Raw genomic sequence first — 115,343 nt, 5'->3', positions numbered from 1 at the left:
CTGTCAGGCTGATCGTCTACCAGGGACATTCGCTGTATGAACACAGAGAGATCAGTATTGATGAGCTGCGGACAGAGCGTATCCTCATTTTGAACGAACAGTTTGAGATTTTCCATACATTCTGCGACATCTGCAGGGCAAAAGGATTTGAACCGGACATTGCAGCAAAGACAGTGGACAGCAGCTTTCTCTATCAGCTCTGTAAGGGGCATGCCGGCATCGGTGTGGTGATCGATTTTTCCACAGTGAATTTCCGAATGGATGGAGTGAGGGTCATTCCCCTTCGTGAACAGATCACATGGGATATTTATCAGATATGGAATAAGAAGAGTTCCCTGTATCCAAATGTAAGGGGATTTCAGCAGTATCTAACAGATCGTTGTAAGGTGGCAAAGGATTATTGATAGTCCGCGCCGCCTTTTTTTGTTATGCTTAAGTACAGAACACAGGACACCGGGGAAGAAGAGGCTGAAAGAAAACTTACATCTGTCCCTGAGTTGGGCCGCAGCAATTGCGGTACAGGAGGAAAACGATGAATTATAAATATCCAAATTTATGTAAACCGATAAGACTGGGAAATGTCATTTTCAGAAACCGTATGTTCTCTGCGCCCATGGGAGGCACGGATATTACGGCGGACTGCTGTATCGGGAGAGGATCCACGGGGTTTTATGAACTCAGAGCCAAAGGCGGGGCGGGAGCAGTCACGGTCAGTGAATGTATGGTGCATCCGGAAACGGATGGTTCACATGCCTTTCACCTGGATCTGACGACACCGGGCTCACTGTCCGGATTTACATACACAGCGGATGCGATCCGCAGACATGGCGCAGTTGCCAGCGTGGAGCTGTCTCATTCGGGGCAGTATGCCGGTACATATCTGACCGACAAGGACAAAAAGAAAGGTCTGGCGCAGTATGGTCCGAGTGCCGGTGTACGGTCAGATGGACTGGAAGTGAAAGAACTGACGAAGGAACAGCTTGCGGAAATTGCGGCTGCCTATGGAAACTGTGCAGCGCTGGCAAAACGGGCAGGATTTGAGATGGTAATGGTACACGGCGGTCACGGATGGCTGATTAATCAGTTTCTGTCACCATACTTCAACCACAGAACAGATGAATACGGCGGATCTCTCGAAAACCGGGTACGATTTGCGAAAGAGGTCCTCGACAGTGTGCGCGAAGCGGTCGGACCGGGCTTCCCGATCGAGTTCAGAATGAGTGGTTCGGAGTTGTTCGAGGGCGGTTATGATCTGGAAGAGGGTGTCGGGATCGCAAAACAGCTGGAGAGCCGCGTGGACCTTCTGCACATATCAGCCGGGACATATCAGCGGGGGTTCTCAGAGACGCACCCGTCGATGTTCCGGCCACATGGCTGCAATGTTTATCTTGCGGAGGAGATCAAGAAGCATGTAAGCGTGCCTGTGGCAACGCTGGGAGGTCTGAATGACCCGGCAATGATGGAAGAGATCATAGCTTCCGGGAAGGCCGATGTGGTGGAGATGGCGAGGGCTCTGCTTGCAGATCATGAGCTTCCCCGAAAAGTGATGGCAAACAGGGAGGAAGACATTGTTAAATGCCTGCGGTGTTTTACCTGCATGGCGGAACGCGCGGTTACTTCAACGAGACGGTGTACTGTCAATCCGCTGATCGGGCGTGAACTGGATGGCATGGAAATACTGCCCGCAGCGAAGAAGAAAAAAGTTCTGGTGGCGGGAGGAGGCCCCGGCGGTCTGAAAGCAGCGCTGACAGCTGCGCAGAGAGGCCATGAAGTCATCCTTTGCGAAAAGGAGGGGCGGACAGGTGGAATTCTGAAAGGAGAAGAGGCAATCCCGTTTAAGCGTGAGATGTACGAACTGGGACTTACCCTCGAGAAACTGGCTCTTGATGCAGGTGCCGAGATTCGTCTTAACACTGAAGTGACCCGGGAATATGTGGAACGGGAGAACGTGGATGCACTGATCATTGCGGTGGGTTCCGCACCTCTGATCCCCCCGGTGGAAGGGATAGACGGCAGCAATGTCATCGTTGTCAATGACTATTACATGGAGCGGGATAAGGTGAAAGATGAGGTTGTCATACTCGGAGGCGGACTGGCAGGCTGTGAGGCCGCCATTCATCTGGCGCAGGAAGGAAAGCGGGTGACAGTGGTGGAGATGCGGGATGATGTTGCAGTAGATGCAAATATCAGGCATCGACCCATTCTTCTGACGGAACTGGCAGATAAAAACGTAAGACTCTGTACGGGATACCGTGGGCTGCGTGTGACGACAGACGGTATCATCTGCCTGAATCCTGAAGGGAAGGAAGAACTGATTTCGGGGAAAACGGTGATCTGTGCAGCCGGTCAGCGCGCGCGAAGGGAATCAGCGGACAGCCTTCTCGGAACGGCACCTTATATTGCACAGATCGGCGACTGCGTACGCCCATCCACAATCACGACGGCAGTATATCAGGGATATCACGCAGCGCTTGATATCTGAACAAATATATTCGTGTCAGATAGAAGTACCCTGCAGGTTTCAGTTACGAAAGCCTGCAGGGTCAAAATATTTCCGGAACATCTGGGGAGTAATGCCGTTATCTGATTTGAATATCCTGATAAAGTGAGTGCTGCTGGTAAAGCCACATTCATCGGCTATCTGCCGGACACTCAGAGCCACCGCAGGGGGCTCATTTTTTTTGTCTGGAACTGCCGTCAAAATGAAACCACTGGAAAGTAACAGGTGTCTCTGCCCAATAAGACATCTTGGGAATGGACAGAATTTTGATCTCCTCTATAGTTTAAATCCTTCCGGATCAAAGAATTTGCGGAACATGGCGGGTGTGGTTCCGGTAATTTTTTTAAAGGTCCGGATAAAATGCGAGGAGCTGGAAAAGCCGCATTGTATTGCAATGACTTCTATCGTGCTCCGTGTTTCCGTCAGCAGCTGTTTGGCGTGGCGGATCCGGATGCTGGTCAGATGTTCATATGGAGCGCAGCCGGTTTCATTCTTAAACATACGCGAGAAATGATACTGGCTGAGCGAGGCGTGATCAGCAATGTCAGACAGACTGATCGGTTCATGGTAATGGCTGAGCATGTATTCCTGGGCTTTTGCAACCGGTGCACTCACGGCGGAAGATTCCTGCAGAGTGAGAACACTTAAGATATTGTGAACGAGAAAGGAAAGCTTGTGGTCATTGGGAAAGTCGCCGGAAATCTCATTCTGAAGATAATTAAACAAAAAAGAAGTTTTGGCGCGGTTTAAAAAGTGAACACCGTGCTGTTTGTAAAGCATATCAAAGTATGCCTGGGAACAGTTTCCGGTAACCATGTATGTCTGCAGGCGGAGCGGTCCGAGTGCTTTGTAATAATGGGGATACCGCGCATCAAGAAATACAACATCACCGGAGGTTGCAGTAAAGGATTTGTCCCTGTATTCAAAATACATTTCCCCGTCCACGATACGGAATAAAACAAGGGTATCCAGATAACTCCTCCGGACCTTATACGGGATGTCGCAGATGTACTCGTCACCCCACAGAACACAGAACAGATTCTGGCGGGCAAACTGTGACGGCGAGTGAAAACCGCCGCCTTTTTTCTGAAGTATTCCCGGTTCCACAGGGATTACGGCATCTTCCTGAATCTTTTCAATTGACATTGTGAATCCTCCTTGCAGCAATATATGTATATTGAAGAGCAGTATTAGCTAGTGAAAACTACATAAACTTATTATATTATAAAACACAGAGATACACAATCAACAAAAATCATAAAAACAAACGTCAAAAATTGAGAAATATGACAAAAAACCTATATATTTCACTAATTTTCAAACAGCAATAAAAGAATATTTGGAATGCGTTAGAAGCATCACGGAGATGTTTTTATAAATCAGCAAGAGATTTAACAGGAGAAAGGCAAAGGAGGATGTTGTTCATGAAAAAGAAACTTGTATGGTTACTGATTGGAGCTATGATGGCAGGAATGCTCGCTGGATGCGGAGGAAAAACGGAAGAAGCAGATGACACGGCGGCGACGGGGGGAGCTGCCCGGGAAGGGGGCAGTGAGGCAAAAGAAGACATTGAGATCGGATTTTCCGGGGATTACTTAAGTGACTTTATGGCGACTGTTGCGAGCGGGGTTGAGACAGCGGCGGCGGATAACAATGTGAAGGTCACAATACAGGATGCAGAGTTCGATACTGCGAAGCAGCTGCAGCAGGTGGAAAACTTAATTAACGCCGGTATGGATGCGGTTGTCATCAAACCGGTAGACTCCGATGCCTGCGGACCGATAAAGCAGGCATGTGAGGAGGCTGGTATTCCGTTCGTTGTTGTAAACTCTGAAAGTAATGTGGGTTCCGATGTATTCGTAGGGTCTGACCATAAATACTCGGGACAGCTTCAGGGAGAGTTTGTCGCAGAAAATCTTCCGGAGGGTGGTCAGGTAGGTATCCTGATGGGGGAAATGACACTGCAGGCCACCACTCAGAGAACAGAAGGTGCCAAAGAGGCAATGGCAGCAAATGATAAGATTGAAGTCGCATCGGAACAGGAAGCCGGATGGATGCGTGACGAGGCAATGCAGAAGATGGAGAACTGGCTGAACTCCGGACTTGAGCTTTCCGCAGTTATTGCCAACAATGACGAGATGGCGATCGGCGCCGCGAAAGTACTGAAAGAGAATGGTGTGGAAGGCGTATTGGTCTGTGGCATAGATGCCTCAGAGGATGCGTTGAATATGATAAAAAGCGGAGAAATGTCCATGACCGTGTTCCAGAACGGCTATGAGCAAGGTTACCAGGGCGTGGTGTCTGCGATTAAACTGGCTAACGGAGAAGAAGTAGAGGAATATGTGGATGTACCATATGAGTTGGTGACAGCGGATAAGGTGGATGAATACCTTGAGATTGTTACCGCACAGTAACCCATATCTGAGCAATTGTCAAGATGAGGAAGGGAGTGTTCCTGCTCCCTTCCTTTTAATAAGCACAACGAAATGAACAGTTAGTTTTTAGGGGGAAGGCACATGAGCGATACACCATTATTACAGATGGAACATATTCGGAAGGTTTTCCCGGGCGTAGTAGCCCTGGATGACGTTTCTCTGACCATAAAGGAGGGCACGGTGCACGCCCTGATGGGGGAGAATGGTGCCGGAAAATCAACACTGATGAAGATTTTGACCGGCGTTTATACAAGGACAGAAGGAAGCATCAGGTGGCAGGGGCAGGATCTGGACACCAGTTCCATTACGAATGTCCTGCACTCCGGTATTACAATGATTTTTCAGGAATTAAATCCGATTAAGACCATGAAGGTCTGCGAAAATATTTTCGTCGGACGTGAGCCATACCGGATCAAGGGTCTGATGGTTGACCACAGGAAGATCGCGGAGGATACACGGGCACTTTTTGAAGAGCTGGAGATGACGGACATCGATCCCAACGCGATGGTCGGGACTCTGTCTACGGCAAAAATGCAGATGATCGAGATCGCCAAAGCGATCTCCTATCACTCCAAACTGATCATCATGGATGAGCCGACTTCATCCATTACGGAAAAGGAGTGTCAGCATTTATTCCGCCTGGTCAATAACCTGAAGAAAAAAGGCATTGCCTTTATCTTTATCACACATAAGATGGATGAAGTATTTCAGATATCGGATGAGATCACAGTAATGCGCGACGGTACCTATGTGGGGACCTATGATGTGAAGGACATCAGCCAGGAAGAATTGGTAAAGCTGATGGTAGGGCGTGAGATCACCAACATGTTCCCGAAAGAGGAAGCGGAGATTGGCGAGGTCAAGCTGGAAGTGACCGGCATGAACGTCAAAGACCTGCTGCATGATATCAATTTCAGAGTTCATAAAGGAGAGATCCTGGGCTTCGCCGGTCTGATGGGAGCAGGACGGACAGAGGTCATGGAAACCTTGTTCGGGATTCGGAAGATGGATACCGGTACAGTGAAAATTGACGGGCAGAAAGTACACATTGATAATCCAAAACAAGCCCTCAAACATAAGATCGCCTTTTTGACCGAGGACCGCAGGGGAACAGGATGCTTCCTGCCGCTGTCCGTGGGGGATAATATCATGGTCTGCAACTATGACAGGGCGATCAGCGGATTCGGAAAGATCAGCATCTCAAAAGAGAAAAAACTGTGCCGGGAGCAGATAGAGAAATATGCGGTGAAGACACCGGGTGCAAGCCAGATTATCGGTAACCTGAGTGGGGGGAACCAACAGAAAGTTCTGATTGCCCGGTGGCTGATGATGGAACCGGATATCATTATTCTGGATGAGCCGACGCGCGGTATTGACGTGGGGAGCAAGTCCGAGATACACAGGATGATCAGCAGCCTGGCAAAGCAGGGGGTGGCAGTCATTCTGATTTCCTCGGAACTGCCGGAAGTCATCGGCATGAGTGACCGCATCATGGTTATGTATGAAGGAAGAATCACCGGGGAAGTGGCGCGCAGTGAGGCGACTCAGGAAAATATCATGCGGTATGCATCCGGAATCACAGAGTAAAATGGGCGTGGGGAAAGGAGAAAGATTCCATGAAAGATAAGACAATGAAAGAAAAAGCACTGTACATATACGGTAAGGCGGGGGTGCTGATGATCCTGCTTTTGATGGTCATCCTGCTGTCGTTCATGACGGATACGTTTTTAACATATCGTAACCTGATCAATATTGTGCGCCAGGTGACGTTCTATGCGATCGTTGGCTATGGAGCGATGATGACCTTGATTGGCGGAGATTTTGACCTCTCACCGGGATCTGTTATCGGGCTTACCTCGATACTGTCCACGATGGCGATCACAGGAACCGACCGGGGAGTGGGGCTGCCGCTGCTGGTTGCAATTGCAGTTGGTCTGGCAGTTGGCTTTGTCAATGGTTTTCTGATCGCGTACTGCAATATGCCGGCGTTCATCGCGACACTGGGCACACAGACACTGCTTCGGGGGCTGGCTCTGTATATCGCGAACGGGAAGCCGATCAGCGGGCTGTCCGAGAAGTTTACGAATGTCGGAGGAGGCAGCATCGGGATTGTGCCGATTCCGGTTATCATCCTGATCATCCTTGGTGTGATCACATGGTATATCATGAAATATACGAGACTGGGCAGACATATCTACGCGATTGGCGGAAATGCCCAGGCAGCTGTTGTATCCGGTGTCAATGCCAGACGAATCAAGCTGTTCACATACCTGTACGCAGGCGTAATGGCAGCTATAGCGGGGGTGATCCTGACGGCACGTGTGGCATCCGGAAATGCTGCGCTGGGAGAGACATATGAGATGAAGGCGATCACGGGATGTGTCATCGGCGGTGTCAGCCTGAACGGCGGGATCGGAAGCATCTACGGTATGATCTGCGGTATCCTGGTAGTCGGTGTGCTGACGAACGGGATGGACCTGATGAATGTCAGCGGTTACATGCAGAAGGTAGCGGAAGGCATCATCATGATCGTGGCGGTACTGCTGGACGTAGTACGTGCGAAATCGGCTGAGTAAAAGCTCAATTTTATAGAGGGGAAGTGCTCTCACGGGCACCTCCCCGATTTTACATCTTGAAACCGGCAGGATCAAAGAACTTCCGGAACATGGCGGGCGTCACTTCGACGTCCTTTTTAAATGCCCGGATAAAATTCGAAGTATTGGAAAAACCGCATTGTGCGGCGATGCTGTCCACGGTTTCCTCCGTGTTGCTCAGCAGCTCGCGCGCGTGATGCATCCGCACATTAAACAGGTATTCGTGGGGAGAAAATCCTGTCTCATCTCTGAAGAGCCTGGAGAAATGAAATTTACTCAAAGCGGCATGCCGGGCGATATCTTCAACAATCAGCGGTTCGTGAAAATGATTCAGGATATACTGCTGGGCGTCTGCGATCGGCGGGCTTGAAATTCTGACCTCATGAGAGGCAAGGGTACTTAGAAGACTGTAGATCATGCTGGAAAGCTTATGGTCATTTGGATGGCTGCCGCTCAGCTCTTTCAGAATGTAGTTACAGAGAAGAGCGGCATCAGATGCGCCGGAAAACAGGGCACCGTGCTGCTCGTAAAGCATGTCACAGAATTCCTGTGAAATGTTGCCGCTGAAATGAAAATACTGGAATTTTACCCGTTTCTCCGCCCAGTAGTGATTGCGCACATGGCAGTCCAGCAAAACAATGTCTCCGGGTCGCGCTGTGAAATTCTGACCCTGGTATTCGAAAAGAAGTTCTCCCTCCAGGATGTGGAAAAGGATAAAAAAATTAAGGTAGTGGCGGAGTACCCTGTAAGGAGGAGTGCAGATGTATTCACTTGCCCACAGAATGCAGAACATATGACTCCTTGCAAATTGTGACGGTGTCTGGAAATAGGGTCCTTTTTTGTGAACGATTCCTTTCTCGCCTGCAATCAGACCCTCATCAGGAATTTTTTTGATTTCCATATGGCTTCTCCTTTCAGCACAAAATGAATATTATGCAGCATACGCGGACAGTGAAAATCCTTAAGATATAGTATATATTAAAGGCATACGAAATACAAGAAAGTGCAGCAGAATAGTTACGCTTTGAGGAAAAGGAGAAAAGGATTATGACGTCAAAAGAGAGAGTAAGGGCATCATTTGAACACAGACAGCCTGACAAGGTGGCAGTGGATTTTGGAGGCATGAGCTGCTCCATGATCAATGCCGTTGTGCTGAAAGAACTGAGAGATTATTATGGGCTGGAAAAGCGCCTGCCGAAGATCAATGATATGTCAACCATGACAGCATTTGTTGAGCCGGACCTGCAGGAGTGCATGGGCGTAGACGTGCAGCAACTCTACAACTACGGCGATACATACGGACATATCAACACAGACTGGAAAGAATGGTCATACCGCGGCGAGGCTGTACTGATTCCCGGCAATGCGACAGTTAAAGAAGATGGAAACGGCGGTTACTATGTATATCCGGAAGGTGATGACAGTGTAGAACCGAGCGGACATCTGCCGGCAAACGGGTTTTATTTTGATAATCTGACACGTACGCCGGAATTTGACGAGGATGAAGCAGATGCAGCCGACAACACAGCTGACTATATGGAAGTATCCGACGCACAGATTGCATATCACAGGAAAGTCCTGGAAGAGGTGAAAGGGAACGAACGTGCCATTCAGGTTGGACCGTGCTACTCGGGACTCGGGGATGCCAACAACATTCCGGGACCGAACCTGAAACACCCGAAGGGAATCCGTGACATTTCCGAATGGTACATGGCCCCGCTTCTGTATCCGGAGTATGTGGAGGAAGTTTTTGAACGTGGAACAGATATTGCGATCCGGAACTTCAAAAAATACTGGGACGCATTTGGCTCTGACATTGATGTTCTTTTTATCTGTGGAACAGATTTCGGAACACAGAGAGGGCCGTTTATGGATCCGGAAGTGTTCAAAGAGTTCTATCTGCCTTACTATAAAAAGATGAATGACTGGGTTCATGAGAATACCACATGGAAGACTTTGAAACATTCCTGCGGAGGTATTTTCCCGATCCTTCCATATCTGATCGAGAGCGGCTTTGACGCAGTGAATCCGGTGCAGTGCTCGGCAGAGGGAATGGACCCAAGGAAGCTGAAAGACACTTATGGAAAAGATATCGTATTCTGGGGCGGCGGAGTCGATACACAGAAGGTACTGCCGTTTGGAACTCCTGAAGAAGTACGTGAACAGGTTCTGGAGAGACTGGATATCTTCTCCAGGGATGGCGGTTACGTATGTAATACCATCCACAATATTCAGGCTAATACACCGATTCCAAACATTATCGCCATGGTTGATGCGATCAAAGAATTTAACGGCGACAAATAAAGTGAAAATTGTCCTTAAACCTTCTTGATAAGAGGTGTCTGGAAAGTGTATACTTTTTCTGGACACCTCTTTTGGTTTTTGAAGAGAATTGTATGAGGAAGGAGATATCGCATGTTCTGGTCAGAGACAAATCGGAAAATTGCAGAGGTTTTTGAGGGCGGACAGCTGCCGACGATGGTTTATATCAGCAAACAGGGATACGAGCGAAAAAAGGTTCTGAGATCGCTTCACCGCCATGAATCAATCTGCGAACTTCTTCTGATATACAGAGGGGAAGGTTCTTACCAGGTCGAGGGCAAACATTATCCTCTGAAGGAAGGGAGCCTGATTTACTATAACCAGGGCGACCTGCATGAGGTTGTGTCGGGTTCGGAACAGGAGATCGGTTCCTACTGCATCGGGATAACGAATCTTCAGAAAAAAGGTCTGCCGCGGAATTACCTGATAGAAAAGGGCGGACCGTATGTACGGCAGACAGACAACCTGTTTCCGATACTGAGATCAATGTGTGAACAGATGTATGAGCTTGAGGGTGCTGATGAAGAAGGGCGTCTTGTGGCGCAGCTTCAGTGTGCTTCGTTCATTGTCATGACCAGCCGTCTGAAAAGCTTTCCGACAGTGGCTGCCCAGAGGACCTCGGAAGAACAGAACGTTCTTCGTATCCGTGATTATCTGAATCAACATTTCACCGAAAATATTACATTGGAAATGACTGCAAAGGATCTGGGATATTCGGCTACATATGTCTCACATATCTTTAAAAACAGTACCGGACAGACACCGATTCAGTATGTGATACGAAGGCGTGTGGGGCTGGCGCAGACACTTCTGATATCGACCGATTTTTCTGCGACACAGATTGCGACCATGGTGGGATATGATAATACGAATTACTTTAGTACGCTGTTTGCAAAAACAGTAGGCATGACCCCTATCCGGTACCGGCATCTCTACAAAGAAGAGATGAAAGGAACGAACAGACAATCATAAATAAAATAATCCAGGAAGGACTGCGTTGGCTTGTGATCTTGCCGTGCGGTCTTTTTTTGGGTTCAATGACAGGATAGTGGAGTAGCGGTTGAAAAAACCTGCCCGGCACACGGAAAATGGAGCGAATAAGGTGAAAATATTTACAAAATCATGAAGGTAAAAAAATCTTAAACAGCTATAATTGACATTAGAAAAAGAAAAGATAACAAGTGTATACAAAGGAGGTTTGAAACGATGCGGATAAATATTTGCGGGGCTCCATGCTGCTGGGGTGTGGATGATGTGAAAAATCCATACATCCCTCCGTGGCGGAGAGTGCTGAAGGAAGCGGGGGAGGCCGGCTACCGGGCAATTGAGCTGGGGCCGTACGGTTATCTGCCGGTGGATGCAGGGATAGTTACTGAAGAACTGACAAAAAATGGACTTTCCATTGTGGCGGGCACGATATTTGACGATCTGTTAAATGAGGATAATTACCAAAATGTTCTCTGGCAGACAGATGAGATATGTTCACTGATAACGAAATTGCCGGTACTTCCCAGGTATGAGGGGCAGCATTTTCCGACGCCGTATCTGACGGTAATGGACTGGGGACACGATGAACGTGATTATGCTGCGGGTCATTCGGAGAAGGCACCGCGCCTTTCACAGGAGGAGTGGTCAGTTATGGTGAGGCACATAAGAGGTATCTGTGAGAAGGCGGCAGAATATGGGGTGCGTCCTGTGATCCATCCCCATGCGGGCGGTTATATTGAGTTTGCAGACGAGATTGAAGCGGTTGTGAGGGATATTCCTTATGAGACGGCAGGCCTGTGCCTGGATACCGGGCATTTATATTACTCTGGCATGGACCCGTGCGATTGGCTGAAAAAATACTCGGATCGGCTGGATTATGTACATTTTAAAGATGTAAATGATTCTGTATACCGGGAAGTTCTGGGAGAACATATCCGTTTTTTCCAGGGGTGTGCGAAAGGGTCGATGTGTCCGATCGGGAAAGGAGTACTGGACTACCCGAAGATTCAGAAGACACTGGAAAATATAGGATACAGTGGTTACATAACCATTGAACAGGAGCGGGATCCCCGCAATGCCGGCACGAGTCTGAGGGACGTCAGGGAAAGTGTGAGCTATCTGAAAAGTGTGGGATACAATATTTGAAAAATTTAAAGGAGGCGTAAATTTCATGTACTACGGTGAAAAAAGAATAGAAAAACCGCTTCGCTGGGCGATGGTAGGCGGCGGTAAAGGAAGTCAGATCGGTTATATCCATCGCTCGGCAGCGCTGAGGGATTTCAATTTTGAACTGGTGGCAGGGGCCTTTGATATTGATCCCGGGCGGGGAAAAGACTTTGGCAGGATGCTGCATGTGGATTCTGACAGATGCTATCCGGATTATAAGACCATGTTTGATGAGGAGCCCAGGCGCCCGGATGGTATCCAGGCGGTTTCTGTTGCGACGCCGAACGGAACACATTTCGAAATAACGAAAGCGGCACTGCGTGCGGGACTGCACGTTGTATGTGAAAAACCTCTCTGCTTTACGACAGAGGAAGCACAGGAACTGGAGGCGCTGGCAGCAGAAAAGAATAAAGTCGTAGGGGTGACATACGGATATGCCGGCCATCAAATGATTGAAGAAGCACGCCGCCTGATACAAAAAGGCGTCCTGGGGGAAATACGCATTGTCAATATGCAGTTTTCACATGGTTTTCACAACGCTGCAGTGGAAAATACAACTGCATCCACGAAGTGGAGGGTAGACCCCAAAACTGCGGGCCCGTCCTATGTGCTGGGGGATCTCGGAACACATCCACTGTATCTGTCTGAGGTGATGCTTCCGGAAATGAAGGTGAAACGTCTGATGTGCAGCAGACAGTCCTTTGTGAAGTCGAGAGCTCCGCTGGAGGATAATTCCATGACGGTAATGGAGTATGACAACGGGGCAGTTGGCTATGTATGGTCCTGCTGTGTGAACTGCGGCTCCATGCACGGTCAGAAAATCCGTGTCATCGGTGAGAAAGCGTCGCTGGAATGGTGGGATGAACATCCCAACCAACTGACGCTGGAAGTACAGGGAGAACCGGTACGCGTTCTGGAACGCGGCATGGGATATCTGGATCCCTCGGCGCTTTTGGATGACCGCATCGGAGGCGGGCATCCTGAGGGACTGTTTGAGGCATGGAGTAATCTGTACAGCCGATTTGCGTGTGCCATGGATGCTGCAGACCGGAGAGAACCCGTTGAGTTCTGGTACCCCGATATACACGCAGGAGCAGAGGGGGTCCGCTGGGTGGAAAACTGCGTGCATTCTGCGGACAATGGTGCAGTCTGGGTGGACTACAAGTAGCATTTATTGAGGAGACTCAAAAAGCTTTCTGAAAGAGGCCGGCGTAACGCCGGCTTCTTTTTTGAATGCCCTGATAAAGTGTGAAGTGCTGGCGAAACCGCAGGCTGCTGCAATGTTTTCAATGGATTCCCGGGTCTCGGCGAGCATTGTCCTTGCGTGTTTCAGACGCAGGCCCAGAAGATACTGATGGGGAGACTGTGAGGTATGCCGTTTGAAAAGCCGGGAAAAGTAGTATGGACTTAGTGATACATGACTGCAGATATCTGCGAGACTCAGCTCTTCGTAAAAGAAGCTGTTCATATATTCCATCGCTTTCTGGATGGAGGGATTCACCAGCCTGTCTTCCGGGACAGAGAGCTGTCGGAACAGGTCTGTGACCAGGAAAGAGAGCTGGTGATCATTTGGTGAGGATTTCTGAAGCTCGGCGAGCAGATTATCGAAAAGAAGTCCCGCAGTTGAAAAGTTATGGAAACATGCCCCGTATTGTTCATAAAGCATGTCGCAGTAGGCCTGTGTGACGCTTCCGGAAAAATGAATAAACTGCAGACGTACGCGTTCCTCTGCCCAGTAGTGGTTAAACAGCTTACAGTCCTGGAGTACGATATCGCCAGGCTGGGCAATAAATGTTTTTCCGCGGTATTCATAGTGGAGAGAACCTTCCAGAATCCTGGTAAACATAAAAGCATTTAAGTATTCCCGTCTGACCCGATAGGGGAAGTCGCAGATGTCTTCAGCTCCCCAAAGCACACAAAACAGATGCTCTTTTGAAAATTCTGAAGGTGAATGAAAGTAAATACCATCTCTTTTCAAAATTCCTTTTTCATTTGGGATGATTCCCTCTTCATGTATTTTCTCCATAAATCCTCCTGTGTATCTGGGCAAGAAATGTATATTTTTGGGCAAATGACGATAGTGTGAAGCGCTTTTCTGTATTATATAATAACCACATCAGATGCACAAGAGGCGCCGCATCCGACAGGACATGGGGATATCCATAAGAATTGAATCAGGTAAAGGGAAAACAGGAGGATTATATTATGTCAACTATAAAAGTGGGAATTGCAGGTCTGGGACGTCTTGGAAAAGTGCATGCAAAGAATCTGTGTCACAGGATCCCCGGGGCTTCTCTGACAGCGGCGTGTTCTATCGTGAAATCAGAGCTGGACTATGCGAAACAGGAACTTGGCGTGAACGATGTGTATACGGATTTTAATGAGATGCTGGAAGAAGCTGATATAGACGCGGTGGCGATCGTGACGACAAGCGGGGAACACTGCTGGCAGATCGAAGCTGCTCTGGCAGCAGGTAAGCACGTTTTTTGTGAAAAACCGCTGGGTGTGACAATTAGAGAGTGTAAGCAGGCGGAGCGCGCAGTGGAAAGATATTCAGACAGAGTCTTTTTCCTGGGGTTTATGCGGCGGTATGACCAGTCTTATGCATATGCGAAAAGGAAAATCGAAGAGGGTGCGATCGGGAAGCCATATCTGGTGAAGGCGACAGGCATCGACCCGGAAGCACTCGTGGAAGGCGCTATCAGATTCTGCGGTACAAGCGGCGGAATATACATTGACATGGCTATCCATGATATCGATCTCATGCGCTGGTTCCTTGGGGCTGATGCAAAAGAAGTGTATGCACTTGGCTGTACGTTCAAGCATCCGGAGTTTGAGGAGAATGGAGACTGTGAGACAGGATGTGCAATGTTTGAGTTTGAAAACGGAGCGCTTGGACAGATTCACGTGGGCAGAACGGCACCGCACGGTTATCATATTGAGACGGAGATCGTGGGCACGGAAGGCTCCATCCGGATCAGCCCTGTTCCGGCGAAGAATCTTGCGGTCATCTATGATAAACATGGAGCAGTGCAGGAGTGCGTAGAGTCTTTTCCGGTCAGATTTGCAGAGTCCTACCAGCTTGAGATGGAAGAATTCATATCCTGCATCAAAGAAGAAAGAAAGCCGGGCGTAACGGTATACGACGGAACAAAATCCACGGAGATGGCGTTTGCCGCTGCGGAGTCATTTAAGACGCACAGGGCTGTGAAGATATCATAAAAACTCCCGGCAGTATCTTTTGATGCAGTCAAAGAGGACTGGTTTGCATGTTTCCTTGCATGAGCAAACCAGCCTTTTTGATTACACAGGAAATTTCTCCAAAGCCTCCGGTTACTTATTCATCTGATAAGAAATTTCCAGATACAGGCGAATGCGCGGATCGTCCAGGTCCAGACTGGTCAGCTGCTGAATGCGGTCCAGTCGGTAAAACAGAGTGCTGCGGTGGATATACAGGGTTTTGGCGGTCTGCACTACATTTCGCTCCAGCCGCAGGTATGTCTCCAGTGTTTCATTCAGCTTTGTGTTATGCTTTTCATCGTAATGGGCCAGCTGCTGGATAGACTGAGCGCAGAGATACTCATACGGTATGTCTTCACATATTTTATCAAACATGTAATCCAGAACATAATCTTTAAAATCGTAACACCAGATCATGCTGTTGCTTCTGCTGCCATACTGAAGTGCAATAGATGCCTGGCGGTATCCCTGGTGAATCTGTGAGAAGTCATAAATTTCATTGCTGACTCCCATTTTGAACAGCCCTTCCCGTATAAGCCAGGCCATATTGCTGACGATCTGCGGGGTTGTGTTTTTTCCGACTGTCTGATTGACGATAACTACAATGCTCTGGTCATAGAAAAAAGCGTGGCTTGCGGCCACCTGGGACTCGATGTAACCAAAGGTGCTGGTGGTGAAGCGGTAATCGGTGTTGGAGTGTTCTGTTCCCAGCTTGATAATGATATATTTATCGTGATATCCCCATCCCAGAAAGCGCAGCAGGTGGCTGATCTCGCGCTCGTCAGTGACAGTCTGGCTGAGAATCTGCTTGCATATTTCTTCGGCATTCCGGCCGAGACTGGTCCAAAATACGTTGCGCTCCGAAATACATGCCAGCACGATGCTGGACAGATACTCCAGTGCAAGGTAGTCTCCGGGTTTGATGATACTTTGGAGCTCGTTGACCAGGACACGGCCTTCGTACCGGTTTCCGTTCCAGAGGTTGTTGTAGAGGATGCGGTAGCCGCGCTGATTGGCGGAAAACATATCGGCGCTCTGGGTATGCAGCGTGTGGATATACTCGTGGTCGATCTTAAGGTCATTGATGACTTCCAGGGGAACCATATTCCGGCCGTTTCTGGAATCACGGCTCCACACAGTCATACCTTCGACGACATTCGGGCACGCCAGAATATAAAAATCCGTATCATGGATAAACATCGGGTTGCGGAAGATACTGAGGCTGGCCTGCAGCATATCGTTGAGGGGATTATCGCTGTTCAGAGCTTTCTGGAGCGCCAGGTCCCAGGCGGAGTAACGCAGAAAAATATCCGTGGTATAGTCAAATACATCGGAGATGTCGGCGTTCTCCGATAAGATAATATAAGATGTACTGTCGGACAGCATGGACATACCAGGCTCACCAATGATGATCAGGGAGACGTCCTGTAATGAGGCGAAGCGCTCATTAATCTGAAATGCCCACAGGATATAGACATATCCGATTGTCGGGGCCGTTCCGTTTCTGTAATGGCGCACGCTTTTTAATGTGGGGCGGTTGCCCGCGGGGGAAAATTCCAGCATATCAAACCGGTCTTCCAAAGAGTCTGCGAGTATCTGCATGTTCAGCAAAAAACCTTCTGCGGGAGGCGTTGAATCGGGATACACTTTTTTCTGCATGGATATTCAGCCTTTCTTTGTGCGGATTGTACATAAAAAGTAAAAAAACAGTTGATTCTGTTGACAGTATAACAAAAACAATATAAAAATGCAAAAGGGAAGGACCGCCACATGGCGGTCCTGGAAGGTGAAAGGCAGCAGATCAGACTGCTACACAATAACTTATTTGTAAGTTTCTTTGTTGTACTGATCGATCTCATCCTTTATAACCTCATCAGTATGCGGATAAATCGTTCCGGATAAACCATAGGTCATGCAGGGGATAAAATGTCCGCCAGGGCCATAAGTCTCGCAGGCCTTGCGAACACTTGCACGGATTTCCTCGTCTGTGGAATCGACGCGGTCGATCGTCGCATCAAGTCCGCCCATCAGAGTCATTTTCCCGTTCAGTTTTTTCTGCATTCCCAGGATGTCATTTTCAGGAAGTACACCCTGCCATACCTGAATACCGATCTCTGCCATATCTTCTATGATCGGTTCCAGGAAAGAGTCTGCATGGTGGATGACAATCACATCGTGTTCACGCATGTATCCGTAAATTCTACGGTAATGCTCTTTGAAAAATTCTCTCCAGATATCCGGATCCATAAACAGGCTGTGCTTTGCACCCCAGTCGTCATGGGAAAGGATAACATCAGGTTTCAGATTATCAACCATAAGCTTTGCATACTGGAAACGATATTCGGCAACAGTGGCAACAAGCTCTTTCATTGCCTCCGGTTCCAGCAGGAAGTTCATCAGAGTATCTTCAAATCCCATCAGGAAGTGGCACTGTTCAAAGATACCGGTTCCCATAAAGCCCATGACAAGTTTTTCGTTGCGGTCTACTTCTGCGGCAGTTGCGAGAGCGTTTTCCCATCCCTGGCTGCAGTTCCCGATAAGATCCGGTACTTTTACATATTTCTGCCATTCTGTGACGTCAGGACATACTTTCAATTCATCTGTTACGTGAGGCATCGGTCCTGGGGCATCTTCCGGAAACAGAATTGTCGTTCCCCATTTGTCTACGCTTGTTGTTCCGCGTACACGGTTTCCGCGGGTATATACACTGAGCGGATCATTGCCAATATGGACAAATGGTTCATACTGATTTACCAGGCGGTCCGGCTTGCCGTCAACTTTGATCGTTTCCAGAAAATTTTGTTTTGCTGTTAACATTTAAATTCCTCCTTTTTTCCTCCGATACATTTTGTTCTTGTGATTATTCATACAATACGTTGAACTACATAACATTGCGTTTTCTCTATTATACTATAGGGAAAAACTGTCATCAATCCTACATTGCATACCATATATTCAGGAATGACTGAACGGTTTGTAGGATAATTAAAAAAAGGGAAAAAAGACGTTTTCACAGATCTTTTGAAGTGTTAAACTGTGGGTAAGCTAAATATATAATGACAGGAGATGGAAAGATATGTACGAAGAACTGTACCGTGATATTCCCGACGTCGGGGCATACCTTGGAAGGCTTGGATTACAGGCACCCGACCGATGCGATGAGGCGTATCTGGACAAGCTGATCTATACGCACCAGTGTGAAGTTCCATTTGAGAACATTGATGTGTACGACAAAAATCTGCCGATTTCCATCGGCACGGAAGATATCTTTGACAAAATTGTGACCAGAAAAAGAGGGGGATACTGTTTTGAGCTGAACACATTGTTCTTGAAACTTTTAAAGGCATGCGGCTATGATGCCTGTGCCTGCCGCTGCAGGATCGTCCGCGGAAAGGATTATCTTCCTCCGGTTCTGCATGTGGGCTCACTGGTAACACTTGAGGACGGCATTTACTTCTGTGATGTCGGTTATGGAGGTCCTCAGCCCGGCGGGGCCATGAAAGTGGAAGACGGTTATGAGAAAATCTGCGCCGGGCAGAAATTCCGTGTGCAGAAAAGTGATGAGTACTGGTGGATGCTGTCATATGTAACCGGCGGAAAATGGGTTGATATCATGCAGTTTACGATAATGCCGCAGGACGAGGTGGAATTTGTGACGCTGAATCACTATTGTTCCACGCATCCGGATTCGGTTTTTGTAAAGCAGCGCATGATCAACCGCAGACTGCATGGAGGCAGTATTTCACTGGTCGGGGACATTTTTGCAAAAACGGTCAACGGAGTGCGAAAAGAAGAAACAGTGACGGACGACGGACGTTATCATGAACTGCTGAAGGAGGAATTTGGGATAGTACTCTGAAAGCGTGCTGACAAAGTAAGGAAAGTCCGGTTTCCGGGAGGTTATTCTCCCCGGAAACCGGACTTTCTTATATTTAAATATCTGATATTTATTTCTGCATTTCCAGGTACTTTGTACGGCTGTAACGGTACAGCTCATCTGCGAGATTAACTGCACGGTCTGCCTTGTTGTCGCGCAGACGGCAGGCAAAACGTCCGGTCATTGCAAGGTCATCTACGGTTTTGTGAATATGTGCAACAGCGTCTTCGTCGCTCATCTCTGCAGGAATTACGTACAGCGTACACTGCGCAAGATCTTTTCCGTATTCCTCCATAATAGCTTTTTTGTCGTTGGCGCTGTCCTGGCCTTCCCAGGCATCAAAGCCTGCTCTGATAATGAGCGGCATCAGCGTACCGATGCATCCGCATGAATGAAGGCAGATATACATACCCATGTCATGAGCTGCTTTCGTGATCTTCTGATATTGAGGCAGCAGGAGCTCTTCATAGAGATCCGGAGAGAAAAATGTACTTCTCTGTGTGCCCATATCGTCGTGGAACAGGATCATATCCACATGATATACGTCGTGGGCGATCCTCATCAGCTCAATGTGCCAGTCAACAAGCGCATCATAAAACTCTGTCAGAACCTCCGGCTCTTCGAGAAGATAACAGAAGGCATCCTCAAAGCTTGTGAGATCAGCGGTACGCTCGAAAAGTCCGTTTACAATCGGAAAGTATGAGAAACGGTCCTCCGCAATGCGGTCTTTGAAATTTTCTTCATAATCTTTCTGCCAGTCGATCGCGGAAAGATCCGGGAAAGGAAGCTCCTCTTTCCAGTTGGTAATGTCGGACAGACGTCTTGTTCCCGGCTTTACCATAGCGGCATTTGACAGCGGTTCATATACCCATTCGATGCCGAACCAGTCGGTGCCTCCGAAAGCTCTCGCATGAGCATCCGGCTGGATCATGGGCTGGATCGCATTGTTGTCATAAGTCTGGTTTGGAACCCAGAGAGGCATTTCCCCTCTCAGCATGCGGAGCATATTTTCTTTCGGTGTGACAGGGCGGTTCTGTTTTGGAACAATACAATCCGGAGCACCGTAGATGCCCGGCATACTGTATTCGCCGATTACTTCTAACTCTTTTTCATTAAATGTTGCCATGATACAAACTCCTTTCGTTGTGAATCAGATGAAGCCGAGAAATCCAAGTGCGATTGGCACCCAGACAGAAACACATATGGCGATGACGATCTGGATTGCAATGGATACTTTCGGCATATCACTCATTTTGTAATAACCAGTCGCATAGGTCAGCAGCGGTACTGTATCCAGGGGAAGAAGGAAACAGCAGGACGCACAGATTACCAGCGGCATAATCAACAGTGTCGGGGAGATTCCCCACGCTGTGGCGAGGGACAGAAACGGTCCTCCCAGCATGGAGATCAGTGCCGGTCCGATGGGAATCGGAATCAGCAGTACAAAAACGATCAGGCAGATCAGCGCTACGATCAGGAACAGAGGGAGGCTGATCTGGTTGGTAAACAAAATTCCGACCAGCCATTCGCTGACTCCATTGGCGGTCAGGGCATTTCCGAGGGACATCATGGTTCCGATAAGGAAAAAGGAGGACCAGCTTACACTTCTGGTATAATCCTTCCAGTTAAGAACCTCGATGCCGGGAAGAAATAAAAACGCAAAACCAATGGTTCCGACAACGGTGATGTTCAGAGCGGGGAACCAGGAAGACAGGACCCACATAGCAAACATACACAATACGACTACAGATACATATTTTTCGTGAAAATCATACTTTGGGGGAATATTCAGGCTGCTTATATAAGCCTTAACTTTGTCCGCACCAATTTCCGCCGGCCTGAATACAAACGAAATAAACTGCCATGCCGCGAACAGAGATACTAAAGCGATCGGTATTCCTATGCACATCCACTGTACAAAGGAAATCCGTGCGCCTGCATCCACCAGGAAATCCATCCCCAGCATATTCAGGGGACTTCCTGCCGGAGTCATCATTCCGCCGATCATGCTTGCTACCGGAAGACCGATCATGAATGCCTTTCCGCTGCGCCGACGTGTTTCCGTATCTTCATATACATTCAGAAAGCTTAAGACTACTGAGACAAAAACGGCAGTCGTGGCAACATTTGACATGATAGAAGACAGGACAGCTGCGCAAAGCATCAGTGCGAGCAAAATGTTTTTGGTTTTCGTGCCAAATATCTTGATCAGCAGTACCAGCAGACGTTTTGAGAGCGGTACTTTTGCTATAGCTTCGGAAATTCCGAAGGAGACCAGTACAAAAAACAGAATGTGGTTGGTGTATCCGGATAAAGCCTGGGCAATGTTTGGAACCGCACCGAAGACCACCATCAGGGGAACTCCGAGCATACAGATGATTCCAAGGGGAAGGGGCTCTGTAACCAAAGCGATGATAATGGCTATCAGAACCCCCAGTGTGTGTATTCCTTCCTTGCCAAGGCCAATGCTCTCCGGAACGAAAAACATACCAACCAGAACTGCACATGCTAATATTGCACCGGCGATCTGGGTTCGTTTCATAATGTCCTCCGTATTACTGACGAGCAGCGATTTCAGCCTGGTATTGTTCTACTTTTTCTTTTGTGATGCGGAATCCAAATGCAAGCAGCAGAGCTGCAACAATCAATGCACATGCCGGGATTACCATGAATGCAAGGCAGATGCCCTTTTGAAGTTCAACAGTAGCAGCGGCAGCGTCAATGCTTGGATCAAAGTTTGCAACTGCAAGACATGCGGAAATAATGATACCACGGAACATAACGCCGACTTTCAGCGGAACGTTCTGAAGACCACTGATCCATCCGGTTGCGTTCTTCCCGGTTTTCCATTCGGAATAAACGATGGTATCCGCATACAGCGCCGGTGTACAGGCGTAAGCAACACCGTATCCAAACTGTGCCAGAGACATCAGGATCATGACAAGTGTCACATTGGTATATGTGAAGTTGGCGATGATCAGTACAACTGCCATCAACAGGAAGATACCGATGGTTGTCTTTCGTGTGGAGAATTTCTTTGCCATATTCTTTGCCAGGTAAGAACCGATAACGCAAAGGATATTGGAGATCAGGATATAAGTCGCAAGCATTCCTGCGTTCTTCGCAACGTATGTAAAATAGTAAACTGCTACGCCGGATACCACGAAGTTAAACATCCATTTTGCAAGGTCGGAAACCAAAAGGATGATCAGCGGAGGGTTCTGAAGAAGCGCTCTTACAAGATCCATGCCGCTTGTCTTTGTTGTATCTTTTTTACTGTCTTTTACTGCTTCCATGTCGACTTCTTCATAGCCGTCGAACATTTTAAAATGTGCAAAATATAATGCAGCCATTACCCAGCCGAGTACAAATGCAGTTGCGCCGTACTGGCTCGTCTCTCCGATAATTCCTGCAAAAACTGCAGCCAGAGGAGGTCCGACATAGGAGAAGATAACTTTTGAGAAGTTTGCCCATGCAGCTCTGGTGGAAGAAAGCTGTGCTCTGTCATCGGGTGTCTTGCCTGCGATAGCGATCATGGATACGTTTGCTACGTATGGGAAGTTCCATGTGACGTGGCTGGCAATCGTAGCGATAATGATGACGACGACTGGCAAAATGCCATCACCGATTTTCAGGAACTGGAACGCATATAAGAATGGAACCAGCCATGGCAACAGGATAAGCCAGGAACGATAACGTCCCCATTTTTTAGGTTTGATACTGTTCAGAACGGCGCCATACATCCATGACAGACAGGCGTCAACTGCGCTGGAGATTGTGGTGATCAGTGTTACGGTACCGAGGCCGAACTGTGCCAGGTTGGTCAGAAAGAAATTAAAGAAATAACTTTCGACGTTGGTCATCAGTGTGAAGCCGCAGTCACCAACACCATAAAACAGTTTCAGCGCTTTGCTGAGCTCTTTTTTAGGTTGTTTGTTTTGTGTGCTCATGTGTAACCCTCCTTCATTTTTCGATTCCCGGGACTCTTCCCCGTGTGTCCTTCAGGAATAATCATATCTATCTCATTATATCTGTTTTGGGGTTGCAGGTTAATCCTACATTCCGTAAGATAGTTTTTTTGATTTTCATACAATATGTAGGAGGTGGAAAAAATGGAGAAGTTTATAAAAAGTTTATAAAAGCAGAAAAAATAAAAGAAAAACGCACAGAAAATTGTAAAAAACGGAGATGTAAATTGTAAAAATAAACAAATAGTAAAGTTTAATTATATAGAAACCATACAAAGAAAAAAATATAATGTACAGTTTGTTGCAACGAACGAACCAGGATTGACAAAAAGAAAAGTGCCTGATATGATGTTAGCAGAACAAGGGCGTTCTCTGTGGTGAAGAGCGCCCTTTTTGCATACTTTTTTTGAAATTAAAGATAGGAGAGGTGACTATGGCAAGATACACGAAAAATGATATTTTACAGATTGTGGAAGAGGAAGATGTGGAATTTATCCGTCTTCAGTTTACGGATATGTTTGGGGTGTTTAAAAATGTAGCGATCACTTCCAGTCAGCTGGAGAAGGCGCTGCACAATGAGTGCATGTTTGACGGATCGTCTATTGATGGATTTGTCCGGATCGAAGAATCTGATATGTATCTGTATCCGGATGTGGATTCTTTTGAAATTTTTCCATGGAGGCCGCAGCAGGGAAAAGTGGCCAGGCTGATCTGTGATGTGTACCGTCCGGAGGGAATACCGTTTGAGGGGGACCCGCGCCACATACTGAAGAGGGTACTGAAAGAGGCAGAAGACCTGGGGTATGAATTTAATGTTGGGCCTGAATGCGAATTTTTTCTCTTCCATACAGACGATGACGGACTGCCAACCACTGTTACCCATGAAAAGGCGGGATATTTTGATCTGGGACCGATCGACCTCGGAGAGAACGCAAGGCGCGATATGGTGCTGACACTTGAGGAAATGGGTTTTGAAATAGAGGCTTCCCACCACGAAGTTGCACCGGCACAGCATGAGATCGATTTTAAATACGGCCCCGCGCTTAATACGGCGGACAATATCATGACATTTAAGCTGGCTGTGAAAACAATCGCAAAGCGCCGGGGGCTGCATGCATCGTTTATGCCTAAGCCCAAATACGGGATTAATGGTTCCGGCATGCATATTAATATGTCTCTTTCAAAAGACGGACATAATATGTTTCGGGATGAGAAAGATGCGGTAGGGCTGAGCCGGGAGGCTTATTACTTTATCGGCGGCCTTATGAAGCATATGAAGAGTATGGCTGCGATCACCAATCCTCTTGTAAACTCTTACAAACGCCTCGTTCCCGGATATGAAGCACCAGTCTATATTGCATGGTCAGCTAAAAACAGGAGTCCTCTGATCAGGATCCCGACAGAAAGGGGTGAGGGGACACGTGTAGAACTTCGCTGTCCGGATCCTGCCGCGAATCCTTATCTTGCACTTGCGGTATGCCTTGCAGCCGGTCTTGACGGCATGAAGAACCAGATTATGCCTCCGGACGGCGTCAAACGCAATATTTTTGAGATGAGCCGCGCCGAGAAAAAGGCAGCCGGTATCACGGCACTTCCAACCAATCTGCTGGAAGCGGTCAAAGAGATGGAAAAGAGCGAATTCATGAAAGAAGTGCTTGGGGATGCATTCCTGGAACGGTATATCGTAGCAAAAAGAGCAGAGTGGGAGGCATATACGGCTCAGGTGACAGAATGGGAGCTCGACCAGTATCTGTATAAAATCTGATACGCCTGTATGAACATGTGAGCGTGTTATTATAGGAGGCGTATATATGAGCAATATTATTGTGGTTTTTCCTAAAATAGAAGATGCGAAAAACATTAAGAATCTGCTGATACGCCATGGCTTTGAAGTGCTGGCCGTCTGTACTTCCGGTGCCCAGGCACTGAATCATGCTGATCATATGACAGAGGGGATTGTGATCTGCGGGTACCGGTTTGCAGATATGCTGTATTCAGAATTAAGAGAGGAGCTTCCTGACAATTTTGAAATGCTGCTCCTTGCCTCCGAACGGGTACTGGGAAACTGTGGAAGCACCGGTGTGGTGTCCGTCTGTATGCCTCTCAAAGTACAGGAGCTGCTGGATACTCTGAATTTTATGTTCTGTCAGAGCTCCCGGCGTAAAAGGAAGCGCAGGTCCGGGCCGCGGGAGCGTTCCGCAAAGGAGAAATTTACGATAGAAAAGGCTAAAAAACTCCTTATAGAAAGGAATCGGCTGACGGAGGAAGAGGCTCACCGTTATATTCAGAAGTGCAGTATGGACAGTGGTAATAATATGGCAGAGACAGCGGAGATGATTTTGAGCATTATGGATATGTGAGATTTCCCGGCCTGAATATTTATTTTTGATGAATTGTAAGTTGTACTGTTATAGGTTATAATCAATAGTTAAGAATAAATGCAGGTGAGCAGTACGGCATGGGAGGTAAAAATGAAATTTACGAAAATGCACGGCATTGGGAATGATTATGTGTATGTAAACTGCCTGACGGAGACGGTGGATGATCCGTGCGAGACGGCAAGATTTATCAGCGACCGCCATTTCGGTGTGGGCTCTGATGGCCTGATTCTGATCAAACCTTCTGATAAGGCGGATTTCATGATGGATATGTATAATTCTGACGGGTCTCAGGGCGCGATGTGTGGGAACGGCATTCGGTGTGTGGCGAAGTATGTCTATGATTACGGACTAACGGATAAAACACAGATTGCTATCGAGACAAAAAGTGGGATCAAATACCTGGACCTGACACTTTCTGAAGGACTTGTCTCTACGGTGCGAGTCAATATGGGGGCACCTGAGCTGAAGGCGAGGAGGATTCCGATCATATCAGATCATGATAATGTGGTGGATGAGCCGATTGAAGTCGATGGGCAGATGTACCGCATGACCGGGGTTTCCATGGGGAATCCTCATGCGGTTGTGTATACAGAAGATGTTGCGGGGCTTGAAATAGAAAAGATCGGGCCGGGTTTTGAGAACCATGCACGTTTTCCGGACCGCATCAATACAGAATTTGTGCGGGTTCTTGACCGCGATACGGTGGAAATGCGGGTTTGGGAGCGCGGGTCAGGGGAGACGCTTGCTTGCGGCACAGGGGCCTGTGCCGTAGCTGTTGCCAGTGCGCTGAATGGCTATACGGGCGACGAAGTTACAGTGAAACTGCTTGGCGGAGATCTGACGATCCGCTGGGACAGGGAGGCGAATCAGGTTTATATGACCGGACCTGCAACGGTAGTATTTGACGGAGAAATTGAGATCTGAGGAGGTCACGATGTTTAAAATTAACGAGAATTATTTGAAATTACCGGGAAGTTATCTGTTTTCTACGATTGCAAAAAAGGTAAATGCATTTCAGACGGAAAACCCTGAAAAGAGTATTATACGTCTGGGGATTGGTGATGTTACGCAGCCATTGGCGCCTGCCATCATATCTTCCCTGCATGCAGCTGTCGATGAAATGGCAGATGCAGAGACGTTTCATGGATATGCACCTGACCTGGGTTATGAGTTTTTGAGAAATGCAATTGCAGAAAATGATTATACTGCCCGTGGATGTAAAATTGAGGCAGATGAAATTTTTGTATCAGACGGCGCCAAGTGTGATTCGGGAAATATACAGGAAATTTTCAGCACGGACAATAAAATTGCTGTCTGTGATCCTGTGTACCCCGTATATGTGGACACGAATGTGATGGCTGGCAGAACCGGTACGTATGATCCCTCTGCTGAGACGTGGAGTGATGTGATCTATATGCCATGCACAGGCGCCAATGACTTTGCACCTGAATTACCGAAAGAAACACCGGATATCATCTACCTGTGTTTTCCAAATAATCCAACGGGTTCTGCAATTACGAAAGCACAGCTTCAGGAATGGGTTGACTATGCCAATAAAGTGGGAGCTGTCATCATCTATGATGCGGCCTATGAAGCGTATATATCAGAAGCTGATGTGCCGCACAGCATCTATGAATGTGAAGGGGCGAAGACGTGCGCGATCGAGCTGCGCAGCTTCTCTAAAAATGCCGGATTTACCGGGGTGCGTCTGGGATTTACGGTTGTTCCCAAAGAGTTAAAGTGTGGAGATATCTCGCTGCATGCGCTGTGGGCCAGACGCCACGGCACGAAATATAACGGAGCTCCCTACATCATTCAGAGAGCGGGAGAGGCGGTGTATTCACCAGAGGGAAAAGAGCAGCTGAAAAAACAGGTTGCATACTATATGAATAATGCAAAAGTGATCTATGAAGGACTGAAGAGTGCCGGTTACAGCGTATCAGGAGGGGTCAATGCTCCGTACATCTGGCTGAAAACGCCGGATTCCATGACGTCCTGGGAGTTTTTTGATCATCTGCTTGAAAGAGCCGGAGTGGTCGGTACACCGGGATCGGGATTCGGTCCCAGCGGAGAGGGATATTTCCGCCTGACGGCATTCGGAAGTTATGAGAATACCGTGGCGGCTATCAAACGCATAAAAACATTATAACTGTATTCAGGGAAAGAAGGGGATGTTATGACGAAAGTAATGATCAATCCTGGTATCTGTGGTTTTATTACAAGCGCTGAAGCCGTGTCGGATGATGATGACACAGAGGTAAAGGTGAAGGTGAAATCAGGCTGTCCCAGTGTGAAAAAGATGTTTGAAGAGCTGGGGGATACGTTTGACGCATTTGAGGTGTGCCTCCGGAAACCGGGGGAAGGACCGTTTTTTGACTATGCAAAAGAACATTTTCCGGTACATGTCTCATGCCCAATCCTGCCGGGAATCATAAAATGCATGGAAGTGGAATGCAATCTTGCATTGAAGAAAGACTGTGAGATCAAATTTGTGGATGAATAGATAACGTGTTTATGCCATAAAAAGAACGCTGCCAGATGGCTGATGCCGGGGCAGCGTTCTGTGTTTTCAGAGAAGCGTAATCCCGTTTTTGGCTGCCTCTTCAATGATCTCGGGCGGCCAGAGGGAACACTGCACTTCACCGATATGCGCTTTTCGAAGGAAGAACATACAGATACGGGACTGTCCGATTCCGCCGCCGGCGGTATATGGGAGCATTCTGCGCATGATTGCCTTCTGGAACGGAAGCTGGGCACGTTCCGGACATCCGGCAATCTCCAGCTGACGTATCAGGGCTTTCTCATCTACACGGATTCCCATAGAAGACAGTTCAAGAGCAATATCCAGCACCGGGTAATATACGATGATATCACCGTTCAGGGACCAGTCATCATAATCCGGGGCACGGCCGTCGTGTTTCTCGCCCGATGCAAGGTAATCTCCGATCTGCATGATGAAGACAGCGCCTTTGTCTTTGGCGATGCGGTATTCTCTTTCTTTTGCGGTCAGGTCCGGGTAGAGATCCTCCAGTTCCTGTGATGTGATGAAGAAAATTTCCTTCGGAAGAATCTCCTCTATATAGTCATATTCGATCGCCATATATTTCTCCGTCTTTTTTAATGCCTTATAAACCTTGCGGACGATTTCCTTCAGTGTGTTGATGTTGCGCTCATGGCGGTCGATGATGATCTCCCAGTCCCACTGGTCGACGAATATGGAATGAATATTATCAGTATCCTCGTCGCGGCGGATAGCATTCATATCAGTGTAAAGGCCTTCGCCGTATATAAAACCGTATTTCTGAAGGGCATATCGTTTCCATTTGGCGAGAGAATGAACGATTTCAGCTTCTTCGTCATCCTGCTCTCTGATGCCAAATGTTACGGGACGTTCCACTCCGTTTAAGTTGTCATTTAGTCCCGACTGAGGCTGTACGAAAAGCGGAGCCGTAACACGCAGCAGGTTGAGCTGCTCTGACAGAGCTTTCTGAAAAAAGTCTTTTACCGTTTTGATTCCAATCTGTGTATCGTGAAGATTAAGCGCGGAATGGTAGTTTTCCGGTATGATTAATTGATCCATGATAGTTCCTCCATGTTTACTGGGGTGCGGTGCACCCGGTGTCAATGTTTCTATTATACAGAGAAACGTATTGCTTGACAAGTAAATACGGAAGATGTGGAATGATAAATTTTAACGAATGCCTTGTCAGGAAAAAATAATTATGATAAAATTATTGCAACAGTTCAGAGGGCGGGAATATTGACACAAAAATCAGCGTCAAGCTCGCTTGTAAGCGGGTTTTTGTGTCAATATTCACATCGGAGGAACCTCCGATGCTTCTTGTATGGCCGCATGCCATACAAGAAGATGCCCCCTCTGAACAGACATTTATTTTCAAATATGGAAAAGGCTGAGAGGGAGACTCTGCTTTGGGAGCTTGACAGGAATACGGCGTCACCGACTGAGAGCGCTGTTGGAGGGAAAAAAGCAAACGGGAACACTCCGGAGCCGGCTGTCTGAACAGATGAGTAGGTCAGCACGCGGCACCCGTTAAGTGCGTAAGAGGCAGTGGTGCGGTACTTATGCACCGGACTGCAATGCGGGTGGTACCGCGGGAAATGTGTGATATCCCGTCCCGGAATATGTATGTATTCCGGGACGGTTTTTCATTATGCAGAGGATTTTTAATTTATGACAAACGCTTAGGGGAAGCAGATAGGAGCAGAGGATGGGAGAGAGCAGGTGTTTACTTTGTGAAGGGCATATCGTGAACGGCAGATGCCAGGACTGCGGGATGAATTATAGCCGCAGAAGAACGTACCGCTTAAATGGAAACGGAAGTTTTACTGTGACGGAGCGGAAAGAAAAAGCTGCCGGAGACCGGAAGACGTCCCCTGTGCAGGCGGGGAATGCACAGAGGAATGCAGGCACGTATCAAAGATCAAAAGAAATGTATGGGAATCGGACTGCCTATCCATATAATAATGGAAAAACTGCAAAAAAGAAGAATTACGGCGGGATTGTGGTAGCAGCTATCGTGGCGATCGGTGTTATCTCGAGTGCTGGCGAGTGGATCTATGAGAAGGCTTCTGAGATTCACACCGGCCAGGCAGAAACTGAGGCGGTATGGGAATCCAATACTGGGGATGAAGAATATGTTTATGACCCGTACGAGTATGTGACGGAAGTGATGCCCAAAAGCGGTGAGAGTATGACGGCGGTACTGCAGCCGGGGGTCTATATCGGCGGGAGGCAGCTGCCGGTGGGCCAGTACAGCGTAAAGGCGGTAGAAGGTCTGGGGAATGTGATACTGGAGGATACGGAGCTAATAAGCTATCGCTGGGAGACGCTTTGGGCGGAAGATATGAAAACGGACGATGAATATCAATACGAAACAGAGACAACTGCGGATGATTTTCGGCTGTTTGAAGGCTGGGCGCTGAAGGTACAGCCGGGGATGGCTGTCGAAATATCTTCCGACAATGCGCAGATTGATACGCAGAAAGAACCACAGAAGAATACAGTGCTTAATACCGTGGTGCTGGAAGACGGCATGGTAGCCGGGGAGGAATTTCCGGCGGGTGCCTATGATCTGACAGCGGTCAGTGATTACGGGTCAGTAGTGGTAAAACGCGGAGAGTATGATGTGTTTCACTCATTTTTGGAGGCAGGAACTCTTTCGGGCGAGTACAGGAACCTCGTGCTGGAAGAGGGAGATCAGATTATCATTGAAGAAGACTATACCGGAGAAGAATTTGAGGTCCGCCTTGATGCATGTGAAAAGATATATCCCGGGCAGTGAACAGAAAGGAGATTGCAATGGCTGATATGATTCATGATGAGACGATAGAATACGTCGGAATACTGGCAAAGCTTAAGCTTTCCGATGAGGAAAAAAAACAGGCGAAAAAAGATATGGTTCGCATGCTTGACTATATTGATAAACTGAATGAGCTGGATACATCCGGTGTGAAGCCGATGTCCCACGTATTCCCGGTTCAGAATGTATTTCGCGATGATATCGTGAAAAACGGGGACGACAGAGAAAGCATACTGGGAAATGCTCCGGAGCAAAAAGACGGGCAGTATCAGGTGCCGAAGACGGTAGATTAATGCAGGAGGAACAGGTTCATGGAAATAGTAAATTTAACAGCTGTCGGGCTCGGCAGAAAAATAAAAGAAAAAGAAATTTCCGTTGCTGAGGCAGTCAAAGCTTCACTGGAGCGTCTGCGTGCTGTTGAGGGTGAAATTCATGCTTTTGTGACGGTAGAAGAAGATGCCGCAATGAAAAGGGCGGAAGAGGTACAGAAGAAGATTGATGACGGGACACTTACGGGGCCGCTTGCAGGTGTTCCTGCTGCGGTTAAAGACAATATCTGCACAGAAGGCATACTTACCACGTGCAGTTCCAGAATGCTGAGCAACTTTGTTCCGCCGTATTCTGCAGAAGCAGTGAAAAATCTGGAAAAAGCGGGAGCTGTAATCCTGGGAAAGACCAATATGGATGAATTTGCCATGGGGAGCACAACGGAAACTTCGGCGTTTGGCGTCACACGTAATCCCTGGAATACACAGCATGTGCCGGGAGGTTCTTCCGGTGGATCCTGTGCCGGCGTTGCTGCGGGGGAATGCTTCTACGCACTCGGTTCGGATACCGGGGGTTCTATACGCCAGCCGAGTTCTTTCTGCGGTGTTACGGGACTGAAGCCCACCTACGGTACAGTGTCGCGCTACGGGCTGATCGCATATGGATCATCGCTTGACCAGATCGGACCGGTAGCGAAGGATGTTTCGGACTGCGCAGCAGTTTTGGAAGCAATTGCTTCCTATGATAATAAAGATAGCACATCGGTAAAACGTACATCGTATGATTTTACCGGGGCACTTGAAGATGATGTGAAGGGAATGCGGATCGGTATCCCGGCAGATTATATGGGGGAGGGACTGGAAGCGGACGTGAGAGATGCGGTTCAGGAGGCTGCGGACGTGCTGAAGCAAAAAGGTGCCATTGTGGAAGAATTTGACCTGAGTCTGGTAGAATATGCAATTCCGGCTTACTACGTCATAGCATCTGCAGAGGCCAGCTCTAACCTGTCGCGGTTTGACGGCGTCAAATACGGCTACCGTACACCGGAGTATGAAGATCTTCACAGCATGTATAAAAAAACCCGCTCGGAAGGTTTTGGCGAGGAAGTGAAGCGCAGGATTATGCTGGGTTCTTTTGTACTGAGCTCGGGATATTATGACGCGTATTACCTGAAAGCCCTGAAGACCAAGGCATTGATCAAGGGGGCGTTTGACCGGGCGTTTGAGAGATATGATGTGATCCTTGGACCGACAGCACCGTCGACGGCTCCAAAGCTGGGAGAGAGCCTGGTCGATCCATTGAAAATGTATCTGGGTGATATTTATACGATTTCCGTCAACCTTGCAGGTCTGCCTGGGATGAGTGTACCGTGCAGAACGGATGCGGCAGGGCTTCCGGTCGGCGTACAGTTTATCGGAAACTGTTACCGGGAAGATCATATTATACGGGCGGGCTATGCATTTGAACGGACGAGGACATACCGGGGACCTGTGATGAAAGGAGCGAAACAGAATGAGCAAACAGTATGAGACAGTGATCGGACTGGAAGTCCATGTGGAACTTGCGACGAAAACAAAGATTTTCTGCTCCTGCTCCACAGAGTTTGGAGGTGAGCCAAATACCCATACATGTCCGGTCTGTACAGGTATGCCGGGCTCACTGCCGGTGCTGAATAAACAGGTGGTGGAATATGCACTGGCGGTGGGGCTTGCTACAAACTGTGCGGTCAATCAGAACTGTAAGTTTGACAGAAAGAATTATTTCTACCCGGATAATCCGCAGAATTATCAGATTTCTCAGTTGTACCTGCCAATCTGCCACGACGGGTTCGTGGAGATTGAGACGGAAGAAGGAGGAATGAAAAAAGTCGGCATTCACGAAATTCATATGGAGGAGGATGCCGGGAAACTGATCCACGATGAATGGGAGGACTGTTCGCTCGTGGACTATAACCGGAGCGGCGTACCATTGATTGAGATTGTATCTGAGCCGGATATGCGCAGTGCCCGGGAGGTCATCGCGTATCTTGAAAAACTCAGAATGATCATTCAGTATCTGGGGGCTTCTGACTGCAAGCTGCAGGAGGGATCCATGAGAGCAGATGTCAATCTCTCCGTCCGTGAGGTTGGAGCAGAGGAGTTCGGCACAAGGACTGAGATGAAAAACCTGAATTCCTTTAAAGCAATTGCGAGGGCGATCGAAGGTGAAAAAGAGCGGCAGATCGATCTGCTTGAGAGCGGGGAGACAGTGGTACAGGAGACACGAAGATGGGATGACAGCGCTGGAGAATCCTATGCGATGAGGTCAAAGGAGGATGCGCAGGACTACCGGTATTTTCCGGACCCTGATCTGGTACCCGTCGTGATCAGCGACGCATGGATTCAGGATATACGCGATCGTCAGCCGGAGCTGCGTACCGAAAAACTGAGACGCTACCAGCAGGAATTTGGGATTCCTGATTATGATGCGCAGATCATCACCTCGTCCAAGCGGCTGGCGGATCTGTTTGAGGCGACGACCGCTGTCTGCGGTAAACCGAAAAAGGTATCTAACTGGCTGATGGTGGAGACGCTGCGTTTGTTAAAGGAGCGCGGGATGGACCCTGAAGATATCCGGTTTGCGCCGGAAAACCTGGCAAAGCTGATTGAACTGGCAGATGCCGGTACGATCAACAGCACAGTAGCGAAGGAAGTTTTTGAAAAAATATTTGATGAAAATATAGATCCGGATGTGTATGTAGAAGAGAAGGGGCTGAAAACAGTCAATGATGAGGCTGCACTCCGCAGTGCAATAGAAGAGATCATCGCTGCAAATCCACAGTCTGTGGAAGATTACCACAACGGAAAGGAGAAGGCGGTTGGCTTCCTTGTAGGGCAGACGATGAAGGCCATGAAAGGAAAAGCAAATCCGGCTATGGTCAATCGGATCCTGAAAGAATTATTGTAATGGAGAAAAAACAATTTTATAAAATGGTGTTTTCCCTGGTTCTGCCTATGGCGGTGCAGAACCTGATCAACGTCGGTGTGACAGCGGCCGACGTCATTATGCTGGGAAGAGTTGGAGAGACGGCGCTATCGGCGGCGTCTCTTGCAAACCAGATCAGTTTCATACTCAATCTGCTTATGTTTGGACTTACCTCAGGTGCAGCTGTGCTGACGGCACAATACTGGGGGAGGAAGGATACACGTACCATAGAAAAAGTGATGGGAATATCTTTCCGCTTTGCGATCATTGTGGGGCTGCTGTTTGGTGCGGCGGCATTTTTTATACCGCAAAAACTGATGCTCATTTTTACGAGAGAGGATATTATCATAGCTGAAGGAATCCGTTACCTCAGGATCGTAGCATTTTCTTATCTGCTGATGTCGGTCAATATGGTATATCTGAATCTGTTGCGAAGTGTGGAGCGTGTTCTCGTCGGTATGGTTACCTATGCCGTGTCTCTGCTGGTCAATGTTATCGTCAATGCTATTTTCATATTCGGCCTGTTGGGAGCGCCCAGTCTTGGGACGGCGGGTGCGGCTATCGGGACACTGACGGCACGCTGTATAGAACTGGTGATCATTTTGCTGTATGACAGAAAGTATAACGATGTGCTCAAAGTTCGGATACGTGACATTTTTGTCAGGGATCGCGGGCTCAGGCGGGATTTTATCCGCTATGCAATGCCTGTCGCTGCAAACGAGCTGATATGGGGTTCCGGCATGGCGATGATCAGCGCGGTCATGGGACATCTGGGAGGCGCAGCCGTAGCAGCCCACTCAGTGGCACAGACGAGCAGGCAGCTGGCTATGGTTGTGTCACTTGGACTGTCAGGTGCAGCGGCTATTATTCTGGGAAAGACGATCGGGGAGGGACGCAGGGACCTTGCAAAAGTGTATGCATCCCGGTTCATGAAGCTATCGCTGTTCGTCGGAATTGCCGGGGGACTCTTTATCTTTTTTGTGATTCGGCCTGTTGCGAATGCTTTTCTGGTGCTGACTCCTGAGGCCCGGGAATTTCTGGGATATATGATGTTCATCATGTCCTATTTCTGTGTGATACAGAGTGTTTCCTGCACAGTCATCGTGGGAATCCTCCGGTCCGGAGGTGATACACGGATCGGACTGATACTGGATGTCTGGGGACTCTGGGGCTGTTCCATCATACTCGGTGCTATTGCGGCGTTTGTCCTGAAATTACCGGTCCCCGTCGTCTATGCCCTGATCACGTGTGATGAGGCGGTGAAGTTTCTGCCGGCATTTAAGAGGTATCGTTCCTATAAATGGCTGAAGGATGTAACACGCTAAAAGTCTGAAAATAATTTGGGACTTTATTTTCTACAGGGTGCATGCTATACTGGTTGATACAAGATATAGTGATAAAAAACTTATTTAACACTGAAAAACACAAGATATTGAAAAAAGAAAAGCATCAGTGAAAAAGGAGATAGGGGAAATGGTATACATTATAAAAAAGGACGGGACGAGAGAACCATTTAATGCGGACAAGATTGTCAGGGCAGTCAACAAGTCGGCAGGGAGGATTCTGTATGAGTTCACAGATGAGGAGATTGCATTCATCTGTAAATATGCGACGGAGAAGGCAGAAAGACTCGGGAAGAAAGAACTGCCTATCCAGGATATGCACAATATCGTTGAAGGTGCGCTGGAAGAGGTCAACCCTGCTGTTGCAAAGAGTTACCGTGATTACCGGAACTACAAGATAGATTTCATACATATGATGGATGATGTGTATACAAAGAGCCAGTCCATCCGCTATATCGGCGATAAGAGCAATGCCAATACGGACAGTGCACTTGTGGCTACAAAGCGGAGCCTGATCTTCAATGAACTGAACAAAGAACTGTACCGAAAATTTTTTATGAACCGCAACGAACTGCAGGCATGCAAGGATGGCTACATTTATATCCATGACCAGTCTGCCCGTCTTGACACGATAAACTGTTGTCTGTTTGATGTGGCAACGGTGCTGAAAGACGGATTTGAGATGGGGAATGTCTGGTATAATGAACCGAAGACTCTGGACACGGCATTCGATGTAATGGGAGATATTATCCTGAGCACTGCGGCACAGCAGTACGGTGGATTTACAGTCCCGGAGGTGGATAAGATCCTTGGGCCTTATGCACAGAAAAGCTATGATAAGTATTATGCAGAATTTCTGAAATACGCAGATAAGAGCTGGACCGGAAGAGAAGAAAAAGCAATGGAATACGCCATGGACAAGGTTCGCAGGGATTGTGACCAGGGATGGCAGGGCATTGAATATAAACTTAATACGGTGGGGTCCTCCAGAGGAGACTATCCGTTTGTGACTGTGACGATCGGGCTTGGAACGGAGCATTTTGAGAAGATGGTCTCTCTGTCACTGCTGGAGGTCCACAAGGGGGGACAGGGGAAAAAAGGTCATAAAAAACCGGTTCTATTCCCCAAAATCGTCTTTCTGTTTGATAAACACTTGCACGGGCCTGGCTGTCCGTGCGAAGAAGTGTTCGAGGCGGGGGTTTCCTGCTCGGCTAAGACGATGTATCCTGACTGGCTGTCTATGACCGGAAAAGGATATATTTCGAGTATGTATAAACAGTATGGCCGCGTGATCAGTCCCATGGGTTGCCGGGCATTTCTGAGCCCATGGTATGAACGGGGGGGCATGAATCCTGCTGATCCGGACGACAAACCGGTATTTGTGGGGAGATTCAATATCGGTGCTGTCAGTCTGCATCTTCCTATGATCCTTGCGAAATCACGTTCTGAAAACCGTGATTTTTACGAGGTGCTGGACTTTTATCTGGAAATGATCCGTCAGCTGCATATCCGCACATATGATTATCTGGGCGAGATGAGAGCATCTACGAATCCTCTTGGCTACTGTGAAGGCGGCTTCTATGGAGGGCATCTGAAACCTTCGGATAAGATACGTCCGCTTCTGAAACCTATGACGGCGTCGTTTGGTATCACGGCGCTCAATGAGCTGCAGGAGCTGTATAATGGAAAGTCCATTGCAGAGGACGGGCAGTTTGCGCTTGAGGTGCTGCAGTATATCAACGATAAAGTTGCAAAATACAAACTCGAAGACGGGATTCTCTATGCGATATACGGGACGCCTGCGGAGAGTCTGTGTGGATTACAGGTGGAACAGTTCCGGAAAATGTACGGAATTGTCCGCGGTGTATCTGACCGTCCTTATGTCAGCAACAGTTTCCACTGCCACGTGACCGAGGATATCACCCCGATTGAGAAACAGGATCTGGAAGGACGATTCTGGGAACTGTGCAACGGCGGGAAAATTCAGTATGTGCGCTATCCGATCGATTATAATGTTGAGGCGATCAAAGCCCTTATCTACCGTGCAATGGATCTTGGCTATTATGAAGGCGTCAACCTCTCGCTTGCGTACTGCGATGACTGTGGTCATCAGGAACTGGAGATGGATGTGTGTCCGGTCTGCGGTTCCACAAATCTGACTAAGATTGACCGTATGAACGGCTATCTGTCATACAGCCGTGTTCACGGTGATACCAGACTGAATGACGCCAAGATGGCGGAGATTGCGGAGAGAAAATCCATGTGATCCTGGAATATAAGCCTGTTGTGATGTGGCCGTATGGTGAATCGGTCACAGAACAGCAGGCTTTTCAATCTTTACAGAATTCCTTGTAATTTCTGCAAGCTGTGTTATAATTCGATTCATGGCGGCAACAGGAAGAGAAATCTGGAGGAATTGTACGATGGAAACAGAAATAATAATTGCATACAGAGACAAAATAAAGAATGCAGGGCCTTCCGCGCAGGAGTCTTTATTCCGGGAGATGGCGGAAGCAGTGCTCAGTCACCGGAGGGGGGCCAACTCCGGAATCATGCAGATGATGAAGATGGAACTGGCTGAATGCAGTTACAGGGAGCAGAGTATCACCCTGCGTTTTCCGGTAGAACACTGGCAGCTGAATCCGCTGAATACAATGCACGGAGGACTCTCCGCGACAGCGTGTGACAGTACAGGAGGCCTGCTGACCCGCATTGCGGCATTTACGGGGATAACTCCGACGGTTTCACTGAATATGAATTATCTTTCCCCCATTCTGGAGAACACACATCTGATGATTAAAGCCAGGGTGGAACATCTTGGGAAGACTTTAGTACAGATTTCCATGGACGGGTGGATTGAGGAGACCGGGAAACCGGCGGTGATGGCGACGGGTATCTATATGCCGAAGGCATCCGCGTAAAGCAGAGTTCACGAAAATATGATTGTTTTACTCTGTTAAAAGTGCTAAAATAGAAACGTATGTATAAATATGAAGATTTCAGGAGCGAATTACGATAATGAAAATAATCGAGAAAGTATTTGGAACGCACAGTTCCCGTGAGGTAAAACGTATTCTGCCGCAGGTCGATCAGATTGAGGCTCTTCGTCCGGCGATGCAGGCGCTTAGTGACAGTGAACTGCGGGATAAAACACGTGAATTTAAAGAGCGGCTTGAGAAGGGTGAGACGCTTGACGATCTGCTGGTAGAGGCGTATGCAGTTGTTCGTGAAGCGGCAAAGCGTGTACTGAACATGGAGCATTACCGCGTTCAGCTGATCGGAGGTATTATTTTACACCAGGGCCGTATTTCTGAGATGAAAACCGGTGAAGGTAAGACACTTGTCTCCACACTTCCTGCCTATCTGAATGCGCTGGAAGGAAAAGGCGTTCATATCGTTACCGTTAATGACTATCTGGCACACCGTGATGCTGAATGGATGGGAAAAGTCCATGAATTTCTGGGGCTGACGGTAGGCGTTGTATTGAATTCCATGAAAAGTGATGAGCGCAGGGCGGCTTACGCCTGTGATATCACATACGTGACTAACAACGAACTTGGATTTGACTATCTGCGTGATAATATGGTTATTTATAAAGAACAGCTGGTGCAGAGAGATCTGCATTATGCGATCATTGATGAGGTTGACTCTGTTTTGATCGACGAAGCGAGAACGCCGCTTATTATCTCCGGACAGAGTGGGAAATCCACCAAACTGTATGAAGTCTGCGATATCCTTGCAAGGCAGCTGGAGCGCGGTGAGGCCAGTGGTGAGATGACGAAGATGGTCGCGATTATGGGTGAGGAGATCACAGAGACCGGTGATTTTATCGTGAATGAAAAGGATAAGATCGTAAACCTGACGGAAGAAGGTATCCGCAAAGTCGAAAAATTCTTCAGTATTGAGAACCTTGCTGACCCCGAGAACCTGGAAATTCAGCATAATATTATTCTTGCTCTGCGTGCGCACAACCTGATGTTTAAAGATCAGGATTACGTTGTGAAAGATGAACAGATATTGATCGTTGATGAATTTACCGGGCGTATTATGCCGGGAAGAAGGTATTCTGACGGCCTGCATCAGGCAATCGAGGCAAAAGAGCATGTGAAGGTACGCAGGGAGAGCAAAACCCTTGCAACAATCACATTCCAGAACTTCTTTAATAAATACGCAAAGAAGGCAGGTATGACAGGTACCGCCCTGACCGAGGAGCAGGAGTTCCGGGATATTTACGGAATGGATGTCATAGAGATCCCTACAAACAAACCGGTGGTTCGCATGGATCAGGATGATGCCGTCTATATGACCAAGAAAGAAAAATTCAAAGCTGTTGTGGAAGAGATCAAGGTGGCACATGAAAAACAGCAGCCTGTGCTGGTCGGTACCATAACGATCGAGACATCTGAGCTGCTGAGCGGTATGCTGAAGCGTGAAGGTATCCCGCACCAGGTGCTGAATGCAAAATTCCATGAGCTTGAGGCTGAGATCGTTGCACAGGCAGGTATCGCCGGAACTGTGACGATCGCTACGAACATGGCAGGCCGTGGTACGGATATTAAACTGGATGATGTGTCCCGCAAGGCCGGTGGATTAAAGATCATCGGTACGGAGCGCCACGAGTCCAGACGTATCGACAATCAGCTGCGAGGACGTTCCGGACGTCAGGGAGACCCGGGAGAATCCAGATTTTACATTTCCCTTGAGGATGATCTGATGCGTCTGTTCGGCTCTGAACGTATGATGAAAGTGTTTACAACACTGGGAGTTGCCGAGAACGAGCAGATCGAACACAAGATGCTGTCAAATGCGATTGAGACAGCACAGAAAAGAATCGAGAGTAATAACTACGGTATCCGTAAAAACCTGCTGGAATATGACCAGGTTAACAATGAACAGCGGGAGATCATATACAAAGAAAGACGCCGTGTATTAGATGGTGAGAATATGCGGGATGCCATCTATAAGATGATCACTGATACGGTTGACAATGCTGTGGATATGTGCATCAATGAAGACAATGATGCTGCGGAGTGGGATCTGGGAGAATTGAATACAGTACTGATTCCGATCATACCGCTTGAGCCGCTGACAGAGGAACGCGTTGCGGGGCTGAAGAAGAATGAATGCAAACAGAAACTGAAGGAAGAAGCCGTGAAGCTCTACGAGATGAAAGAGGCAGAATTCCCGGAGGCGGAACAGCTTCGTGAGCTGGAGCGTGTCATTCTCCTGAAAATTATTGACCGTAAGTGGATGGACCACATCGACGATATGGATCAGCTCCGTCAGGGAGTCGGTCTGCAGGCATACGGACAGAAAGATCCGAAAGTCGAATATAAGATGGCGGCTTATGAGATGTTTGATGATATGACGGCGTCTATTCAGCAGGATACTCTGCGTCTGCTCTATCATGTCAGAATCGAACAGAAAGTGGAGCGGGAACAGGTGGCTCAGGTCACCGGAACCAACAAGGATGACAGTGGTCCGAAAAAACCGGTACAGCGTACCGCGGAGAAGGTATATCCGAACGATCCGTGCCCATGTGGAAGCGGGAAGAAATACAAACAGTGCTGTGGCCGCAGAGCGTAACGCTGCTGCAGGCATGCTATAAAAATTTTAGAAAGAAGGTGAAGCAGTGGTTGAATTAGATCAGTTCAGGGGAATCCTGAACAATTACACAGGACCATTAGTGGAAGTGAGGGATTCACTTTGACCTTGCTAACAAGGAAAAGCGGATTCAGGAATTAGAAATGGAAATGGAAGCGCCGGGCTTCTGGGACAATCCGGAGTATTCTCAGCAGCTTATGAAAGAGCTGAAAGGACTTAAAAATGATTTGGACACGTACCAGGGCCTGATATCCAGAAAAGAGGATATGGAGACGCTTATTGAGATGGGTTATGAGGAAAATGACCCGGAAGTGATACCGGAAATACAGGAACTGCTGGATGAATTTACGAAAGAATTTGAGGATATCCGTGTAAAAACACTGCTGGCAGGTGAGTATGACAGGGACAATGCGATCGTGACCCTGCATGCCGGGGCCGGTGGAACTGAATCGTGCGACTGGGCAGGAATGCTTTACCGTATGTATAACCGCTGGGCGGAACGAAAAGGATATACCGTTGAAGTGCTGGACTATCTGGATGGTGATGAGGCGGGTATCAAATCTGTTACGTTTGAAGTGCAGGGAGAAAATGCATACGGATATCTTAAATCGGAGAAGGGTGTACACCGCCTTGTGCGCATCTCTCCGTTCAATGCTGCGGGTAAGCGCCAGACCTCTTTTGTATCCTGTGATGTAATGCCGGATATCGAGGAGGATGTAGACATCGAAATAAAGGATGATGACATACGGATCGACACGTATCGCTCAAGCGGAGCCGGCGGACAGCACATCAATAAAACGTCATCAGCGATCCGTATCACACATTTTCCGTCCGGAATAGTAGTACAATGTCAGAATGAGCGTTCTCAGCATATGAACAAGGACAAGGCGATGCAGATGCTCAAGTCAAAACTGTATCTGCTCAGACAGCAGGAGAATGAGGAAAAACTGTCGGGAATCCGCGGAGAAGTATCTGATATCGGATGGGGTAATCAGATACGCTCTTACGTTATGCAGCCGTACACGATGGTAAAAGACCACCGGACAAGTGAAGAGCGCGGCAATGTGGATGCGGTGATGGACGGTGACATTGATTCGTTCATCAATGCATATCTGAAGTGGATTGCGCTGTCTTCAAAAAAGACAGAGAACGATTAATAAATAAAGACCATAAGGAGAAAAAACGATGATTAATATTGCAGTATTAGGTTATGGTACCGTAGGGTCCGGTGTGGTGGAAGTCATCAATACAAACCATGACAGCATCAACAAAAAAGCCGGTGAAGAGATCAACATCAAGTATGTGCTGGATCTTCGCGATTTTCCGGGCGATCCTGTACAGGAAAAGATCGTCCATGATTTTGAGACGGTTATCAATGACCCGGAGATTAAGATTATCGTGGAAGTACTGGGAGGCATTGAGCCTGCATATACGTTTGTAAAACGTGCTCTGGAAAGCGGAAGAAGTGTCTGCACGTCCAATAAAGAACTGGTAGCAAAACACGGCGTTGAGCTTCTCGAGATTGCCCGCTCGAAAGATATTAATTTTCTGTTTGAGGCAAGCTGCGGAGGCGGAATACCGATCATCCGTCCGCTCAACTCTTCTCTGACCGCGGATGAGATCGATGAAATTACAGGAATCCTGAATGGTACAACGAATTATATTATGACGAAGATGAGCACGGACGGTTCTGACTTTGATGATGTACTGAAGGATGCTCAGGAAAAAGGATATGCAGAGCGCAATCCGGAAGCGGATGTGGAAGGCTACGACGCCTGCAGAAAAATCGCGATTCTCTCCTCGCTGGCATTCGGAAGGTTTGTGGACTACGAAGATGTCTATACAGAAGGGATTACGAAAATAACGGCTGATGACATCAAATATGCCAAGAAAATGGGAACGAGCATTAAGCTTCTGGCAACCAGCAAAAAAGTCGGAGACGGATTCTATGCGATGGTCAGCCCTGTTATGATCGACGGCACCAATCCGCTGTTCAGCGTAAACGGCGTATTTAATGCGATTTTTGTGCACGGCAATGTCCTGGGCGATGCAATGTTCTATGGAAGCGGAGCAGGAAAGCTCCCGACCGCGAGCGCAGTGGTCGCTGACGTTGTGGATGCTGCAAAACATCTGAACCGCAATATCATGATGAACTGGAGCAGCAAAAAACTTGAGCTGATGGATATCAGTCAGGTAGAGGAGCGTTTTTTTGTACGCGTTAAAGGCTCTGTCGCTGCTGACGGACAGCGAGTAAAAGACCTGTTTGGCGATGTGACATTTGTCGAGACGGATGATTTAAAAGGCGAATTTGCGTTTGTAACGGGAGTGATGACAGAAGCCGCTTACCAGGAAAAAGCGCAGCATGCGGACGGAATCATCAGTATGATCCGTGCCAGATTTTAGGCATAAGGGGAGACAGGCATGAAATATGTAATAGTTCTGGGGGATGGCATGGCCGATGAGCCCATTGCCTCTCTCGGGGGGAAAACCCCATTAGCCTATGCAAAGACTCCTGAGCTGGACAAGCTGGCTGCATATTCGGAAATCGGAATGGTGCATACGATTCCTGAAGGCATGAGCCCGGGAAGTGACACGGCGAATCTTTCGGTGATGGGATATGACCCAAAGCAGTATTATACCGGGCGTTCTCCGCTGGAAGCGCTCAGTATCGGCGTGGATATGAAACTGGATGACGTGGCGATCCGCTGCAACATCGTGACGCTCTCCGAGGATGAGCCGTATGAAAAGAAAACCATTATCGACCACAGCTCGGACGAGATCAGTACGGAGGATGCGAAGGTGCTTCTGGAGGCTGTTACGAAGGAACTTCAGAATGAGACATACCAGTTTTATCTGGGCACCAGCTACCGCCATTGTCTGATATGGAGCAATGGGAGCGTGGTGGAACTGACGCCTCCGCACGATGTGCTGGGACAGACCATCGGACAGTACCTGCCGCAGGATGAGATGCTGCGCAGGATGCAGGAGAGAAGTTATGAAATTCTGTCGCGGCATCCGCTGAACCTGGAGCGCAGGAAAAAGGGACGGAAACCTGCGAACAGTTTCTGGTTCTGGGGAGCCGGCACGAGACCGTCACTCGACTCTTTTGAAGAAAAATACCATAAAAAAGGTGTCATGATATCAGCGGTTGACCTGCTAAAAGGGATTGCCGTCGGAGCAGGGATGGATAATATCGTGGTAGAAGGCGCAAACGGCGGTCTTCATACGAACTATGAAGGCAAAGCCAAAGCGGCTGTAAAGGCACTGACTGAGGATGGATATGATTTTGCCTACATTCATGTGGAAGCACCGGATGAGATGGGACATCAGGGCAGTGTGGAGCGTAAGGTACAGGCGATCGAGAATCTGGACCAGCGGGTCATCCGGCTGGTAAGGGAAGGGATGGACGCGTCGGGGCAGTCGTACCGATTGATGGTTCTTCCGGACCACCCGACGCCGATCCGCGTCAGAACCCATACCAGTGATCCGGTCCCGTATCTTTTGTATGACAGTACGGCGCTACAGAACCGGGACTGGCATTACAGTGAGGCGGAAGCAGCAGCGAGCCAAAATGTGCTTGGAGAGGGATGGCGCCTGATGAACCACCTGTTCTCGCAGGGCTTTGACAATGTCTGAGGTTTTGGACAGATAAAAAGAGGATACCCTTTAAAAGGTATCCTCTTTTCTGGCTTATGACCAGGAATCCTGTGCATCATAATCTGAATGAGAATGAATCTGATCCCGCGGACCGCCGTCCAGCTCGCCGATCGTTTCACGGTAAAACTCCATGAAGGTTACGGACATGTAGGGGAACGCCCAGAGATATCCGATTCCGAAAGAAAGTATACACAAAAGGCTGATTCCGATAAAACTCAGTGAGATATAAAAATAACGGCATTTATTTCCTTTCATCAGTGCCGCACTTGTCTTCATCGCCTCTATGGCGCCCATATCCGGATTGTCGATCAGAAGCGGTATGGACAGTGAAAATCCAAGAGTGATAATGTACGAGATGATTCCAAATACAAGTGAGCAAAGAAGCAGACCTGCGATCCAGGAAAGCGGTGTATAGTAAAATGACTGAAAGCCGAGCGACACTGTGATAAGAATCGTGGGAATCTGGCAGACAATGCCCACCAGGGAGATCAGAAAGTTTACTACAATGACCCTGTCCGGGTGATGCGAAAAGCAGTAGAACAGATCGCCGACACCTGCCTGCCTGCCGCGGGAAACATTTAGACTGAGCCGGTTGAAGCCGGCGGCCAAAATACTGATGATCAGCGAGAGGATCAGGGTGATGACCTGGCTGACCACGATCCCCGAAGCCCCTTCGGTTCTGAGGAAAAAGACCGGTACACTCTCGATTGCCATTGCGATCAGGAAGTATACCAGAAAAGTTCCGATGAATATTCCATATCTTCCGTTTAATATGACACGGGCATTTTCTTTTAATTCTCTGGACGAACGTTTCATGTATTTCTTCTCCGTTTTCTTTGTGATATTTGTGTTATACTGTAGGAATGAAACTGAAAGGATGATAAACATGAGAAAACTTTTCATGCACCCCTGTATTTTTCATCAGGTGACAGGTTTTTACTGCCCCGGATGCGGAGGCACAAGAGCTGTGCTTGCCCTTGTGAAAGGTAATATTATTCAGTCATTTCTCTATCATCCAATTGTCGTATATACTGCGGGACTGCTTATCTGGTACGGCATCAGCCATGTGCTGGAATGGATATCCAAAGGAAAGCTGAACATCGGCATGCGGTTCCGAAACAGATACGTGTATGCGGGTCTTTTCATCGTTCTCATCAACTGGCTGATACGAAATTTTCTGCTCTTCCAGTATGGGATCACGCTGGGGGATTTATAATTCACCCTCGGTCAAAGAGCCGCCCTGTCCCAGTCCATCCTGGTAACGGCGCAGAAGGTCATCCAGATAATCGTCGCCGTCATAGTCGTCGTAGTAATCATCCTCACCGTTATGATAATAATATTCATACCCTCGAAGTACGTTGTCAAACTCTCCGGATGATACAAAAGACACGATATAGAAAGTATATACGGTGATTGAGAGTACGATTCCGATGATGGATAATGCAAGACCGGCCTTTGCCGTTCCGTTCATTGGTGTCCGGCCCCTGGAAAGAATGGCAAAGATGATTCCGAGTGCGCCGAGAATAAAAGATCCTCCGCAGCAGATCAATACCAGAGAACAGATTCCCAGTACAAGGGAAGCAGTTGACAAAGGTGAAGAAGATGCCGGAGGCGGTGCCTCCTGCCGGTTTTGATAGTAGTAATCCTGCTGTGGGTTTTCGTTGAAATTGGTATTTTGTTCCATGATACGATCCCGCTTTCTGAATGTAATGATAAATTCTTTTTCTGGGTTTACGTAACAGTCACACTGTTACGCGTATATTTTATCATGAAGTAAGGGGCTTTACAACAAGTATTGACAAATTGAAATGGGGTTGATAAGGTTATCATAGCAAAAATCAGGAGGAATCATATGGAAATTAATCAGGCGCTCGGCGAAGAGCTGAATATAAAAAGATCACAGGTGGATGCGGCAGTGAAGCTGATCGATGAGGGGAATACGATACCCTTTATCGCCAGATACCGAAAAGAGATGACAGGTTCCCTGGATGATGAGGTTTTGAGAAACCTGTATGAACGTCTGATGTATCTGCGCAATCTGAATGACAAAAAACAGCAGGTTATCACTACGATCGGTGAACAGGGAAAACTGACGGAGGAATTGAAAAAGGCTGTTCAGGATGCCAAAACGCTGGTGGAGGTGGAAGACCTCTATCGCCCATATCGGCCCAAAAGAAGGACGAGAGCGATCATCGCGAAAGAAAAGGGGCTGGAACCGCTCGCTGCTGTGATTACACTTCAGATGACGACGCGTCCCATCACAGATGAGGCTAAGGCTTTTCTGGCGGAGGAGAAAGAGGTCTTTACTGTGGAGGAAGCCATTGCCGGTGCCTCTGACATCATCGCGGAGAACATTTCAGATAATGCAGATTTCCGCAGTCACATCAGAAGTGTGACCATGAAAAAGGGATTGATAACATCTTCTGCAAAGGATGATAAATGCGAATCGGTCTATGAGATGTATTATCAGTTTGAAGAACCGGTTTCTAAGATTGCGGGGCACCGGATTCTGGCGCTGAACCGGGGAGAAAAGGAAAAGATTCTGACAGTAAAGATCGAAGCTCCTGAGGACGATATCCTGCGTTACCTGGAGAAAAGGACAATCAGAAAGGATAATCCTTATACAACGCCGATCCTGAGAGCTGCTGTGGAGGACAGTTACCGCCGTCTGATCGCGCCGGCGATCGAGAGGGAAATCCGCAGTGAACTTACGGAAAAGGCGGAGGACGGCGCCATCAAAGTGTTTGGTAAGAATCTGGGACAGCTGCTGATGCAGCCGCCGATCACCGGGCAGGTTGTGCTTGGATGGGACCCTGCATTCAGGACCGGGTGTAAGCTTGCCGTTGTGGATGCGACCGGGAAGGTGCTTGACACGGCAGTAATCTATCCGACGGCACCCACGACGAAGGAAAAGCAGAGGGCAGCCAAAGATGTTTTGAAAAAGATGATCCGCCAGTATGGTGTAACATTGATCTCTGTCGGCAACGGAACGGCATCAAGAGAATCCGAGCAGTTTATTGTTGACCTGCTGAAGGAAATTCCCGGGAAGGTTCAGTATGTCATAACAAATGAGGCCGGTGCTTCCGTGTATTCTGCCAGCAAGCTGGCGACGGAAGAATTTCCAAATTTTGACGTGGGTCAGCGAAGCGCGGCATCCATAGCGCGGCGTGTGCAGGATCCGCTTGCAGAGCTTGTGAAGATCGATCCCAAAGCAATCGGAGTCGGCCAGTATCAGCACGATATGAACCAGAAAAAACTGGGTGAGGCGCTTGGCGGCGTCGTGGAAGACTGTGTGAACCGGGTCGGTGTCGACCTGAACACGGCCTCTGCACCTTTGCTGGAATATATATCAGGTGTTACGAAGGTTATTGCAAAGAATATTGTAATCTACCGGGAGGAGAACGGAAAGTTCAAAAGCAGGAAAGAGCTTTTGAAGGTGGCTAAACTTGGACCGAAGGCTTATGAGCAGTGTGCAGGCTTTATGCGCATTAATGGAGGAAAACAACCGCTGGATGCCACGAGCATCCACCCGGAAAGCTATCAGGCTGCAGAAAACCTTCTGCAGGAGCTGGGATATGATCCAGGATGGATTCTGGAGCCGGGCGCTAAGAACATTGCGGTCGGTGATTATAAAAAGCTGGCCGGTAAGCTGGGAGTGGGTGAGCCCACGCTGCACGATATTGTAAAAGAACTCTGCAAACCGGGACGTGATCCCAGGGAGGACATGCCTCTTCCGATACTGCGCTCTGATGTTATGGAAATGAAAGATCTGAAGGAAGGTATGGTATTAAAAGGGACTGTGAGAAATGTCATTGACTTTGGTGCTTTTGTGGATATAGGAGTTCATCAGGACGGACTGGTCCATATATCACAGATGACAGACAGGTTTATCAAGCATCCGCTGGAAGCAGTCAGTGTAGGGGATGTGGTAGAAGTCAAAGTGCTTGGAGTGGATATGGCAAAGAAGAGAATCAGCCTGACGATGAAACTCTAGGGGAGAAAGACGATGGGAAAAATAAAGGAAATTCATGCAAAGACGGCTAATCCGCACGTCAATCTGTATGAACTGAAGGCAATTAATAAAAATGGCAGGGATTTTAGATATTACGTAGCTTCGAGGGCTAAAAGTAAGGAAACTCTGAAGCTGAATACACATAAGAATCCGCCGGACGGTGTTGTGATATTTTCGGTGGTCAGAGGCAATACGGACCGTGTTGTGCTGATCAGGCAATACCGCTATGCCCTGGATGATTATATCTATGAGTTTCCGGCGGGACTTGTCGATGAGGGCGAAGATTACCATACAGCGGCGGTTCGGGAGCTGAAAGAAGAGACCGGGCTTAAACTTGAGCCGATCACATCGGCAGGAGATTTTGAACGCCCGTTTTTTACAACGATCGGTATGACGGATGAATCCTGTGCAACGGTATACGGGTATGCACAGGGAGAGGCAAGCGGCCGGTACCTTGAACCAAATGAGGAGATAGAAGTTGTCCTTGCTGACCGGACAGAGGTTTTGAGGATTCTGAAGGAAGAAAATGTCGCGATCATGTGTGCATATCAGCTGATGCATTTTCTGCACGATGAGGAACCGTTTGGATTTCTTGGATAATCTGTGGAGGCTGCTCATACAATAATAAAAAACGGACATTGTGATGAGCGATCAAAAACTTGAAAATCTTTTAAATCTTGCACTGGAAGCGACGCCGAAAGAGCGGGAAGAATCGCTGGAACTGGATGTGGGATACGATGCCGAGGAACGCACATGGGACTTGATCGTCCGCTATTCGGGAGCGCCGGAAGAACTTGCTGATGAGGTGATATCTTTTACACCTCTTCTGAACAATTACGCGATTGTTACCATTCGCCAGTCCAGACTCGAGGAATTCTCGCGTAATCCGGCTGTAGAATATATCGAGAAACCAAAACGCCTGTACTTTGCACTGGACCAGGCACGGACAGCCAGTTGTGTCAATCGTGTGCAGACAGGAATGTTTGATTTGTTTGGAGAAGGAATCTGGGTGGCCTGTATTGATTCAGGAATTGATTACAGCCACCCGGATTTTTTGAATTCTGACGGAACGACCCGGATACAGTATCTATGGGATCAGACGATCTCAGGAAATCCGCCCCAGGGGTACAATCTGGGGACTGAATATACCAAAGAAGATATCGACAGGGCGCTTCGCGCCGGGACACCGGCAGAAAGACAGGAGATCGTCCCGAGCAGAGATACGAGCGGACACGGCACTTCAGTTATGGGGATTGCGGCCGGAAATGGTGCAGCTAGCCGCGGCATCTACCGGGGCGTGGCACCGAGGAGCGGTTTGATCGTGGTAAAACTGGGGGCTCCTGCCAGCGATGGGTTTCCAAGGACCACAGAACTGATGCAGGCTGTCGATTATGTGATAAAACTTGCCTATGCAAACCGTATGCCGGTAGCTGTAAACCTGAGTTTCGGTAACGCGTATGGATCTCACAGCGGAGATTCACTGATAGAAACTTATCTGGATGCAGTGTCCGGTGTCGGGCGCAATGTCATCAGTGTCGGAACGGGAAACGACGCGGCGCTTGGCGGACATACATCCGGGGTGCTGACAGAAGGTGTTGTGCGGGATGTTCAGCTGGGAATTGGTACATACGAGAAAGCGCTCAGTGTTCAGATCTGGAAACAATATGAGGATGAAGTCGATATTGTCCTGGTACATCCCGGCGGAACATCCTTCGGTCCCATCCGGGCTGCACAGGAAGCACAGCGGCTGAATTTTCCAAATACGCAGGTCCTGTTTTATTACGGGGAGCCGAACCCTTACAGCCCCGCTCAGGAGATTTATCTGGATTTTCTGCCCAGGGATGACTATCTGGACAGCGGAGTCTGGACGATCCGGCTGGTTCCCAGAAGGATCGTCCAGGGCAATTACGATATGTGGCTGCCGGGCGGGCAGGTGATCGGAGCTGCGACGCGTTTTTATGAACCAACACCGGAAACAACGCTTACAATACCGTCCACAGCCCAGCGGGTGATCGCGGTCGGGGCGTATGATTCCAGACTGCTGTCTTATGCCGGGTTCTCAGGACGAGGTTACACCAGGGTGACAAACCAGGTAAAGCCCATACTTGTCGCACCTGGCGTCAATATCATGGCCCCTCAGACTGGAGGTGGATACCACAGCGTTACGGGGACATCATTTGCAACACCGTTTGTGACAGGGGCAAGTGCCCTGCTGATGGAATGGGGGATCGTGCGGAGAAATGACCCCTATCTCTACAGCGAAAAGGTTAAGGCATATCTGATCAGGGGTGCTAAGGAGCTGCCGGGGTTTGAAAGCTTCCCGAACCCCCAGGTCGGGTATGGCGCGCTGTGCGTGCGGGATAGCCTTCCGGTGTAAAAATATTTAAAAAAATAGTTTTGGGTTTCTGTTACAACTTGGAAACAACCGCCTCCTATAATAAGCCTATAACAAGAGCAGGGAGGATGTAAAATGCGAAAGGGAAAAATGAGAGGAAACAGGGTAATCATGATATCTGCGGTGACGGCGTTTGCCATAACGCTGGCGACGGGAGGGATTCTGGCATTTGCGCAGCAGAACACACAGAATGAAATTCTGGAAAAGTCGCAGCAGGAACTTCAGGCTGAAATGGAGGAGCAGGATCTCTGGACTCCTTCTGGCCAGGACTCCCTGTATAAGAATTCTCAGTATGTGGCGGAGGAGATTCTCAGGCAGGTCTGTGATAAGTATGGATTGGATTATGACACGGTTACGCTTGGGGAAGTCAGCAGAGAGGCATTCAACTACGAGTATGCACTGAAAGTAAAAAGTACTGAGGGGGAAAAGACCATGCAGGAGCTGGCGACCGACATCGGAGATATCTACGCGTTTGAAGTAGAGAGCGCTAAGGCTATCATCGATGAAGTGTGTGAAGCGGGCGACCTGGATGCTGCATCGGCGCGGGTACAGGATCTGAGCGTAGAACAGCTGATAGAGGTTCAGGAACGGGCGTATGAGACTTCGGACCATCCGAAATGAATAAAAAGAGACGGGGGAGAAAGAGTTGGCTGACATACTGATCGTGGAGGACGAACCGGGGATCAATGAACTGATGCGCAGGACACTCGAAATGGTAGGACACAGGAGCTTCCAGGCTTTTACAGGCCTTGAGGCTCTGAAACTTATTGAACGGCACACGGTTGATCTCGTACTTCTGGATATCAATCTGCCGGATGGGAGCGGATTCGGACTGATCCGGCAGTTTGAAAAACTGCCGGTCATCTACGTGACTGCGCGGGGAGAGGTTCAGGACAAGGTAAAAGGGCTGTACAGCGGTGCGCAGGACTATATTGTGAAGCCGTTTGACGTGGAAGAACTTCTGGCGAGAGTACAGGTTGTACTCAGGCGTTTTCACAAAGAAACTGTGGTATACCGGGTCGGAGATGTGGAAATCAACATACAGACCCGCACAGTTACTGCAGCGGGTGAGAAAGAAGAACTGACCAGCCGGGAATTTGAGCTGTTGAAAGCGCTTGTTCAAAACCAAAACATTGCTTTATCCAGAGAACGGCTGCTGGAAATGGCATGGGGCATGGACTATGAAGGGGAAGAACGGACTGTGGATGTGCATATTCAAAGACTGCGTAAAAAACTGCATCTGGAAGATATGATACGTACGGTTTTTAAATATGGCTACCGCCTGGAGATTTGATCATGCAGATATGGAAAAAGAATTTTATAGTCACTTTCCTTTTGTTTGTGTTAATTATCAATGCGGGGACTTTTTTTCTGGTGGCGGCTGTTCACAGAAATGAATTCCAGAAGGAGACCGACAGCGCTGTGATGGAGGCACATAATATAGGTACTGCAGCTGCGGCGCTGTCGGGTTTTGAGGCGGGGGCGGGACGAACCGCCCAGATGGGTATCAAATACCGGGAGAATGGGACCTATATACAGATTCGGGAGCAGGATACAGAGGCGGGACGGGAAGTTATCAATATGCTTCCGTTTCAGGTGGAATACACGGGCGAAAAACGAGTCTGGAAGCAGAAAATTGAAGGACGCTGTTTTCTGGGGATTGAAAATTCGGTGTATGATAATGGGATAAAACTTTACATCTTGTCATTGAGGGACATAACAAGGCTCTGCAGAAACCAGAATTCCCGGATATGGGGTTCGGCTCTGGCGGCGCTTTTGCTTTCTGACGGAATCGGCATGTTTTTGTATACTACAATGCGCAGAATATACCGTCCGGTAAACAACATTGCGCACGAACTGCGGACTCCGCTCACTAACATACAGGGATATGCACAGTATTTGAAAGCGGGCAAGCTGAACCCGGAGGATATTTTTTTTGCGGGACAACAGATCGAACAGGATGCCAGAAATCTGAGAGATATCGTGGACAAGCTGCTGATCATGGGAAGTGTGAGAGAAGGGGAAATAAAGACGGAGTCTGTTTCTTCGGACGAGCTTTTGACCGAGCTGAAAAAAAGGTATCCGACAGTCAGAATGAACTGCAGGACGGAGAGGATTACAGGAGACAAAACATTGCTTTTGTGTCTGATGGATAATCTGCTCTCCAATGCAGTAAGAGCAGGAACCCAGGCGGAACTAACTCTGGAGAAACACAAAATCATCGTGAAGAATGACGGGCCCCCCATAGACGGCAGAAAACTGGCAGCACTGAACCGGGACATCAGACTTGCAAAGAATGAGGTAGAGGGAAATGGTTTCGGAGTTTCCCTGTGTCATGAGATCGCCAGACTCCACAAAGCCAGGCTGAAATTCGAGTCAGATGACCGCAGCGGAACTGTCGTAACCATGTATTGCTCTGGCGCTTTAAAACGTTAATCTTTGTGTTTGATAAAGAATTGGGTTTTTGTTACAATGAAAAAATCAAACGTAGGGAGGAACTTCATAGTGAATGGGAGAGAACAGTTTAAGTCGCGGCTGGGATTTTTGCTGCTGTCGGCGGGGTGCGCGATCGGTATAGGAAATGTCTGGAGATTTCCGTATGTGGTAGGTCAAAATGGAGGAGGAATCTTTGTTTTGTTCTATCTTTTGTTTCTGGTGATCATGGGTGTGCCGATTCTGAGCATGGAATTTGCCGTCGGGCGCGCCAGCAAAAAAAGTCCGGTGAGGGCGATCGGAGACGGCAATATGCTTCTCGGGCTTTTCAGCGTCATAGTGGCGGCGATGAACCAGTCATTTTTCACACTGAGTCTTGGAATCGGTGCGATGGCGATTTTTGGAAGCTATCTGGGCAAAGATAAGCGACTGCTGGGAGAGGCAGTCAATGTTGCAGTACTGGATACATTTGTGGCGATAGTTGCAGGACTGATCATCTTTCCGGCGTGTTTTGCGTTTGGAGTCAGCCCGGACAGCGGACCGAGTCTTATCTTCATCACGCTGCCGAATGTATTTCTTGAGATGGCAGGCGGAAGGATATGGGGGACATTGTTTTTCCTGTTTATGTCTTTTGCGGCATTCTCAACAGTCATTGCCGTATTTGAAAATATCATTGCCTGCTGCATGGAAATGTGGAACATTGACAGGAAAAAGGTTGCGGCGATCAATCTGGTGCTGATTATACTGCTTTCGCTGCCGTGTGCTCTGGGGTATAATGTGCTGAGTGCAATTCAGCCGCTTGGGGAGGGCAGTGCGATTCTGGATCTGGAGGATTTTATTGTCAGCAATGTACTGCTCCCACTTGGGTCACTTGTCTATCTGGTCTTCTGTACCTGGAAATGGGGCTGGGGATTCAAGAATTATCAGGTGGAAGCCAATCAGGGAAGCGGCCTGTCGGTGCCGGGATGGCTCAGGGGGTATGTGACCTATGTGCTGCCGGTGCTGGTGCTTGCGCTGTTTTTGCAGGGTATATTGCGCTGAATAAATAACGGGGGTGTCTGCGGGGGCAGGTGCGGTGATGGGGAGAATCTCGCGGTGCGGGATTCTCCCCTGCCTTATAAAAAAAGAAGGGGATGCACATGGGAAGAAAAAGGATAGAAGCGGTTGTGTTTGACATGGATGGGCTGATGTTTGGCAGCGAACGGATCGTACAGTATTCGTGGGATATTGTTGGCGAGAGGATGGGGTATGGAAAGCTGGGGCACCATATCTACCATACAATGGGGCTGAATGTAGTAAAGAGGGAAGCGTATTTTAAAGAGAATTTCGGAGAAGAGTTTCCATTTGCGCAGTTCTGCGATGAATACCGCGGGGTATTTCAGGCGTATGTGGATGAGAAAGGGCTGCCGGTGAAGAAGGGGCTCTATGAACTGCTCGGGTTTTTGAAAGCACAGAACATCAAACGGGCAGTGGCGACCTCCTCCAGCCATGACCGCACGCTAAAAAATCTGATTGGAGCTGGGGTTCTGGAGGATTTTCAGGCTGTGATCACAGGGGGGATGGTGACGGAGGCAAAGCCGTCACCCGAGATCTACCTGAAAGCATGTAAGGCCCTTGAGACGCCGCCTGGACGTGCGCTTGCGCTGGAAGACTCTTATAACGGCATCCGGTCAGCGTATCATGCCGGTATGACAGTGGTGATGATCCCGGATCTGCTCACGGATTCATCGCCTGTGGATGATCTGCTGGATGCGAAACTGAAGACGTTGTCAGAAGTGGCTGGCTGGATGGGCATTGTACCGATAAAATCCGAACAATAAGGAGGAGCCTATGAACTGGGAGCCGTGGACTGGCTGTTATAAAATAAGTGATGGCTGCACAAATTGTTATTTTTATGGGCCACATGCAAAACGCTGTGGACAGAATACGATTCAAAAGACGGATAAATTTGACTGGCCAATCAGAATGAATAAAAAAGGTGAATACAACATTAAAGGAAACAAAATCCTTGCAACATGTTTTGCAACTGATTTTTTTCTTCCCGAAGCGGACGAATGGCGTAAGGATGCCTGGTCTATCATCAGGCAGAGAACAGATATAGAGTTTTTGATTTTGACAAAGCGGATAGACCGTTTCCCTGTATCGCTTCCGTCTGACTGGGGCACAGGATATGACAATGTGAATATTGGATGCACCGTCGAAAATCAGGAATTGGCCGATTATAGACTTCCCTTATTCTTATCATATCCGATAAAGCGACGTTTTATTGCGTGTGCCCCTCTTCTGGAAGCGATAGATTTAACACCGTATCTTCAGGGGGTAGAGCACGTTACGGTTGGCGGTGAAACGGGGAGGGAAGCCCGCATATGCAAATATGAGTGGGTACTTAATATCCGTGAGCAATGTGTAAAGGCAAATGTAACATTCTGGTTTAAGAATACAGGTTCGCTTTTTCAGCACAATGGCACAGTGGAAAAAATAAATCCATTCAAGCAAACCGGTATGGCGAAAGAACTTGGCATCGATATTTCAGATGGGAAAAGACTGTTTTAATCTCTTTGACAGGAAGAGAAAACCGGAAAGACCCGAAGCAGTCAACGGGTTTTTCCGGCGGATAAAAATACGTCTACTCAGCAGCTTTCTCGGCATAAGCTGTGGTAACCAAATCGTCATAAGAAGCACGGCTGTCAAGTTCTCCTGCAGTTTCCAGAATATCCTGCAGCAGATCAAAACTTTTTTCTTCAAAAATAAGATTGTCTTTCCAGGTTTCCTGATCCTTATAACGTTTTATGATAGTGGTCAGTGTATCCAGGTCTGTTTCTTTGAACTGTGGTTCTATAACCCCGGCAATTTCCTCGGCAGAATGAGAGTTTACATAATCCATTCCCTTCTGCATGGCATCGGTGAATTTCTGGATGATTTCCGGATTCTTTTCCATATAGCTGCCTTTGGCACTGTAAGCGGTATAAGGAACGTAACCGGAATCCACACCTAAGGAAGCAACCACATACCCGGCACCTTCCTGCTCCAGGAGAGTTGCGCCCGGTTCGAACTCAACGGTGAAATCAGCCTGACCGCCTGAAAAAGCGGCAGCGGTGGAACCGAAATCAATACTCTGATCAATATTCATATCATTTTCCGGGTCCAGACCATTTTGCTTCAGAATATACTCAAAAACCATCTGAGGCATTCCGCCTTTTCGCCCGCCCAAAATATCATGGCCTTTCAGGTCTGACCATTTAAAATCATCCATCGGCTCCCGTGCGACGAGGAAATTTCCGGCGCGCTGTGTTAGCTGGGCAAAATTGACAACGGGATCTTTTGCCCCTTCGAGGGAAGTGTAAATAGATGCTTCGGCGCCCATGAAACCAATGTCAGCTTCACCGGAGAGGACAGCAGCCATTGTTTTGTCCGCACCGTAACCAGTCACGAGTTCCAGGTCAAGCCCCTCTTCTGCGAAATAGCCATTTTCAATGGCGACATACTGAGGCGCATAGAAGATAGAATGGGCTACTTCGTTGAGCGTAACCCTGGTAAGTTTCTCATCCTTGCTGCAGCCGGACAGGAACACACCGCACAGCAGAAGGACTGTGACACAGGCGATCAGCCACTTTTTCATAACATACCTCCAACATAACTCTAATGATATAATATATTATAAAAAACTTCAAAAGGTGAAAGAGGTTTGAAAATTCATCTTGTCTCATGACCTGAATGCGAGTAGAATAAAACAAAAGTGAACCATATTGGATGATTGGAATGGAGGAGAAGATTATGAAACTGGGCTTTATCGGATGTGGAAATATGGGATCTGCCATTATGAATGGAATTTTAAACTGCAGGATGGTGACACCGGATGGGATTATGGTGTCAGATAAAAATGAGCAGGCCATCATGAAGGCAAAGCAGGAGAAGGGTGTGCTCACAACTGTGGACAACTGTACTGTGGTGGGGTTTGCCGATATTCTGTTTCTTGCGGTAAAACCGCAGTATTACGAGGATGTACTTACAGAGATCAAAGACGCACTCAGCGACAGGCAGATCGTAGTTTCCATTGCGCCGGGGAAAACGCTGGACTGGATGGGGGAACGACTGGGTGGTAATTGTAAAATCGTGCGAACCATGCCGAATACACCTGCCCTTGTCGGTGAAGGAATGACGGGGGCGTGCAGAAATAGGAATGTGACAGACCAGGAGATGGAAACCGTGCTGAACATCCTGAAAAGTTTTGGAAAGGCAGAGGTGATCCCTGAGAGTCTGATGGACGTCGTCGTATCAGTGAGCGGCAGTTCCCCGGCATATGTGTTCATGTTCATTGAGGCTATGGCAGACGCTGCAGTTGCTGACGGTATGCCAAGGGCACAGGCATATGAATTTGCGGCGCAGTCAGTGCTCGGAAGTGCAAAACTGATGATGGAGACCGGGAAACATCCGGGGGAACTAAAAGATATGGTCTGCTCCCCAGGAGGAACCACTATTGAGGCGGTACGAGTCCTGGAGAAGCAGGGGTTCAGAAGTTCTGTGATCGAGGCCATGAAAGCCTGCGTGAGAAAAGCAAAAGGATTATAATGCGTTGTCTCGGAAATCAAATAAATCCTTCATGGAGACGTCAAGTGCCTCTGCAATATCGAACAGCTTATTCAGAGAAATAGAAGTTTTTCCATTTGGCGCTTCGATGTTGCTCATATGCGTTCTGCTGATATGTACAGCTTCAGCAAGCTCCATCTGAGTCATACCTCTTACCTTCCGGTAGTAGGCGATGGTCAGACCTAACAGGCGAAGTTCATTCATTCGTTTGTAATCCATGTTGTCAAATCCCCTTTCCTGCAATCTATACCTATAGTGTAGACTTTTAAAAGGGAATGAAAACAAAGTAAAAGCGAGAGAATGCAATGTGTATATGTGCATAAGGCAAGGAAAAGGATAAATAAGATAAATAAAGCATGGCAAATACCAGGGGAAAGGTGGTTTTGCCATGCTTTGTTTCAAATTTTTCATAAATAGTTTCATATGTTGCTGCGGAAATCAAATAAATCCTTCATGGAGACATCAAGTGTCTCGGCGATATCGAACAGCTTATTCAGAGAAATAGAAGTTTTTCCGTTAGGCGCTTCAATGTTGCTCATATGTGTTCTGCTGATTTGCACGGCCTCAGCAAGGTCCATCTGAGTCATACCTCTTAACTTACGGTAATAGGCGATAGTAAGACCCAACAGGCGCAGCTCGTTCATTCGTTTGTAATCCATGTTGTCAAATCCCCTTTCCTGCAATCTATACTTAATAGTGTAGACATTTGAAAAGAAATAAAAACAAACTGAAACCATGTAATTGCAAACGATTAAATTGCATAATGCAATACATATAGTGAAAAAAACAAATAAAGCATGGCAAAATCTGAAAAATCAGAGGATTGCCATGCTTGATTCGTCTAAGTAGCATCAAACAGACTCAGCGTACTGTTTTGGTAACGTGAAGAATGAGTCACATCTTCGCCAAACCAATCCGGCGGCGTGAATGCTGCTGCTGCTTCTTCTGTGGGGAACTCTACCTCCGCGAGCTGAAGTGTTTCGTATGGAAAATCAAAGAAATCAAGTTCGATTTTCAAGCCATCAGCAAGTGGAATGAGGTAGCGTGTCTTGGAAAGTATGATGCCGTCAGCCTTTTTTCTCAGATGCAGATACGCGTCCTCTGTCAGGGGCAGGTTATACTCTTCGCGTGAAAGAAAGCCCTTTGACTTATACGTAAGGATGTATTCATTATTCTGTCTGCGTACTCTGACGACAGGATCTGTACAGAGATAAGCCTGTTCGATTTTCAGTGTCTGATATTCTGAGAGATTCTCCGGCAGAGACCGGATCAAAAATTTGCGTTCAATTTCCATGTGGCGGTACCTCCTTTAAAAGTAGTATACCACATTTAACCGGTAATATGAGAAAATTAAAGATAATGCAAATATATACATTGCAAATGCAAATAATTAATGATATAGTGGGAGTGACAAAAGTTCAATCTGACATTGATTTTTTGAATGCTATAAATTGCCGGATCTCTTTTTGAGACGATTCTGGCAGGGAGAGGTAGTCTGTTATAAGATCCGTGATAGCATAAGCGGTTGAGTCTGAAGACGTATCACCGGCAGAGCCGGTAATATCCTGAAGCAGATAATCAACAGTAACTTTGAAAATTGCTGCAATTTTGGAAAGCATCTCAATACTTGGTATGCGGTTTCCGTTTTCATAATTGGCATAAGACTGTCGCTGGATATTCAGTTTTCTTCCCATATCAGCCTGCGTGTAGCCATGGGCTTTGCGAAGAGTCTTCAAATTATGCTGCAATAATTCCGGCTGCATATAATACCTCCCTGTTTTTTGGCTATTATATCAAAGTGAGGTTTGGAATTCAGAGATAGCAACGAAATGAATATTTTATTGGGTAAAGTTAAATAAAAAGGCATCGATTCGTTGCTATTTTGTCCGCAATTTTGTATGTTAAACAGGAAAAGGGGGAATTTAATGGACGGGACACCAGACAAAAACCTGAGATCCGGGAAAAGCAGATCGCCCCTGCTGCATTCACACGGAAAAGTGGCAGTATTCACCGGACCGGCCGGTGTCAGGCATATTGAAAGTGCATTAGACATCAGTCCTGCAGAGGAAATGATGATGCTTAGATATAAGGAAGCGATAAGAAAAAAGATCATGAACAGAATCAAGTCGCTGTAGAACAAAGAGGATCCTGAATCCGGGATTCTTTTTTATTTTACAGAAAGTGGACTTGTCGGTACAGTTCTGATATAATTATACTGTTGGTTTCAAAACCGCATGGACCTAAATATGAATTGGAGGAGAGAAAATGGCAAAAGTATATATTTTTTTAGCAGATGGATTTGAAGAAGTGGAAGGCCTTACTACGGTAGATCTTTTACGAAGAGCAGAAATTGAAGTCGTAATGATCTCCATTATGGGGCGTCATGAAGTTACAGGCGCTAACGGGATTACTGTAAAAGCTGATAAATTATTTGAAGATATAGATGTGTCTGATGCAGACATGCTGATTCTGCCGGGAGGACAGCCGGGTACTACGAATCTGGGAGCGTACAAGCCGTTGACAGAGGTACTGCTTAAATGGAATGCAAAAGGCGGTAAGCTGGCCGCGATCTGTGCTGCACCTATGGTGTTCGGAGGCCTGGGACTGCTGAAAGGCAGGAGGGCAACTTGCTATCCGGGGTGTGAAGGCGGATTGGATGGGGCACATACGAGTGAAGAACGCGTTGTGACAGACGGAAACATTACCACAAGCCGCGGCGTCGGAACCGCTATTGCTTTTGGACTGGAACTGATTACCATTCTTGTAAATAGAGAGACTGCAGATACGATAAAATCATCGATCGTTTACGGGCATTGATCAGGGAATCAGAGAATTTTGAGTGGTACGCTCAAGATTTGCAAAAAGTACTGGAATTTTTTCGGGTCTTATGCTATACTACAAAAATGACTGTAAGTATGGAGAAGTGCAGATACTTTTCATATAGAGAACGAGGAGGAAAGCAGCAAAATGAGCGTACAGGTTGAAAATTTAGAGAAAAATATGGCAAAACTGACAATCGAGGTTTCAGCAGAAGAACTTGAAAAAGCTATTCAGGGAGCATACTTGAAACAGAAGAGCAAAATCAATATGCCGGGCTTCCGTAAAGGAAAAGCTCCGCGTGCGATGGTTGAAAAAATGTATGGCGTAGGTATCTTCTATGAGGATGCAGCAAACGCACTGATTCCTGAAGCATATTCCAAAGCAGTTGATGAGAGCGGTCTGGATATCGTATCCCAGCCTTCTGTCGATGTGGTACAGCTGGAAAGCGGGAAACCGTTTGTCTTTACGGCTGAAGTTGCAGTGAAACCGGAAGTAACTCTCGGAGAGTATAAAGGGCTCGAAGTTCCAAAAGCAGAGCTGGAAGTTTCCGAGGAAGATATTGCAGCCGAGCTGAAAAAAGAGCAGGAAGCAAATTCCCGTATTGTAGATGTAGATGACAGAGCTGTTGAAAACGGGGATACCGTAAAACTTGATTTTGAAGGTTTTGTGGACGGAGAGGCATTTGCCGGAGGAAAAGGTGATGACTACCCGCTGGTGATCGGATCCAATTCTTTTATTCCTGGTTTTGAAGAGCAGCTCATTGGTGTTAAAATCGGAGAGCCGGTTGACGTTAACGTAACATTTCCAGAGGAGTATCAGGCGGAAGAACTTGCGGGAAAGCCTGCAGTGTTTAAATGCAGGGTAAACAAAATCGAAATGAAAGAGCTTCCGGAACTGGATGATGATTTTGCAAAAGACGTTTCTGAATTTGATACACTGGAAGAATATAAGGCAGATATCAAAGAAAATCTTACGAAGAAAAAAGCAGAAGATGCAAAGCGGGCAAAAGAAGATGCTGCTGTAGGTAAGGCAGTTGAAAATGCTCAGATGGAGATACCGGAGCCGATGCTTGAGAATCAGGTAAATCAGATGATTGATGATTTTGCAAGAAGAATGCAGGCACAGGGACTTTCCATGGAGCAGTATGTACAGATCACAGGATCTACACCGGATATGATGAAAGAGCAGATGAAACCTCAGGCTATGCAGCGTATTCAGAGCAGACTGGTACTGGAAAAAATTGCAGAAGTAGAAAATATTCAGATCGCTGATGAAAGACTTGATGAAGAAATCGCAAAAATGGCAGAGATGTACAAGATGGAAGCGGATAAGTTAAAAGAACTGATGGGCGATTATGAAAAAGAGCAGATGAAGAAAGATATGGCTGTTCAGGAAGCAGTTACACTGATCGCTGAGGCAGCAAAAGAAGTTTAATATCTTTTTCGGTTAAGGAGAGTGTAGAATGAGTTTAGTACCTTATGTCATTGAACAGACCAGCCGCGGTGAACGGAACTATGATATCTATTCCCGCCTGCTGAAAGACAGGATTATTTTTCTCGGAGAAGAGGTCAATGATGTCACGGCAAGCCTTGTGGTGGCACAGCTGCTGTTTCTGGAGTCTGAGGACCCGGGAAAAGATGTTCAGCTGTATATCAACAGCCCGGGAGGATCCGTAACAGCGGGTATGGCAATTTATGACACGATGCAGTATATCAAGAGCGATGTTTCTACAATCTGTATCGGAATGGCTGCAAGTATGGGAGCATTCCTGCTTTCAGGCGGCACAAAAGGAAAACGTTTTGCGCTTCCGAATGCAGAGATCATGATTCACCAGCCTTCCGGCGGAGCTCAGGGACAGGCAACTGAGATTAATATCGTGGCAGAACACATTTTAAAAACACGCAGTAAATTAAATGCCATCCTGGCGCAGAACACGGGGCAGCCAATCGAGGTGATTGCAGCGGATACAGAAAGAGACAATTATATGTCTGCTGAAGAAGCAAAAGCGTACGGCCTGATTGACGGAGTGATCGCGAACAGATAAGGTATGAAATTGTATAAGACTCCTGCTTGCCCGGCGGGGGTCTTATGTGGCATTTACCCAAACATGGGTTTTGGAAAGGATAGAACAATATGGCAGTTAAAGGGGAAAGTAAAATCAGATGTTCCTTTTGCGGTAAATCAGAAGACCAGGTAAAGAAATTGATTGCAGGTCCGGACGGCGCTTATATCTGTGATGAGTGTATTGAAATCTGCGCGGAGATTATGGATGAGGAGCTGGAGCAGGACGAGGCTGAAGGCTATGACGGCATCAATCTGCTGAAACCGCAGGAAATGAAAGAGATTCTGGACGATTATGTGATTGGACAGGACCAGGCGAAAAAAGTACTTTCGGTCGCCGTATATAATCATTACAAGAGGGTGATGGCAGACAGCAGCACAGATATTGAACTGCAGAAAAGCAATATCCTGATGCTGGGACCTACGGGATCCGGCAAGACGCTGCTTGCGCAGACACTGGCAAGACTTTTGAATGTTCCGTTTGCCATCGCTGATGCGACGACGCTTACAGAAGCCGGTTACGTCGGAGAGGATGTTGAAAATATTCTTCTGAAGATCATACAGGCTGCAGATTACGATATTGAACGCGCACAGCATGGTATCATATATATTGACGAAATCGATAAAATCACAAGAAAATCTGAAAATGCTTCCATCACCAGAGACGTATCGGGTGAAGGTGTACAGCAGGCTCTTCTTAAAATTCTGGAAGGAACAGTAGCCAGTGTTCCGCCTCAGGGAGGCAGAAAACATCCGCATCAGGAGTTTATTCAAATTGATACGACCAATATCCTGTTTATCTGCGGAGGCGCCTTTGAAGGACTGGATAAGATCATAGAAACACGTCAGGATACAAAATCCATTGGATTCAACTCGGAAATAGCGAGTGAAAAGAAAAAAAGTATCGGAGAGGTGCTGCAGCATGTTATGCCGCAGGACTTCATAAAGTTCGGTCTGATTCCGGAATTTATCGGACGTGTGCCGGTTGTTGTCACACTGGATGCGCTTGATGAAAAAGCGTTGGTACGCATCCTGAAAGAGCCTAAAAACTCTCTTGTCAGACAGTATGAAAAGCTGTTGGAGATGGACGGAGTAGAGCTGGATTTCGATGAAAATGCGCTCGAAACGATAGCGATGAAAGCGATGGAACGGAAGACCGGTGCCAGAGGTCTGCGCTCTATTATGGAAAATACAATGATGGAGCTGATGTATCAGACACCGTCAGACAATACGATACGGAAATGTATTATAACGAAAGATGCGGTAGAGGGGAAAGGGGAGCCTATCATTACCAGAGGGGAGCCGTCTCTGCCAGCGCCAAAGAAGGCGCCTAAGAAACGCAGGGGAGCTTCGGTGACGGCGTAATGCAGGGAAGATTCTTGTAAGGTTCTTCTCCCGCAGCTGAATTGGAGGAGATTATGAACGAATTGATAAATGTGCTGCCGGCGATCGCATTGCGCGGCACGACTATTTTACCGGATATGATTGTGCATTTTGATATCAGCCGGGATAAATCAGTAAGGGCAGTGGAAGAGGCAATGCTGCGTGACCAGAATATTTTTCTGATCACGCAGAAAGATCCTTCGGTGGAGGAGCCGGGGGTACTGGACTTATATAAAGTAGGTACGATCGCTAAGATCAAGCAGGTGGTGAAACTGCCGAAACATGTCCTGCGTATCCTTGTAGAGGGGGTGGAACGTGCTGAACTGCTGGGCTTTGTTAATGACGATGCCTTTTTGGAAACAGAAGTGGCATGTTATGAGAAGTCAGAAAGTATACCAGTTTCCAATAATGCGAAAGAAGCAATGCTCCGCAATCTGAAAGAGCTTTTCCTGACGTTCTGTCAGGAGAATCAGAAGATCAGCGGTGAGCTTGCCACGCAGATTCTGGAAATGGAAGATCTGGAGAAAATGGTCGATCAGATCGCCATCAATCTTCCTCTGCCGTATGAACAGAGACAGAAGCTGCTGGAAGCAGTCACGCTTGCAGAGCGTTATGAGCTTCTGGGGATTCTGATGGCCAATGAAATTGAGATCATGCAGATACGCGGTGAACTGCAGGGGAAGATCAAGGAACGGATTGACAAAAATCAAAGAGAGTATATTTTGAGGGAGCAGCTGAAGCTGATCCGTGAAGAGCTCGGTGAGGATAACACTGTTTCGGATGCGGACCGTTTTACAGAGGCGGCTGAAAAATTGAAGGCCACCAAAGAAATTAAGGAAAAAATTCTGGAGGAGATCAAGCGTTTTCGCAGTGTCGGAAATAATTCTTCTGAGAGCTCCGTGATGCGCGGCTATATAGAGACACTTTTAAAAATGCCGTGGGATAAAGTTTCCAGAGACAATCAGAATATTGAAAAAGCCAAAGAGGTCCTTGAGCATGACCACTACGGGCTTGAAAAAGTCAAGGAGCGTATACTGGAGTTCCTTGCGGTACGTACTCTGACAAAAAAAGGCGAAAGTCCTATATTATGTCTGATCGGACCACCGGGAACCGGTAAAACTTCTATTGCACGTTCTGTTGCCAGGGCACTGAACAAAAAATATGTCCGAATCTGCCTGGGCGGTGTGAGAGATGAAGCTGAAATACGCGGCCACAGAAGGACATACGTGGGGGCTATGCCGGGAAGGATTGCTGTGGGACTGCAGCAGGCAGGCGTTAAAAACCCGCTGATGCTTCTCGATGAGATCGATAAGGTCAGCAGTGATTACAAGGGAGATACTGCTTCGGCGCTGCTGGAGGTGCTGGATTCCGAACAGAATAATAAATTTACAGACCATTACATTGAACTTCCACTTGATTTATCAGAAGTGCTGTTTATCGCGACCGCAAATGATATACAGACGATACCGCGTCCGCTGCTGGACCGTATGGAGATCATCGAGGTCAGCAGTTATACGGAAAATGAAAAGTTTCATATCGCGGTGGAACATCTGATACCAAAACAGATGAAAGCGCACGGATTGAAAGACGGTCAGCTGAAGATCAGTGATGGGGCGCTGGGTGCGATCATCAGCGGATATACAAAGGAGGCTGGCGTCAGGAGCCTGGAACGTAAGATCGGAGAAATCTGCAGAAAGACTGCGCGTAAAATCCTCGAGGAAAATCAGGAGAAGATTACGGTGACAGCAGACAATCTGGAAGAGTTTCTGGGACGTGAAAAATACAGCTTCCAGAAAAAGAATGATTCAGATGAAGTGGGGATCGTGCGCGGTCTTGCCTGGACAAGTGTCGGCGGCGATACGCTGCAGATTGAGGTCAATATCATGCCTGGAAAGGGTGACTTCCTGCTGACGGGGCAGCTGGGGGATGTGATGAAAGAATCCGCGCAGGCGGGCATCAGCTATATTCGATCAGTTGCTGCAGAATATGGGATTCCTGATGAGTTTTTCAAGGAAAATGATATACATATCCATATTCCGGAGGGCGCAGTTCCGAAGGACGGGCCTTCCGCTGGTATCACGATGACAACGGCAATGCTGTCTGCAATTACAGGGAAGCCGGTTCGGGCGGATGTGGCTATGACAGGGGAGATCACACTGCGCGGAAGGGTACTTCCGATCGGCGGCCTGAAAGAAAAACTTCTTGCCGCAAAGATCGCAGGCATACGCAAGGTGCTTGTCCCCGCGAAAAACAAACCGGATGTGGAAGAAATTCAGGAAGAGATCAAAGAAGGCCTGGAGATCGTGTTCGTTTCCCATATGAAGGAAGTGCTGGAGCATGCTCTGGCGTAGGAGAACAGTATGGTTATAAAAAATGTATCGCTTGATATTGTCTGTGGAATTACCAGCGTGCTGCCTGAAAATACAATGCCGGAGATTGCATTTGCGGGGAAGTCGAATGTGGGTAAATCATCCCTGATCAACGGTCTGATGAACCGCAAAGCGCTGGCGAGGACAAGTGCACAGCCGGGAAAAACGCAGACGATAAACTTTTATAATGTAAATGACGCGCTGTATCTTGTGGACCTGCCCGGGTATGGATATGCCAAAGTGTCTGTGGCAGTCAAGGAACAGTGGGGAAAGATGATCGAGCGTTACCTGCATCAGTCAAAAGTTTTGAAAGCAGTTTTTCTGCTGATCGATATCCGCCATGAGCCTTCTGCGAATGACAAGGCTATGTATGACTGGATCCTGCACAATGGATTTCAGCCGATCATCATTGCAACAAAGCTGGATAAACTGAAAAAGAGTCAGGTATCCAGACATATAAAAATGATAAAACAGGGACTTCAGGTAGTCGAAGGGACCCCGGTCGTTCCATTTTCAGCACAGACGAAGCAGGGACGGGACGAGATATGGGAACTGATCGAACTGTTTATGACGATGGAACGCGAGGAATAGAGACGTACAGCAGGATTCCGGCTATGGGGATTCTGCCGGCGATTTGAGTTCGAGGGAATTTCCCTCGAACTTCTTTGGGTTTAAGGTGACAAGGAGGCGGTCTTATGGGAATCATAAAAGCATCCAAACTGGTGTTTGAGTATTTGAAATATGACGAAGAGGGCGGTACCCGGGAGAGCAGCCGGGCGCTGGATGATATCAATATTGATGTCAAGGCTGGTCAGTTTATTGCTGTACTGGGACATAACGGTTCGGGAAAGTCCACACTTGCCAAGCACATCAATGCGCTTCTGGTGCCTACGGAAGGGACTCTCTGGGTGGACTCCATGGACACTTCGAAAGAGGGGGAACTGTGGAAAATTCGCCAGAAGGCGGGTATGGTTTTCCAAAATCCGGATAACCAGATCATTGGCACGGTTGTAGAAGAAGATGTAGGGTTTGGACCGGAAAATCTGGGCGTACACACGGAGGATATCTGGAAACGCGTTGATGAGAGCCTGGATGCAGTCGGAATGACTGCCTATAGAAAGCACTCGCCAAATAAACTGTCCGGGGGTCAGAAACAACGTGTCGCGATCGCCGGTGTGGTTGCGATGCACCCGGAGTGTATTGTGCTGGATGAGCCCACAGCCATGTTGGACCCAAATGGCAGAAACGAAGTGCTGAAAACGGTACGGGAACTGAACAGGAAAGAGAATGTTACGGTCATTCTCATTACACACTACATGGAGGAAGTTATTTTTGCGGATCGTGTGTTCGTGATGGATGACGGGCATGTTGTGATGGAAGGGACGCCGCGTGAGATCTTTTCGCAGGTGGAGCAGCTGAAAACGTACCGGCTGGATGTTCCACAGGTAACACTTCTGGCTTATGAACTGAAAAAGTCAGGAATGGACCTGCCGGATGGGATTTTAACGATTGAAGAATTGGTGGATGCGATATGTCAATTAAATTAGAAAATGTCATGTATACTTACAGTCCGGGGACGGCATATGAGATGCATGCGCTTAAGGATATTAACCTGGAAATTCCACAGGGACAGTTTGTCGGTATGATCGGCCATACCGGAAGTGGGAAATCGACCCTGATACAGCATCTGAACGGGTTGGTAAGGCCGACGGCAGGCAGGGTTTTGTTTGAGGGAAAAGATATCTGGACAGAGGACTATCCGCTGCGCGAACTTCGGTTTCAGGTAGGGCTTGTATTTCAGTATCCGGAACATCAGCTGTTTGAGTCTGAGGTGCTTGCAGATGTTTGTTTTGGACCGTCCAATCAGGGACTTGCAAAAGAAGAGTGTGAGAGACGCGCAAAAGAAGCGCTTTCCCATGTTGGACTTTCGGAAGCATTCTATGATAAATCGCCGTTCGAACTCTCCGGCGGACAGAAACGCCGTGTTGCGATTGCCGGAGTTCTGGCAATGAATCCCAAGGTACTGGTACTGGATGAACCGACTGCCGGCCTGGACCCCAGGGGGCGTGATGAGATTTTGGATCAGATTGCATATCTGCATAAAACCAGAGGGATCACGATCATTCTGGTCTCGCACAGTATGGAAGATATTGCGCGCTATGTGGAGCGTATCATCGTGATGAACAGGGGGGAAAAGGCATTTGACGGAAGCTGCAAAGAAGTTTTTTCGCATTATAGAGAGCTGGAAGCGATGGGACTTGCGGCCCCGCAGATAACCTATATCATGCATGCGCTTGAAAAAAGAGGTTTTTCCGTGGATACAACCGCGATTACCATAGAAGAGGCCCGAGAGTCTATACTCAGGGCACTTGGAAAGGATACATCATCATGATAAGAGATATCACCATTGGCCAGTACTATCCGGCAGATTCGGTTCTGCACAGACTGGACCCGCGTGTAAAATTTATTGCTACGATTATCTTCATTGCCAGCCTGTTTGTGTCTGATACGTGGACGGGCTATCTGGCGGCAACGGTCTTTCTGGCTGCCGTTATTAAAATTTCGAAAGTTCCATTTCGCTTTATGGTAAAAGGCCTCAGGGCTATCGTGGTCCTTTTGATGATCACGCTGTTTTTTAATATGATCTTTACACCCGGAGAACCCATTTTTCAAGTCTGGATCATCACGATCACCAAAGAAGGTGTGATACTGGCAGCAAGAATGGGAATCCGGCTGATTTACCTGATTATCGGGTCTTCTGTTATGACGCTCACCACAACCCCGAATCAGCTGACGGATGGCCTGGAACGTCTCCTGAAACCTTTGGAAAAGCTCAGGGTACCCGTGCATGATATCGCTATGATGATGTCGATCGCACTGCGTTTTATTCCTATTCTGCTGGAAGAGACGGATAAGATTATGAAGGCACAGATCGCCAGAGGCGCCGATTTTGAAAATGGTGGTCTGTTGAAAAAGATTAAAAGCATGGTGCCGCTGCTGGTGCCGCTGTTTATCTCTGCGTTTCGGCGGGCGAATGATCTGGCGCTTGCGATGGAAGCGCGCTGTTACCACGGAGGCGAAGGGAGGACGCAGATGAAGCCGCTGGTCTATCGGAGGAGGGATGTCTTTGCATATCTGATCCTGCTCTTTTACCTGGCGGTATGCATTATGCTGAGGATATACGCGAGGTATCTGATATGAAACGGGTGAGACTGACAGTTGCCTATGATGGCACGGGTTACTGTGGATGGCAGGTTCAGGCGAACGGCAATACAGTGCAGGCGGAACTGAACCGGCATCTGTCACAGCTCCTGCAGGAAGAGATCGAGACGATCGGTGCCAGCCGTACGGATGCTGGTGTACATGCGCTGGGAAATGTGGCCGTATTTGATACGAATGCCCGAATGCCGGGTGAGAAGATTTCCTATGCGTTAAATCAGCGTTTGCCGGAAGATATCCGTATACAATGCTCAGAAGAAGTTGCGGCAGATTTTCATCCGAGATACTGCGAAAGTGAGAAGACTTATGAATACCGGATTTTAAACCGGCGGTTTCCTCTTCCGACAGAGAGGTTTTATTCTTACTTTTATCACTATAACCTTGATCTCGAAAAGATGCGGGAAGGTGCCGCGTACCTCATCGGCGAGCATGATTTTGCCAGCTTCTGCGGGGCCGGCGCGCAGGTGAAGACGACGGTGAGGACGGTGACAGGGATCAACATTACAAAAGCGGACGATATCGTGACAATCCGTGTCACAGGCAGAGGTTTCCTGTACAATATGGTACGGATCATCGCAGGGACCCTGATTGAGATCGGCAATGAGGCTTACCCGCCCCGCCGGATGGATGAGATACTGGCGGCACGCAACAGGAACGCCGCCGGGCCCACGGCGCCGGCGTGTGGACTGACTCTGGTTGAGATCCGTTTTACTGAGGAACAGCAGAGACTTTGACTGATAAAAAAAGGCAAAAAAACAGAAAAAATCTGTTGACACGCGTGGTACAGTATAATATAATTATTCAATGTGACAGCGTACGTAGATATCTGATCCAATGCCCCGGTAAAGATATTTTACATTATAGATATGCACAGAAAGAATTACATGTAAATTGATTAACAGGAGGTAAATCCATGAACACTTATATGGCTAACCCAGCTAAGATTGAAAGAAAATGGTATGTAGTGGATGCTGAGGGATGTACATTGGGACGTCTTGCATCTGAGGTAGCAAAAGTTTTAAGAGGTAAGAATAAACCGGTTTTCACACCGCACATCGATACCGGTGATTACGTAGTTGTGATCAACGCAGAGAAGATCCATGTGACAGGAAAAAAATTAGACCAGAAAATTTATTACCATCATTCAGAATACGTAGGCGGAATGAAAGAGACGACGCTTAGAGAAATGTTAGCAAAGAAACCTGAGAAGGTAATTGAGCTGGCTGTCAAAGGCATGCTTCCGAAAGGACCGCTTGGAAGACAGATGCTTACAAAACTTCACGTATATGCTGGCGCAGAGCATCCGCATGATGCTCAGAAACCAGAAGCGTTAACATTTTAAGAGGAGGTAAGAGACATTGGCTAGTGCAAAATATTATGGAACAGGCAGAAGAAAAAAATCGATCGCAAGAGTATATTTAGTACCGGGAACGGGAAAAATTACGATCAATAAAAGAGACATTGATGAGTATCTGGGACTGGAAACACTGAAAGTTATCGTTCGCCAGCCTCTGACAGCAACAGAATCTGCAGATAAATTCGACGTACTTGTAAACGTACACGGCGGCGGATATACAGGACAGGCTGGTGCGATCAGACACGGCATTGCGAGAGCACTGCTTCAGGCAGATTCTGATTTCAGACCGATTCTGAAAAAAGCAGGATATCTGACACGTGACCCGAGAATGAAAGAAAGAAAGAAATACGGCCTCAAGGCGGCACGTCGTGCTCCGCAGTTCTCCAAACGTTAATCATACGTTTTTGGACGTACAATTACAGAAAGAATTACAGACCTCTCAGGGGAGAAATCCTTTGGGAGGTTTTTATTTAACAGGAGATTTCTGTCGGATTTCCCGTATGTTAAAACATTCTGCGGTATCACGCTGTGACGGAAAGAATGGGGTCGCCTGCGCGTCCTTTTCTGTATTTCTATATTTTATCATCGAACTGTGTTATATTTATGATGTTGGAAATGAAGGATACTTTAATTTGACAGGTTAAAAGGAGCGGCAGGTTATGCAGCGGATATTATTGATAGAAGACAATAAAGAGATCAGTGATATGGTGTCGGAATATTTGAAGAATGAAGGATTTGTAGTTGTACAGGCATTTGACGGTGACAGTGGGCTGCGCTGTTTTGCGGAGGAAGCCTTTGATCTGATCCTGCTCGATATTATGATCCCGTTTCTGAACGGGATGCAGGTGATGAAGGAGATTCGAAAGAGCAGTGTCGTTCCAATCCTTATCATAAGCGCCAAAGACGGTGAAAGTGATAAAGCCATGGGACTTGGATTTGGTGCAGATGACTATATTACGAAACCATTCTCGCTGATAGAACTTACCGCCAGGATCAAGGCAAATCTGAGGAGGACGACACGTTACAGCAAGCCGCAGGAAGATACGAAGACACAAATCAGCTATAAAGGACTGACGCTGGATCAGCAGAGTTATGAAGTTTATGGAAATGGAAAACGAATCGCACTGACAGGCAAAGAGTTTGAGATCTTATGTCTTCTGGCAAGGCATCCGCAGAGAATTTATACAAAGGAACAGATTTATTCGGCAGTGTGGAACGAACCGTATTATGGGGAGGAACATGTGATCAATGTACACATGAACCGTCTCCGCAGCAAGCTGGGCGAGGCGCTGCCGGGACAGCAGTACATCCGCACGGTGTGGGGAATCGGATACCGGATGGAGGAGTAAATAAATGATTTATGTTCTGCTTGGAACAAATCTTATTCTTCTGCTCATCCTGTGCCGCCAGTGGGCAGTGCGCAGGAAGCAGAAGCGGCAGCTTAAGTACCTTGTCAGGAAGCTGCATGATATCAGAACCGAAGGGAGCCGGGAGCGCATACTGATTCCGGACGCAAAGTGGGATCTGCGGGAAGTATGTACGGAACTGAACAGCTTTCTGGAAGCCAGGGAAGAGACAGAGAAAGAATTCGGGCGCAGGGAATCAGCAATCCGGATGATGTTGTCCAACGTATCGCATGATTTGAAAACACCACTTACCGTGGTGCTCGGCTATGTGGAAATGCTGAAGGAACGCGGACCGCAGGAGGAGATGATCGAGAAGGTTGATATCAAGGTACAGGAAGTACTGGCACTGGTCAATCAGTTCTTTGATCTGGCGAAGCTGGAATCAGGCGATAGAAAGCTTGGGACAGAACCTGTCAATGTATCTGCGGTCTGCCGTAATACGGTTCTTCAGTTTTATCAGATGATGACGAACATGCAGTTTCGGGTGGAACTCGTCATACCCGAGATGCCTGTTTATATAATGGGGGACGCGGATGCGCTTACCAGAGTCCTGGAAAACCTGACGGCAAATGCTGTGAGGTATGGGGCGGACGGCGGGTATTTTGGAATGAGCATGTGGACGTCGGACGGCAATGTATGTATCCGGGTGACGGATCATGGCAGGGGAATTTCAGACAGGGACAAGGATGCCGTTTTCGAGCGGATGTATACGCTGGAGGACTCCAGAAGCCGAAACTTCCAGGGCAGCGGACTTGGGCTTGCGATCTCAAAGGCTTTGACGGAACGTATGGGGGGAGAGATCGTGCTGGACAGCATACCATGGGAACACACATATTTTACACTGTCATTTCCGCAGATTTTTCCAGCTTGACAAAAAAGTTAGAATTACGAGAGGAACAGGAGAAATTTCTCTGTTATGCTTGTGATAACAGAGAAAGGAGAGCAGTATGGACTATATATTGACGACAAATCAACTGACAAAAACCTACCGGGAAAATACAGCGGTATCACATCTCAATATGCATGTGAAGCGGGGGAGTATCTATGGGTTCCTGGGACCGAATGGGTCCGGAAAAAGCACGACCATGAAGATGATGATGAATCTGGTGAAGCCGACGGAGGGGAGCGTGGCCATGTTTGGCAGAAACCTGGAGCAGCATTCGGCTGATATTCTGCGACGTGTAGCGGCGATGATCGAGACGCCTGCATTTTACGGCAACCTCTCTGCAGAACAGACGCTGCAGATTCATTGTGAGTATATGGGATATTATAAAATGGAGGACTGCCAGAAAGCACTGGAACTGGTGGGACTCACAGGAACAGGCAGAAAGCCTGTTCGCAGGTTTTCCATGGGGATGAAACAGCGGCTGGGTATCGCGAGGGCGATTCTGACACATCCGGAAGTGCTGATTCTTGACGAACCGATCAACGGGCTTGACCCTGAAGGGGCGCTTCAGATGCGCTCACTGCTGAAGCGGCTGAACAGAGAAGACGGTACGACAATTCTGATCTCCAGCCATATCCTCTCAGAGATCGAGCAGATTGCGGACACAGTAGGTATTCTGAATAAAGGGAAGCTGATCAAAGAGGTTACCATGGAAGAAGTATATGCCATGAGCGGCAGCTACACGGAGCTGGAAGTGACCGATGTGCGGAAGGCGGGATATGTGCTGGAGGAAGTCCTGAAACTGCATAATTACCGTATTTTTTCTGACTCTGTGGTACGTATCTATGAGGAGCAGCTGGACAATAATATGCTGGCAGACGCACTCCTGAAACAGCAGGTGGGGATCAGGGGGATTTCCGCCAGGCATTTGACACTGGAAGAATATTTTCATCAGCTGATAGGAGGGGATTCGCATGATGCACTTAATTAAACTGGAATTTCAGAAGTACCAGCTCTGGCGGAAATGGATTGGCGTTGTGCTGGCACACATCATCCTGGTGGGAATGTCTGTGCTGATGTATTATGGCAGTGCGCTGGAACAGGAGCCGTTTGACTGGGAGATGGTGATCCTCATGACGGATGCTCTCGTGCGCGGGACATTTCTGATCTTCTCGTCGGTGATCATGGCGCAGCTAGTGGCGGAGGAATACAGGAGCGGGACGATCAATCAGCTGTTTTGCTATCCAGTCGAGCGCTGGAGGCTGATGTTTGCAAAGCTTTTGATTGTATTTGTGTTCACGGTTGTCAATGTCGTGATCGGAAATGTTCTGAATGTGACTGCTGTGGTGATTCTGGACAGTGTGACGGATGTGGTTCTGGGTGACTTTTCTGTGATCATGATGACCCAGTATGGCATTTACTATGTGGCAGGACTTTTAGCTGCGGCGTTTCTTTCACTGCTTCCGTATATCGTATGCATGCGCAGGAAATCCACTTCCTCCACGATCGTGGCGGGGGTAGTCCTGACCCTCTTTCTCATCTCGAGTGCCGGAGGCGGTATGACACAGGCGATCTACTTTTTCCGTTCCCTGACGCTGGGGGCGGTGGCACTGATCATTGTGCTGGTGACACTGGTCCGGACGGTTCGTTATATCGGGGAAAACGACGTTTTGTGAAAATCTTCCATTGACAATGAAAAAGCGGTAGTATATAATCTTTGGCAACAGCGATGACGAAGAGAAGTAGCGCATCTTATCGTTCCCAGTGAGTGGAGGGCAGTGAGAACTCCGTAAAATGAATTTGCGTGAATAACACTTTATCAGCTGCAATCTGAACATCAGAAATATAGTTTCCGGTTAGTAGGTGCGCCGTGATCCGCGCGATAAGCGGAAAGGTTTTCAACCGAAGAGTGACTGATACCAGTAATTCAGGTGGTACCGCGGACAATGGCTGTTCGTCCTGAACGTTAAAGTTTGGATGGGCAGCTTTTTTTGTGCCCAAACCACAAAAGGAGAGAATCGAATGAAGACAACAAACATTTACCGAAACAGAACAATGGATAAGATCGGCGAGAGTGATGTAGGGACAACGCTGAGGATCGCCGGCTGGGTGGAAAACATCCGTGATCATGGAGGGGTTTCCTTTCTTGACCTCAGGGATATGTACGGAGTGATGCAGGTCGTCATGCGGAATACAAACCTGCTGGAAGGCATCAGCAAAGAAGACTGCGTCTCCATAGAAGGTGTTGTAGAACTCCGTGATGAGGAGACTTATAATCCCAGGATTCCGTCTGGAACGATCGAGATGGAAGCGCACCGCGCGGATATTCTTGGGAAAGTGTACCGTCAGCTTCCCTTCGAGGTTATGACGTCAAAAGAGACGCGTGAGGATCTGAGACTGAAATATCGTTTTCTGGATCTGAGAAATAAAAAAGTGAAAGATAACATGATTTTTCGCTCGGAAGTCATCAGTTTTCTGAGGCAGAAAATGACGGATATGGGATTTCTGGAGATTCAGACACCGATTCTGTGCGCCTCATCTCCGGAGGGTGCCAGAGATTACATCGTACCTTCCCGTAAGTACAAAGGACAATTCTATGCGCTTCCTCAGGCGCCGCAGCAGTACAAACAGCTGTTGATGGTTTCGGGATTTGATAAATATTTTCAGATCGCACCGTGCTTCCGGGATGAGGACGCGCGCGCGGACCGCTCGCCTGGGGAATTCTACCAGCTGGATTTTGAGATGAGTTTCGCAACGCAGGAGGATGTGTTTGAGGTTGGAGAAGAGGTGCTGACGGCAGCATTTGAAAAGTTTGCTCCTGAGGGGGCGGCTGTGACCCAGGCGCCGTATCCGGTCATCAGTTATAAACAGGCGATGCTTGAATTCGGAACGGATAAGCCTGATCTGAGAAACCCACTGCGCATCGTGGATGTGACAGAGTTCTTCCAGCGGTGCAGTTTTAAGCCATTTCATAAAAAGACGGTCCGTGCGATCAGGGTTCACGCGGATATGTCAAAGGGGTTTCATGAAAAACTTCTGAACTTTGCCATGTCCATCGGAATGGGCGGTCTCGGTTATCTGGAAGTGAATGATGATATGACATATAAGGGACCGATCGACAAGTTTATTCCGGGGGATATGAAGGGGGAGATCGCGGATACCGCAGGACTTGTCCCGGGGGATACCATTTTCTTTATCGCAGATAAGGAGGCGCGCGCGGCACTGTGTGCGGGACAGATCCGTACAGAATTGGGCGAAAAACTGGATCTGTGTGAAAAGAACGCATACAGATTCTGCTTTGTGAATGATTTTCCGATGTTTGAATACGATGAGAACGAGAAGAAGATCAACTTTACACACAATCCGTTTTCCATGCCGCAGGGCGGGCTTGAAGCGCTCAATACAATGGATCCGCTTGACATTCTGGCCTATCAGTATGACATTGTGTGTAACGGCATAGAGCTTTCTTCCGGGGCAGTCAGAAACCATAATCTGGATATTATGGTGAGGGCGTTTGAGATTGCAGGGTACACAGAAGAAGACCTGAAACAGAAGTTCGGGGCGCTGTACAGTGCATTCCAGTTTGGCGCTCCACCGCATGCCGGCATGGCGCCCGGGATCGACCGTATGATCATGCTGCTCAGGAATGAGGAAAACATTCGTGAGATCATTCCATTCCCGATGAACGGAAATGCTCAGGATTTGATGTGCGGGGCGCCCGGACCGGTGACGGAAAGTCAGCTGAGGGAAGTGCATATCAAGGTCAGATGATTCTGAAACAGGTGAGAGGAGTATTTTGCGGCAGGCAGGGTACTCCTTTTTCACGTTTTTATTGACAATTTTCCTGGTGTGCCGCATTCTATATAGAGAGTATCATAGTCCGATAATGGAAGAAATACAGTAAAATGGCGGAAAGGCGGAGGGAAAAGTGAAAATAGAAAAAATTGTACTGATATACTTCAGTCCTACGGGGGGAACGCAGAAGGTAGTGCGGACGCTGGGAAAATGCTGGGAGTCAAAGCCGCAGGAGATTGACCTGACGGATTCGAAGACAGAATATGGAAGATATCATGTATCCGGAGATACTTTTTGTATCATCGGGGTACCGTCCTTTGGCGGAAGGGTTCCTGCACCCGCTTTGGAGCGGATCGCAAAAATCAGAGCGGACAAGTCGCCGGCACTGATCGTGACTGCATACGGAAACAGAGATTATGATGATACCCTGCTGGAACTGAAGGAATGTGCCGGTAAGGCAGGGTTTTGCGTAACCGCTGCTGTGTCGGCTGTCACGGAACACTCCATTACGAGGCAATACGGTACAGGCAGGCCGGATAAAAATGACAGGAGACAGCTTGCAGAATTTGGGAAAACTGTAAGAGAACGGATCTTAAAGTCAGAGGATCTGACAGAAGTCAGGGTGAAGGGCAGCAGCCCGTACCGCAAATATTCCGGCGTACCGCTGAAACCGAAAGCAGGCAGGGGATGTACACAGTGTGGATTGTGTGCAAGGAAATGCCCTGTGTCGGCGATACCTGTGGATAACTGTCGGAAAACAGACAGAAAGACATGTATTTCCTGTATGAGGTGTGTTCAGGTCTGCCCACAGAAAGTCCGGACTGTCAACGGTGTGCTGTTAAAAATAGCTGGCCGGAAACTGAGGAAAGTCTGTCGGATCAGAAAGCAGAATGAATTGTATCAGTAGTAGAAGGGACATAAAATGGGACATATAACAACAAAGAAACAGGCATACAAAAATCTGGAAGACCGCATTAACTGGTTTACACAGGGGGCACCGGCTTCTCCTGTGCTGTACCAGATTCTTCAGGTGCTTTATACTGAGCAGGAAGCGCGTGCCGTATCGCGTCTTCCCGTCAGGCCATTTACGATCAGAAGGGCAGCGCTTGCGTGGAATACGAGCGAGGCCAAGGCGGAGAAGATGCTTGACAGGCTCTGTGAAAAGGCGCTGCTGGTGGACTCAGAGCACTGCGGGGTGCGGAAATTTGTGATGCCGCCGCCGATGGCGGGGTTTATCGAGTTTGCATTGATGAGGATCCGGGGAGATATCGATCAGAAATATCTGAGTGAACTTTACTACCAGTATATGAATGTGGAAGAAGAGTTTGTAAAAGATCTCTTCTTTGCTACCGAAACGAAACTTGGCCGTGTCTATGTGCAGGAACCGGCGCTTGACCTTAACAGTGATGATTCCATCCACATATTGGATTATGAGAGGGCCGGATACATCGTCGAGGACGCTGATTATGTTGGCATCGGCATGTGCTACTGCCGCCATAAAGCCATGCATGCCGGGCATCCCTGTGAGATTGATGCACCGATGGACGTCTGCATGACATTCGGCAATGTTGCCAGGTCGCTGGCAGAGCACGGAGGGCATACAAGACTGGTATCAAAGGAAGAGGCGATGGACGTACTGGCACTGTCCTATGAGCATAACCTCGTGCAGATTGGGGAAAATGTTCAGGAATCACCAGCATTTATCTGCAACTGCTGTGGGTGCTGCTGTGAAGCGCTGCAGGCATCCAGGAGATTTGCCCCGATGGTCCCTGTGGCGACGACAAATTATATACCTCATATTAATGAGGACAAATGTATCGGCTGCGGAAAATGCACGAAGGCATGTCCAATCCTGGCGATTGAAATGAAACAGAAACAGGAGGGTGGAAAGCTGGCAGCGATCGATACGGATATCTGCCTGGGGTGTGGCGTCTGTGTGAGAAACTGTCCGACAAAAGCGATTGAACTGAAGAAACGTGAGGTGCAGATCATAACGCCGGTGAACAGCACTGCTCGCTTTGTCGCTCAGGCGATCGAGAAAGGGACACTTCAGAACCTGATTTTTGATAACCAGGCATTTGCGAGCCATCGTGCGATGGCAGGTGTATTTGGTGCTATTTTGAAGCTGCCCCCGGTAAAACAGGCCATGGCATCGCGTCAGTTCAAGTCCATTTATCTGAATAAACTGCTGTCGCGGAAAGCGGAGAAAGAAAATTGACTTACCGGAAATTGTGGAATATAATCCAAACAAATTTGCCGGCAGTCGCTGAAAATACTGAAAGTGAGGTACAAATTATGAAAATGGAACGAGTAGAAAATATGTGTGGAGGCAAAGGACATATCACCATCAGGCATATTCTTGGAGAGAAGGAGATGAATGGGAAGTGTCGTCTTTATGCAGAAGTGGCAGTAGAACCGGGATGCTCACTCGGGTATCATGAACATCACGGGGAAAGTGAGACATATTATATCATGTCGGGCGAGGGTGACTATGATGACAACGGGACGGTACGTCCGGTAAAAGCAGGTGACGTGACGTTTACGCCTGACGGATGTGGACATGGACTGGTGAATACCGGAAATGAAAACCTGATATTCATGGCTCTCATCATCCTGGATTAACTGCAGTATGTTTACAAAAGACAGTGAACGGACGAGATTCCAGGTCTTGCTGTCCATGGTATTCCACCCGGTTTTTCTGATCGTGTACGGAATTGCATGGTATCATCTGTGTGCACTTTGCCGTTATGGAGGGAAGAGAAGACATCTTCCGGTACTGGCAGTCTGTGCGCTGTTTTTTCTGGTCTGGCTGATTGTCTGTATCATAAGAATTGTGAAGAAACAGGATGCCGGGCATCCATATCAGATACTTTCTGCCGCGAGGAAAGCGTGGTACATAGCTGCCTTCCTTTCCCTTTGCGCAGTAACCGGATATTTTGGATGGGGCATCGTTAAAAGTGCAGGCTCTTATCAGGGAAAGCTCTCATGGGTGCTGGAAGAAGCCAGACACAGACGGACTGTTATACTCACACATGATAATATATATCGGGATGGAATCGAGGGACTGCTGGCGGACATCCGGGAAGAGATTGACATGCCCGGGGAGCTGTATGTGGCCACCAGTGTTGATCTGGAATTTGACAGCGGGGGCCGGATCCTGAAACTGGACACTTTTCTTTACGGGAAGAATGAAGAGGGTAAAACGAATAGCTTTCTGATATCGTATGATCGAAGTAAAGCGGAAGAAATGACGGTATATCTGGACGGTGCTGTGAATACGCAGGATGAGCAGGGAAAACAACTGGCACCGCTGATGTCCATGCTTAAGGTGATGCCGCTTGAGCAGACAGTAAGCGGCTGGGAGGCACCGCGTTTTGGCATTTTATATTATGGTATACGGTCCTGGGGAACAGACACGTCAGGCATCGTATACATCAACAGTGCCGGCAATACGAGAGCGGCAGTGAATGGATACTGTGAGATATCGGGTTATACAGTGTCTGTCTATGTGCCGGACACCGACGGGGAACCGGCAGGTTATCCGCCAGTACGGTATGTCTATGCGGATGATCTGAATGCAGTCGCTTCAGAGAATCCGCTTTCAGCGCAGGAAAGTGTGGATATGCATGACAGCACTGAGGGACAGGAAAGTGATGAAGATATGAGTATGCTTGATGAAAGCCGCGGCTACCGGCTGACTGTGCTGGACGCGGCGGCTGGTAGCCGGTTCTATGGACTGGAGATGACAGTGGACGGCGGTGAGTCATGGGAGATACTCAATCAGGATCCATTTTGCGGAGACATCGGAGTGTCCGCCGGAATTTCCTTTTTAAATGAAACCCTGGGCTTCCTTGCATTGTCCCACAGTGGTGGTTCCCTGGCGGAACTGTACCGGACGGAAGATGGCGGTGCAACATTCGAACGGGTAACGCTTCCTGCTGTTAAGGTTCCTTTGAACGGAGGAGAGATGTATCAGCCATTTGATTTTCCGGGAATGCCGTACGAGGAAGACGGAACTCTGTATCTGAAAGTCGGGCAGGGACAGGACGGTGATTATAACGGGGGAAGCAGTGCACTTTACACGTCGGCGGACAAGGGCAGGACATGGTCATACCAGAGAGAAGTAGCACGTGACGAATAAGTCATAAACAGACAAAATACATTGATGGGAGGAGTAAAGCAATGATAGGAATTGGGATTGATACCGGGGGGACATATACGGATGCGGTTGTCTATGATATGGACACGAAAAAGGTTGTATGCTCCGGAAAGGCACTGACGACAAAATCAAAGCTGGAAATTGGAATTGCTAATGCACTGGACGCGCTGGATCAGGATTATGTAAGGCGTGCAGAGGTTCTGGCTCTCTCGACAACGCTTGCCACGAATGCCTGTGTGGAAAATAAGGGCAGCCGCGCCAGACTGTTGATGATCGGGGTGGATAAAGATTTGTCTGAGAATCTGAGTGACACATATGCGTCTTATGGTTTTCAGGAGCAGGATCAGTTGATCAAGATCGATGGGAAGCCGGAGAAGATTTTCGAAGATGCAAAAGATCCCGACTGGGATGAACTCAGAAAGATGATCCCGGAGTTGTTTTCCGATTGTGATTCCATCGGTATCGTGCAGACGTTCCCGCAGGCAAACGGCGGAAAATTTGAGAAGATGGCGAAGAAAATTTTTCAGGAAACCATGCAGGTACCGGTTACAACAGCACATGATATGTTTGATGAAGTAGATGTGCTGAAACGCGGCGCAGGCACACTGCTGAATGCGCGTCTGATTCCTCTGATCGCCGAATTTTTAACGGCAGTAAAAAATGTTATGAAAGAACGGAACCTGCAGATGCCGATCGCCATTGTGCGAAGTGACGGCAGCCTGATGTCCGAAGTCCTGACGAAAGAATGCCCGGTGGAGACTTTGCTTTCGGGCCCGGCAGCGAGCGTGGTCGGTGGAAGTGCGATGGCACGGGAAGAAAATGCAGTCATTGTAGATATGGGCGGAACGACGACAGACGTAGCTATCGTGCGCGATAAACGCCCGGTCACTGCCAGGAGGGGGATCTCCATTGGAAAATGGAAGACCATGGTGAAAGGACTGTATGTCGACACATTCGGTCTTGGAGGAGACAGCGCTGTACGGTTTAAGAATGAGAGGTTATATCTGGATACACGCAGGGTGATTCCGGTTTCTCTGCTGGCAAAGGAATATCCTCAGGTGACGGACAAGCTGAAAAGCCTGGCTGCGCTTCACCGCCCGCATACCAGGATGCTGTATGAATTTTATGTGCTTCAGAAAGATATTTCCGATAAAAAGGGGTATACTGAAGAAGAAAAGAAAATCTGTAAAGCGCTTGAGGCGGAACCTCTGATGCCGCAGGAACTTGGCGCGGCAATTGACAGTGATCTTTATTCTCTGCATACTGCACGCCTCGAAGAAGAAGGGGTTGTCCTAAAAAGCGGGCTTACGCCTACGGATATGATGGTTATCAAAGGCGATTTTGATATCTATGATCCCCGGGCTGCGAAAGCTGCGGTGTGCTGTCTTGCACAGAATGTGGTGGAGACAGAGGAAGAGATTCCAGAGATTGTCTATGAGCTTGTTGAGAAAAAGATGTACTGCAATATTATTCGAATCCTTATGACACAAAAATACCCAAAACACGAAAAAGTCTGTGAGGACAAGAATCTGCAGAAATTTATCGAGTGGTCTTACCGGGATGCAAAGGCCAGAAAAAAAGATTCCTGGATGTCGACTGCAGTTACAACCAGACTTCCACTTGTGGGGGTAGGTGCGCCGATCCATGTGTTTCTTCCCAGAGTCGCGAAACTTCTCGGCACAACTGCAGTAATACCTGAAAATGCGGCGGTCGCCAATGCTCTGGGAGCGATCGCAAGCCAGATCGTCACTAAGGTCCAGACGCGTGTAAAGGCAGAGTATGAGGGAACACAGCTGAAGGGTTATTCCGTGTTTGAGGAGGATCAGAAGCATATGTTTGATGAGTATTCAGAAGCAGAACATTTTGCGGTGCGTATGGTTAAAAGACAACTGCTTGAGAAAGCGAAACGCCAGGGAGCTGCCGGGAATCCCAAAGTCGAAGTTAATGTGCAGAAGATCAGAAATGATGCAGTGGGGGCCGGAATATTCTTTGAGAGTATTGTGGAAGCGGTTGCAACTGATAAGTTCAGAATATAAAATACGGAAAAATGGAAAGGCTTTATCATGGTTTATATATTTTTGATCATCGGTTTTTTGCTCCTGATAAAAGGGGCGGACTTCTTTGTGGAGGGGAGTTCGTCTGTAGCACGCCTTTTGAAGGTACCTTCTGTTGTGATCGGACTTACCATTGTGGCTATGGGGACGAGTGCACCGGAAGCTTCGGTCAGTATCACAGCTGGGCTTGCGGGGAATAATGATATTGCACTGAGCAATGTGATTGGATCCAACATCTTCAATCTGCTGGTAGTGATAGGGGCAAGTGCGGTGATCAGGCCGTTTCAGACGGACCGGGAAATCATGAGAAGAGATATCCCGGTCAATATTGCGGCGTCTGTCCTGCTGCTTCTTTTGTTGTGGGACCTGAATCTGGGAAGATTTGAGGGAGTGCTGCTGCTGATATTGCTGGCGGCTTATCTGTTATGGATTGTTGCAGGCGCAGTACGAAGGAGAGCAGATACGGCAGAGGACGTCCGGGTGCTGTCGCCGCTTAAGAGTACTGTGTATATGGCGGCAGGACTGGCAGCTATCATCTGGGGCGGCGATCTCGTGGTTGACAGTGCCAGTGAAATTGCCCGTATTTTCGGAATGTCACAGACCCTGATCGGACTTACGATTGTAGCACTTGGAACTTCATTGCCGGAACTTGTCACCTCAGTTGTAGCGTCCAGAAAAGGTGAGAGTGGACTTGCCCTCGGCAATGCAGTAGGGTCCTGTCTTTTTAATATCCTGTTTATTCTGGGGATGTCGTCGGCGTTGTCGCCGCTCGGTGCGGTCAGGGACAACCTGATCGATATCGGCGTACTCATCGCAGTCAGTGCCGTGATCGCTGTCTGCTGCTTTACCGGGAAAAAGGTAACGCGTTTTGAGGGTCTGGCATGTATTGTGTTTTATATCGGTTATATGAGTTACGCCATTGTCCGCTGATCAGTCTTTGGCGGCAGTTTTCATTGCGGCCCGTATCTCATCCTCACGTTGCTGCAAAAGCAGAGGCCCGGTGTGTGAGAGATAGGATCTGCAGGGATGTGAAGACAAAAATTCCGAACATTCAGGGTTGTTTGTAAGATCGGAAGTAAAATACAGAAGACTGACATCATCCGGTGCTGCTTCGAGCACCCGGTATGAATCAGAAAGAAACGCCAGTATTTCTTCAGCGTAAGAGTTCTGGTGTTTTTTCATGTCTTTCAGGCTGTTGTCCAGCATTTCCATAAAGGCAGAATCTTCACAGAGATGCCGCTTGCGTGCTGCCAGAAGCTGTTCTTCCAGCAGACGAAGTGTATGGAGTTCCAGGATCTTTTCCTGGAGAGGAAGAAGCCCGTTATCTTCACGGATACGGTTGGAGGTCCGACGTTTGCTGATAAACTGTTCCAGCTGCAGCAGGGTGTTTTCACCTTCCAGTGCGCAATTATCCTTCATTCTTTTGAACAATATCTTAAGATCGGACATATGCTTTAGCACCTGTTCGGAGAAAGAATACTCACGGATCATTGCAGATGCTTTTGCGAAAAGCATGGAGGCAACCGATATGCTTTCTGCGGGCTCCGCCGTGTTGATGCGGGCGATGACATTCGGTCCGAAAAAGTCATCATTGGCAAAATCAGATGCGTACTGTGTAAAGAGGTCATAAAACAGGTAAAAGTTTCTGGCAATCTCATCGTGCTGCAGATACTGGCGGATCAAAGTCTCGGTGACAGGATCACCGCACGATTCATAGGATTTTATAATACAGGACAGATCTTCCCAGCCGCGTGCCGTCACAAAGGAGAGGTGGTTATCCTGATTCTGAACGGAATAAAAACAGTCGGGATAAATATTGAGATATGCCGAAATGGAGGGGTGGACTGCATTTGCACAGGCATACTCTTTCCACACAGAATAATCGGCTTCGATGCACATGTTCTTTACACGGTCAAGCGTTACCATATCGAATTCTCTGACAGAACGGTTATAGGCCGGAGGATTTCCGGCGGCTACGATAAGCCAGCCTTCGGGTATCTGATGGTTGCCGAAAGTTTTATTTTGAAGGAGCTGCAGCATGACCGGTGTCAGCGTCTCAGATACGCAGTTCATCTCATCGATAAAAAGAATGCCGGAAGTATAACCAGTCGCCTCCATACAGTCATAGACAGAAGCTACAATTTCACTCATGGTATATTCAGTAATGGAATAAGTGCGGCCATTGTAAGTCCTTTCTTTTAAAACTGGTAGCCCGATCGCACTCTGACGAGTATGATGCGTCATCGTATATGCAACCAGTCCGACAGATTCTTCACGGGCAATCTGTTTCATAATGGCGGTCTTTCCGATGCCCGGCGGGCCGATCAGCAGAACAGGCCGCTGCTGTACAGCTGAAATCTGAAGGATTCCCTCGGGGGTCCGTTGTGTATAAGCATGCAGTGTTCGCTTTATTTCTTCTTTTGCTTCTTTTATATTCATTGTTATATCTCTCCTTCACTCAGGTTCAGGCAGAGCCGTACAGCCCAGTCTGGTATTTTGTAATTCAGGAAGCGGTAATCTGTGAAGATAAAGGCCGTTTCATACGGGGGCTTATCCTGCGGATAGACCCCGTCGCCGTCAGTAAAATATAAAAGTCCTTTCAGGTTTCTGAACTCACCGTGCTCCATCAGACGTTGGACCAGGTTAAATACAGGGGTAAAGTCGGTGCCGCCCCGTCCGCTGATTTTAATCTTCTGAATATAACGGTTCCAGTCATCAGTGCTGCGTATCCGTATGTGCTCCTGGATCATGGAGTCGCACTGTATGATATGTACATTCATATGACGGAAAAAGTTCTGGTGATCGGTCAGAATTCTGCACGTTTCTGCAAGAAACTGCTGAATTGTGCTGAGTCTGCAGGAACCGGAGGTATCGATGGCGATGACCAGTTCCTCAACCTTTGCAGCCTCGGTGTATTCCAGCGGTTCAACGAGTGGGAGATTACCATAGCGGAACAGGCCATACAGATAAGGAATATAATCAAAGCTTTCCAGGTCTGTCTGAATCTCCTCGGCAGTTACGGTAAAACGGCGCAGATACGAGCGGTAATCGTATTTTGCCTCTTTCCAAAGTTCCAGTTCTTCCAGCCGGCTTCCAGGGTTAAGGCCGAACCTGCGACGGACCGGAACGGAAAATCCTCTGGAAAAGTTTGGGAGGGGGCGAAAACGCCGTCCTGCCGTGCAGGTACTCTGATACCAGTATTCGTGGCTGTCCATTTTGAAAAGTTCTGTCCACTCATCAATAAAACTGTGATCCGACTGTCGGTTAAGCCATTCATATACCTGCAGAGAAAGCGCGGGAGAGACTTCAGGAGGAAACTGTTCATAGATGTTGTCGTGGAGTTGCCGCCGGGTCTCGCCGCAGATTTTAAATTTTTTTTCAGACAGAAACCAGGCACTGATATCGCAGGACAGATTCCAGAATGAGGGATTGGCATCTGACGGGACTTCCAGATGAAGATACAGGCAGTGAAGCAGCATGTGAAGGTACAGCTCCGTATGTTCAGACTGTGAAAACGCTGTCATCACATGAGTGGGAGAGTAATATACTGTGTATCCGTCCGTTCCCGTTACCTCATAATCTGCAGTTTCCTGAAACGTAAAACCTGCAATCGCAAGGCGCATTTCAGGCATTTGATCAAAAATTCGCAGCTGTGCGATCGACAAAATTTCGGAAGCTACGACCCGGGTATGCCCGGGGTCTGTTATGGATGCGTCCGGTACAAGGGAGCGCATCAAAAGCAGACGCATATCTGTAGGGATATCTCTGTTTTTGAGTCCGCGGCTGACCGTTGTGCTGTCCAGCCATCCCGTGTTAAGAAGTTGTACCAGAAAAGAAACTTTCTTTTGTTTCAGTATCCATTCCAGTGCCGGATACAAATGCCGGAGGATATAAGCTGCATAACGCCTTTTGAGCTCCTCTGTCAGAGGCTCTTCTGAAAAATAACGCGATATGGCAACCGAAAGCTTGTGCATCGGCTGCCGGGTTGTTAGAAAAAGCTCGTCACTTGTATTCATACAGGGATAATCACCTCTCTTTTTCTGTGAAATTGTCGTTCTGATGTCAATATTAGTATAGAAAGCAGAGAAAATCAACGTGACACCTTAAGAATTCCTTAAAATTCTGTGAAGTGTTTGACAAGTGAGGAAATACAAAATAAAATAAAGGATGATATATGAGGTAGAATTTTTAAATTCCTAAACAGGGGAGGATAAGTGAAATGAAGGCACCAGGAAAAACTTTATTACAGGTAGTGGGCATAATTTTAATTATTTTTGGAGCGTTTGGTCTGCTTGGATGTATCTCATCGCTGGCGATGTCACAGTCTGAACAGATGATGCAGGTAATGGCAATGACCGGCGTGACAAGCGAGGCGCTTATCATGACGTCTATTATCGGTACTATTGAGGGAATTGTCTATATTGTGGCCGGGATTTTTGGCGTGAAGAACTGCAACAAACCGCAAAAATCAAAAATCAACGTGGTTTTTGGAGCTGTCATGATCATCTGGGTGCTCGCAGCGGCAGTTGTCTCTGTGGTACAGGGATCATTTAGCGTAATCAACGTCATTATCGGCGTGATTCTTCCGCTTCTCTATTTCTGGGGAGCTATGAGAAACAACCAGGTGGAAACCAGTTCAAAGCCTTCTCCGATCGACGATGTGGCTAATATTCTGGAAGTTTCTTCTGATAGTATGAATCAGCCGAAGAAAGATGATGACAAGGACCAATAAACCAGAAAGAAACCTCAGTGCAGGGAAGTATTGGTTGATTCCCTGCACTGTTTTTCTTTAAAAAAGTAAGAAAGAGGGACAAAATGGAAGCATTGATTCAAGTAAGTGACATGTGTAAGATCTACAATCCGGGTGAAAATGAAGTGCGTGCACTCGATCACGTGAATCTTACGATCAATGAGGGGGAATTTGTCGCGATCATCGGTCAGTCAGGGTCTGGAAAGTCTACCCTGATGAACATGCTGGGATGTCTGGATGTACCGACATCAGGGGATTACTGGCTGAATGGGACGGAGGTTGCGACTATGAAAGACAACGACCTGTCGGTTGTCCGGAATAAGGAAATAGGATTTATTTTTCAGGGTTTTAACCTGATTCCCAATCTGACGGCGCTGGAAAATGTTGAGCTGCCATTGATCTATCGTGGAATTGACCGGAAAACAAGAAAAGAATTGTCAGTCAATGCACTTAAGATGGTTGGGCTCGAGACACGCATGACGCATAAGCCGTCTGAAATGTCCGGCGGGCAGCAGCAGAGAGTGGCGATTGCAAGAGCTGTGGCGGCAAAACCACCGGTTATTCTTGCTGATGAGCCGACCGGTAATCTGGACTCAGCCTCCAGCAAGGAAATCCTGCGGATTTTAAAAGATATGCACAAAGAGGGGAGAACCATAATTCTGATTACGCATGATGATGGTATCGCCGCTCAGGCGAAACGCGTAGTCCGTATTATGGACGGGAAAATCGAATCAGACATCATTAATGAGAATTATTCATGACGCATGGGGAGGACAACGAAATCATGGTGAAGAAGAAAAAGATCAATAAGATTATGATCGGAGTGATCGCCGCTGTTGTGGTGATCATTGCCGTGCTGGCACTTGCCAGTAGAAATGTAAAGGCTCCTGAGGTGACGGCTCAGGTCAATGTGATCAATGTCGAAAAAGGGGACGTATCGGAAGAGCTGGACGCAACGGGGACTGTTAAGAGCCTTCAGAAAAAGACATTTTATTCTCCGGTGAACGCCACGATTCAGGATATGCCGTTCGAAGTCGGCGACAGTGTGAGAGCAGGGGAACAGCTGATTACATATGATCTTGAAGATCTGGAAAAAGAAAACCAGAAAGCCGAGCTGAATGTAAAGTCCGGTAAGCTGGATTACAACGATGCCATAAACCAGGCGAACAAGGCAGCGGACAAGCAGGCGACGGCTGCAGCAAATGCACAGTCTCTGCAGGCACAGGTTGATGACTGGCAGCAGTATGTGTACGATCTTCAGGATGCGATTGCGGCGGAGACAGAAAATGCTAAGGATGAAGCGCTGCAGCAGGCGCAGGATGCAGCAGCTACAGCACAAGCGGCATATGCGCAGGAGATGGCTGAGTATGACAAGAAGAAAAAGGAATATGATAAAAAACTGGATGACCTGAAAAAGAAAAAAGCAGATGCGTTAAGTAGAAGCAGCCTGGCTTCTGCCACGGAAGAAGAAAAATCAAAGGCTCTTGAGGAATATAGCTTAGCTGTAGATGATTACAATCAGTTGGTGGCAGAACCACCGGAAAAGCCCGTTTACAGTGCTGATGGGGGAAGTGGGGCATTAGGAGAGGATACCGCATCAGCAGATACATCCGAACTGCAGAGGGAACTGGAGCGCGCTAGCGCTACACTGGCAGAACTTCAGGGAGAGCTTGCGACGGAGAAAGCGACTGCAGAGGCAGATGTATCCACGCTGACAGCCGAAACAAAAGAAAAGATGCAGGTGGCGACCAACTTGTCTGAACTGGAAGCAAAATCCGTTGAAGAGCTGATTGCTGAGGGCAAAAAGGGAATTCAGGCCGAATTCACGGGCGTCATCTCGGATTCAAAAGTTGCAGGTGGTGCTGCGGTTACACAGGGAATGGAAATGTTTACACTGGAGAGTACAAACGATGTAAGCGTGGAAATTCAGGTTTCCAAGTATGACTATGCGGTGCTGAAAGAAGGACAGAAGGCTTCGGTCTCATTGGGAGACAACACCTACCAGGGAACATTAACAAAAATCAACAGGGTTGCAATTCCAAACGAAAAGGGAACACCGATGATCGGTGCAACCGTGAAGATTGATAATCCTGATGAAAATATTTTTATCGGTGTGGAAGCCAAAGTGACTGTTCAGGCCGCATCTGCCGACAACGTTCTGGTAGTTCCGGTTGAGGCTGTGAATATCGGGAACGACGGTTCCTTCTGCTATGTACTGCGCGATGGTGTGATCACAAAACAGACAATAGAGACGGGAATCTCATCCGATGAATATATGGAAGTCAAAAGCGGATTAAAAGAAGGCGATCAGGTGATTCCGGACCTTGGCACCCTTCAGGAGGGTGACCAGGCTCAGGCAGCAGACGGTGCGGCCGGCGGATCTGCAGGGGTACCGGAAGGTGCCGCTCTGGAAGATGATGTATAATCCGGACAGGCATCAGGAAAGGGACTTAATATGGGTAATTTGATAGAATATATTAAGATGGCCATACATAACATAATGGCCAATAAAGGACGCTCCCTCCTGACGATGCTGGGTATCATCATCGGTATTGCTTCGGTCATCATGATAATGGCTGTCGGAGCAGGGACCACGAACCAGATGAATGATGAGATGGACAGTGCGGGAGGCGGTCAGATCCAGGTTATGTGCAGCGATGATGCCATGACCGCCGGCGAATACATGACGCCGGACGATATGCAGGCAATTATAGATAAGGTACCGGGGGTTGAAGCTGTCAGTCCTTCAAGCGGCTGGTCGGGAGAGACTTCCACGGGAAAGGGTGAGTTTTCCATAACTCTGACCGGGGCAACCGAGAATCAGCCGATGTTTTCAACTTCACAGATCAAACGGGGACATTATTTTACAGCCGCTGACGTTTCAGAGGCAAGACGCGTCTGTGTGATCTCAGACTCTGACGCTAAGAGGCTGTTCGGCTCTGATGATGTTGTCGGCATGGACATCGATGTCTTATATAATGGAGTGTCAAAGAGTTATCAGATTGTAGGGGTAACCCAGCAGCCGGAAAATGGAGCCTTTGTGTCATATACATATGAGGGAATGCCGGTCTATATCGACGTTCCGTATACATCACTCCAGGAATATGACGACACATATGACCAGTTTTACTATTTTGTCGTGCTGGCAGATAAGACGATGGATTCTCAGGAAATATCGAACAAAGTAGTAAAGGTTCTGGAATCGCGTCATCAGAGTGCAGGAGAGGACTATTATCAGGTTCAGAGCTTCCAGGATATCATGAAGACGATGAACAGTATGATGGGCGTTGTGACGGCCTTTATCTCATGCGTGGCGGGGATTTCCCTGCTGGTGGGCGGTATCGGTGTTATGAACATCATGCTTGTGTCTGTGACCGAGCGGACAAGGGAGATTGGTATTCGAAAGTCACTGGGTGCGAAGACCTCGTCGATCATGGCACAGTTTCTCGCGGAATCAGCGATTCTGACGATCCTTGGGGGCATCATTGGGATCATTCTGGGTCTCGCCGGTGCATTCGGCATCTGCAGTGTCATAAACTCAACCCAGAATATGAACATGACACCGGGCTTGAGTGCAACGACTATTCTGGGAGCAACACTGTTTTCATGTGCAGTTGGTATTTTCTTCGGAATCTATCCGGCAAGGAAGGCTGCAAAACTCAGTCCGATTGAAGCGCTTAGAAGAAATTAGAAATAAGTATTGACAAATTACGTGCGTTTATGTATAATAATCATTGTCGCGAAAATAGTTTAGCGGTGATGTGCGTTTAGCTCAGCTGGATAGAGCGTTTGGCTACGGACCAAAAGGTCGGGGGTTCGAATCCTCTAACGCACGTAAGTTAAAGAGAGTGTCCTGAAAGTCATGAAATGACTTTCAGGACACTCTCTTTTTTATTTCAGGTATTTATCTGCCCTCTCACTAAAATGATATGGCGCCACAGGGAACGTTATTGCTTTATCAGATGGTGAATGTTATAATTTTTGGTATAGGTTCCAAGATTGCCTGTGGAACATCTTTTTCGTTTGGGTGTTTCCGGCAGAGGTAATGTGAAGCATTGTGCGAAAGGCTGGATTCGGATGAAAAAACACAAAGAAAATAAGAGAAACGGTAATTGGAAGATATCTCTGTCGCCGATCCTGCGGTACAGTGCAATTTTTTGCCTGCTGACGATGCTAATCATCCTGCTGGGCGGTGCTGTCCTGTCATTTCAGCAAATGGAGTCAGATGCGCGCGCCTCCATGAGCAGTGTTCACGCACAAATATCGCGGCGGGTGACGGAATCTGTTACCCTGCTGGAATCACTGGCCTCCTTGACTGAATTCTACGACCCGGAGATCCCTCCCAGTGAAAAAGTCAAAAAACTGGATCAAATGTCGCCTTACTTTGGTTATATGATGATATGCTATGTGGATTCTGATATCACAGTTTATTCTGATGGTTCCGAGCCGGCCAGTCTTGCCAGCAGGGAGTACATGCAGCAGTTATTTTCGACCGGGCAGGCTCAGGTCACAGACAGTTTTGCCGCAGGCGCTGACGGGGTAACACTGAATTATACGGTGGCAGTCCCGCTGTTTGACCAGCAGAAAAATATAACAGGCTGTCTGTTCTGTGCAATTTATTTCGATGAAGTTGTGGAGATTCTAGAACAGTCCGCCGGCATCCATGATTCAGAAGCTACATTGATTGGCTCTCAGGGGCAGATCATGTCCTCCACAGAGGGGTTTTCCTATGGAGTTCCGATGATGGATGAGCTGGGCGATGCCGTTATGATTGGAACTACAGCCGACAAGCTGCAGGAGCAGCTTTTGGCTGCTGTTCCAGGGGATTACTGGAGTATCCGGAATGGAAGCCCCTGTTTTACAACCTACCAGAGAGTTGAAAATACAGAATGGGATGTTCTCTGTACGGTTAACTTTTGGAGCGTTTTTTCGGGGATTTTGCCCAGTCTGCTGATTGTCGCAGGACTGACTGTCATGGTGTGTGCCGGTCTGCTGCTCATTCTGCGGCGTTATATCACAAAACAAATGCAGGTAGTAGATATACTTGTACACTCTGTGGAAGAACTGGAAAAAAAGATTTATCAGGATGAACGTCCCGAAGATGTGGACTTTAACGAAATTATACGATTGACGGGGGACGGACTGTCGGACAGTCTGACAGGGATAGTGACTCGTTCCGTATTTCTCAATCAGGCGGCTACACTGGTGAAACGGACGGATCCGGAGCTCGTCAGTGCATTGTGTTTTGTTGATATGGATAATCTTAAATATATTAACGACACATATGGACATGGCGGAGGGGATGTGGCGCTCAAAAGTGTAGGGTATATCCTGCGGGAATATGAGAAGAAATATGACGGCGTCGTTGGAAGGTACGGAGGAGATGAGTTTGTGCTGCTTTTGACTGATCTTGATGATGAGGCTGAGCTGAAGAGTGTTCTGGGTGAACTGGTGCTTCGTCTTCATTCTGAAATAGGATCGGCGGGCGAGAGGATTCCGGTGCAGTGCAGCATTGGTGTATCTTTGTGCCGACCGGATTCTGATCTGGAGCAGCTGATTGCGGATGCGGATGAGGCATTGTATTTTGTCAAGCAAAATGGTAAAGGGTATTACAAAATTTATCAGAATTGAGGTGCACATGAAAATTCATATCAAACGGCGGCTAATAATTTTTGCCGCGGCTTTGCTGACTTTGATTCTGACGGCAGTACTGAGCTTTGCCATATACGGATGCATTTACGATATCCGTAAAAATGAGGCAGAGCATATCCTTCATGCTTATGGCAAGAATCTTATGCTCCAATTTCAGGGAGAGCTGAATGAGTCGGATGCACTTGCCCGGATGGCCTGTATCATGACGGAGGAAGATGATATCTGGTTTGAAAGCGCAGCAGCGTCCCTGCTGGAGCGCGAGGAGGTGCGTTACGCCGCTCTGATTAAGGGTGATATTATGGTGAGAGTATTGCCTCAGGAGATTTATGGATATCAGGCAGGGCGTGATCTGAAGGAATTTTCCTACATTTATACACTGGCAAAGGTTGTCAAGGATCTGGTGGTGGAAGGACCTGTTATTTTAGAAGGCGGAGATGGACAGGAGGTATTTCTTTTCCTGCAGCCGTTTTTGGAGGGCGATGCATATCTGGGGGGAGTAGCAGTGGCACTGGACTGTAATTACGTGCTGGAACAGCTGGGGCTTGGTTATATGTCTCAGCAGGGGTATGATTATGAGCTGTGGCGTGTTGAGCCACAGAACGGGGGCAAAGAGGTTGTTGCCGTTTCGAGGGAAAATGTTGATTTTTCACAGGCGGTGAAAACAACGTTTAATCTGCCTGCCCAGTGGAATCTCAGCATTCAGCCCAGGGCTGGATGGATCAGTCCCGGCTACAGAGGTGCAATGATCACCATCTGTTTCCTGACGGCGCTGTTAACGCTGGGATTTTCTGTTTCACAATATCAGCTTTTTATCCGTAAGCGTATGTTGAAACAGTTTTCATCCATTGACAGCCAGACGGGACTGTACAATCAGGTGGGTTTTACGGACGCGCTGAATCGTTGGCTGTCAGAGGGGGAGGAGCCTGTTATGCTGTATTACCTGGTGTTTGAAGGCTACAACCAGGTCTCACAGATGATCGGCCTTCAAAAAGAGACCGCCTTTCTGCAGAGCATTCCACGGCGGTTGAAGGAATTTATACAAAATCCTTATATTGCAGGCAGGCTGAGTGCAGGCAATTTTCTGGTGGCTGTCCGCGAGGACATGGATGAGATACAGCAGGAAGATTTTGCAAGGGGATTATCACTTGAGCTCCTGTTGAAAATCCGCCTGGATGACGAAAGAAGCTTTCTGTCAGCACGCTATGAGTATAAATGCTGTCTTCTGGGGGAGGGACAGGCGGAGGAAGAGATCTCCCGTCTGATCCATGCTTATTACACCAAGAGGTCTCAGGAGTCTCCAGTGCGTACGCTGACTGAAAAATGCCGACAGCTGACCGAGGGGAAGGACGACGTAACGTTTGATGAGTACACGGACCTTGAAATGATGGAGCTGTCCAAAACTTTTAACCAGTACCGTAAGCAGGTGGAACAGCTTGCATATTTCGACCCGGTTTTTAATGTTGGCAATCGACCGAAATATATGAGAGATGCTAATATGCTGATATCCTACGATAAAAAACGGCAGTTCAGTTTGTTTTGCGTGGATATCTGTGCATTCAGCCAGTATAATGAATTGTTCAGTGCGGATATCGGTGATCAGATCTTGCGGGAGGTAGTTCAACGCCTTTCACGGCTATTCGGAACATATCTGTACCGTATTAATGGAGATGTATTTCTGGGTATTTCAATGTCTGGGGAGAATGAAAAGACCTTTGCGGACAGGCTCCAGGGAATGCTTTCGGCACCCGTCTCAGCAGGCAATGCTTCATTTGCCCTGCAGGTGCGGATTTCTGTATGCTGCTATCCCAGGAATGGAGACAGTCCGGATGTATTGCTGGACCGGATTCAGTCTGCACTGCGTTATGCAAAAGAATCTGATCATAACGTTGTGATCTACAATAAGGAACTTGACACGATTATTCGGACTGAAGCTGACATTCTGCGCAAGCTGAAATCTGCTATCCACCATGAAACACTGGAAATCTGGTATCAGCCGATGGTCCATGTGGAAACTGGGCGTTTTTTTGCAGCGGAAGCGCTCGTACGTCTGCCGGATGAAAATGGGGGTTATTTTTCTGCCGGGCAGGTTATTGCACTTGCTGAGCGCAGCGGCATGGTCGAGCAGCTTGGCGATTACGTACTGCAGCGCGCGTGTGAGTTCATGAGCTCTCACGGAGAAAGCCTGGGTCTTCGCCATATGTGCATCAACCTTTCGGTCCAGCAGCTTCTGGTAGGAAACAGCGCGGATCATCTGCTTGATATGATACGGGATTCCGGCGCAGGTACAGAACACATTACTCTGGAAATCACAGAGAGTATTCTCATTCAGTCTATTGAACCTGCATCTGAAACATTAAGCAGGCTGCGCCGAACCGGATTACGAATCGCGTTGGATGATTTTGGTGTCGGGTACAGCAGCCTTAATTATCTGTCCAATCTGCCGGTAGATGTTATCAAGATCGACCGTTCGCTGACGCAGCAACTGCGGACAAGTACGAAGCAGCGTGCGCTGCTCCGCGCTATTGTGGAGGTGGCAGAGATCAATTCTCTGACAGTTGTATCGGAAGGCATTGAAACCGAGGATGATCAGAAACTGGTCTCTGCATCGGGTGTGCAGTATATACAGGGATTTTACTATGCCCGTCCGATGCCCGGGGGAGAACTCATTAAGTTTCTGAGTGTGTAGGAGAAAACAGGTGCTGGCATGAAAAACGGTGAGATTAAGTATGAAAAGTTTTACCATATATTAAAAAAGAAAATAGTATGCGGTCTGCTTGCAGATGGTTCCAGACTGCCTTCACGTGCTGAGATGTGCCGGGAGTTTTGTACATCGGAAAAGACTGTTCGGCGTGTGCTGGAAATGCTGGCGGCTGAAGGGCTGGTTGAAACCAGACAGAGAAAACGGCCGATGGTGACTTTTGACGCAGCAGCTTCACATAAGAGAGGCCTGTTATCACTGCAAAAGGCGGATGAGACGGCAGCAGCCGATATTTTCAAAACGGGTATTCTTATATGTTACCCTGTGATTAGTTATGGGATCTCACTTTGCTCGGATGAGGGGTGGGCGATTCCTGAATCCCTGCTTGAAAAAATGGATCCGGAACAGCCAAAAGAATTTTGGCGTCTTTCCAATCAATTCTGGAGATTTTTTGTCTCACGAAGCGAAAACGAGCTGATTCTCCGTGCGGTAGACAGTCTTGGCCTTTCGGAGCTGGACCCGCTTCCAGGTACGCTGCAGATCAGAGAAGATTATTATGAGGGGCTGAAAAAACTCACTCAGGTTATGAAATGCGGGGGCGATTTAAACAGTGTTCATTTTGCAGATTTGTCCTCGCTCTATGGTTTTGTCACAGACGAAAAGCAGCGCGGTCTCTTTTGCAGAGTTGCATCCGATTCACCGCTCAGGCTTGGGAGGAAAGAACTTCAGCGCCGAATCAGCAGCGCGGAGGAACAGTACTCACGAGTTTATCTGGATCTGCTTGGCCTCATAGCCATCGGAAGATATAAGCCGGGAGACCGGCTGCCGTCTCATGAAGAATTGCGCCGGGCCTATGGAGTCAGTGTCGATACCACGATGAAAGCGGTACAGCTGCTGAAGGCGTGGGGGATTGTTACTGCCACACGTGGAAAAGGAATCTTTGTGGCGATGGATCTGGAGGCAATGAGTAAAATTTATATTGAGCCTGAACTGATAGCCCGTCATATTCGGAGATATCTTGACAGTCTCCAAATGCTGTCACTGACCATCGAAGGTGTGGCTGCCCATGCCGCTGCACAAGTGACGGCTGAGGAAGCCTGCAGCCTGTGCGACAGCCTGGAAGATGTCTGGAACCATGCATATTTGTATCAGCTTTCCCCTGTTATTCTGCTGGAGTTCCTTGTTGCGCATATTCAGTATGACGCTTTACAGACAATATATGAAGTGATACTGAAAAACTACCACATCGGGAGGAGCATTCCAAAGCTCATCAGCCACAAAAAAAACCGAAATAATTACGAAATTCATAAACAGTGTTTAGAAGCTGCCAGGATTTTAACAAAAGGTGATTCCGTGTGCTTCGCAAGAAAGGCATCAGAAATGTTTCAACATACAAATCAGCTGATTATCACAGAGTGTAAACGACTGGAGTACTGGGAGGCAGCAGTGCAGGTGTATGATGGTTCTGTGCTGTGGAAATAGTTGGGATGGAGACTGTGTTTTCAGCGCAGTCTCCTTTTTTATACGGCAAAAAACTCAGAGTTTTAAGATTAAAACCGGTATTGGCGGATGGTTTGGGCGATTATAATACTCGCTCATAATCACAAGAAAATATTTGGGGTCTAAGGTCTTAAGATATGGCAGGATGGCTTCGCGTTCATCGAATCCACTGTCGCCTCCGCTGTAAATGCAGAGGGAGATCATACCTCCCTTTTTTAAAAGCCGGAGAGCATCACCGAGTGCTTCCAGGGTGGTCTCTGCACGTGTTGCTATTGTGTGGTCACCAGACGGCAGGTAGCCAAGGTTAAATACGATACAGGAGACAGAATTGTCTGCAGCATAGGAAGCCATGTGGCTGTGACTGTCCAGGATAAGTTCTGCGCGGTCGGCAACGCCGGCTTCTGTGAGGCGGCTGCAGGTTTGGTTCAGGGCTTCCGGCTGGATATCAAATGCGAGCACACGACCGTTTTCTCCGACGAGCCGGCACAACAGAAGGGTGTCGTGTCCGTTGCCGGCAGTGGCATCGATGCATAAGTCTCCGGGTTCTATCTGTTCTCTTATAAAGTGGCTGCACCACTGAGTGATCTGATAATTTTTCATAATATTAATTCCCCCGTATTTCATTTCCGATTAAATTATGGTAAACTTGCTACTATAGTAGCACCTGAAAAGACAAAAGAAAAGGACTTTAGATAAAATGGGAAATGCGCGTGGACGACGAAGGAAAAGAAGAAATACGGGCCGCAGGAGGATGGGGGTACGTGAACGGCAGATACAGTTAATGAGGCGCATCATTGTTGCTGTGCTGTCGCTGGTGCTGATACTTTCTGCGGTGCTGATAGTCAGGGCGGTGAGAGGCAAGGACAGGCCGGAGGCAGCCAGGACGTCAAAGATCCAGGATGTACAGGATGCAAAGACACCTGAGCCGACGCCTGAGGCGGTGCAGATTACCGTTAGTGCAGCAGGTGACTGCACCCTCGGAACGGATGAGGACTTTGATTATGATACAAGCTTAAATGCGATGTACGAAAGTGTGGGGGATCCCTCTTATTTTTTGAAAAATGTAAAATCTATATTCGAGGGGGATGATCTGACGATTGTGAACCTGGAGGGTCCGCTTACTACTTCCGAAGATCTCCAGGAAAAGACGTTTTCTTTTAAAGGGAAGCCGGAATATACTCAGATTCTTACATCGGGATCTGTTGAAACGGTTAATCTTGCAAACAACCACAGCCGCGATTATGGAGAGCAGGGATATGAGGATACCATAAAAAATGTGGAAGCTGCCGGGATCACCAGTTTTGGGTATGAGCGCACTGCGGTGATGGATGTGAAAGGAGTCAAGGTCGGGCTCGTCGGGATCTATGTGCTTGCAGACGGCATGGAACGGGAGTCTCAGCTTAAGGAAAATATTGCGGCAGTTCAGGCTCAGGGAGCGCAGCTTGTCATTGTAAGCTTTCACTGGGGATCAGAGAAAGAAAACTATCCGGATGATACGCAGGTTTCGCTTGCGCACATTGCGGTGGATTCGGGGGCGGATCTCGTTCTGGGCCATCATCCGCATGTATTGCAGGGAATAGAGAAATACAAAGGGAAAAATATTGTATATAGCCTGGCGAATTTCTGCTTTGGCGGTAATTCAAATCCCAGTGATAAGGATACAATGATTTTCCAGCAGACATTTACGATAACGGGAGACCAGGTTGAACTGGATGATGTGGTGAATATTATTCCGTGTTCTATTTCATCGGAATCTGGTTATAATAATTATCAGCCCACACCGGCTGAAGGAGAAGAAAAAAGCCGCATTCAGCAGCGAATTGATGAATATAGCAAGGGATTGTCGGACGGTGGAGAAAACAGCCAGCCGGCCGGCGAGACGGATGACTCATCTGACAGCGGTTCTGATGAGCTGTAGATAAGACTGATGCCATACGAATGGAGGAACAGATGGACAGAATTGAGTTTCTGGAAGCATTGAGCGAAAAGCTAAAAGAGGGGATGTCTGATCACGACATTTCGGAACAGGTCAATTACTATTCAAATTATATCGAGGATGAAGTGCGCGGTGGTAAGCCGGAAGCCCGGGTGTTGGATGAACTCGGAAATCCGACACTGCTGGCAAGAACGATTTTGGATACGCATGAACAGATGGGAGCTGATACGGCAGCAGAAAATGTGCAGCAGAATCATAAGAGTAGTCAGCAGAGAGGCTGGAGTATAAAGACTGACAGAAGCTGGGGGTGTATTGCTGCGGCCGTCATCATTGTACTTGTCCTGGGGATTGCCCTGTGGCTGGTTGGAAGTATTTTCAGATTTTTGTCGCCGATTCTGGTGCCTGTACTGATTGTTCTGCTGATCACTGCGATCGTAAAAAAAAGATGATAGCACAGAAAAAGCGTGTCGGCTAAACCGACACGCTTTTTGAGTTCAATGCTTAAGAGAGTGAATTAATACTTTGAAGTAGAAGAATTTTCATTTGAATTGTGGCAATTCGAAGTTTTATTCTTGTTAGTTGAATTTTTATTCGTGCTGTTTGTGCTGTTTGTTGAATTTTTGTTGCTTTCGTTGGACTCATTGTAAGAATTTGAGTTGTTGCTCATCTTATTTTTGTTTGTGTTGTCATCAGAATAATTTTTAGACATGTCATTTCCTCCTGTTATATTAAAAATTTACGTTACGCTGTTAGTATCTCTGATATCTGTTTTTTTATGCAAATTATAAAAACTTGGCAGATGGAGGTAAGGGAAAGCGGGAAAAGAAGACAGGAATGCTTTAGTTTTTTTAAAAATTATATGATATAGTAAAAATAAAAACCAGGAGGTATGCAACAATGAAAGTGGCGATATTGGGGGCTGGAAACATCGCGACATCCATGGCGACTGCACTTGGCGGACTGGATCGTTCTGTTGCAGAGGCATATGCGATTGCCGCAAGAGATTATGAGCGCGCAAAAGAGTTTGCAGAGAAATGGGGGATCACAAAGGCATACGGTTCTTACGAGGAGATGCTGAATGATCCGGATGTTGATCTTGTATATGTGGCAACTCCGCATGTTTTTCATTATGAGCATTCTAAAATGTGTCTCGAACATGGAAAACCTGTGCTCTGTGAGAAACCATTTACAGTGACGTCCGCTCAGGCAGAAGAACTGTTTGCGCTGGCAAAAGAAAAAAAACTTTTGATCGCGGAAGCTATGTGGACACGTTATATGCCGAGCCGGAAAATGATTCAGGAGCTTATGGACAGCAAAGTGATCGGTGATATCACATCGCTGAGCGGAAATCTGGGCTATGAGCACATTAACATTGACAGAATGAGAAGACTGGAGATGGCGGGCGGTGCGCTGATGGACCTGGGCGTATATCCGATCAATTTTGCGCTGATGTGTTTTGGAGATAAAATTAAAGAGATTAAATCTACGTGTGTGAAGCTTGAAACAGGAGTTGATGCACAGGAGAGTATGACGTTCATTTATGAAGATGGAAAAATGGCGGTACTGTATGCCTCCATGCTTGTACACTCTAACAGGCTGGGAGAAATTAACGGGACGAAAGGCTGCATCGAGGTGCAGAACATCAATAACTGTGAAGAAATCCGCGTATTGGATGAAAAACGCCAGATGATTGCGAGATACCCGGTGCCGGAACAGATCAACGGATATGAATATGAAATACTGGCATGTAAAAAAGCTATGGAAGAAGGCCTGCCGGAATGTCCCCAGATGCCGCATGAAGAGATTCTGAAAGTAGTCAAAATCACTGAATACCTGAGAAAAGAGTGGGGGGTCATCTACCCTTTTGAGTGATCTGGCGTGGTTTCATAAAAAAGTGTTAATAATTCTGAAATTTCTATAATCTTTCTTATTGCATTTTTATGGAAATTGTATTATAATCTTATTTGTAAAGAGAATTTACCCTTCAAAAAATTTTTTTTACAAATTAATAACCCTTATTAATTATTTATACTCCCCTCGAAAGGCCGTGGTAGCTCCCCTACCACGGTCTTTCTCTTTGTGTATCAGATGAAGTGCAGTCAAAGAAGATTTTCTCATTTCTGCAGCTCTGAATATACTATTAAAAAGGAGCTTTTTATGTCGGAACTGGAAATGATTTCTGCCAAGATGCTGGATGCGTATCGAAAAAGAAATGATACGCTGCTGATAGATTTACGTTCCGCTGAGGAGTATTTCCGGTATCATATACCGGGAGCGCGCCACATCGACTATGAGGATACAGAGGCGCTGTTTGGGCTGCCGAAGAACAAAGAGATCATCCTGTACTGTGAACGGGGTGCCTCCAGTATGGCAAGGGCAAAGGAAATGGCCAAATCAGGATACAATGTCAAGTCAATGATAGGCGGCATTCATGCATATCGTGCAGATGCAAGTCACTGACGACTTGTGTTTTCGCGGATATCATAGTAAAATAAACCAATAGATTAAAAAAGATGCAGGGACTTCTCCCGGGTTTTGGAAGAAGTCCCTGAAACGGGAAAAGAGGAAAGCATGAAGATGTTTGAGCTGATAGCGCCCTGCCATTTCGGTACTGAGGCGGTGTTGAAAAGAGAAATTATCGACCTGGGATATGAGGTCAGCAGGGTTGAGGACGGAAAAGTGACTTTTCTGGGGGATGCGGAGGCTGTCGCGTATGCAAATGTGTTTCTGCGCACTACAGAGAGGATTCTGCTGAAAGTAGGACAAGTTAAAGCGGAATCATTTGAAGAATTATTTGAGAAAACAAAAGCGCTTCCCTGGGAGGAGTTTATTCCGAAAGACGGTAAGTTCTGGGTTGCTAAGGCGAATTCAATTAAGAGTAAATTATTCAGTCCTTCAGATATTCAGTCTATTATGAAAAAAGCGATCGTGGAAAGACTGAAAGAAAAGTACAGGGTATCATGGTTTGAAGAGGGCGGAGACAGCTATCCGATACGTGTGACATTTATGAAAGACGTGGCAACCATCACGCTTGATACATCCGGGATCTCTCTTCATAAAAGAGGATACCGCCAGAATACAGTAAAGGCGCCTATTACAGAGACGCTTGCTTCGGCGCTGCTGCTGCTCACGCCGTGGAAACAGGACAGAATCCTGGTGGATCCGTTCTGTGGAAGCGGGACATTTCCCATTGAAGCGGCCATGATGGCGGCAAACATGGCACCCGGGATGAACCGTTCCTTTCTGGCAGAAGACTGGAAACATATCATTCCCAGAAAGTGCTGGTATCATGCGGTGGAGGAGGCTCAGGATCTGGTGGATACAGGCGTTCAGACAGACATTCAGGGTTATGATATCGATGCGAGTGCAGTCAGGGATGCCAGGGAAAATGCCAGGCTGGCGGGAGTGGATCATATGATTCATTTTCAGCAGCGTGCGGTAAAGGACTTAAGCCATCCGAAAAAATATGGTTTTATAGTAACGAACCCTCCTTATGGGGAACGTCTGGAGGATAAGGAGATACTGCCTGGTTTATACCGGGAACTCGGAGAGAGTTATCAGAAACTGGACAGTTGGTCGATGTATCTGATCACAAGTTTTGAGGATGCGGAAAAATATATTGGAAAAAAAGCGGACCGTAACCGTAAAATTTATAACGGCATGCTGAAGACTTATTACTATCAGTTTCTGGGACAAAAACCTCCAAAGAAACATTGACCTCATTTATATTTGAAAAGGGATAGTTTTTTATGAAAAGAATAATATTTGCTACAGGAAATGCCGGAAAAATGAAAGAGATCAGAGAGATTCTGAATGATTTAGACGTGGAAGTTGTTTCTATGAAAGAAGCCGGTATATCAGCTGATATAGAGGAAAACGGAGCTACTTTTGAGGAAAATGCAGTTATTAAGGCCAGAGCCATCATGGAGATTACGAATGAGATCGTGCTGGCGGATGATTCAGGACTTGAGATTGATTATCTGAATAAGGAACCGGGTATCTATTCGGCCAGGTATATGGGGGAAGATACATCATATCGGATTAAAAACAGAAATCTGATCGACCGTATGGAAGGAGTGCCGGATGCTAAGCGGACTGCACGGTTTGTGTGTGCGATTGCAGCTGCATTTCCCGGCGGAGACGTAGTGACGACACGGGGGACGATTGAAGGGATCATCGGTTATGAGGAGCGCGGAGAAAATGGTTTTGGCTACGACCCCATTTTCTATGTGCCCGAATATGGCTGTTCTACGGCTGAACTTCCTCCGGAAGAAAAGAATACAATCAGTCATCGGGGAAAAGCATTGCGAAAAATGAAAGAAGAATTAAAATCAAGAAAAGTGGGTTGAAATCAATGAGGGTGTTAATTATAAGCGATACACATGGACATGCAAAAAATCTGATAGGGGTGCTGGAGAGGGTCTGTCCGATCGATGCTCTGATTCACTGTGGTGATGTGGAGGGGGAAGAGGATTATATTGCGGAACTGGCAGAATGTCCTTCGTATATTGTGGCGGGAAACAACGACTATTTCAGCGTCCTGGATCGTGAAATGGAGTTTGAACTGGGTGGAAAGCAGATTTTTCTCACGCATGGGCATTATTACGGGGTATCGATGGGAACTGAAATGATCAAAGAAGAAGGGGAGAGCCGCAAAGCTGATATTGTAGTGTTTGGCCATACGCATAAACCGTGCTGTGAGATGTCGGAAAACATGGCAGTTTTGAATCCCGGCAGTCTGGCTTACCCGAGGCAGGCGGGAAGAAGGCCCAGTTTTATGATCCTGGAGCTGGGTGAGCATGGGGAACTTGACTGCTCTACGAGATACCTCGGATAGAGTAGAAAACTGCTGGTAAATAAGCGAAAAAATAGTATAAAAAAAGTGTTGACATTTGCTGAGGCATATAATATAATATACCTTGCGTCAGGCAAAAAACGCATAAATACAACAATTGCAAAAGTAATATCGGGGTGTGGCTCAGTTTGGCTAGAGCGCCTGGTTTGGGACCAGGAGGCCGCAGGTTCGAATCCTGTCACCCCGACTGTTGTATCGACTATGACAATAAGATAGCAGCCAATATGCGGGTGTAGTTCAATGGTAGAACACTAGCCTTCCAAGCTAGATACGTGGGTTCGATTCCCATCACCCGCTTACGTGTTTGTAGCTCAGCTGGATAGAGCAACGGCCTTCTAAGCCGTGGGTCGGGGGTTCGAATCCCTTCAAGCACGTTATGGTGGGTATAGCGCAGTTGGTTAGCGCGCCAGATTGTGGCTCTGGAGGCCAAGGGTTCGAATCCCTTTATCCACCTTATCTAATGGGCTATCGCCAAGCGGTAAGGCACAGGACTTTGACTCCTGCATTCGCTGGTTCAAATCCAGCTAGCCCAGTTTGGGAATGCAGGACATGAGGTTCTGCATTCCTGTTAGACAATTGAATGCTGTGGGATATTAGCTCAGTTGGTAGAGCACTTGACTTTTAATCAAGTTGTCCGGGGTTCGAATCCCCGATGTCTCATAGAAAAAGCTTTGGAAACCACTGTTTCCAAAGCTTTTTTTCTTTTCAGATGTGATCGGTTAGTCTGTTATATTGATACGGAGCTGCAAAATAATGCATATAAAAAGAAACAATGCTCTGGCATCGTTGTGTGGTGTCAGAGCATTGCCTGATATCAGTCGATTTTCGGAAGTCCTGCGAATCCAGGCTCCAGGTCAGAGTCTGTTGGGATGTAATCTGTCATTTCGCCGTCGTTGTATTTTCCATATGCCACCATATCGAAATATCCGGTGCCTGTCAGGCCGAAGACGATGGTTTTTTCTTCGCCGGTCTCTTTGCACTTGAGTGCCTCATCAATCGCTACACGGATCGCATGGCTGCTTTCCGGAGCCGGAAGGATTCCCTCGACGCGTGCAAACTGTTCTGCAGCGGCAAATACTTCTGTCTGTTCAACGGAAACTGCTTCGATCAGTTTATCGTCATAAAGCTGTGAAACCACAGAACTCATACCGTGATAACGGAGGCCGCCCGCGTGATTTGCAGATGGAATAAAACCGCTTCCCAGAGTATACATTTTCGCCAGCGGGCAGATCATGCCGGTATCGCAGAAATCATAGGCGTAACGCCCGCGTGTCAGGCTCGGGCAGGATGCCGGCTCGACAGCGATAATGCGGTAATCTGCTTCGCCCTTGATTTTTTCCCCGACGAAAGGAGAGATCAGACCACCTAAGTTGGAGCCCCCGCCTGCGCAACCGATTACAATGTCGGCTTTAATATCATATTTGTCGAGTGCGGCTTTGGTTTCCAGGCCAATGATAGACTGATGCAGCAGTACCTGGCTGAGCACTGAGCCCAGTACATAACGGTAGCCGCTGCGTGACGTTGCGGCCTCTACGGCTTCTGATATTGCGCAGCCAAGGCTTCCTGAGGTTCCAGGGTGCTCCGCAAGGATTCTGCGTCCTACTTCGGTGGTCTCTGACGGAGACGGGGTGACGGAGGCACCATACGTTCTCATGACTTCGCGGCGGAAAGGTTTCTGCTCGTAGGAGACCTTTACCATATATACTTTACAGTCAAGGTCGAAGTAAGAACATGCCATGGAAAGTGCTGTTCCCCACTGTCCGGCACCTGTCTCTGTTGTGACGCCGGTCAGCCCCTGTTTCTTGGCATAATATGCCTGAGCGATTGCCGAATTCAGCTTGTGGCTTCCGGAAGTGTTGTTGCCTTCGAACTTGTAATAGATTTTCGCCGGAGTCCCCAATGCTTTTTCGAGAAAATAGGCGCGCACCAGCGGTGATGGCCGGTACATTTTATAAAAATCCTGAATTTCCTGCGGAATGTCAAAGTATAGGGTATCGTTGTCCAGTTCCTGGCGGACCAGCTCATCGCAGAATACCGGCTGCAGTTCCTCGAAAGTCATTGGCTTTAAGGTCCCCGGGTTTAACAGTGGTGCTGGTTTGTTCTTCATGTCTGCGCGGACATTGTACCATTGCGTCGGCATCTCATTTTCTTCCAGATAAATTTTGTACGGAATTTTCTTTTCTGTGCTCATTTTGTTCATCCTTTCTTTTGCTTTTTGGATTAAATAAAAAACCTGCCCTATCAAATTGATAGGACAGGAGTAATAAACCTGCGGTGCCACCTAACTTCACCCTGATATTCAGGATACGCTTATACATGTACGTTCATACACGTCCCGTGATAACGACCGGTCTTCGTCGCGCCTACTCGGATCATTCCTTTCAGTTTGCCCTCGCAAGCCCATTCGTCATACATGCTTTGCTGCAATTCCACCGCATGCAGCTCTCTGAAAAAGCTCCTGTAATGATTACTATCCTTGCTCATAGGTTTATGATATGATAACAGATGTTTAATATGTGTTAAATATACTATGCGAAATTAGAAAAGTCAAGACCAAACATTGACAATAATTGACTGCATGGTATATAATCATGAGTAGTTTCGCGGGCATGGCGGAATTGGCAGACGCGCCAGATTTAGGTTCTGGTGGGAGACCGTGCAGGTTCAAGTCCTGTTGCCCGCAGCCTATAGAGTGCGCGTTTGCGCGCTCTATTTTTTTCCGTGTTGCATTTCGTGTTGCATAATGTTCATGAAATGTGAGTTTGCAAGATTGTTCATCTCTTTTTCTTTCTCTTCAAGGGCGTGTCTGTATACTGCTTTTAGGACTCCATCATTGCCCCATCCTCCGCGCTGCATAATATATACGTCCGGAATCCCGAGTGCGTGTTGTATGCTTGCTGAATAATGACGCAAATCGTGAAAGCGAAAATGAGGGAGATTAGACTTTTCCAAAATGTGCCTGAAGCGGTCTGTGACCATGCATGGATTTAAGTTTACAATTCTTCCTTCCTTATCCTTCCACTTTTCAGCTACGAAATCCGGGAATTCGATATATCTGTCACCTGCATATGTTTTGGGCTGTCTTATGATCCATTTATGATCAGAAGACAGGACCATGTTTTCGCATACATGGACAATATTACTGTGAATGTTTCTGCTGTGAAGGGCACAGATTTCGCCGCGCCTCATTGGACCGAATGCCGCGAGTAGGATAGGGAGTTCCATCTCAGTCCCTTTTACCTGATCAAGCAGGACTCGTATTTCGCTGTCTGACGGAATATATAGCTCTGGACGTATCTTCTTAGGCAGCGCAGTATTAAGCGCGAAATCAGGGCGATACGTGCGAAGTACCGCCGATATAATCCCGTGTGTATTCCGTACTGTCTTTGGTTTATGTGTACGAGCTTCGATGTTAATTGCTTCCTGTATATCTTCCTGTGTAATATCACATATTTTAATATCCATCAGGCCTGGCACAGAACTATTTAGGGTACGCTTGTATTCTCGTACAGTAGACGGGGACAATACAGATGTGCGCTGATTGATATATTCTGTTAGGGCCTCTCTGAAAGTAAGTGAACAGTATGAACTTGCTTTCTTTCTGTCGGCTGCGTATTGAGTGGCAGCCAGCTCTGCCAGCTTCTTTCCTTCTTTGCTGGGATCGTCACTGGTGAACGATTTATATATCCTCTTCTTTTTTGTAGATCCGTCTTCAAGTGTCACGGTCTCGTAGTGGCTGAACACCTGACACCGCCATGACCCGGATGGTAATTTACGAGCTGTTGGCATAGTATCATCCTCCTTAAAAAATGGTATAAAAATAACAGCCAGCAGGAAACATGTGTTCCGCTTGCAGTAGCTGTCCGAGAATGATACAATATGTATGAATTTGGGTATGCATTCTCGGATGTATGCTTGCCGTCTCCTGTTGGCGCAGGGGGCGGTTTTTTATTATTCAAATGTACAGTCTCTTATAAGTACATTTCCAAATTTTCCATCACATCTTCCGACAATGGTTACTATATCACCTTCCGCAAGTTCCATGACTTTTTTGATTTGCTCATCGTCACTAAAATAACACTGTACAGAAGTAATTGAATATTCCTCTGCAGTGGCAAAAGTTATGTACACATCCTCCATAATATCTTTTCCGATACTTCCCACTGTGCCAGAGATGCGCATCATCTTTTCGTCGTATAACTCATCGCCGCGAACTTCATTTGCTTCATAATCTGTCAGTAAAGTGTCTGGGTCGATTTCCATTATTTCTTCTTGTGGCTGAGCTTCTTTTTGTGACTCTTCTGTAGCTTTCGCAGCAGTGTTTGTAGAAGATGTTTTTTTTGTTTCTTCTTTGTCGCCACCGCCCCCAATGGCTGCTATAACTGCAACTATTGCTATAATTACAATAAGCCCACCAATACAACTACCTTTCTTTTTTTTCTTTTTCTCTGGCTGGTTTGAGGTATAATTGCTCTTAATGTTACTATTTTCTGATGTTTTGAGTTTCATCGGATGTCCACACTTAGGACATGTTGTCGCAAGACTACTTACCTCGTTTCCACATTCTGGACAATTAATCATTGCCATATAAATCCCTCCTCTTACAAGTGTTTTTAGATCAGGTCAATTCGACGGTGATCTGGTTTATCTTAATCGCCGAAGCGGTTAATTCATTTGCCCCCGGTGTTGGCGCTGGGGCGGTTTTTAAATTATTTCAAAAATATCCTTTACTAGAAAGTATTAATTTTTCTAATCTTTGCAAATGAACCTGAGTGTCGGGTGAGTCTATTGCATCATATCCACGGTACACATATTTAACACATTCCAAGGCTTTGAAACCTAGTTTTGAAAGATCAAATGTTTCAGGAAATGAACAGTCAAGTAAAGTACCATAGTACATTGTTAGCTCCATCTTTAAATTATCAGTGTAGTAATTTGGATAATTATTTTTTATGTAATTGTAGGCTATTTCCAAATCATAATCTAATGCAGTTTTTGAATTTAAACGAGCAATTTCCAATATTTTATCAACAGATTCATTCGTATTGGGCTGTAATCCCGAAAGATCATTTGGTAATTGCGTTGGTGCGTCATACGAGTTGGGGTATTCAAATTGTATACTTGTAGTTTCTTCTAAGTTTGTAATTGCTTTATTCACTGTATCAATTTGACTTAAGCTTGCTTTATCTATGCAAGCAACATAGTAAGGTATTGCTTTTTCTGGATCATCGAGCGCGTATCCATACACCCACGCAATACTATAATACGCCGAAGCTACAGATGAACTGTTGGGATAATTTATAATAACTTTAGAGTATGACTCAAGTGAATTTTCATAATCTTCTAAATTATCGAAGCATACTCCAATGTAATACTGGGCATCATCTGCTAAATCACTTTCTGAATATGTTTCCAAAAATCCCTCAAATTCTTTTAAAGCTTCTTCTGTATCACCTTTATACCAAAGATCATGAGCAAAATCGAATTTTGTTTGTTCTTCTGCTGATGGGTTATCTGTAATATCAGTTTTGAACTCTATCTTTATACTACTTGGTATTTCAGGAACGGGAATTTTATCAATTAATTGTGTGTTTGCAGTATTCGTTTTATCAAATGATGTTTGTTCAACGGACTTGTTTTCTCCGCAGGCAGTCATAAATAAGACAAGCGAACAAGTAATCGAACAAAAAATTACAGTAATAATTTTCTTTTTCATACATATTCCTCCCTTGAATATTTTATTATTAATCGCCACTGGCGGTTAATTCATTTGCCGCCCCTGGTTGCCGCCGGGGGCAGTTTTTGTATTATGATAAACCTAATTTTGTTTTTTCTTCTTCAAGAACAGCTTTATAATCATTTAATGATTCATTTGTTTTATCCATGTATTTTTGGAAATGATCAATGTATTCTTGTTTCGGGTTGTTAGTATAATCTTGAAGGTGCTGCATAGCAATTGTATATTGACGCAATGCAGATTGAGCATCCGATAGAAGTGTCATGATTCTAGTACCCATTGGGGCGGAATTTCTATCTTTGTCAAACTCATCATAATATAATTGCAGGATCTGCTCTGAGGATTCTAGGCGCGTTAGAGTGTCAGAAATTACTGATTGTAGTTCCCCCATAGTTCCGTTATCATTTATAATTTTTGCTATCTTATCTTCGGAAAGAATAGAAAGTTCATTCATAAATACGGAATCATATTCGGTTAACATTTTTGCATATCCCACATTACTAATATGGTTGTACAAATCTGAAGTATCTATATTTGTTTGCTCTTCAGCAGTTGGAGTAACCGCAACTTCTGGAGTAGACTCTGGAGTTGCTTTTAGTGTGGGTGACTCGGTGACGGATGGTTCTTCTTCGGGAGAAATGGCAGTATCTTTAGAAACCTGATCTAATTCAGTGGTTGTAGTTGTTCCCATCACTGAAACTTCATAGCTTATTTTTCCACTTTTATATGTAAAGTCTTTAGTGTCATCTGTGGAGGCCAGTATTGCAGAGTCTGTTTTTTCTTTATCTCTTTTAGAAGTCCAACTATACTCATCTACGGACTTTACAGGCGCTGTGTAAGTGCCGATCCAGTAGATTGATTTAGTTTTGCCACCATCAGTAATCCAATTTATTTCAATAGTATCTCCAGTTATTACCGCTTCTTGATAAGAACCATTATTGTCTTCTGAGGCCCAAGTTCCAGTTAAATCGGTAGGTTCATTCTCGTCTGTGGAAATCTTTCCGGAACTACACGCTACCATAAAACAGGAAAAGCACAAAGCCAGTAAAATAATTGAAACTTTCTTTTTCATACATATCCCTCCTTGCATATTTTATTATTAATCGCCGAAGCGGTTAATTCATTTCTTGCCGTCCTGGTATTGGTAGCACTGGGGCGGTTTTTGCTGAAAAATTATTGTGCAATTGAACAGTGTGACAGAATAAGATATTGACCGTCCGAAACGCTTATATAAGATTGCCCTTCAAAATTATCGTTTGAAATAATATCGCTTTGTCTGCTATCTGGATAAATGCAATAATACCCTTCGTCTTCTGATGTTACCATGTATTCACCGGCAGGGATATTGACGCCGACTTTCATCATGCATCCTTCTTTTGCTGTGTCAAATGTATTCTGCAAACACCATTCATCAAACTTGTACGCTTTTGCGTGCGATAATTCTAAATATTCGCCATCTTGTATTGTTATTATAGAGTTATAGTCAAAATTATCATTAAATAAGATGTCATCGCCATTTGCATCTGAATTTACAGAAAAATAACCGCCGCGGCTTTCATTTGTGGCAAGCACCATATATTCGCCAGCAGGAATGTCTACTCCAACTTTAAGTGTACCAGCACCATAAGATTCAATTGTTGGCTCTGGCGGCTGCGTAGGAGTGACTGTAGGTTCAGGTGTGGAAATGGGAATGAGCTCCAAGGTGTTTAAAATTGATTTGAAATCTTTATCATAATTAATTGTATTTTCGTCAATAACACACATTCCGATAGACGCTATTCCGTAATCTGTAGGAAACCCAACCACTTGCACTGTATATGATATGCCGTCTACCTTTTGTTTATATGATAAAAATTTCGTATGTATTTTATTGTATTCAATATTCTGTACACCGCTTACCGAAATAACACCTTGACTTTTTCCTATTCCTTCGACCCACCCGTCCATATTCATATCTATATATTCATCATGTGCATTGTTGAAACCTTCGATATATCCATTTGTTAGCATAAGAAAAGTTGAATTATCGGAAGACGCATAGAAATATAAATTGTCAGAATTTTCAACATTTCTCAACTCCCAATTTGTCGGAACTTCTACTGAAAAGCTACCATGAGTAACTCTTTGTGTTCCTTTCTCAAAATCCACAGATTCAGTAATGGATTCTTTTGTTTGTTCTGGAGTTGGTGTGGAAGTCTCCAATTTCTTTTTTAACTCTTCATTTTCTTTTTGCAATGTTTCCAACTGCTTTGATACATCAGAAGATTCAGGTGAAGCGTTGGAATTGCACCCGTATATAGACGTAACAAATATGCAGCACAGCATTAAACAAATAATTTTCTTTTTCACACAAATTCCTCCCTTAAAAGTGTTTTTTCAGATCAGCCTTGAATGGTGGTCTGGTTTATTATTAATAATAAGTTTCATTTCTTTCCCGCAAACTCTCAGCGGCGTAAAATCCCGGTATGTATTCGATAGGGTGCCGAATCCGTTGGCGAGCCTTTGCAACTAACAGCTTGTTTTCTTCATACAAATAATCCGGTCTGTGTATATACATTTTACAGTAATCACATTTGTCTTCCAGCTGATTAAACAGCTCTTTTTTGCAGTTCAGACACTTCCTGATATTCCACACAAAGCATTTCAAATCATCATTGTAGAAATGTTCGTACATCAGCTTGTCAAGCAGATTCTTTTTATGGTAAATAGCATAACGCCGCCAACGCCGGTAATCATCAAAGGCATAAGTGGATGCTTCATAAGTTATTTGGAATATTTTGGACACGTCGTTTGCATTTTTGCATTCTGCATAGTATATGGCTATGCGCGGTGCAAGCAACCGGCTGGCAAAGTAATTGGCTTCCCGTTCCTTTACATTTGTATAAGGCGGTTGATGCCCCAGTACAATGTGTCCCAGTTCGTGAGCGAGTGAGAAGCGCCGCCGGCAAAACATAGCCTGGTCATTATAATAGACTTTGTTGTTTAGCCGGAAAGCATCATCACTGATCTGTTGGCATGCCTCCTGTTTCACTTTGGACTGTTCTGTATATTCGATACACTCATATCCATATTGCTCAATCATATCGAACAGATTGATCGGAAACGATTTTACGTTACATTTCTGAAAAACCTCTAAGATTTTCCATTCAATTTCCTCATGCGTCAAACAAAATCACTCCTTATGGGAGCTTAATCATCTTCTGACAAAAGTGTCCTGATCAGCTCCTGTTTTTGTTCGAGCGTGAGTTTTTTTCCGTTGCGTGCAACCATGGATTGAATATCCTCGTAGGTTGGTTCGTATTGTTTTTTCTTATTACCGTTTACCATATCTTCCAACTCTTCAACCGTGATTCCCAGTTCTTTGCAAATTTTAATCACAGCTTCTACGCTTGATTTATTAACGCCAGTTCTTTTTAGCATTGTGTATAGGCTGGTATAGGGAAGACCGCACTTTTCAGCAAAGGAACGTAAACTGTAACCATGTTCTTTAATAAGTTCTTCTAATATTTTAGCTCTTTCCATGACAGCACCTCTTTTCTGAATATCTATATTATATACGATAATGCGAATATTGTAAAGCGAATAATATGTTAAAACGTATAAAGGTATAGAATAAAATATAAAAGTATTCTCACATGCAAATATTACTATTGACAATGGTTGCTAGTGAGAATATAATACAATTAAGATATTTGCAGGAGCGAATATCAAGGAGGTGAAATTTTGTATAAGAACTTAATCCAAATTATGAAAGCTGAAAAAATAACTTTCACTCAGATTGGAGAACTTCTCGGATGTAGATATCAAACAGTTAGTGACATCGCTAATGGTAATACACAAAAGGGATTCTACTACGAGGATGCCTGCAAAATACAAAAAGTATTTTTCCCAAAATATGATATGAGCTATCTGTTTGAACGCTCATAATACAAACACACGTTCGATAAAAGTAATATACTATGGATGTATGTATATGTCAATGGGAAATGGAGGAGGTGATGTGAGAGATGAGGATGTTTTTGGTATGTGTGATAGTTTCAAGTATTGTGTCGGCGATAACAACAAAAATATTGGTCACCTACTATTATAAAATTGTAGATGACCATGTAGCGATCATGTGCGATATGACAAAAAAGTTTGTTTCTAATATTTTGGAGCAACGCATGCACGAAAAAAATTTTGACCGAGAGGGGTAAGCTTAGCACAATAATTTCTGGTTTTTGCTATTTCAAACGGGGAATGACGTTTTGTTTCCTGTGAAAACTCTTTAAAGAAATCTGTTTGTGTAAATGGATCATAAAAATCTTTGTCAGGTATTTTATCGGTTTTAGTAGCATCAATTATACCCAACCTGATTAATGATGATATTGATGCACTAGTTTGAAATATATCATAATCTTTAAATGAAGAAATAAAAACGTTTTCCAAGGCTACGGAAAATGAGCGGCTCCTAGTGTCTTCTTTAATGTAATCTACGATGGCAACAACGTCTTTTAAAGGAAATTCTTTAAGTATTTTGGCATCGAGAGGACTCATTTGCTTAATAATTTCCGCGAAACATGGGTGTACAGATGGATTATAGGCAGAATCCATCGAACTTGAAATAAGGTTCACGAAAAGTTCACGAAGCTCTTTTTCGGATACGCAAAAAT

At 47.0% G+C, this 115,343-nt stretch carries 105 protein-coding genes and 8 tRNA genes (1 of these 113 running past the window's edge); 85 read left to right on the top strand and 28 right to left on the bottom strand.

Features of this window, described 5'->3' with window-relative positions:
- Positions 1–404, top strand: partial view of a LysR family transcriptional regulator gene (locus MCG98_RS00565; RefSeq protein WP_240299934.1) — the 3' portion only. Its footprint begins 487 nt before the window's first position; only the last 404 of its 891 coding nucleotides appear in the window; the start codon falls outside the window, past its left edge; the stop codon is at positions 402–404.
- Between the two features lie 128 nt (positions 405–532).
- Positions 533–2,482: an FAD-dependent oxidoreductase gene (locus tag MCG98_RS00560; protein ID WP_240299933.1), complete on the top strand. Its 1,950-nt coding sequence runs from the start codon at positions 533–535 to the stop codon at positions 2,480–2,482.
- Between the two features lie 294 nt (positions 2,483–2,776).
- Here the strand turns inward: MCG98_RS00560 and MCG98_RS00555 are convergent, their stop codons facing one another.
- Positions 2,777–3,646, bottom strand: a complete 870-nt coding sequence (locus MCG98_RS00555) for an AraC family transcriptional regulator (protein ID WP_240299932.1) — start codon at positions 3,644–3,646, stop codon at positions 2,777–2,779.
- A gap of 278 nt (positions 3,647–3,924) precedes the next feature.
- Between MCG98_RS00555 and MCG98_RS00550 the strand changes: the two genes are divergently transcribed.
- The 3 genes from MCG98_RS00550 (at position 3,925) to MCG98_RS00540 (ending at position 7,511) form a co-directional block, all read left to right on the top strand.
- Positions 3,925–4,914, top strand: a complete 990-nt coding sequence (locus MCG98_RS00550) for a substrate-binding domain-containing protein (protein WP_240299931.1) — start codon at positions 3,925–3,927, stop codon at positions 4,912–4,914.
- A 102-nt stretch (positions 4,915–5,016) separates the two neighbouring features.
- The gene (locus MCG98_RS00545) at positions 5,017–6,522 is read left to right on the top strand and encodes a sugar ABC transporter ATP-binding protein (protein WP_240299930.1); all 1,506 of its coding nucleotides are present in this window, start codon (positions 5,017–5,019) and stop codon (positions 6,520–6,522) included.
- 29 nt (positions 6,523–6,551) lie between these two features.
- Positions 6,552–7,511 (top strand): ABC transporter permease, encoded by a 960-nt coding sequence (locus MCG98_RS00540; protein ID WP_240299929.1) that lies wholly within the window; start codon positions 6,552–6,554, stop codon positions 7,509–7,511.
- Positions 7,512–7,560: 49 nt separating this feature from the next.
- Here MCG98_RS00540 and MCG98_RS00535 read toward each other — a convergent pair whose 3' ends face one another.
- Positions 7,561–8,430: an AraC family transcriptional regulator gene (locus MCG98_RS00535; protein ID WP_240299928.1), complete on the bottom strand. Its 870-nt coding sequence runs from the start codon at positions 8,428–8,430 to the stop codon at positions 7,561–7,563.
- A 146-nt stretch (positions 8,431–8,576) separates the two neighbouring features.
- Here MCG98_RS00535 and MCG98_RS00530 point away from each other — a divergent pair, with 146 nt between their 5' ends.
- The 4 genes from MCG98_RS00530 (at position 8,577) to MCG98_RS00515 (ending at position 13,173) form a co-directional block, all read left to right on the top strand.
- Positions 8,577–9,833, top strand: a complete 1,257-nt coding sequence (locus tag MCG98_RS00530) for a uroporphyrinogen decarboxylase family protein (protein WP_240299927.1) — start codon at positions 8,577–8,579, stop codon at positions 9,831–9,833.
- Between the two features lie 111 nt (positions 9,834–9,944).
- Complete coding sequence (locus MCG98_RS00525; protein WP_240299926.1) at positions 9,945–10,823, top strand: helix-turn-helix domain-containing protein; 879 nt, start codon at positions 9,945–9,947, stop codon at positions 10,821–10,823.
- Positions 10,824–11,057: 234 nt separating this feature from the next.
- Positions 11,058–11,984 carry a TIM barrel protein gene (locus MCG98_RS00520; protein ID WP_240299925.1) on the top strand — a complete coding sequence of 309 codons (927 nt, stop codon included), beginning with the start codon at positions 11,058–11,060 and terminating at the stop codon, positions 11,982–11,984.
- A gap of 25 nt (positions 11,985–12,009) precedes the next feature.
- Positions 12,010–13,173, top strand: a complete 1,164-nt coding sequence (locus tag MCG98_RS00515) for a Gfo/Idh/MocA family oxidoreductase (protein ID WP_240299924.1) — start codon at positions 12,010–12,012, stop codon at positions 13,171–13,173.
- A 3-nt stretch (positions 13,174–13,176) separates the two neighbouring features.
- On the opposite strand, the gene MCG98_RS00510 is transcribed toward MCG98_RS00515, so the two are convergent.
- Positions 13,177–14,031, bottom strand: coding sequence for an AraC family transcriptional regulator (locus tag MCG98_RS00510; RefSeq protein WP_240299923.1), 855 nt, complete (start codon positions 14,029–14,031; stop codon positions 13,177–13,179).
- A 179-nt stretch (positions 14,032–14,210) separates the two neighbouring features.
- Between MCG98_RS00510 and MCG98_RS00505 the strand changes: the two genes are divergently transcribed.
- Positions 14,211–15,227 (top strand): Gfo/Idh/MocA family oxidoreductase, encoded by a 1,017-nt coding sequence (locus tag MCG98_RS00505; protein ID WP_240299922.1) that lies wholly within the window; start codon positions 14,211–14,213, stop codon positions 15,225–15,227.
- A gap of 111 nt (positions 15,228–15,338) precedes the next feature.
- Here MCG98_RS00505 and MCG98_RS00500 read toward each other — a convergent pair whose 3' ends face one another.
- Positions 15,339–16,904: a helix-turn-helix domain-containing protein gene (locus MCG98_RS00500; protein WP_240299921.1), complete on the bottom strand. Its 1,566-nt coding sequence runs from the start codon at positions 16,902–16,904 to the stop codon at positions 15,339–15,341.
- Between the two features lie 162 nt (positions 16,905–17,066).
- Positions 17,067–18,062 carry a uroporphyrinogen decarboxylase family protein gene (locus tag MCG98_RS00495; protein WP_240299920.1) on the bottom strand — a complete coding sequence of 332 codons (996 nt, stop codon included), beginning with the start codon at positions 18,060–18,062 and terminating at the stop codon, positions 17,067–17,069.
- Positions 18,063–18,321: 259 nt separating this feature from the next.
- On the opposite strand from MCG98_RS00495, the gene MCG98_RS00490 reads away from it, so the two are divergent.
- On the top strand, positions 18,322–19,104 hold the full coding sequence (locus MCG98_RS00490; RefSeq protein ID WP_240299919.1) for an arylamine N-acetyltransferase: 783 nt from the start codon (positions 18,322–18,324) through the stop codon (positions 19,102–19,104).
- A gap of 88 nt (positions 19,105–19,192) precedes the next feature.
- Here MCG98_RS00490 and MCG98_RS00485 read toward each other — a convergent pair whose 3' ends face one another.
- Genes MCG98_RS00485 through MCG98_RS00475 form a run of 3 tightly spaced genes read right to left on the bottom strand, consistent with a single transcriptional unit; the run spans position 19,193 to position 23,072 of the window.
- Positions 19,193–20,248, bottom strand: coding sequence for a uroporphyrinogen decarboxylase family protein (locus MCG98_RS00485; RefSeq protein WP_240299918.1), 1,056 nt, complete (start codon positions 20,246–20,248; stop codon positions 19,193–19,195).
- A 24-nt stretch (positions 20,249–20,272) separates the two neighbouring features.
- On the bottom strand, positions 20,273–21,664 hold the full coding sequence (locus MCG98_RS00480; protein WP_240299917.1) for a DASS family sodium-coupled anion symporter: 1,392 nt from the start codon (positions 21,662–21,664) through the stop codon (positions 20,273–20,275).
- A 13-nt stretch (positions 21,665–21,677) separates the two neighbouring features.
- Positions 21,678–23,072: an MFS transporter gene (locus MCG98_RS00475; protein ID WP_240299916.1), complete on the bottom strand. Its 1,395-nt coding sequence runs from the start codon at positions 23,070–23,072 to the stop codon at positions 21,678–21,680.
- A 451-nt stretch (positions 23,073–23,523) separates the two neighbouring features.
- Here MCG98_RS00475 and glnA point away from each other — a divergent pair, with 451 nt between their 5' ends.
- From glnA to MCG98_RS00450, 5 genes are all read left to right on the top strand, one after another.
- Positions 23,524–24,855, top strand: a complete 1,332-nt coding sequence (glnA, locus tag MCG98_RS00470) for a type I glutamate--ammonia ligase (RefSeq protein ID WP_240299915.1) — start codon at positions 23,524–23,526, stop codon at positions 24,853–24,855.
- A 46-nt stretch (positions 24,856–24,901) separates the two neighbouring features.
- On the top strand, positions 24,902–25,450 hold the full coding sequence (locus MCG98_RS00465; RefSeq protein WP_240299914.1) for an ANTAR domain-containing protein: 549 nt from the start codon (positions 24,902–24,904) through the stop codon (positions 25,448–25,450).
- Positions 25,451–25,561: 111 nt separating this feature from the next.
- The gene (gene dapF / locus MCG98_RS00460; protein WP_240299913.1) at positions 25,562–26,395 is read left to right on the top strand and encodes a diaminopimelate epimerase; all 834 of its coding nucleotides are present in this window, start codon (positions 25,562–25,564) and stop codon (positions 26,393–26,395) included.
- Positions 26,396–26,405: 10 nt separating this feature from the next.
- Positions 26,406–27,620, top strand: coding sequence for an LL-diaminopimelate aminotransferase (locus MCG98_RS00455; protein WP_240299912.1), 1,215 nt, complete (start codon positions 26,406–26,408; stop codon positions 27,618–27,620).
- Positions 27,621–27,647: 27 nt separating this feature from the next.
- A complete protein-coding gene (locus tag MCG98_RS00450; protein WP_240299911.1) occupies positions 27,648–27,974 on the top strand; it encodes a hypothetical protein in 327 nt (108 codons plus the stop codon).
- A 66-nt stretch (positions 27,975–28,040) separates the two neighbouring features.
- On the opposite strand, the gene asnA is transcribed toward MCG98_RS00450, so the two are convergent.
- The gene (gene asnA / locus MCG98_RS00445; protein ID WP_240299910.1) at positions 28,041–29,051 is read right to left on the bottom strand and encodes an aspartate--ammonia ligase; all 1,011 of its coding nucleotides are present in this window, start codon (positions 29,049–29,051) and stop codon (positions 28,041–28,043) included.
- 649 nt (positions 29,052–29,700) lie between these two features.
- On the opposite strand from asnA, the gene MCG98_RS00440 reads away from it, so the two are divergent.
- The 11 genes from MCG98_RS00440 to MCG98_RS00390 all read left to right on the top strand — a co-directional run bounded on the left by MCG98_RS00440 (position 29,701) and on the right by MCG98_RS00390 (position 44,606).
- The gene (locus tag MCG98_RS00440; protein WP_240299909.1) at positions 29,701–30,774 is read left to right on the top strand and encodes a hypothetical protein; all 1,074 of its coding nucleotides are present in this window, start codon (positions 29,701–29,703) and stop codon (positions 30,772–30,774) included.
- Between the two features lie 17 nt (positions 30,775–30,791).
- Entirely contained in the window at positions 30,792–31,085 is a 294-nt protein-coding gene (gatC, locus tag MCG98_RS00435) for an Asp-tRNA(Asn)/Glu-tRNA(Gln) amidotransferase subunit GatC (protein WP_240299908.1), read from the top strand.
- 18 nt (positions 31,086–31,103) lie between these two features.
- On the top strand, positions 31,104–32,588 hold the full coding sequence (gene gatA, locus MCG98_RS00430) for an Asp-tRNA(Asn)/Glu-tRNA(Gln) amidotransferase subunit GatA (protein WP_240299907.1): 1,485 nt from the start codon (positions 31,104–31,106) through the stop codon (positions 32,586–32,588).
- Positions 32,572–34,005: an Asp-tRNA(Asn)/Glu-tRNA(Gln) amidotransferase subunit GatB gene (gene gatB, locus MCG98_RS00425; RefSeq protein ID WP_240299906.1), complete on the top strand. Its 1,434-nt coding sequence runs from the start codon at positions 32,572–32,574 to the stop codon at positions 34,003–34,005. Before gatA ends, gatB begins: the two co-directional genes overlap by 17 nt.
- Positions 34,005–35,348: an MATE family efflux transporter gene (locus MCG98_RS00420; RefSeq protein WP_240299905.1), complete on the top strand. Its 1,344-nt coding sequence runs from the start codon at positions 34,005–34,007 to the stop codon at positions 35,346–35,348. The genes gatB and MCG98_RS00420 overlap by 1 nt, the downstream gene beginning before the upstream one ends.
- A gap of 148 nt (positions 35,349–35,496) precedes the next feature.
- Positions 35,497–37,632 (top strand): anaerobic ribonucleoside-triphosphate reductase, encoded by a 2,136-nt coding sequence (gene nrdD, locus MCG98_RS00415; protein ID WP_240299904.1) that lies wholly within the window; start codon positions 35,497–35,499, stop codon positions 37,630–37,632.
- A gap of 157 nt (positions 37,633–37,789) precedes the next feature.
- Positions 37,790–38,287: a PaaI family thioesterase gene (locus tag MCG98_RS00410; RefSeq protein ID WP_240299903.1), complete on the top strand. Its 498-nt coding sequence runs from the start codon at positions 37,790–37,792 to the stop codon at positions 38,285–38,287.
- A 97-nt stretch (positions 38,288–38,384) separates the two neighbouring features.
- Positions 38,385–40,952 (top strand): preprotein translocase subunit SecA, encoded by a 2,568-nt coding sequence (gene secA, locus MCG98_RS00405; RefSeq protein WP_240299902.1) that lies wholly within the window; start codon positions 38,385–38,387, stop codon positions 40,950–40,952.
- 46 nt (positions 40,953–40,998) lie between these two features.
- A protein-coding gene (prfB, locus tag MCG98_RS00400) for a peptide chain release factor 2 (RefSeq protein ID WP_240299901.1) occupies positions 40,999–42,127 on the top strand; the annotation gives its coding sequence in 2 pieces (ribosomal slippage) (positions 40,999–41,073 and positions 41,075–42,127; 1,128 coding nt in all).
- 28 nt (positions 42,128–42,155) lie between these two features.
- Positions 42,156–43,373 carry a homoserine dehydrogenase gene (locus MCG98_RS00395; RefSeq protein WP_240299900.1) on the top strand — a complete coding sequence of 406 codons (1,218 nt, stop codon included), beginning with the start codon at positions 42,156–42,158 and terminating at the stop codon, positions 43,371–43,373.
- A gap of 18 nt (positions 43,374–43,391) precedes the next feature.
- Positions 43,392–44,606 carry a cofactor-independent phosphoglycerate mutase gene (locus tag MCG98_RS00390; RefSeq protein WP_240299899.1) on the top strand — a complete coding sequence of 405 codons (1,215 nt, stop codon included), beginning with the start codon at positions 43,392–43,394 and terminating at the stop codon, positions 44,604–44,606.
- Between the two features lie 54 nt (positions 44,607–44,660).
- On the opposite strand, the gene MCG98_RS00385 is transcribed toward MCG98_RS00390, so the two are convergent.
- Positions 44,661–45,443, bottom strand: a complete 783-nt coding sequence (locus MCG98_RS00385) for a DUF975 family protein (RefSeq protein WP_240299898.1) — start codon at positions 45,441–45,443, stop codon at positions 44,661–44,663.
- Between the two features lie 70 nt (positions 45,444–45,513).
- Here MCG98_RS00385 and MCG98_RS00380 point away from each other — a divergent pair, with 70 nt between their 5' ends.
- The gene (locus tag MCG98_RS00380) at positions 45,514–45,843 is read left to right on the top strand and encodes a DUF2752 domain-containing protein (protein ID WP_240299897.1); all 330 of its coding nucleotides are present in this window, start codon (positions 45,514–45,516) and stop codon (positions 45,841–45,843) included.
- Here MCG98_RS00380 and MCG98_RS00375 read toward each other — a convergent pair.
- Positions 45,838–46,311, bottom strand: a complete 474-nt coding sequence (locus MCG98_RS00375) for a DUF4190 domain-containing protein (RefSeq protein ID WP_240299896.1) — start codon at positions 46,309–46,311, stop codon at positions 45,838–45,840. The genes MCG98_RS00380 and MCG98_RS00375 overlap by 6 nt on opposite strands.
- A gap of 168 nt (positions 46,312–46,479) precedes the next feature.
- Here MCG98_RS00375 and MCG98_RS00370 point away from each other — a divergent pair, with 168 nt between their 5' ends.
- The 9 genes from MCG98_RS00370 to MCG98_RS00330 all read left to right on the top strand — a co-directional run bounded on the left by MCG98_RS00370 (position 46,480) and on the right by MCG98_RS00330 (position 56,020).
- Complete coding sequence (locus MCG98_RS00370; RefSeq protein ID WP_240299895.1) at positions 46,480–48,621, top strand: Tex family protein; 2,142 nt, start codon at positions 46,480–46,482, stop codon at positions 48,619–48,621.
- Positions 48,622–48,633: 12 nt separating this feature from the next.
- Complete coding sequence (locus tag MCG98_RS00365; protein ID WP_240299894.1) at positions 48,634–49,239, top strand: NUDIX hydrolase; 606 nt, start codon at positions 48,634–48,636, stop codon at positions 49,237–49,239.
- Between the two features lie 43 nt (positions 49,240–49,282).
- Complete coding sequence (locus MCG98_RS00360; RefSeq protein ID WP_240299893.1) at positions 49,283–51,016, top strand: S8 family peptidase; 1,734 nt, start codon at positions 49,283–49,285, stop codon at positions 51,014–51,016.
- 93 nt (positions 51,017–51,109) lie between these two features.
- Entirely contained in the window at positions 51,110–51,655 is a 546-nt protein-coding gene (locus MCG98_RS00355) for a hypothetical protein (RefSeq protein WP_240299892.1), read from the top strand.
- Between the two features lie 25 nt (positions 51,656–51,680).
- Entirely contained in the window at positions 51,681–52,328 is a 648-nt protein-coding gene (locus MCG98_RS00350) for a response regulator transcription factor (RefSeq protein ID WP_240299891.1), read from the top strand.
- Positions 52,329–52,330: 2 nt separating this feature from the next.
- Positions 52,331–53,470, top strand: a complete 1,140-nt coding sequence (locus MCG98_RS00345; RefSeq protein ID WP_240299890.1) for a HAMP domain-containing sensor histidine kinase — start codon at positions 52,331–52,333, stop codon at positions 53,468–53,470.
- 36 nt (positions 53,471–53,506) lie between these two features.
- Positions 53,507–54,508, top strand: coding sequence for a sodium-dependent transporter (locus MCG98_RS00340; protein ID WP_240299889.1), 1,002 nt, complete (start codon positions 53,507–53,509; stop codon positions 54,506–54,508).
- 98 nt (positions 54,509–54,606) lie between these two features.
- The gene (locus MCG98_RS00335; protein WP_240299888.1) at positions 54,607–55,287 is read left to right on the top strand and encodes an HAD family phosphatase; all 681 of its coding nucleotides are present in this window, start codon (positions 54,607–54,609) and stop codon (positions 55,285–55,287) included.
- 10 nt (positions 55,288–55,297) lie between these two features.
- Positions 55,298–56,020, top strand: coding sequence for a DUF5131 family protein (locus tag MCG98_RS00330; protein WP_240299887.1), 723 nt, complete (start codon positions 55,298–55,300; stop codon positions 56,018–56,020).
- A gap of 73 nt (positions 56,021–56,093) precedes the next feature.
- Here MCG98_RS00330 and MCG98_RS00325 read toward each other — a convergent pair whose 3' ends face one another.
- Positions 56,094–57,086: an ABC transporter substrate-binding protein gene (locus MCG98_RS00325; RefSeq protein ID WP_240299886.1), complete on the bottom strand. Its 993-nt coding sequence runs from the start codon at positions 57,084–57,086 to the stop codon at positions 56,094–56,096.
- Positions 57,087–57,241: 155 nt separating this feature from the next.
- Between MCG98_RS00325 and proC the strand changes: the two genes are divergently transcribed.
- Entirely contained in the window at positions 57,242–58,036 is a 795-nt protein-coding gene (proC, locus tag MCG98_RS00320) for a pyrroline-5-carboxylate reductase (protein ID WP_240299885.1), read from the top strand.
- Here the strand turns inward: proC and MCG98_RS00315 are convergent.
- The 4 genes from MCG98_RS00315 to MCG98_RS00300 all read right to left on the bottom strand — a co-directional run bounded on the left by MCG98_RS00315 (position 58,031) and on the right by MCG98_RS00300 (position 59,817).
- A complete protein-coding gene (locus MCG98_RS00315; protein WP_240299884.1) occupies positions 58,031–58,273 on the bottom strand; it encodes a helix-turn-helix transcriptional regulator in 243 nt (80 codons plus the stop codon). The genes proC and MCG98_RS00315 overlap by 6 nt on opposite strands.
- Positions 58,274–58,473: 200 nt before the next feature.
- The gene (locus tag MCG98_RS00310) at positions 58,474–58,713 is read right to left on the bottom strand and encodes a helix-turn-helix transcriptional regulator (protein ID WP_240299883.1); all 240 of its coding nucleotides are present in this window, start codon (positions 58,711–58,713) and stop codon (positions 58,474–58,476) included.
- Positions 58,714–58,895: 182 nt separating this feature from the next.
- Positions 58,896–59,348 (bottom strand): CYTH domain-containing protein, encoded by a 453-nt coding sequence (locus MCG98_RS00305; protein WP_240299882.1) that lies wholly within the window; start codon positions 59,346–59,348, stop codon positions 58,896–58,898.
- 124 nt (positions 59,349–59,472) lie between these two features.
- Positions 59,473–59,817 (bottom strand): helix-turn-helix transcriptional regulator, encoded by a 345-nt coding sequence (locus MCG98_RS00300; protein WP_240299881.1) that lies wholly within the window; start codon positions 59,815–59,817, stop codon positions 59,473–59,475.
- A 162-nt stretch (positions 59,818–59,979) separates the two neighbouring features.
- Here MCG98_RS00300 and MCG98_RS00295 point away from each other — a divergent pair, with 162 nt between their 5' ends.
- The 24 genes from MCG98_RS00295 to MCG98_RS00180 all read left to right on the top strand — a co-directional run bounded on the left by MCG98_RS00295 (position 59,980) and on the right by MCG98_RS00180 (position 84,493).
- Positions 59,980–60,189 (top strand): hypothetical protein, encoded by a 210-nt coding sequence (locus MCG98_RS00295; RefSeq protein WP_240299880.1) that lies wholly within the window; start codon positions 59,980–59,982, stop codon positions 60,187–60,189.
- A 130-nt stretch (positions 60,190–60,319) separates the two neighbouring features.
- A complete protein-coding gene (locus tag MCG98_RS00290; RefSeq protein WP_240299879.1) occupies positions 60,320–60,871 on the top strand; it encodes a DJ-1 family glyoxalase III in 552 nt (183 codons plus the stop codon).
- Between the two features lie 150 nt (positions 60,872–61,021).
- Positions 61,022–62,308, top strand: coding sequence for a trigger factor (gene tig, locus MCG98_RS00285; RefSeq protein ID WP_240299878.1), 1,287 nt, complete (start codon positions 61,022–61,024; stop codon positions 62,306–62,308).
- A gap of 28 nt (positions 62,309–62,336) precedes the next feature.
- Positions 62,337–62,918 (top strand): ATP-dependent Clp endopeptidase proteolytic subunit ClpP, encoded by a 582-nt coding sequence (gene clpP, locus MCG98_RS00280; protein WP_028530486.1) that lies wholly within the window; start codon positions 62,337–62,339, stop codon positions 62,916–62,918.
- Positions 62,919–63,007: 89 nt separating this feature from the next.
- Positions 63,008–64,300, top strand: coding sequence for an ATP-dependent Clp protease ATP-binding subunit ClpX (gene clpX, locus MCG98_RS00275; RefSeq protein ID WP_240299877.1), 1,293 nt, complete (start codon positions 63,008–63,010; stop codon positions 64,298–64,300).
- A gap of 53 nt (positions 64,301–64,353) precedes the next feature.
- On the top strand, positions 64,354–66,669 hold the full coding sequence (gene lon, locus MCG98_RS00270) for an endopeptidase La (protein WP_240299876.1): 2,316 nt from the start codon (positions 64,354–64,356) through the stop codon (positions 66,667–66,669).
- 9 nt (positions 66,670–66,678) lie between these two features.
- Entirely contained in the window at positions 66,679–67,278 is a 600-nt protein-coding gene (yihA, locus tag MCG98_RS00265) for a ribosome biogenesis GTP-binding protein YihA/YsxC (protein ID WP_240299875.1), read from the top strand.
- A 104-nt stretch (positions 67,279–67,382) separates the two neighbouring features.
- On the top strand, positions 67,383–68,234 hold the full coding sequence (locus MCG98_RS00260; RefSeq protein WP_240299874.1) for an energy-coupling factor transporter ATPase: 852 nt from the start codon (positions 67,383–67,385) through the stop codon (positions 68,232–68,234).
- Entirely contained in the window at positions 68,219–69,079 is an 861-nt protein-coding gene (locus MCG98_RS00255) for an energy-coupling factor transporter ATPase (protein ID WP_240299873.1), read from the top strand. Before MCG98_RS00260 ends, MCG98_RS00255 begins: the two co-directional genes overlap by 16 nt.
- Positions 69,076–69,888, top strand: coding sequence for an energy-coupling factor transporter transmembrane component T (locus MCG98_RS00250; RefSeq protein ID WP_240299872.1), 813 nt, complete (start codon positions 69,076–69,078; stop codon positions 69,886–69,888). The genes MCG98_RS00255 and MCG98_RS00250 overlap by 4 nt, the downstream gene beginning before the upstream one ends.
- Positions 69,885–70,640, top strand: coding sequence for a tRNA pseudouridine(38-40) synthase TruA (gene truA / locus MCG98_RS00245; protein WP_240299871.1), 756 nt, complete (start codon positions 69,885–69,887; stop codon positions 70,638–70,640). The genes MCG98_RS00250 and truA overlap by 4 nt, the downstream gene beginning before the upstream one ends.
- A 179-nt stretch (positions 70,641–70,819) precedes the next feature.
- Positions 70,820–71,248: a 50S ribosomal protein L13 gene (rplM, locus tag MCG98_RS00240; RefSeq protein WP_240299870.1), complete on the top strand. Its 429-nt coding sequence runs from the start codon at positions 70,820–70,822 to the stop codon at positions 71,246–71,248.
- A 16-nt stretch (positions 71,249–71,264) separates the two neighbouring features.
- Positions 71,265–71,657 carry a 30S ribosomal protein S9 gene (rpsI, locus tag MCG98_RS00235; protein ID WP_240299869.1) on the top strand — a complete coding sequence of 131 codons (393 nt, stop codon included), beginning with the start codon at positions 71,265–71,267 and terminating at the stop codon, positions 71,655–71,657.
- Between the two features lie 265 nt (positions 71,658–71,922).
- A complete protein-coding gene (locus MCG98_RS00230) occupies positions 71,923–72,612 on the top strand; it encodes a response regulator transcription factor (protein ID WP_240299868.1) in 690 nt (229 codons plus the stop codon).
- A gap of 4 nt (positions 72,613–72,616) precedes the next feature.
- On the top strand, positions 72,617–73,540 hold the full coding sequence (locus tag MCG98_RS00225; protein WP_240299867.1) for a HAMP domain-containing sensor histidine kinase: 924 nt from the start codon (positions 72,617–72,619) through the stop codon (positions 73,538–73,540).
- 76 nt (positions 73,541–73,616) lie between these two features.
- Positions 73,617–74,546 carry an ABC transporter ATP-binding protein gene (locus MCG98_RS00220; protein WP_240299866.1) on the top strand — a complete coding sequence of 310 codons (930 nt, stop codon included), beginning with the start codon at positions 73,617–73,619 and terminating at the stop codon, positions 74,544–74,546.
- A complete protein-coding gene (locus tag MCG98_RS00215; RefSeq protein WP_240299865.1) occupies positions 74,530–75,231 on the top strand; it encodes an ABC transporter permease in 702 nt (233 codons plus the stop codon). The genes MCG98_RS00220 and MCG98_RS00215 overlap by 17 nt, the downstream gene beginning before the upstream one ends.
- Before the next feature lie 346 nt (positions 75,232–75,577).
- On the top strand, positions 75,578–77,326 hold the full coding sequence (gene aspS / locus MCG98_RS00210; RefSeq protein ID WP_240299864.1) for an aspartate--tRNA ligase: 1,749 nt from the start codon (positions 75,578–75,580) through the stop codon (positions 77,324–77,326).
- Positions 77,327–77,483: 157 nt separating this feature from the next.
- Complete coding sequence (locus tag MCG98_RS00205) at positions 77,484–78,257, top strand: 4Fe-4S binding protein (RefSeq protein ID WP_240299863.1); 774 nt, start codon at positions 77,484–77,486, stop codon at positions 78,255–78,257.
- 15 nt (positions 78,258–78,272) lie between these two features.
- Complete coding sequence (locus tag MCG98_RS00200; protein WP_240299862.1) at positions 78,273–79,568, top strand: 4Fe-4S binding protein; 1,296 nt, start codon at positions 78,273–78,275, stop codon at positions 79,566–79,568.
- Positions 79,569–79,645: 77 nt separating this feature from the next.
- A complete protein-coding gene (locus MCG98_RS00195) occupies positions 79,646–79,972 on the top strand; it encodes a cupin domain-containing protein (RefSeq protein ID WP_240299861.1) in 327 nt (108 codons plus the stop codon).
- A 7-nt stretch (positions 79,973–79,979) separates the two neighbouring features.
- Positions 79,980–81,491, top strand: coding sequence for an exo-alpha-sialidase (locus tag MCG98_RS00190; RefSeq protein WP_240299860.1), 1,512 nt, complete (start codon positions 79,980–79,982; stop codon positions 81,489–81,491).
- A gap of 41 nt (positions 81,492–81,532) precedes the next feature.
- Positions 81,533–83,545, top strand: coding sequence for a hydantoinase/oxoprolinase family protein (locus MCG98_RS00185; protein ID WP_240299859.1), 2,013 nt, complete (start codon positions 81,533–81,535; stop codon positions 83,543–83,545).
- A gap of 27 nt (positions 83,546–83,572) precedes the next feature.
- Complete coding sequence (locus MCG98_RS00180; RefSeq protein ID WP_240299858.1) at positions 83,573–84,493, top strand: calcium/sodium antiporter; 921 nt, start codon at positions 83,573–83,575, stop codon at positions 84,491–84,493.
- Here MCG98_RS00180 and MCG98_RS00175 read toward each other — a convergent pair whose 3' ends face one another.
- Positions 84,494–86,002: an AAA family ATPase gene (locus MCG98_RS00175; protein ID WP_240299857.1), complete on the bottom strand. Its 1,509-nt coding sequence runs from the start codon at positions 86,000–86,002 to the stop codon at positions 84,494–84,496.
- Positions 86,003–86,004: 2 nt separating this feature from the next.
- On the bottom strand, positions 86,005–87,579 hold the full coding sequence (locus MCG98_RS00170) for a VWA-like domain-containing protein (protein ID WP_240299856.1): 1,575 nt from the start codon (positions 87,577–87,579) through the stop codon (positions 86,005–86,007).
- A gap of 203 nt (positions 87,580–87,782) precedes the next feature.
- Between MCG98_RS00170 and MCG98_RS00165 the strand changes: the two genes are divergently transcribed.
- From MCG98_RS00165 to MCG98_RS00130, 8 genes are all read left to right on the top strand, one after another.
- Entirely contained in the window at positions 87,783–88,295 is a 513-nt protein-coding gene (locus MCG98_RS00165; RefSeq protein WP_240299855.1) for a hypothetical protein, read from the top strand.
- 83 nt (positions 88,296–88,378) lie between these two features.
- Positions 88,379–89,074, top strand: a complete 696-nt coding sequence (locus tag MCG98_RS00160; RefSeq protein ID WP_240299854.1) for an ABC transporter ATP-binding protein — start codon at positions 88,379–88,381, stop codon at positions 89,072–89,074.
- Positions 89,071–90,738, top strand: coding sequence for an efflux RND transporter periplasmic adaptor subunit (locus MCG98_RS00155; RefSeq protein WP_240299853.1), 1,668 nt, complete (start codon positions 89,071–89,073; stop codon positions 90,736–90,738). Before MCG98_RS00160 ends, MCG98_RS00155 begins: the two co-directional genes overlap by 4 nt.
- Before the next feature lie 30 nt (positions 90,739–90,768).
- Complete coding sequence (locus tag MCG98_RS00150) at positions 90,769–92,004, top strand: ABC transporter permease (RefSeq protein ID WP_240299852.1); 1,236 nt, start codon at positions 90,769–90,771, stop codon at positions 92,002–92,004.
- A gap of 70 nt (positions 92,005–92,074) precedes the next feature.
- Positions 92,075–92,148, top strand: a tRNA-Arg gene (locus MCG98_RS00145).
- A gap of 242 nt (positions 92,149–92,390) precedes the next feature.
- On the top strand, positions 92,391–93,944 hold the full coding sequence (locus tag MCG98_RS00140; protein WP_240299851.1) for a sensor domain-containing diguanylate cyclase: 1,554 nt from the start codon (positions 92,391–92,393) through the stop codon (positions 93,942–93,944).
- Between the two features lie 7 nt (positions 93,945–93,951).
- Entirely contained in the window at positions 93,952–96,651 is a 2,700-nt protein-coding gene (locus tag MCG98_RS00135) for an EAL domain-containing protein (protein WP_240299850.1), read from the top strand.
- Between the two features lie 18 nt (positions 96,652–96,669).
- Positions 96,670–98,145 (top strand): GntR family transcriptional regulator, encoded by a 1,476-nt coding sequence (locus tag MCG98_RS00130; protein WP_240299849.1) that lies wholly within the window; start codon positions 96,670–96,672, stop codon positions 98,143–98,145.
- 54 nt (positions 98,146–98,199) lie between these two features.
- Here MCG98_RS00130 and MCG98_RS00125 read toward each other — a convergent pair whose 3' ends face one another.
- Positions 98,200–98,763 (bottom strand): class I SAM-dependent methyltransferase, encoded by a 564-nt coding sequence (locus MCG98_RS00125; protein WP_240299848.1) that lies wholly within the window; start codon positions 98,761–98,763, stop codon positions 98,200–98,202.
- Between the two features lie 151 nt (positions 98,764–98,914).
- Here MCG98_RS00125 and MCG98_RS00120 point away from each other — a divergent pair, with 151 nt between their 5' ends.
- From MCG98_RS00120 to MCG98_RS00060, 13 genes are all read left to right on the top strand, one after another.
- The gene (locus MCG98_RS00120; protein ID WP_240299847.1) at positions 98,915–100,081 is read left to right on the top strand and encodes a CapA family protein; all 1,167 of its coding nucleotides are present in this window, start codon (positions 98,915–98,917) and stop codon (positions 100,079–100,081) included.
- A gap of 32 nt (positions 100,082–100,113) precedes the next feature.
- Positions 100,114–100,548, top strand: a complete 435-nt coding sequence (locus MCG98_RS00115; RefSeq protein WP_240299846.1) for a DUF1700 domain-containing protein — start codon at positions 100,114–100,116, stop codon at positions 100,546–100,548.
- Between the two features lie 415 nt (positions 100,549–100,963).
- On the top strand, positions 100,964–101,971 hold the full coding sequence (locus MCG98_RS00110; RefSeq protein WP_345891700.1) for a Gfo/Idh/MocA family oxidoreductase: 1,008 nt from the start codon (positions 100,964–100,966) through the stop codon (positions 101,969–101,971).
- Positions 101,972–102,256: 285 nt separating this feature from the next.
- Complete coding sequence (locus MCG98_RS00105; protein ID WP_240299844.1) at positions 102,257–102,559, top strand: rhodanese-like domain-containing protein; 303 nt, start codon at positions 102,257–102,259, stop codon at positions 102,557–102,559.
- A 111-nt stretch (positions 102,560–102,670) separates the two neighbouring features.
- Complete coding sequence (locus tag MCG98_RS00100; RefSeq protein ID WP_240299843.1) at positions 102,671–103,816, top strand: class I SAM-dependent RNA methyltransferase; 1,146 nt, start codon at positions 102,671–102,673, stop codon at positions 103,814–103,816.
- Between the two features lie 32 nt (positions 103,817–103,848).
- A complete protein-coding gene (locus MCG98_RS00095) occupies positions 103,849–104,448 on the top strand; it encodes an XTP/dITP diphosphatase (RefSeq protein WP_240299842.1) in 600 nt (199 codons plus the stop codon).
- Between the two features lie 5 nt (positions 104,449–104,453).
- The gene (locus MCG98_RS00090; protein WP_240299841.1) at positions 104,454–104,936 is read left to right on the top strand and encodes a metallophosphoesterase; all 483 of its coding nucleotides are present in this window, start codon (positions 104,454–104,456) and stop codon (positions 104,934–104,936) included.
- Between the two features lie 130 nt (positions 104,937–105,066).
- Positions 105,067–105,141: transfer RNA gene (locus MCG98_RS00085), tRNA-Pro, on the top strand.
- A gap of 39 nt (positions 105,142–105,180) precedes the next feature.
- Positions 105,181–105,251 (top strand) — tRNA-Gly (locus MCG98_RS00080).
- A 3-nt stretch (positions 105,252–105,254) separates the two neighbouring features.
- Positions 105,255–105,328, top strand: a tRNA-Arg gene (locus tag MCG98_RS00075).
- Between the two features lie 5 nt (positions 105,329–105,333).
- Positions 105,334–105,407 (top strand) — tRNA-His (locus MCG98_RS00070).
- 8 nt (positions 105,408–105,415) lie between these two features.
- Positions 105,416–105,487, top strand: a tRNA-Gln gene (locus MCG98_RS00065).
- 54 nt (positions 105,488–105,541) lie between these two features.
- Positions 105,542–105,614 (top strand) — tRNA-Lys (locus tag MCG98_RS00060).
- A 154-nt stretch (positions 105,615–105,768) separates the two neighbouring features.
- Here MCG98_RS00060 and MCG98_RS00055 read toward each other — a convergent pair.
- Positions 105,769–107,145, bottom strand: a complete 1,377-nt coding sequence (locus tag MCG98_RS00055) for a TrpB-like pyridoxal phosphate-dependent enzyme (RefSeq protein WP_240299840.1) — start codon at positions 107,143–107,145, stop codon at positions 105,769–105,771.
- A 412-nt stretch (positions 107,146–107,557) separates the two neighbouring features.
- Here MCG98_RS00055 and MCG98_RS00050 point away from each other — a divergent pair.
- Positions 107,558–107,637, top strand: a tRNA-Leu gene (locus tag MCG98_RS00050).
- A 26-nt stretch (positions 107,638–107,663) separates the two neighbouring features.
- On the opposite strand, the gene MCG98_RS00045 is transcribed toward MCG98_RS00050, so the two are convergent.
- From MCG98_RS00045 to MCG98_RS00015, 7 genes are all read right to left on the bottom strand, one after another.
- Positions 107,664–108,743 (bottom strand): site-specific integrase, encoded by a 1,080-nt coding sequence (locus tag MCG98_RS00045; protein ID WP_240299839.1) that lies wholly within the window; start codon positions 108,741–108,743, stop codon positions 107,664–107,666.
- Positions 108,744–108,905: 162 nt separating this feature from the next.
- Entirely contained in the window at positions 108,906–109,541 is a 636-nt protein-coding gene (locus MCG98_RS00040; protein ID WP_240299838.1) for a zinc ribbon domain-containing protein, read from the bottom strand.
- A gap of 127 nt (positions 109,542–109,668) precedes the next feature.
- Entirely contained in the window at positions 109,669–110,670 is a 1,002-nt protein-coding gene (locus tag MCG98_RS00035; protein WP_240299837.1) for a tetratricopeptide repeat protein, read from the bottom strand.
- Between the two features lie 91 nt (positions 110,671–110,761).
- Positions 110,762–111,763, bottom strand: a complete 1,002-nt coding sequence (locus tag MCG98_RS00030; protein WP_240299836.1) for a hypothetical protein — start codon at positions 111,761–111,763, stop codon at positions 110,762–110,764.
- Between the two features lie 101 nt (positions 111,764–111,864).
- Positions 111,865–113,040 (bottom strand): hypothetical protein, encoded by a 1,176-nt coding sequence (locus MCG98_RS00025; protein WP_240299835.1) that lies wholly within the window; start codon positions 113,038–113,040, stop codon positions 111,865–111,867.
- Positions 113,041–113,101: 61 nt separating this feature from the next.
- On the bottom strand, positions 113,102–113,857 hold the full coding sequence (locus MCG98_RS00020) for an ImmA/IrrE family metallo-endopeptidase (protein WP_240299834.1): 756 nt from the start codon (positions 113,855–113,857) through the stop codon (positions 113,102–113,104).
- 23 nt (positions 113,858–113,880) lie between these two features.
- On the bottom strand, positions 113,881–114,213 hold the full coding sequence (locus tag MCG98_RS00015) for a helix-turn-helix transcriptional regulator (RefSeq protein ID WP_240299833.1): 333 nt from the start codon (positions 114,211–114,213) through the stop codon (positions 113,881–113,883).
- Between the two features lie 201 nt (positions 114,214–114,414).
- On the opposite strand from MCG98_RS00015, the gene MCG98_RS00010 reads away from it, so the two are divergent.
- The gene (locus tag MCG98_RS00010) at positions 114,415–114,618 is read left to right on the top strand and encodes a DNA-binding protein (RefSeq protein ID WP_240299832.1); all 204 of its coding nucleotides are present in this window, start codon (positions 114,415–114,417) and stop codon (positions 114,616–114,618) included.
- A 216-nt stretch (positions 114,619–114,834) separates the two neighbouring features.
- On the opposite strand, the gene MCG98_RS00005 is transcribed toward MCG98_RS00010, so the two are convergent.
- The coding region (locus tag MCG98_RS00005; RefSeq protein ID WP_240299831.1) for a DUF4393 domain-containing protein at positions 114,835–115,343 on the bottom strand (509 nt) is incomplete at its 5' end.

Source organism: Ruminococcus sp. OA3 (genome assembly GCF_022440845.1).
Taxonomy (GTDB): domain Bacteria; phylum Bacillota; class Clostridia; order Lachnospirales; family Lachnospiraceae; genus Ruminococcus_G.
The sequence above is the reverse complement of the archived record's forward strand: the minus strand, read 5'-3'. Positions and strand labels throughout refer to the sequence as shown.

Bases quoted from the DNA above. Each gene is read 5' to 3' on its own strand.
- MCG98_RS00560 (WP_240299933.1), top strand. From the start codon at position 533: ATGAATTATAAATATCCAAATTTATGTAAACCGATAAGACTGGGAAAT.
- MCG98_RS00555 (WP_240299932.1), bottom strand. From the start codon at position 3,646: ATGTCAATTGAAAAGATTCAGGAAGATGCCGTAATCCCTGTGGAACCG.
- MCG98_RS00550 (WP_240299931.1), top strand. From the start codon at position 3,925: ATGAAAAAGAAACTTGTATGGTTACTGATTGGAGCTATGATGGCAGGA.
- MCG98_RS00545 (WP_240299930.1), top strand. From the start codon at position 5,017: ATGAGCGATACACCATTATTACAGATGGAACATATTCGGAAGGTTTTC.
- MCG98_RS00540 (WP_240299929.1), top strand. From the start codon at position 6,552: ATGAAAGATAAGACAATGAAAGAAAAAGCACTGTACATATACGGTAAG.
- MCG98_RS00535 (WP_240299928.1), bottom strand. From the start codon at position 8,430: ATGGAAATCAAAAAAATTCCTGATGAGGGTCTGATTGCAGGCGAGAAA.
- MCG98_RS00530 (WP_240299927.1), top strand. From the start codon at position 8,577: ATGACGTCAAAAGAGAGAGTAAGGGCATCATTTGAACACAGACAGCCT.
- MCG98_RS00525 (WP_240299926.1), top strand. From the start codon at position 9,945: ATGTTCTGGTCAGAGACAAATCGGAAAATTGCAGAGGTTTTTGAGGGC.
- MCG98_RS00520 (WP_240299925.1), top strand. From the start codon at position 11,058: ATGCGGATAAATATTTGCGGGGCTCCATGCTGCTGGGGTGTGGATGAT.
- MCG98_RS00515 (WP_240299924.1), top strand. From the start codon at position 12,010: ATGTACTACGGTGAAAAAAGAATAGAAAAACCGCTTCGCTGGGCGATG.
- MCG98_RS00510 (WP_240299923.1), bottom strand. From the start codon at position 14,031: ATGGAGAAAATACATGAAGAGGGAATCATCCCAAATGAAAAAGGAATT.
- MCG98_RS00505 (WP_240299922.1), top strand. From the start codon at position 14,211: ATGTCAACTATAAAAGTGGGAATTGCAGGTCTGGGACGTCTTGGAAAA.
- MCG98_RS00500 (WP_240299921.1), bottom strand. From the start codon at position 16,904: ATGCAGAAAAAAGTGTATCCCGATTCAACGCCTCCCGCAGAAGGTTTT.
- MCG98_RS00495 (WP_240299920.1), bottom strand. From the start codon at position 18,062: ATGTTAACAGCAAAACAAAATTTTCTGGAAACGATCAAAGTTGACGGC.
- MCG98_RS00490 (WP_240299919.1), top strand. From the start codon at position 18,322: ATGTACGAAGAACTGTACCGTGATATTCCCGACGTCGGGGCATACCTT.
- MCG98_RS00485 (WP_240299918.1), bottom strand. From the start codon at position 20,248: ATGGCAACATTTAATGAAAAAGAGTTAGAAGTAATCGGCGAATACAGT.
- MCG98_RS00480 (WP_240299917.1), bottom strand. From the start codon at position 21,664: ATGAAACGAACCCAGATCGCCGGTGCAATATTAGCATGTGCAGTTCTG.
- MCG98_RS00475 (WP_240299916.1), bottom strand. From the start codon at position 23,072: ATGAGCACACAAAACAAACAACCTAAAAAAGAGCTCAGCAAAGCGCTG.
- glnA (WP_240299915.1), top strand. From the start codon at position 23,524: ATGGCAAGATACACGAAAAATGATATTTTACAGATTGTGGAAGAGGAA.
- MCG98_RS00465 (WP_240299914.1), top strand. From the start codon at position 24,902: ATGAGCAATATTATTGTGGTTTTTCCTAAAATAGAAGATGCGAAAAAC.
- dapF (WP_240299913.1), top strand. From the start codon at position 25,562: ATGAAATTTACGAAAATGCACGGCATTGGGAATGATTATGTGTATGTA.
- MCG98_RS00455 (WP_240299912.1), top strand. From the start codon at position 26,406: ATGTTTAAAATTAACGAGAATTATTTGAAATTACCGGGAAGTTATCTG.
- MCG98_RS00450 (WP_240299911.1), top strand. From the start codon at position 27,648: ATGACGAAAGTAATGATCAATCCTGGTATCTGTGGTTTTATTACAAGC.
- asnA (WP_240299910.1), bottom strand. From the start codon at position 29,051: ATGGATCAATTAATCATACCGGAAAACTACCATTCCGCGCTTAATCTT.
- MCG98_RS00440 (WP_240299909.1), top strand. From the start codon at position 29,701: ATGGGAGAGAGCAGGTGTTTACTTTGTGAAGGGCATATCGTGAACGGC.
- gatC (WP_240299908.1), top strand. From the start codon at position 30,792: ATGGCTGATATGATTCATGATGAGACGATAGAATACGTCGGAATACTG.
- gatA (WP_240299907.1), top strand. From the start codon at position 31,104: ATGGAAATAGTAAATTTAACAGCTGTCGGGCTCGGCAGAAAAATAAAA.
- gatB (WP_240299906.1), top strand. From the start codon at position 32,572: ATGAGCAAACAGTATGAGACAGTGATCGGACTGGAAGTCCATGTGGAA.
- MCG98_RS00420 (WP_240299905.1), top strand. From the start codon at position 34,005: ATGGAGAAAAAACAATTTTATAAAATGGTGTTTTCCCTGGTTCTGCCT.
- nrdD (WP_240299904.1), top strand. From the start codon at position 35,497: ATGGTATACATTATAAAAAAGGACGGGACGAGAGAACCATTTAATGCG.
- MCG98_RS00410 (WP_240299903.1), top strand. From the start codon at position 37,790: ATGGAAACAGAAATAATAATTGCATACAGAGACAAAATAAAGAATGCA.
- secA (WP_240299902.1), top strand. From the start codon at position 38,385: ATGAAAATAATCGAGAAAGTATTTGGAACGCACAGTTCCCGTGAGGTA.
- MCG98_RS00395 (WP_240299900.1), top strand. From the start codon at position 42,156: ATGATTAATATTGCAGTATTAGGTTATGGTACCGTAGGGTCCGGTGTG.
- MCG98_RS00390 (WP_240299899.1), top strand. From the start codon at position 43,392: ATGAAATATGTAATAGTTCTGGGGGATGGCATGGCCGATGAGCCCATT.
- MCG98_RS00385 (WP_240299898.1), bottom strand. From the start codon at position 45,443: ATGAAACGTTCGTCCAGAGAATTAAAAGAAAATGCCCGTGTCATATTA.
- MCG98_RS00380 (WP_240299897.1), top strand. From the start codon at position 45,514: ATGAGAAAACTTTTCATGCACCCCTGTATTTTTCATCAGGTGACAGGT.
- MCG98_RS00375 (WP_240299896.1), bottom strand. From the start codon at position 46,311: ATGGAACAAAATACCAATTTCAACGAAAACCCACAGCAGGATTACTAC.
- MCG98_RS00370 (WP_240299895.1), top strand. From the start codon at position 46,480: ATGGAAATTAATCAGGCGCTCGGCGAAGAGCTGAATATAAAAAGATCA.
- MCG98_RS00365 (WP_240299894.1), top strand. From the start codon at position 48,634: ATGGGAAAAATAAAGGAAATTCATGCAAAGACGGCTAATCCGCACGTC.
- MCG98_RS00360 (WP_240299893.1), top strand. From the start codon at position 49,283: ATGAGCGATCAAAAACTTGAAAATCTTTTAAATCTTGCACTGGAAGCG.
- MCG98_RS00355 (WP_240299892.1), top strand. From the start codon at position 51,110: ATGCGAAAGGGAAAAATGAGAGGAAACAGGGTAATCATGATATCTGCG.
- MCG98_RS00345 (WP_240299890.1), top strand. From the start codon at position 52,331: ATGCAGATATGGAAAAAGAATTTTATAGTCACTTTCCTTTTGTTTGTG.
- MCG98_RS00340 (WP_240299889.1), top strand. From the start codon at position 53,507: ATGAAAAAATCAAACGTAGGGAGGAACTTCATAGTGAATGGGAGAGAA.
- MCG98_RS00335 (WP_240299888.1), top strand. From the start codon at position 54,607: ATGGGAAGAAAAAGGATAGAAGCGGTTGTGTTTGACATGGATGGGCTG.
- MCG98_RS00330 (WP_240299887.1), top strand. From the start codon at position 55,298: ATGAACTGGGAGCCGTGGACTGGCTGTTATAAAATAAGTGATGGCTGC.
- MCG98_RS00325 (WP_240299886.1), bottom strand. From the start codon at position 57,086: ATGAAAAAGTGGCTGATCGCCTGTGTCACAGTCCTTCTGCTGTGCGGT.
- proC (WP_240299885.1), top strand. From the start codon at position 57,242: ATGAAACTGGGCTTTATCGGATGTGGAAATATGGGATCTGCCATTATG.
- MCG98_RS00315 (WP_240299884.1), bottom strand. From the start codon at position 58,273: ATGGATTACAAACGAATGAATGAACTTCGCCTGTTAGGTCTGACCATC.
- MCG98_RS00310 (WP_240299883.1), bottom strand. From the start codon at position 58,713: ATGGATTACAAACGAATGAACGAGCTGCGCCTGTTGGGTCTTACTATC.
- MCG98_RS00305 (WP_240299882.1), bottom strand. From the start codon at position 59,348: ATGGAAATTGAACGCAAATTTTTGATCCGGTCTCTGCCGGAGAATCTC.
- MCG98_RS00300 (WP_240299881.1), bottom strand. From the start codon at position 59,817: ATGCAGCCGGAATTATTGCAGCATAATTTGAAGACTCTTCGCAAAGCC.
- MCG98_RS00295 (WP_240299880.1), top strand. From the start codon at position 59,980: ATGGACGGGACACCAGACAAAAACCTGAGATCCGGGAAAAGCAGATCG.
- MCG98_RS00290 (WP_240299879.1), top strand. From the start codon at position 60,320: ATGGCAAAAGTATATATTTTTTTAGCAGATGGATTTGAAGAAGTGGAA.
- tig (WP_240299878.1), top strand. From the start codon at position 61,022: ATGAGCGTACAGGTTGAAAATTTAGAGAAAAATATGGCAAAACTGACA.
- clpP (WP_028530486.1), top strand. From the start codon at position 62,337: ATGAGTTTAGTACCTTATGTCATTGAACAGACCAGCCGCGGTGAACGG.
- clpX (WP_240299877.1), top strand. From the start codon at position 63,008: ATGGCAGTTAAAGGGGAAAGTAAAATCAGATGTTCCTTTTGCGGTAAA.
- lon (WP_240299876.1), top strand. From the start codon at position 64,354: ATGAACGAATTGATAAATGTGCTGCCGGCGATCGCATTGCGCGGCACG.
- yihA (WP_240299875.1), top strand. From the start codon at position 66,679: ATGGTTATAAAAAATGTATCGCTTGATATTGTCTGTGGAATTACCAGC.
- MCG98_RS00260 (WP_240299874.1), top strand. From the start codon at position 67,383: ATGGGAATCATAAAAGCATCCAAACTGGTGTTTGAGTATTTGAAATAT.
- MCG98_RS00255 (WP_240299873.1), top strand. From the start codon at position 68,219: ATGTCAATTAAATTAGAAAATGTCATGTATACTTACAGTCCGGGGACG.
- MCG98_RS00250 (WP_240299872.1), top strand. From the start codon at position 69,076: ATGATAAGAGATATCACCATTGGCCAGTACTATCCGGCAGATTCGGTT.
- truA (WP_240299871.1), top strand. From the start codon at position 69,885: ATGAAACGGGTGAGACTGACAGTTGCCTATGATGGCACGGGTTACTGT.
- rplM (WP_240299870.1), top strand. From the start codon at position 70,820: ATGAACACTTATATGGCTAACCCAGCTAAGATTGAAAGAAAATGGTAT.
- MCG98_RS00230 (WP_240299868.1), top strand. From the start codon at position 71,923: ATGCAGCGGATATTATTGATAGAAGACAATAAAGAGATCAGTGATATG.
- MCG98_RS00225 (WP_240299867.1), top strand. From the start codon at position 72,617: ATGATTTATGTTCTGCTTGGAACAAATCTTATTCTTCTGCTCATCCTG.
- MCG98_RS00220 (WP_240299866.1), top strand. From the start codon at position 73,617: ATGGACTATATATTGACGACAAATCAACTGACAAAAACCTACCGGGAA.
- MCG98_RS00215 (WP_240299865.1), top strand. From the start codon at position 74,530: ATGATGCACTTAATTAAACTGGAATTTCAGAAGTACCAGCTCTGGCGG.
- aspS (WP_240299864.1), top strand. From the start codon at position 75,578: ATGAAGACAACAAACATTTACCGAAACAGAACAATGGATAAGATCGGC.
- MCG98_RS00200 (WP_240299862.1), top strand. From the start codon at position 78,273: ATGGGACATATAACAACAAAGAAACAGGCATACAAAAATCTGGAAGAC.
- MCG98_RS00195 (WP_240299861.1), top strand. From the start codon at position 79,646: ATGAAAATGGAACGAGTAGAAAATATGTGTGGAGGCAAAGGACATATC.
- MCG98_RS00190 (WP_240299860.1), top strand. From the start codon at position 79,980: ATGTTTACAAAAGACAGTGAACGGACGAGATTCCAGGTCTTGCTGTCC.
- MCG98_RS00185 (WP_240299859.1), top strand. From the start codon at position 81,533: ATGATAGGAATTGGGATTGATACCGGGGGGACATATACGGATGCGGTT.
- MCG98_RS00180 (WP_240299858.1), top strand. From the start codon at position 83,573: ATGGTTTATATATTTTTGATCATCGGTTTTTTGCTCCTGATAAAAGGG.
- MCG98_RS00175 (WP_240299857.1), bottom strand. From the start codon at position 86,002: ATGAATATAAAAGAAGCAAAAGAAGAAATAAAGCGAACACTGCATGCT.
- MCG98_RS00170 (WP_240299856.1), bottom strand. From the start codon at position 87,579: ATGAATACAAGTGACGAGCTTTTTCTAACAACCCGGCAGCCGATGCAC.
- MCG98_RS00165 (WP_240299855.1), top strand. From the start codon at position 87,783: ATGAAGGCACCAGGAAAAACTTTATTACAGGTAGTGGGCATAATTTTA.
- MCG98_RS00160 (WP_240299854.1), top strand. From the start codon at position 88,379: ATGGAAGCATTGATTCAAGTAAGTGACATGTGTAAGATCTACAATCCG.
- MCG98_RS00155 (WP_240299853.1), top strand. From the start codon at position 89,071: ATGACGCATGGGGAGGACAACGAAATCATGGTGAAGAAGAAAAAGATC.
- MCG98_RS00150 (WP_240299852.1), top strand. From the start codon at position 90,769: ATGGGTAATTTGATAGAATATATTAAGATGGCCATACATAACATAATG.
- MCG98_RS00140 (WP_240299851.1), top strand. From the start codon at position 92,391: ATGAAAAAACACAAAGAAAATAAGAGAAACGGTAATTGGAAGATATCT.
- MCG98_RS00135 (WP_240299850.1), top strand. From the start codon at position 93,952: ATGAAAATTCATATCAAACGGCGGCTAATAATTTTTGCCGCGGCTTTG.
- MCG98_RS00130 (WP_240299849.1), top strand. From the start codon at position 96,670: ATGAAAAACGGTGAGATTAAGTATGAAAAGTTTTACCATATATTAAAA.
- MCG98_RS00125 (WP_240299848.1), bottom strand. From the start codon at position 98,763: ATGAAAAATTATCAGATCACTCAGTGGTGCAGCCACTTTATAAGAGAA.
- MCG98_RS00120 (WP_240299847.1), top strand. From the start codon at position 98,915: ATGGGGGTACGTGAACGGCAGATACAGTTAATGAGGCGCATCATTGTT.
- MCG98_RS00115 (WP_240299846.1), top strand. From the start codon at position 100,114: ATGGACAGAATTGAGTTTCTGGAAGCATTGAGCGAAAAGCTAAAAGAG.
- MCG98_RS00105 (WP_240299844.1), top strand. From the start codon at position 102,257: ATGTCGGAACTGGAAATGATTTCTGCCAAGATGCTGGATGCGTATCGA.
- MCG98_RS00100 (WP_240299843.1), top strand. From the start codon at position 102,671: ATGAAGATGTTTGAGCTGATAGCGCCCTGCCATTTCGGTACTGAGGCG.
- MCG98_RS00095 (WP_240299842.1), top strand. From the start codon at position 103,849: ATGAAAAGAATAATATTTGCTACAGGAAATGCCGGAAAAATGAAAGAG.
- MCG98_RS00090 (WP_240299841.1), top strand. From the start codon at position 104,454: ATGAGGGTGTTAATTATAAGCGATACACATGGACATGCAAAAAATCTG.
- MCG98_RS00055 (WP_240299840.1), bottom strand. From the start codon at position 107,145: ATGAGCACAGAAAAGAAAATTCCGTACAAAATTTATCTGGAAGAAAAT.
- MCG98_RS00045 (WP_240299839.1), bottom strand. From the start codon at position 108,743: ATGCCAACAGCTCGTAAATTACCATCCGGGTCATGGCGGTGTCAGGTG.
- MCG98_RS00040 (WP_240299838.1), bottom strand. From the start codon at position 109,541: ATGGCAATGATTAATTGTCCAGAATGTGGAAACGAGGTAAGTAGTCTT.
- MCG98_RS00035 (WP_240299837.1), bottom strand. From the start codon at position 110,670: ATGAAAAAGAAAATTATTACTGTAATTTTTTGTTCGATTACTTGTTCG.
- MCG98_RS00030 (WP_240299836.1), bottom strand. From the start codon at position 111,763: ATGAAAAAGAAAGTTTCAATTATTTTACTGGCTTTGTGCTTTTCCTGT.
- MCG98_RS00015 (WP_240299833.1), bottom strand. From the start codon at position 114,213: ATGGAAAGAGCTAAAATATTAGAAGAACTTATTAAAGAACATGGTTAC.